General features: G+C 66.4%; 91 protein-coding genes (1 of these 91 running past the window's edge). 52 read left to right on the plus strand and 39 right to left on the minus strand.

The genetic code is table 11. From position 1 onward, the window contains the following. The 7 genes from U4012_RS26890 to U4012_RS26920 form a co-directional block, all read right to left on the minus strand. A protein-coding gene (locus tag U4012_RS26890; RefSeq protein ID WP_321802232.1) for an aldo/keto reductase crosses the window boundary here: on the minus strand, window positions 1-181 show its beginning. It extends 827 nt beyond the left edge of the window; the window shows 181 of its 1,008 coding nt (coding positions 1-181); the start codon lies at window positions 179-181; its stop codon lies off the left edge, out of view. Window positions 182-255: 74 nt separating this feature from the next. Continuing rightward, window positions 256-582, minus strand: a complete 327-nt coding sequence (locus U4012_RS26895) for a carboxymuconolactone decarboxylase family protein (protein ID WP_059466882.1) — start codon at window positions 580-582, stop codon at window positions 256-258. A gap of 96 nt (window positions 583-678) precedes the next feature. After that, window positions 679-1,578, minus strand: coding sequence for a LysR family transcriptional regulator (locus U4012_RS26900; protein WP_321802233.1), 900 nt, complete (start codon window positions 1,576-1,578; stop codon window positions 679-681). A gap of 144 nt (window positions 1,579-1,722) precedes the next feature. Beyond that, the gene (locus tag U4012_RS26905; protein ID WP_185500329.1) at window positions 1,723-2,571 is read right to left on the minus strand and encodes an alpha/beta hydrolase; all 849 of its coding nucleotides are present in this window, start codon (window positions 2,569-2,571) and stop codon (window positions 1,723-1,725) included. A gap of 146 nt (window positions 2,572-2,717) precedes the next feature. Then, window positions 2,718-3,449, minus strand: coding sequence for an alpha/beta hydrolase (locus U4012_RS26910; RefSeq protein ID WP_321802234.1), 732 nt, complete (start codon window positions 3,447-3,449; stop codon window positions 2,718-2,720). Further along, on the minus strand, window positions 3,446-4,252 hold the full coding sequence (locus tag U4012_RS26915; RefSeq protein ID WP_321802235.1) for a DinB family protein: 807 nt from the start codon (window positions 4,250-4,252) through the stop codon (window positions 3,446-3,448). Before U4012_RS26915 ends, U4012_RS26910 begins: the two co-directional genes overlap by 4 nt. Before the next feature lie 92 nt (window positions 4,253-4,344). After that, the gene (locus U4012_RS26920; RefSeq protein WP_321802236.1) at window positions 4,345-5,115 is read right to left on the minus strand and encodes an alpha/beta hydrolase; all 771 of its coding nucleotides are present in this window, start codon (window positions 5,113-5,115) and stop codon (window positions 4,345-4,347) included. A gap of 180 nt (window positions 5,116-5,295) precedes the next feature. Between U4012_RS26920 and U4012_RS26925 the strand changes: the two genes are divergently transcribed. Beyond that, entirely contained in the window at window positions 5,296-5,892 is a 597-nt protein-coding gene (locus U4012_RS26925; protein WP_321802237.1) for a TetR/AcrR family transcriptional regulator, read from the plus strand. Between the two features lie 68 nt (window positions 5,893-5,960). On the opposite strand, the gene U4012_RS26930 is transcribed toward U4012_RS26925, so the two are convergent. Further along, a complete protein-coding gene (locus U4012_RS26930) occupies window positions 5,961-6,392 on the minus strand; it encodes a YciI family protein (protein ID WP_044844390.1) in 432 nt (143 codons plus the stop codon). Window positions 6,393-6,632: 240 nt separating this feature from the next. Further along, window positions 6,633-7,079: a YciI family protein gene (locus U4012_RS26935; RefSeq protein WP_321802238.1), complete on the minus strand. Its 447-nt coding sequence runs from the start codon at window positions 7,077-7,079 to the stop codon at window positions 6,633-6,635. A 255-nt stretch (window positions 7,080-7,334) separates the two neighbouring features. Here U4012_RS26935 and U4012_RS26940 point away from each other — a divergent pair, with 255 nt between their 5' ends. Continuing rightward, complete coding sequence (locus U4012_RS26940; protein ID WP_044844388.1) at window positions 7,335-7,565, plus strand: hypothetical protein; 231 nt, start codon at window positions 7,335-7,337, stop codon at window positions 7,563-7,565. Between the two features lie 49 nt (window positions 7,566-7,614). Here the strand turns inward: U4012_RS26940 and U4012_RS26945 are convergent, their stop codons facing one another. The 3 genes from U4012_RS26945 to U4012_RS26955 all read right to left on the minus strand — a co-directional run bounded on the left by U4012_RS26945 (window position 7,615) and on the right by U4012_RS26955 (window position 10,182). Then, window positions 7,615-8,316, minus strand: a complete 702-nt coding sequence (locus U4012_RS26945) for an MBL fold metallo-hydrolase (protein ID WP_124485128.1) — start codon at window positions 8,314-8,316, stop codon at window positions 7,615-7,617. A 145-nt stretch (window positions 8,317-8,461) separates the two neighbouring features. Continuing rightward, window positions 8,462-9,232 carry an ABC transporter permease gene (locus tag U4012_RS26950; protein WP_044844386.1) on the minus strand — a complete coding sequence of 257 codons (771 nt, stop codon included), beginning with the start codon at window positions 9,230-9,232 and terminating at the stop codon, window positions 8,462-8,464. Between the two features lie 5 nt (window positions 9,233-9,237). Beyond that, on the minus strand, window positions 9,238-10,182 hold the full coding sequence (locus U4012_RS26955) for an ABC transporter ATP-binding protein (RefSeq protein ID WP_321802239.1): 945 nt from the start codon (window positions 10,180-10,182) through the stop codon (window positions 9,238-9,240). Window positions 10,183-10,599: 417 nt separating this feature from the next. Between U4012_RS26955 and U4012_RS26960 the strand changes: the two genes are divergently transcribed. The 6 genes from U4012_RS26960 to U4012_RS26985 all read left to right on the plus strand — a co-directional run bounded on the left by U4012_RS26960 (window position 10,600) and on the right by U4012_RS26985 (window position 17,325). Then, window positions 10,600-10,896: a cupin domain-containing protein gene (locus U4012_RS26960; protein ID WP_321802240.1), complete on the plus strand. Its 297-nt coding sequence runs from the start codon at window positions 10,600-10,602 to the stop codon at window positions 10,894-10,896. A gap of 622 nt (window positions 10,897-11,518) precedes the next feature. Beyond that, window positions 11,519-13,132, plus strand: a complete 1,614-nt coding sequence (locus U4012_RS26965) for a DUF2957 domain-containing protein (protein ID WP_321802241.1) — start codon at window positions 11,519-11,521, stop codon at window positions 13,130-13,132. Window positions 13,133-13,203: 71 nt separating this feature from the next. Beyond that, window positions 13,204-14,457, plus strand: a complete 1,254-nt coding sequence (locus tag U4012_RS26970; protein ID WP_124891668.1) for a DUF2957 domain-containing protein — start codon at window positions 13,204-13,206, stop codon at window positions 14,455-14,457. Window positions 14,458-14,530: 73 nt separating this feature from the next. Beyond that, window positions 14,531-15,355 carry an OmpW/AlkL family protein gene (locus U4012_RS26975; RefSeq protein WP_321802242.1) on the plus strand — a complete coding sequence of 275 codons (825 nt, stop codon included), beginning with the start codon at window positions 14,531-14,533 and terminating at the stop codon, window positions 15,353-15,355. A 123-nt stretch (window positions 15,356-15,478) separates the two neighbouring features. Next, the gene (locus U4012_RS26980; protein ID WP_044844380.1) at window positions 15,479-15,982 is read left to right on the plus strand and encodes a hypothetical protein; all 504 of its coding nucleotides are present in this window, start codon (window positions 15,479-15,481) and stop codon (window positions 15,980-15,982) included. A gap of 224 nt (window positions 15,983-16,206) precedes the next feature. After that, entirely contained in the window at window positions 16,207-17,325 is a 1,119-nt protein-coding gene (locus U4012_RS26985; RefSeq protein WP_321802243.1) for a hypothetical protein, read from the plus strand. Between the two features lie 89 nt (window positions 17,326-17,414). Here the strand turns inward: U4012_RS26985 and betA are convergent, their stop codons facing one another. The 3 genes from betA to betI are packed head-to-tail and all read right to left on the minus strand — an operon-like array spanning window position 17,415 to window position 21,224. Continuing rightward, a complete protein-coding gene (gene betA, locus U4012_RS26990) occupies window positions 17,415-19,115 on the minus strand; it encodes a choline dehydrogenase (protein WP_044844378.1) in 1,701 nt (566 codons plus the stop codon). A gap of 22 nt (window positions 19,116-19,137) precedes the next feature. Beyond that, entirely contained in the window at window positions 19,138-20,607 is a 1,470-nt protein-coding gene (gene betB, locus U4012_RS26995; RefSeq protein ID WP_044844377.1) for a betaine-aldehyde dehydrogenase, read from the minus strand. Between the two features lie 32 nt (window positions 20,608-20,639). Next, window positions 20,640-21,224, minus strand: a complete 585-nt coding sequence (gene betI, locus U4012_RS27000) for a transcriptional regulator BetI (protein WP_044844376.1) — start codon at window positions 21,222-21,224, stop codon at window positions 20,640-20,642. A gap of 720 nt (window positions 21,225-21,944) precedes the next feature. On the opposite strand from betI, the gene U4012_RS27005 reads away from it, so the two are divergent. The 8 genes from U4012_RS27005 (at window position 21,945) to fdhA (ending at window position 32,040) form a co-directional block, all read left to right on the plus strand. Continuing rightward, window positions 21,945-22,847 carry an alpha/beta hydrolase gene (locus U4012_RS27005; RefSeq protein ID WP_321802244.1) on the plus strand — a complete coding sequence of 301 codons (903 nt, stop codon included), beginning with the start codon at window positions 21,945-21,947 and terminating at the stop codon, window positions 22,845-22,847. A gap of 67 nt (window positions 22,848-22,914) precedes the next feature. Beyond that, on the plus strand, window positions 22,915-23,484 hold the full coding sequence (locus U4012_RS27010; protein WP_124485138.1) for a methyltransferase family protein: 570 nt from the start codon (window positions 22,915-22,917) through the stop codon (window positions 23,482-23,484). Between the two features lie 17 nt (window positions 23,485-23,501). After that, window positions 23,502-24,785, plus strand: a complete 1,284-nt coding sequence (locus tag U4012_RS27015) for a glycosyltransferase (RefSeq protein ID WP_321802245.1) — start codon at window positions 23,502-23,504, stop codon at window positions 24,783-24,785. Next, window positions 24,782-26,368, plus strand: a complete 1,587-nt coding sequence (locus tag U4012_RS27020) for a DHA2 family efflux MFS transporter permease subunit (protein ID WP_044844372.1) — start codon at window positions 24,782-24,784, stop codon at window positions 26,366-26,368. Before U4012_RS27015 ends, U4012_RS27020 begins: the two co-directional genes overlap by 4 nt. 10 nt (window positions 26,369-26,378) lie before the next feature. Next, window positions 26,379-27,317 carry a glycosyltransferase family 2 protein gene (locus U4012_RS27025; RefSeq protein WP_321802246.1) on the plus strand — a complete coding sequence of 313 codons (939 nt, stop codon included), beginning with the start codon at window positions 26,379-26,381 and terminating at the stop codon, window positions 27,315-27,317. A gap of 20 nt (window positions 27,318-27,337) precedes the next feature. After that, a complete protein-coding gene (locus U4012_RS27030; protein ID WP_321802247.1) occupies window positions 27,338-29,251 on the plus strand; it encodes an efflux transporter outer membrane subunit in 1,914 nt (637 codons plus the stop codon). Next, complete coding sequence (locus U4012_RS27035; RefSeq protein WP_321802248.1) at window positions 29,251-30,441, plus strand: efflux RND transporter periplasmic adaptor subunit; 1,191 nt, start codon at window positions 29,251-29,253, stop codon at window positions 30,439-30,441. The genes U4012_RS27030 and U4012_RS27035 overlap by 1 nt, the downstream gene beginning before the upstream one ends. 402 nt (window positions 30,442-30,843) lie before the next feature. Then, entirely contained in the window at window positions 30,844-32,040 is a 1,197-nt protein-coding gene (gene fdhA / locus U4012_RS27040; protein ID WP_044844368.1) for a formaldehyde dehydrogenase, glutathione-independent, read from the plus strand. A 278-nt stretch (window positions 32,041-32,318) separates the two neighbouring features. Here fdhA and U4012_RS27045 read toward each other — a convergent pair whose 3' ends face one another. Then, on the minus strand, window positions 32,319-33,137 hold the full coding sequence (locus tag U4012_RS27045; RefSeq protein WP_044844367.1) for a hypothetical protein: 819 nt from the start codon (window positions 33,135-33,137) through the stop codon (window positions 32,319-32,321). 8 nt (window positions 33,138-33,145) lie between these two features. Continuing rightward, window positions 33,146-34,567, minus strand: a complete 1,422-nt coding sequence (locus U4012_RS27050; RefSeq protein ID WP_321802249.1) for a PLP-dependent aminotransferase family protein — start codon at window positions 34,565-34,567, stop codon at window positions 33,146-33,148. 283 nt (window positions 34,568-34,850) lie between these two features. Here U4012_RS27050 and U4012_RS27055 point away from each other — a divergent pair, with 283 nt between their 5' ends. Next, window positions 34,851-36,263, plus strand: coding sequence for a discoidin domain-containing protein (locus U4012_RS27055; RefSeq protein ID WP_044844365.1), 1,413 nt, complete (start codon window positions 34,851-34,853; stop codon window positions 36,261-36,263). A 55-nt stretch (window positions 36,264-36,318) separates the two neighbouring features. On the opposite strand, the gene U4012_RS27060 is transcribed toward U4012_RS27055, so the two are convergent. Both U4012_RS27060 and U4012_RS27065 read right to left on the minus strand, forming a co-directional pair. Beyond that, complete coding sequence (locus tag U4012_RS27060) at window positions 36,319-37,344, minus strand: GlxA family transcriptional regulator (RefSeq protein ID WP_124521481.1); 1,026 nt, start codon at window positions 37,342-37,344, stop codon at window positions 36,319-36,321. 224 nt (window positions 37,345-37,568) lie between these two features. After that, a complete protein-coding gene (locus U4012_RS27065) occupies window positions 37,569-37,793 on the minus strand; it encodes a hypothetical protein (RefSeq protein ID WP_321802250.1) in 225 nt (74 codons plus the stop codon). A 9-nt stretch (window positions 37,794-37,802) separates the two neighbouring features. Between U4012_RS27065 and U4012_RS27070 the strand changes: the two genes are divergently transcribed. The 11 genes from U4012_RS27070 to U4012_RS27120 all read left to right on the plus strand — a co-directional run bounded on the left by U4012_RS27070 (window position 37,803) and on the right by U4012_RS27120 (window position 52,100). Next, window positions 37,803-39,077 (plus strand): serine hydroxymethyltransferase, encoded by a 1,275-nt coding sequence (locus tag U4012_RS27070; protein WP_044844363.1) that lies wholly within the window; start codon window positions 37,803-37,805, stop codon window positions 39,075-39,077. 43 nt (window positions 39,078-39,120) lie between these two features. Then, entirely contained in the window at window positions 39,121-40,092 is a 972-nt protein-coding gene (locus tag U4012_RS27075) for a dipeptidase (RefSeq protein ID WP_044844362.1), read from the plus strand. Between the two features lie 139 nt (window positions 40,093-40,231). Beyond that, complete coding sequence (locus tag U4012_RS27080) at window positions 40,232-40,765, plus strand: DUF5943 domain-containing protein (RefSeq protein ID WP_006488993.1); 534 nt, start codon at window positions 40,232-40,234, stop codon at window positions 40,763-40,765. 73 nt (window positions 40,766-40,838) lie between these two features. After that, window positions 40,839-42,902: an NADH:flavin oxidoreductase gene (locus U4012_RS27085; RefSeq protein WP_044844361.1), complete on the plus strand. Its 2,064-nt coding sequence runs from the start codon at window positions 40,839-40,841 to the stop codon at window positions 42,900-42,902. 3 nt (window positions 42,903-42,905) lie between these two features. Continuing rightward, window positions 42,906-44,831, plus strand: coding sequence for a (Fe-S)-binding protein (locus U4012_RS27090; RefSeq protein ID WP_124921341.1), 1,926 nt, complete (start codon window positions 42,906-42,908; stop codon window positions 44,829-44,831). 4 nt (window positions 44,832-44,835) lie between these two features. Beyond that, on the plus strand, window positions 44,836-46,005 hold the full coding sequence (locus U4012_RS27095; RefSeq protein WP_124521487.1) for an electron transfer flavoprotein subunit alpha/FixB family protein: 1,170 nt from the start codon (window positions 44,836-44,838) through the stop codon (window positions 46,003-46,005). Continuing rightward, on the plus strand, window positions 46,002-46,787 hold the full coding sequence (locus U4012_RS27100) for an electron transfer flavoprotein subunit beta/FixA family protein (RefSeq protein WP_044844358.1): 786 nt from the start codon (window positions 46,002-46,004) through the stop codon (window positions 46,785-46,787). Before U4012_RS27095 ends, U4012_RS27100 begins: the two co-directional genes overlap by 4 nt. Window positions 46,788-46,839: 52 nt before the next feature. Further along, window positions 46,840-48,081 (plus strand): aromatic ring-hydroxylating oxygenase subunit alpha, encoded by a 1,242-nt coding sequence (locus U4012_RS27105; protein WP_044844357.1) that lies wholly within the window; start codon window positions 46,840-46,842, stop codon window positions 48,079-48,081. 27 nt (window positions 48,082-48,108) lie between these two features. After that, the gene (locus U4012_RS27110) at window positions 48,109-49,257 is read left to right on the plus strand and encodes a hybrid-cluster NAD(P)-dependent oxidoreductase (protein WP_321802251.1); all 1,149 of its coding nucleotides are present in this window, start codon (window positions 48,109-48,111) and stop codon (window positions 49,255-49,257) included. 144 nt (window positions 49,258-49,401) lie between these two features. Then, complete coding sequence (locus U4012_RS27115; protein WP_044844355.1) at window positions 49,402-50,265, plus strand: glycine betaine ABC transporter substrate-binding protein; 864 nt, start codon at window positions 49,402-49,404, stop codon at window positions 50,263-50,265. A 179-nt stretch (window positions 50,266-50,444) separates the two neighbouring features. Continuing rightward, complete coding sequence (locus U4012_RS27120; protein WP_321802252.1) at window positions 50,445-52,100, plus strand: APC family permease; 1,656 nt, start codon at window positions 50,445-50,447, stop codon at window positions 52,098-52,100. Between the two features lie 150 nt (window positions 52,101-52,250). Here U4012_RS27120 and purU read toward each other — a convergent pair whose 3' ends face one another. Beyond that, window positions 52,251-53,138, minus strand: coding sequence for a formyltetrahydrofolate deformylase (purU, locus tag U4012_RS27125; RefSeq protein ID WP_124485154.1), 888 nt, complete (start codon window positions 53,136-53,138; stop codon window positions 52,251-52,253). A 471-nt stretch (window positions 53,139-53,609) separates the two neighbouring features. After that, a complete protein-coding gene (locus U4012_RS27130; protein WP_321802253.1) occupies window positions 53,610-54,536 on the minus strand; it encodes a choline sulfate utilization transcriptional regulator in 927 nt (308 codons plus the stop codon). 202 nt (window positions 54,537-54,738) lie between these two features. Between U4012_RS27130 and betC the strand changes: the two genes are divergently transcribed. The 8 genes from betC (at window position 54,739) to U4012_RS27170 (ending at window position 65,554) form a co-directional block, all read left to right on the plus strand. Then, window positions 54,739-56,274 carry a choline-sulfatase gene (betC, locus tag U4012_RS27135; RefSeq protein WP_124485156.1) on the plus strand — a complete coding sequence of 512 codons (1,536 nt, stop codon included), beginning with the start codon at window positions 54,739-54,741 and terminating at the stop codon, window positions 56,272-56,274. 43 nt (window positions 56,275-56,317) lie between these two features. After that, the gene (gene choX, locus U4012_RS27140) at window positions 56,318-57,289 is read left to right on the plus strand and encodes a choline ABC transporter substrate-binding protein (RefSeq protein WP_321802254.1); all 972 of its coding nucleotides are present in this window, start codon (window positions 56,318-56,320) and stop codon (window positions 57,287-57,289) included. Window positions 57,290-57,545: 256 nt separating this feature from the next. Further along, a complete protein-coding gene (locus U4012_RS27145; protein ID WP_044844349.1) occupies window positions 57,546-58,685 on the plus strand; it encodes a porin in 1,140 nt (379 codons plus the stop codon). A 223-nt stretch (window positions 58,686-58,908) separates the two neighbouring features. After that, window positions 58,909-59,793 carry a patatin-like phospholipase family protein gene (locus U4012_RS27150; RefSeq protein ID WP_044844446.1) on the plus strand — a complete coding sequence of 295 codons (885 nt, stop codon included), beginning with the start codon at window positions 58,909-58,911 and terminating at the stop codon, window positions 59,791-59,793. A gap of 290 nt (window positions 59,794-60,083) precedes the next feature. Continuing rightward, the gene (locus U4012_RS27155) at window positions 60,084-61,334 is read left to right on the plus strand and encodes an MFS transporter (RefSeq protein WP_321802255.1); all 1,251 of its coding nucleotides are present in this window, start codon (window positions 60,084-60,086) and stop codon (window positions 61,332-61,334) included. A gap of 587 nt (window positions 61,335-61,921) precedes the next feature. Next, window positions 61,922-64,117 carry a TonB-dependent siderophore receptor gene (locus U4012_RS27160; RefSeq protein WP_321802256.1) on the plus strand — a complete coding sequence of 732 codons (2,196 nt, stop codon included), beginning with the start codon at window positions 61,922-61,924 and terminating at the stop codon, window positions 64,115-64,117. 46 nt (window positions 64,118-64,163) lie between these two features. Then, a complete protein-coding gene (locus tag U4012_RS27165) occupies window positions 64,164-64,847 on the plus strand; it encodes a Fe2+-dependent dioxygenase (RefSeq protein WP_124492195.1) in 684 nt (227 codons plus the stop codon). Continuing rightward, window positions 64,844-65,554 carry a PepSY-associated TM helix domain-containing protein gene (locus U4012_RS27170; protein WP_321802257.1) on the plus strand — a complete coding sequence of 237 codons (711 nt, stop codon included), beginning with the start codon at window positions 64,844-64,846 and terminating at the stop codon, window positions 65,552-65,554. Before U4012_RS27165 ends, U4012_RS27170 begins: the two co-directional genes overlap by 4 nt. An 18-nt stretch (window positions 65,555-65,572) precedes the next feature. Here U4012_RS27170 and U4012_RS27175 read toward each other — a convergent pair whose 3' ends face one another. From U4012_RS27175 to U4012_RS27195, 5 genes are all read right to left on the minus strand, one after another. Then, on the minus strand, window positions 65,573-65,941 hold the full coding sequence (locus U4012_RS27175) for a YbjQ family protein (protein WP_321802258.1): 369 nt from the start codon (window positions 65,939-65,941) through the stop codon (window positions 65,573-65,575). A 110-nt stretch (window positions 65,942-66,051) separates the two neighbouring features. Continuing rightward, window positions 66,052-67,305 (minus strand): M20/M25/M40 family metallo-hydrolase, encoded by a 1,254-nt coding sequence (locus tag U4012_RS27180; protein ID WP_321802259.1) that lies wholly within the window; start codon window positions 67,303-67,305, stop codon window positions 66,052-66,054. A 76-nt stretch (window positions 67,306-67,381) separates the two neighbouring features. Beyond that, window positions 67,382-69,094 carry a M36 family metallopeptidase gene (locus U4012_RS27185; protein WP_321802260.1) on the minus strand — a complete coding sequence of 571 codons (1,713 nt, stop codon included), beginning with the start codon at window positions 69,092-69,094 and terminating at the stop codon, window positions 67,382-67,384. Window positions 69,095-69,568: 474 nt separating this feature from the next. Then, window positions 69,569-70,513, minus strand: coding sequence for a GlxA family transcriptional regulator (locus U4012_RS27190; protein ID WP_044847758.1), 945 nt, complete (start codon window positions 70,511-70,513; stop codon window positions 69,569-69,571). Window positions 70,514-70,644: 131 nt separating this feature from the next. Beyond that, window positions 70,645-71,607 carry a helix-turn-helix domain-containing protein gene (locus tag U4012_RS27195; protein WP_321802261.1) on the minus strand — a complete coding sequence of 321 codons (963 nt, stop codon included), beginning with the start codon at window positions 71,605-71,607 and terminating at the stop codon, window positions 70,645-70,647. 241 nt (window positions 71,608-71,848) lie between these two features. On the opposite strand from U4012_RS27195, the gene U4012_RS27200 reads away from it, so the two are divergent. From U4012_RS27200 to U4012_RS27230, 7 genes are all read left to right on the plus strand, one after another. Next, window positions 71,849-73,006: an amine dehydrogenase large subunit gene (locus tag U4012_RS27200; RefSeq protein ID WP_321802262.1), complete on the plus strand. Its 1,158-nt coding sequence runs from the start codon at window positions 71,849-71,851 to the stop codon at window positions 73,004-73,006. A 7-nt stretch (window positions 73,007-73,013) separates the two neighbouring features. Next, window positions 73,014-73,571 carry a MauE/DoxX family redox-associated membrane protein gene (locus tag U4012_RS27205; RefSeq protein WP_321802263.1) on the plus strand — a complete coding sequence of 186 codons (558 nt, stop codon included), beginning with the start codon at window positions 73,014-73,016 and terminating at the stop codon, window positions 73,569-73,571. Further along, window positions 73,568-74,203, plus strand: coding sequence for a methylamine dehydrogenase accessory protein MauD (gene mauD / locus U4012_RS27210; protein WP_321802264.1), 636 nt, complete (start codon window positions 73,568-73,570; stop codon window positions 74,201-74,203). Before U4012_RS27205 ends, mauD begins: the two co-directional genes overlap by 4 nt. 39 nt (window positions 74,204-74,242) lie before the next feature. Further along, on the plus strand, window positions 74,243-74,788 hold the full coding sequence (locus tag U4012_RS27215) for a methylamine dehydrogenase light chain (RefSeq protein ID WP_044847763.1): 546 nt from the start codon (window positions 74,243-74,245) through the stop codon (window positions 74,786-74,788). After that, window positions 74,785-75,288 carry a cytochrome c gene (locus U4012_RS27220; RefSeq protein WP_321802265.1) on the plus strand — a complete coding sequence of 168 codons (504 nt, stop codon included), beginning with the start codon at window positions 74,785-74,787 and terminating at the stop codon, window positions 75,286-75,288. The genes U4012_RS27215 and U4012_RS27220 overlap by 4 nt, the downstream gene beginning before the upstream one ends. After that, entirely contained in the window at window positions 75,285-75,812 is a 528-nt protein-coding gene (locus U4012_RS27225) for a c-type cytochrome (RefSeq protein ID WP_415750405.1), read from the plus strand. The genes U4012_RS27220 and U4012_RS27225 overlap by 4 nt, the downstream gene beginning before the upstream one ends. 133 nt (window positions 75,813-75,945) lie before the next feature. Continuing rightward, window positions 75,946-76,323 (plus strand): RidA family protein, encoded by a 378-nt coding sequence (locus tag U4012_RS27230; protein ID WP_044847766.1) that lies wholly within the window; start codon window positions 75,946-75,948, stop codon window positions 76,321-76,323. A gap of 37 nt (window positions 76,324-76,360) precedes the next feature. On the opposite strand, the gene U4012_RS27235 is transcribed toward U4012_RS27230, so the two are convergent. The 6 genes from U4012_RS27235 to U4012_RS27260 form a co-directional block, all read right to left on the minus strand. Continuing rightward, a complete protein-coding gene (locus U4012_RS27235; protein WP_321802285.1) occupies window positions 76,361-77,887 on the minus strand; it encodes a CHAD domain-containing protein in 1,527 nt (508 codons plus the stop codon). 25 nt (window positions 77,888-77,912) lie between these two features. Then, window positions 77,913-79,700, minus strand: a complete 1,788-nt coding sequence (locus tag U4012_RS27240) for a SulP family inorganic anion transporter (RefSeq protein WP_321802267.1) — start codon at window positions 79,698-79,700, stop codon at window positions 77,913-77,915. Between the two features lie 237 nt (window positions 79,701-79,937). Beyond that, entirely contained in the window at window positions 79,938-80,912 is a 975-nt protein-coding gene (locus tag U4012_RS27245; protein WP_321802268.1) for an alpha/beta hydrolase, read from the minus strand. A gap of 82 nt (window positions 80,913-80,994) precedes the next feature. Next, window positions 80,995-81,333, minus strand: a complete 339-nt coding sequence (locus U4012_RS27250) for a muconolactone Delta-isomerase family protein (RefSeq protein WP_044847812.1) — start codon at window positions 81,331-81,333, stop codon at window positions 80,995-80,997. A gap of 43 nt (window positions 81,334-81,376) precedes the next feature. Continuing rightward, on the minus strand, window positions 81,377-81,853 hold the full coding sequence (locus tag U4012_RS27255) for a hypothetical protein (RefSeq protein WP_124666915.1): 477 nt from the start codon (window positions 81,851-81,853) through the stop codon (window positions 81,377-81,379). 5 nt (window positions 81,854-81,858) lie between these two features. After that, the gene (locus tag U4012_RS27260; protein WP_044847770.1) at window positions 81,859-82,404 is read right to left on the minus strand and encodes a tautomerase family protein; all 546 of its coding nucleotides are present in this window, start codon (window positions 82,402-82,404) and stop codon (window positions 81,859-81,861) included. Between the two features lie 104 nt (window positions 82,405-82,508). Here U4012_RS27260 and U4012_RS27265 point away from each other — a divergent pair, with 104 nt between their 5' ends. The 5 genes from U4012_RS27265 to U4012_RS27285 all read left to right on the plus strand — a co-directional run bounded on the left by U4012_RS27265 (window position 82,509) and on the right by U4012_RS27285 (window position 88,440). Continuing rightward, window positions 82,509-83,546: a GlxA family transcriptional regulator gene (locus U4012_RS27265; RefSeq protein WP_321802269.1), complete on the plus strand. Its 1,038-nt coding sequence runs from the start codon at window positions 82,509-82,511 to the stop codon at window positions 83,544-83,546. 205 nt (window positions 83,547-83,751) lie between these two features. Beyond that, window positions 83,752-84,744, plus strand: coding sequence for a carbon-nitrogen hydrolase family protein (locus U4012_RS27270; protein WP_321802286.1), 993 nt, complete (start codon window positions 83,752-83,754; stop codon window positions 84,742-84,744). A gap of 209 nt (window positions 84,745-84,953) precedes the next feature. Then, window positions 84,954-86,315, plus strand: a complete 1,362-nt coding sequence (locus tag U4012_RS27275) for an epoxide hydrolase family protein (protein ID WP_321802270.1) — start codon at window positions 84,954-84,956, stop codon at window positions 86,313-86,315. 176 nt (window positions 86,316-86,491) lie between these two features. After that, on the plus strand, window positions 86,492-87,124 hold the full coding sequence (locus U4012_RS27280) for a LysE family translocator (protein WP_321802271.1): 633 nt from the start codon (window positions 86,492-86,494) through the stop codon (window positions 87,122-87,124). Between the two features lie 188 nt (window positions 87,125-87,312). Then, on the plus strand, window positions 87,313-88,440 hold the full coding sequence (locus U4012_RS27285) for an aminotransferase class V-fold PLP-dependent enzyme (protein ID WP_321802272.1): 1,128 nt from the start codon (window positions 87,313-87,315) through the stop codon (window positions 88,438-88,440). Between the two features lie 413 nt (window positions 88,441-88,853). On the opposite strand, the gene U4012_RS27290 is transcribed toward U4012_RS27285, so the two are convergent. The 4 genes from U4012_RS27290 to U4012_RS27300 all read right to left on the minus strand — a co-directional run bounded on the left by U4012_RS27290 (window position 88,854) and on the right by U4012_RS27300 (window position 92,439). After that, entirely contained in the window at window positions 88,854-90,071 is a 1,218-nt protein-coding gene (locus U4012_RS27290; RefSeq protein ID WP_321802273.1) for an FAD-binding oxidoreductase, read from the minus strand. Between the two features lie 550 nt (window positions 90,072-90,621). Further along, window positions 90,622-91,386 carry a HEAT repeat domain-containing protein gene (locus U4012_RS27295; RefSeq protein WP_415750407.1) on the minus strand — a complete coding sequence of 255 codons (765 nt, stop codon included), beginning with the start codon at window positions 91,384-91,386 and terminating at the stop codon, window positions 90,622-90,624. 92 nt (window positions 91,387-91,478) lie between these two features. Continuing rightward, on the minus strand, window positions 91,479-91,628 hold the full coding sequence (locus U4012_RS36000; protein ID WP_415750406.1) for a MerR family DNA-binding transcriptional regulator: 150 nt from the start codon (window positions 91,626-91,628) through the stop codon (window positions 91,479-91,481). Between the two features lie 145 nt (window positions 91,629-91,773). Further along, window positions 91,774-92,439 (minus strand): hypothetical protein, encoded by a 666-nt coding sequence (locus tag U4012_RS27300; protein WP_321802275.1) that lies wholly within the window; start codon window positions 92,437-92,439, stop codon window positions 91,774-91,776. 214 nt (window positions 92,440-92,653) lie between these two features. Between U4012_RS27300 and U4012_RS27305 the strand changes: the two genes are divergently transcribed. Next, window positions 92,654-93,220 (plus strand): nucleotidyltransferase family protein, encoded by a 567-nt coding sequence (locus U4012_RS27305; RefSeq protein ID WP_321802276.1) that lies wholly within the window; start codon window positions 92,654-92,656, stop codon window positions 93,218-93,220. Window positions 93,221-93,299: 79 nt separating this feature from the next. Then, window positions 93,300-93,827, plus strand: a complete 528-nt coding sequence (locus tag U4012_RS27310; protein ID WP_321802277.1) for a 2'-5' RNA ligase family protein — start codon at window positions 93,300-93,302, stop codon at window positions 93,825-93,827. A 195-nt stretch (window positions 93,828-94,022) separates the two neighbouring features. On the opposite strand, the gene U4012_RS27315 is transcribed toward U4012_RS27310, so the two are convergent. Then, window positions 94,023-94,580, minus strand: a complete 558-nt coding sequence (locus U4012_RS27315) for a DUF6891 domain-containing protein (RefSeq protein ID WP_321802278.1) — start codon at window positions 94,578-94,580, stop codon at window positions 94,023-94,025. Between the two features lie 26 nt (window positions 94,581-94,606). On the opposite strand from U4012_RS27315, the gene U4012_RS27320 reads away from it, so the two are divergent. Then, window positions 94,607-94,765 carry a hypothetical protein gene (locus tag U4012_RS27320; RefSeq protein ID WP_321802279.1) on the plus strand — a complete coding sequence of 53 codons (159 nt, stop codon included), beginning with the start codon at window positions 94,607-94,609 and terminating at the stop codon, window positions 94,763-94,765. A gap of 92 nt (window positions 94,766-94,857) precedes the next feature. Here U4012_RS27320 and U4012_RS27325 read toward each other — a convergent pair whose 3' ends face one another. After that, on the minus strand, window positions 94,858-95,586 hold the full coding sequence (locus tag U4012_RS27325) for a transporter substrate-binding domain-containing protein (RefSeq protein WP_321802280.1): 729 nt from the start codon (window positions 95,584-95,586) through the stop codon (window positions 94,858-94,860). A gap of 123 nt (window positions 95,587-95,709) precedes the next feature. Continuing rightward, window positions 95,710-98,010, minus strand: a complete 2,301-nt coding sequence (locus tag U4012_RS27330) for an NADP-dependent malic enzyme (RefSeq protein WP_124521810.1) — start codon at window positions 98,008-98,010, stop codon at window positions 95,710-95,712. A gap of 136 nt (window positions 98,011-98,146) precedes the next feature. Between U4012_RS27330 and U4012_RS27335 the strand changes: the two genes are divergently transcribed. Then, window positions 98,147-99,118 (plus strand): LysR substrate-binding domain-containing protein, encoded by a 972-nt coding sequence (locus U4012_RS27335; RefSeq protein ID WP_321802281.1) that lies wholly within the window; start codon window positions 98,147-98,149, stop codon window positions 99,116-99,118. Window positions 99,119-99,817: the final 699 nt, after the last annotated feature.

Here is a 99,817-nt window from a genome sequence, read left to right on the forward strand (position 1 = left end):
TTTGTTCCGAGCGTCCGGCGTGATAGACGTCGGCCGTGTCGATGAAGTTGATGCCCTGGTCGAACGCCTTGTCGATGATGCGCGTCGACGTCGCTTCGTCGGTCTCGCCGCCGAACATCATCGCGCCGAGACACAGCGGCGACACTTTCAGCGCGCTGCGCCCGAGATAGCGGTAATCCATGGTGAGGCTCCATGCGGGCGAGCGCCCGCGTCGATTGAAGTCGGTTGAATGAGCGTGCGGTCCGGATGCGGCGCTCACACGCCTGCTTCGTCGAACACGCGCTTCGCGATCGGTAGCGCCGAACTGGCGGTCGGCCAGCCCGAATAGAACGCGAGATGCGTGATCGCCTCGATCAGCTCGTCGCGCGTGATGCCGTTGTCGAGCGCCTTCTTCAGATGGAACGGCAGTTCGTTCACACGATACAGCGCGACGAGGCTCGCGACCGTGATCAGGCTGCGATCGCGCGGCGACAGGCCGGGGCGCTGCCACACGTCGCCGAACAGTACGTTGTCGGTGTAGTCGGCGAGAGCCGGCGCGATTGCGCCGAAGGCCTGGCGCGCGGCGGAAGTCGGTTCGGACATCGGGGGCTCCGGAGGACGTGGAAGACATCGACGATGGTAGCCACCGACGCGCCTATCGATAATCCCCAGGAATGCGCATGCACTTATCGAACCGGTTCATGAATGGCCGGGATGGCGCAGCGCGTCGACGATCAGCGCGACAGCCCGCGACGATTGCCGCCGGCTCGCGTAGTACAGGTGGTGGCCGGGAAAGGTGGGACACCAGTCGTCGAGCACGCTGACGAGCCTGCCGGTACCGACGTGCGGCGCGGCGAGTTCGGCCGGCACGTACGCAAGGCCGTAGCCCGCGAGCGCCGCGTCGAGCATTTCATAGGTGCCGTTGAACGTGACCTGGCCGTCGACGCGCACCTGCAGCGTGTCGTCGCCGCGCGCGAGTTCCCACGCGTACAGCGCGCCGTGCGTCGGCAGCCGCAGGTTGATGCAGTCGTGCGCGACGAGATCCTGCGGCGTCGCGGGGTGCTCGCGTTGCGCGAAATACGCGGGCGCGCCGACGATCGCCATTTTCAGGTCGGGCGAGATGCGCACCGCGATCATGTCCTTCGCGACCTGGTCTCCCAGCCGCACGCCGATGTCGAAGCGTTCCGCGACGATGTCGGACAGCCCGTAGTCGGTTACGAACTCGACCTTGAGGTCGCGGTAGTCGCGCAGGATCGGCGACAGCTTCGGCCACAGCAGCGTGCGGATCACGTAGTCGGTCGCGTTGATGCGCACGGTGCCGGCCGGTTTGTCGCGCAGTTCCGCGAGCGCCGACAGTTCGGCCTCGATTTCGTCGAAGCGCGGCGCGAGGTTGAGCAGCAGGCGTTCGCCGGCTTCGGTCGGCGCCACGCTGCGCGTCGTGCGCGTGAGCAGCCGCACACCGAGACGCGTCTCGAGCGAGCGGATCGTATGGCTGAGTGCGGATTGCGACACGCCGAGCCGGGCGGCCGCGCGCGTGAAGCTGCGCTCGCGCGCGACGGCGATGAAGGCGAGCAGGTCCGCAAAGTTGTCGCGCGGCATGGAGGAAGTCGGGTGGTCGATGCCTGCGCATCCTACCATCGGGTCCGTCGCGCGCTGCGACGACCCACGGGCGCGGCAGCGCGATGCGCGTCAGGCTGCCCGTGTCACGCCGGCCGGATGGCGCGCGACGCGGGTGGGCGGATCCTACGCGTAGCCGCCGTGCTGGAACGACGTCGCGAAGAACTGCATCTGGTAGCGGATCGCGTGCGCCCAGTAATCCCACGTGTGACCGCCCGGACGCTCCGCATAGTCGTGCGGCACGCCGAGTGCGACGAGTCGTTGATGCAGCGTGCGGTTCGAGCTGACGAACGAGTCGTCGCGACCGCAGTCGATCGTCAGGTCGAGATGCGCACGGACGAACGCGCGCGCGCTTTCGACGATCGCGTTGCGGTTCCAGAACGACGGATGGCGGACGGGATCGCCGAACACGTGGTCGATGCCGGGCTCGTCCTCGCAGCAGCGCGGATCGACCGCGCCGCTGATGCTGCCGACCGCGCCGAACGTGTCGGGCCGGTCGAGCGCGATGCGCAGCGCGCCGAAGCCGCCCATGCTGAGCCCGGTGATCGCACGTGCGCCCTTGGTCGCGATGGTTCTGAAGTGCATGTCGACATACGACACGACTTCGTCGCCGACGAAGGTTTCGTAGCGGCTGCCCGAGTCGAACGGGCTGTCGATGTACCAGCTTTCGTGTCCGCCGTCGGGCATCACCAGGATCACGTGATGGCGATCGGCCAGCGCGGCGATCCGCGTGTTCGCGGTCCAGTCGGTGTGGTCGCCGCCGGAGCCGTGCAGCAGGTAGACGACCGGAAAGCGCTCGACGGCGCGTTCAGGCCCGTGGCGCAGGCGCGCATAGTCGTCCGGCAGCACGACGGTCGCCTTCAGCGTCTCGTTCATCGCCGCGCTCGGGATCGCGACGACCCGCGTCTGAAAGGCGAGGGCCGGGCCCGCGACGGCGAGCAGCAGCAGTAGCCAGAACGTGCGTATCAGGTTCATGGAGCCTCGCATGTGTCGTTTCCGTTCGGCAGTCGGGCATCGGGAAAACCCTGTTTGGCGACTCTAGCAACCGTGCCTTTCAGCCAAATTTCGGCGAATCCTACGAGTTGTCAGGTGGCCGGCGCGCAGTCCGGCGGCCGCGCGCGTCAGCCGAGGCAGCGCGCCAGCGCCTCCCGGAACGCGGCGGGCCGCTCGGCCGGTATCAGGTGCCCGCAGCCGGCGATCGTCTCGAAGCCGGCGCAGCGCGCGAGCGCCCAGTCCGGCACATGCCAGCCCGCGCGCGAGCGGTCGCCGGCGACGAGCCACACCGGATGGCGCTCGAAAACTTCGGAGAGCAGCTGCAGATAGCCGGGTTCGCCCGTCGTCGCGACGACCGAGCGTCCCATCGCGCGCAACGTCGACGCCGGCTGATGCGCGAGCCAGCGGCGCGCTTCGTCGAGCTGGCGCGGCGACGGTTCGTCGATCGCGCCGCGCAGCCAGCCGGATGGATCGCTGCGCAGGCCGTCGAGCATCGCGTCGGCTTGCGCGGGCGACATGCGGCCGACCGACGCCGACCAGAATGCGTCGTCGAGCGTGAAGTTGCCTTCGACGTTGACGATCCGGCGCACGCGCGCCGGATGGGCATGGGCGAACAGCATCGCGATCGCGCCGCCGACCGAGTGACCGACGAGATCGACCGGCTGCGCGCCGTAGTGCGTGTCGACAGCCTGCCGCAGATGCTCGACCTGCGCGGCGAGCGTGATCGCGTCGACCGGCGTGTCGCGATGGACGCCGTAGCCGAGCAGGTCGGGGGCGAGATGCGGGCCGGGCCATGCGGGCACGTCGAACGTGCCGATGAAACCGTGGACGAAGACGACGGGCGGGGTGGGCAGGCTCATTGGACGGTCGACGACGGAAGGGGCGGCAATTCGAGTTCGGCGAGCAGTTCGTCGAGTTCGAGCACGTGGGTGCGATCGTGGTCGAGCAGCTCGCGCACGAGTTCGTCGAGCGACATCCGGCGGATGCCGTCGCGCAGCCCGCAGCGTGCGAGTTCCGGTGGCTGCAGCGCGGCGGCCGTCGCGCACAGCGCGGCGCGCCCGGCGTGGAACGTGGCAAGCGCGTCGTCGAGCGGCTGCGCCAGGTAGTCGCGCTGCGCGGCGAGTGCCGTCCCGTCGACGGAGGCGATCACCGGCAACTCGTGCGCGCGCACGACTTCGATGCGTTCGGCGAACACCGCGTCGAGGTCGCGCAGGTGGCATGCGTGTTCGACGAGCGAGAAGCCCGTGCCGGCCGGGCGGCGCGTGACGAGCATGGCGGGAAAGTGCGCGGCATACGCGGCGATCCGCGCGGGCATCGCGGCCAGTTCGGCGACGACGTCGGCGAACGGCAGCACCCGTGGAAATGCGCTGAATACCGCGCCGTAGCTGAACAGCGCGCCGCCGATCCGGCCGCGCGCCTGCACGACGTCATGCCCGTGGCGGCGCATCACGTCGGCGACCATCGCGCCGCAGAACTGCCGGGCCGTCGTATCGGCTTCGATTTCGGGGAATTTGTGCGCGATTTCGTGCTGGATCGCGCCGATCGCGGCGACGCCGACACGCGACAGCGCCGCGAATTCGACATAGCGCTCAGGCCGCGCGATCAGCGCTTCGAGTTGCGCGCCGAGCGGCGTCGCGCGAAAACGGTCGAAACGGGAATGCATGATGGAAAGCGTTTGTCGGTCCAGTAACGTGTCAAAACGATACGTTACTGGACCGACGGCGTCAACCGGAGCGCTTCGGGCAACGCGCTGCATTACTCCTTGCCGGTGCCCCGGGCTGCCTGTTCGATCAGCTTCGCGACTTCAGCGGGATGCGAGATGTAGGCGACGTGGCTCGACTTGAGTTCGATCGTCTTGCTGCCGGCGCGTTGCGTCATGAAGCGTTCGAGCTCGGGGTTGATCGCGCGGTCCGCGGTGGCGACCACCGCCCAGCTCGGCTTCGTCCGCCATGCGGCGTGCGTGATCGGCACGCCGAACGACTGCGCGGCCGGCGTGACTTGCGAGATCGCCATGAATTTCGCTTGGGCGGCCGGCACGTCGGCAGCGAAGTCGGCATGGAACGACGCTTCGTCGAAATACAGATGGCCGTCTTCGGTGGCCTTGATCGCCTTTGTCGCGGGCGGCGTCTTCTTGGTCAGTTCGAGCGGGCTTTCGCCGGTGTCGGGCTGGAATGCTGCGACGTAGACGAGGCCCGCGACCTTGTCGTCGTTGCCGGCTTCGGTGATCACCGCGCCGCCGTAGCTATGGCCGACGAGGATGCTCGGGCCGTCCTGCGCGTCGACGACGCGCCGGGTTGCCTTCACGTCGTCGTCGAACGACGTTTCCGGCTGCTGCACGACGGAAACCTTGTAGCCGTCACGTGTCAGGATGTTCGAGACGGCTTGCCAGCCAGAGCCGTCGGCGAAGTAGCCATGAACCAGCACGACGTTCTTGACGGGGGCGGCGACGGCCGCATGCGAGCCGAGTGCAGCGGCGGTCAGGGCGAGTGCCGCGGCGATCTGGCGGACTTGGGAAAAGCGCTTCATTTTCATTCTCCAGAAGGAAGACAGGGTAGGAACCGTCGGATATCGACAGGCGTCTTGTTCCGTCGATGAAATCATCCTACTAGTAGGTAGGATGATGTGCAAGAAGAAATCACGGCTGGAAAAGAGTATCTCAGGGAGGTAAACTATCCATGTTTTTCATCCGACTAGATGGTAGGCAAAATGACGGTATCGGGGGACAGTACGGCGGGCCGCATACTCGAAGCCGGGCGGCAACTGATCATGCGGCGCGGCTACAGCGGGTTCAGTTATGCCGACATCGCCGACGCGATCGACATCAGGAAGGCGAGCATTCACCACCACTTTCCGACGAAGGCGGATCTGGCGGTCGCCGTGCTGCAGCAGTCGCAGGCGAAATTCGATGCCGACATGGCGTTGCTCGACGCGAGCGGTGCCGACGCGCTGGTGCAGATGCGCGCATACATCGGCTACTGGGAACGCTGCATCGCGGACGACAGCGCGCCGTTCTGCGTCGCCGGCATGCTCGGCGCGGAGTTGCCGGCGCTGCCCGACGAAGTCGCGCGGGCGGTGAAGGCGCATTTCGACGACCTTGCGGCGTGGCTGGTGCGCGTGCTCGACACCGGGGTGAAAGACGGCGTCGTGCAGCCGGGCGTGTCGGTGCAGACCGAGGCCGCGACGTTCGTGTCGCTGGTCTATGGCGCGATGCTTGCCGCGCGGGCGTACGGCAATGTCGGGATGTTCAGGGACGTGACCGCTGGGGCGGTCGAGCGGCTCGCGGTGCCGCGCAATCGCGCGTGAGCCATGCACGCGTCGGCGGGTAGCGAAGGCGCCCGGCGGTCACGTGGAGTCGCCTGACGCCGCACGGCTTACGTGCGCTTCCCGGCCTCGGCTTGCGCGCTCAGTGTCGCTTTCAGCGCCTGCAGTTCGGCCGTGAATGCCGGGCTGAAGTCCTCGGCTTCGAACAGCGGGCGGATTTCGATGTCGGAGTCGCCGCGCATCGGATTCGGGCAGCGCTTCACCCATTCGACCGCTTCTTCCATCGATTTCACCTGCCACAGCCAGAAGCCGGCGACGAGCTCCTTCGTTTCGGCGAACGGGCCGTCGATGACGGTGCGGTTCTTGCCGGCAAAGTGGACGCGCTTGCCGCGCATGCTCGGCTGCAAGCCGTCGGCGATCAGCAGGATGCCGGCCTTCGCCAGCTCCTCGTTGAAGCGGCCCATCGCAGCGAACATTTCAGGGTCGGGCATCCGGCCGGATTCGGAATCGGCGGTGGCCTTGACGATTACCAGGACGCGCATGGTCGTATCTCCTTGGGGTGGGTGGTCGAATGATCGTCCGCCGGAAGGCGAACGGGCTTACGACATCAGGACGGCCGGCAAGCAGGGAAATCGACAACGGAGGTGAAAAAAAAGCGCCGAAGGGCAGGCTGGAACGGCGGGTGGCGCGGTGCCGGGGCGCGATCGACCCGAGACTTTCCGGGCGGGCCGCCGCGCACGGCTGCGAGGCGGCCCGCCCAGCGGGCAGGTCAGTGCGATCCGTCAGTTCCCCGCCGGCGGCGCCTTCGGGCCGTCGCCGAGTTGCGCGCGCAGCCGCGCTTCCTGCTCCTGCAGCTCGGGCGTGAATTCCGCGCCGAAATCCTCGGGCGAGAACACCTGGCGGATCTCGATGTCCGATTCGATCGGCATCGGGTTCGGACAGCGCTTGACCCATTCGACGGCTTCTTCCATCGAGTCGACCTGCCACAGCCAGTAGCCGGCGATCAGTTCCTTGGTTTCGGCGAACGGGCCGTCGATGACGGTCCGGTCCTTGCCGGAGAAGTGCACGCGCTTGCCGCGCGAACTCGGGTGCAGCCCTTCGCCGGCCAGCATTACGCCGGCCTTCACGAGTTCCTCGTTGTACCGGCCCATCGCGGCCAGCAGTTCGGTATCGGGCATCGCGCCCGATTCGGAAATGGCCGTTGCCTTGACGATTACCATGACGCGCATCGTTGTGACTCCTTGAACGGGAAAGGGAAGATCCGCGACCGGCCGGCCATGCGGACGGCAAATCGATCGGTTACGACACTACGACGCGCGACGATCGCGCGAATCGACATCGCGCGAAAAAAATCTCGATGCCCGATGACGCGGCGAGTCGCGCAAGCCGGTTGATTCCGTTACAGGTCGATCGTGCCGCGGCGCGCTGGAGCCGCCGGTCAAAACTGGTATGCTGATCTGCATTACGTTCATGCGGAGGGCGCCATGGCAACGAAGGAAGTCTCGAAGAAAAAGTACCTGAAGATTCTGAACAAACGCCTGCGGGCCGAGCCGGATGCGCCGGCCGGCGCGTCGTTCGTGTTCTTTCCGCTCGGCGCGAAGGCCAAGCATGCGACGGGCGTCGTGGCCGGCGAACCGCGCAGCAAGCGCGAACTCGCGGTGATGGCCGCGGTCCAGAGCAAGGCGTCCGCCGAATTCGTCGTGACCGGCGCCTGACCGGCGACGGGCGACGGACTGCCGGCTGCCGCACGCGACAGCGCGTGCGCTATGCCGCGGCCGCGTCGCAATGCGCGATCACACCGGCGATCACGCGCGCAATGTCGTGCGTGATCGCCGGGCCGTGCATCGGCAGGATGATGTCGAGATCGAGCGCCTGGATGCGGCGCAGCGCGCTCGCCAGGTGCGCGAGCGACGGCAGGTAGTCCGAGCGCGTGATCGCGTCGAGGATCGCGGGCAGCGGGTCGTCGGTTTCCTCCCTGCCGAAGCGCATCAGGATGTCCGACGACAGCAGCGCCTTGTACGCCGGCAGATACACGACGAGCGAATCCCACTGATGCACGTGTTTCGTGAAGACCGGCACGACGTCGATGCCCGACAGCGTCCTCGGTTCACCGTCCGTCAGCGGAACCGCATGCACGCCGAACACGTCGGCAAGCCCCCAGGTACACATCGGATGCCCGTACGCGACGAGCGCCGGGTTGGCCGCGAGGAAGTCGGGCAGCGCGCCCATTTCGTCGGCCTCGAAGTGCGGGACGATCACGCTGCTGACCATCGACGGCGCGATGCCGATGGTGTTGAGTGCCGCGCTCAGTTGCGTGAAATTGGAACGGGTGCCCGTTTCGACGCACAGCACGTCGCCGTGCGGCGATCGTACGAAGAACTGGCTGAAGCTCAGGTTCAGCGTTTCGACGTAGGACGTGGCGCGAAACAGGCCGTCGCGGACGACGTCGATTCGGGAGGCGCTCATCGGGGATCCTCGCGCAGGGAAGGGGGCCGGGCCGTCCGCGCATCGCGGGTTGCGGTGCGGCAGACGGCAGCAGTCGATCTTCCGATCCAGTCTAGCAGCGCGGCCCCGAATCCGCGAACCGCGGCGACCCCTTGGCCGAGCCGCGTCAGTTTTTCAGCTTGTAGCCGGTGCGGAACATCCACGCGACGACTGCAAGCAGGATCGCGAGGAACAGCGAGGTCGCCGCGAGGCTGATCCCCACGTGCACGTCGGCCAGCCCGTAGAACGACCAGCGGAAGCCGCTGATCAGATAGACGATCGGGTTGAACAGCGTGACGATGCGCCACGCGGGCGGCAGCATGTCGACCGAATAGAAGCTGCCGCCGAGGAACGTGAGCGGCGTGATGATCAGGAGCGGCACGAGCTGCAGCTTCTCGAAGCTGTCGGCCCAGATGCCGATCACGAAGCCGAACAGGCTGAAGGTGATCGACGTCAGCACGAGGAACAGCACCATCCAGAACGGATGCAGGATGTGCAGCGGCACGAACAGGCCGGCCGTCGCGAGGATGATCAGCCCGAGCAGCAGCGACTTCGATGCGGCCGCACCCACATAGGCGATCACGATCTCCCAGTACGACACGGGCGCGGACAGGATCTCGTAGATCGTGCCCGTGAAGCGCGGGAAGTAGATGCCGAACGACGCGTTCGAGATGCTCTGCGACAGCAGCGACAGCATCACGAGGCCCGGCACGATGAACGACCCGTAGCCGATGCCGTTCACGTCGCTGATGCGCGAGCCGATCGCCGAGCCGAACACGACGAAGTACAGCGACGTCGAGATCACCGGCGCGATGATGCTCTGCATCAGCGTGCGGCGCGTGCGGGCCATTTCGGCGCGGTAGATCGCGCGGATGCCATGCAAATTCATGTTCGCCATGTGCGTTACGCCCCTTGTGCGCCGTTGCGGCGGTTGTCGATCAGGCTGACGAAAATGTCCTCGAGCGAGCTCTGCGTCGTATGCAGGTCGCGAAAGCCGATGCCGGCCGAGCCGAGCGCGTTGATCAGCGTCGCGATGCTCGCGTCGTCGCGCTGCGAGTCGTAGGTGTAGACGAGCGCGTTGCCGTCGTCCGCGCGTTCGAGCCCGAACGTGGCGAGATCGGCCGGCACGGTCGCGAGCGGATGCTCGAGCTGCACGGTCAACTGCTTCTTGCCGAGCTTGCGCATCAGCTCGCGCTTCTCTTCGACGAGCACGAGCTCGCCGCCGAGGATGATGCCGATCCGGTCGGCCATTTCCTCGGCCTCCTCGATGTAGTGCGTGGTCAGCAGGATCGTCACGCCGCTTTCGCGCAGCGAGTCGACCAGCTTCCACATGTCGCGGCGCAGCTCGACGTCGACGCCGGCCGTCGGCTCGTCGAGGAACAGGATGCGCGGCTCGTGCGACAGCGCCTTCGCGATCATCACGCGGCGCTTCATGCCGCCCGACAGCGTCATCAGCTTGTTGTCGCGCTTGTCCCACAGCGACAGCGCCTTCAGCGTCTTCTCGATGTACGCGGGATCGGGCGCCTTGCCGAACAGGCCGCGGCTGAACGATACCGTCGCCCAGACGGTTTCGAACGCGTCGGTGGTCAGCTCCTGCGGCACGAGGCCGATCATTTCGCGGGCGGCGCGGTACTGGTCGCGGATGTCGTGACCGCCGACCGTCACACGGCCTTCGGTCGGCGTGACGATGCCGCAGATCGAGCCGATCAGCGTGGTCTTGCCCGCGCCGTTCGGGCCCAGCAGCGCGAAGATCTCGCCGGGGCGGATGTCGAGGGTCACGTGCTTCAGCGCCTGGAAGCCGGACGCGTATGTCTTGGAGAGGTCGGAGACGGAAAGGATCGGTTGCATGCTCACGGATGGCACGGCCGGTCGGTCCGACGCTGCGCGCCGCGCGTGCCCGGAGCCGCCGCAGCGAAGCGGCGGGGCGGGGGCGGCATGGCGAACGGGCGTCATGTCGAACGGCGTTGTGGTGCGGGATCGCAGGACCGCCATATTAGCAATCGGAAGATGGAAATGCATTTCGACGGCAAGGACATGCGATGCCGGTGCGAGATTTGCGTGAAATGCGCGCGTTTGACTCAATAAAGCGATGCTTTATTGGAATCGAGTGAACAATGCGCGCGGTTTTCGGGCAATCGGATGACGCTCGCGTGAGCGCGTGGCGGCCGGCACGACTGTGCTGCCCGGTCGACGCCGCGCCGTACCGGGACGGCGTGCGCCGCGCTCGCGATAATGCGTTCCTCTCACGTCCCAGGAGCGGTGCGCATGTCTTTGATCGATTTCAAGTCCGTCGCGGCGGCCCAGGCCGTCGCATGGCAATCCACGATCGTCGGCGAAGTCGGCCCGGCCCGGATCAAGGTGCTGCGCATGGACGCGCAGCCGTACGAAGCCGAAGTGCACGATTACAACGAGGGCCTGCTTGTGCTCGACGGCAGGCTGATGCTCGAGGTCGACGCGCAGACGGTCGTGGTCGAGGCCGGACAGATGTATCTCGCGCTCGCCGGCACACGTCACGCGGTGCTGCCGGGCAGCCACGGCACGCTTGCGATCATCGACGTGTGAGCGTGCGCCCTCGTGCGCGCGGCCCGCCTGAGGCCCGCACGCCGGGCCTGGCGCGGGTCGGCCGCCCTTATTCGAACGCGCGTTGTACAGCCCCGGTATTTGTCTGAGCAAATAAAATGAAGGCCGTTTGAAAAATTGTCAAACGCCCTGCTCGCACTAGGCGTGCGCGGTTCGGCGCGTTTGGAACTCTGCATCCATTTACTTGTGCGTATCGTCCGATCATAGTCTCGACCAACGACGCATCACGATAACGAATCAAGCGTACGTATGGAGACCACACCATGAGACGCCTTTCCGAGGGGCCGGCCGGACGGCCGTTTTACTGCTTTTCGCCGGATGCGGGCGCGACGCCAGTCGCGTGCCTGCGTCATCACATCGCGTTGCCGCTGTAGCGACGCTCCACTTCCCGTTTCGATTGCTCCGACGGTGCCGTGCCGCATGACGGCGCCGCCGGAGAGCGCTTGCCTGCCGCGGCGGTCCTGATCACCTTTGCCCGACCGGCAACGCGGCGCGCATTGCGCGCATCGTCATGCGCCGCGCGCCGTCGCGGCGGCGCGATACCAACCGGCGGGCCACGCAGCCCGTCCGGACGAGACTTGTCGTACCTCAAAAGGAGGGGTTGATGCTTTGCATTCCTGAATGGCGGAAGGCGATCCTGTCGTGCGCCGTGCTGGCGCTGCCGTTCGTCGCCGGTTGCGGCGGCGGCGACGATCCGGGCCCGATCAACGTGCCGCAGTGCTCGGGCAGCGCATGCGGGCCGAGCGGCGCCGAGACGACGCCGCCCGTCGTGAAGAAGCTGTGTCCGGATTCGCTCGACTACACGACGACCTACACGGGCGGCGCCGGCAGCGGCGAATACGTGAAGGTGAAGTTCGACACGACGAAGCTGACGTATCAGATGCAGTTCATCGAGTCGTCGGTGCCGACGTCGGCGGGGCAGGTCAACGACACGCGTGCGGGCCTGACGATCAGCGGCGCGTTCCACCATCCGGCCAATCTGCCGACCGCCGAGCAGAACCGCTGCGCGTTCGTGCTCGACAGCGGCGCGACGAGCGACGGCGCGTATGCGGTGACGATCAATCGCGCGGACCCGCCGATGCTGTTCGTCGGCAACGGGGTGGTCGGCGGCGGGATTCCGGGCGCGACGATCGCGTTCGCCGGTCTCGAGCCGTTCCCGGGCGTCGTGCTCGGCACCGTGCCGTCGCGCACCTTCGATTTCTATCCGTTCATCGGCTTCACCGACACCGAAACCGACTTCTCGAAGGTCGCCGGCAACTACAACGAACTCGGCATCCACCTGTCGCCGGTCGGCGGCAGCGCGCAGAGCAGCACGGGCGCCGTCGGCTGGCAACCCGATGTCGTCAACTGGAACCAGACGTTCAATGCCGACGGCTCGTGCACCATCACGGCGGGCAGCGACTACTCGTGCCAGACCACCGGGACGCCGTGGACGTTGCGCAAGAATACGGACGGTTCGCCCGACAACGTGTTCGTCAGCCACCCGGTGGCGAAGGTGGGCGGAAACCTCATCTATCCGTTCGCGGGGCAGGGCTCGGCAATCGTCATCGTCGCGCCGAGTCAGGCGAAGGGCATCATGATCGTCGGCAAGCTGAACGGCGTGCTGGTGCCGATCGTGATTCGCGTGGGCTACACGCATATCGACGCGAGCAACCTGCTGGCATCGGTGGCCGATGCCGAGGTGGGGATCTCGATGCTGTCGCGGACCACGGCCGTCGGCGCGAATTCGCTGAAAGGCGGGTTCATCGGCGCAACGAGCGCGTCCGCGTGCGGCGTCGTGGCACCCAGCACCGCGACGTTCGCGATCGCGACGTCGGGGCCGAGCTTCAACAACAACGTCCCGCATCCGGATCTGCCCGGCACCTTCGACGGCACTTTCTTCCTGGCGCAGGCCGGCAGCTGCAACGACGGCACCGCCGTGTCGACGATGGCCGCGAACTATACGTCGACGCTGTTCCAGGGCGCCACCGCGGCGTTCATCGATCCGCAGACGTCGTCGGTCACGTCGCAGTTCGCGCTCGACTACACGCAGGCGACGCCCGGCAAGATCAAGGTCACGGCCTCGCAGGACTTCAACGCGAAGGGGGCGAACGGCAACGTGGCGATCTTCGGCAAGGGTGACACGGGCTGGCTCGTGACGGCCGGCAACGTGTACGCGATGGTCGTCAACGACAGCAAGGTCAATCCGTTCTTCACGGTCGGCGCGTTCGTCCAGTAACCGCGGACTGAACCCGGAACACCGGCGGCGCACGCGTCGCCGCCGGCGAATCGAAATTCGAGAGGATTCCTATGAATGTGAAGCATTGGATGGCCGCGGCGTCGCTCGCGCCCGCGCTGGCTGCCTGCGGCGGTGATGGCGACCCGCCGCCCGCACCGGTGGTCCGGCTTTGCCCGCAGGCCATCGACTACGGCACGGTGTTCGTCGGCGGCTCCGGTTCGGGCGAACTCGTGAAGGTGCAGCTCGACACGACGAAGATGACGTACCGGATGACCTACCTCGCCTCGCCGGTGCCGACCACCACCGGCACCGTGCAACCGACGCGCGACACCGCGCCGGCCAACGTCGTCGACGGCACGCTGGCCGACGAAACGGGCCTGCCGACCGTGAAGCTGAACCAGTGCACGTTCCGGATGCAGAACGCGAGCCTCGACCCGAGCCGTCCGGCGCGCCTGTTCCTTGGTGAAGGTGTGCTGGGCGGCGCGATTCCCGGCGCGACGATCCAGTTCGACGGCGTGATCGGTGTCGGCAGGATTCCGAAGACGACATTCCCGTACTACCCGTTCATCAGCTTCTCGTCGCTCGAAACCGATCTGTCGAAGATCGCCGGCACGTACAACCAGCTCGGCTACCACCAGGTGCCGTCGCAGAACTTCCAGCCGGTGGCGCTCGACCAGCAGGTGACGATCCACGCGGACGGCAGCTATGTCGAGACCGACAACTTCGGCAAGAAGAACGGCGGCCAGCCGCTCGCGTCGAGCGCGACCGTGAACCAGCCATTCACGCTGCGCGCGGACGCCCCGGCGTTCCAGTCGCTGAACTACCAGCCGCAGATTGCGCCGACGCTCGCCGCGCTCGATCCGGCGAAGGCCGGCAAGGGGATCCTGATCGTCGGCAAGCTGCGCAACCAGCTCGTGCCGGTTTTCATCCGCACGGGCGCCGCGAACGCGGACCTCACGCAGGGCCCGCCGAGCGCCGACGACGAGTCGGGCATCTCGTTCCTGAGCCCGCAGGCGGCGATCGCGCAGGGCTCGCAGAACGGCGAGTACACGGGCGTCGACAGCGCGTTCAACTACCGCGCGACCGCGCTCGTCGGTGCGCAGGCGACGCTGCTCGATCCGTTCAACGCATCGCAGGCCGCGCTCACGCGCGCGCTGAACCTCGATTACACGCAGAAGGTGCCGGGCGTCGTGACGACCGTGCACGCGGACGCGGCGTCGGGGCCGGCGACCGGCAAGTTCGTGTTCACCGGCGGCGTGTTCGGGTTCCTCGACATGGCCGATACGCGCAATCCGTACTTCACGGTCGGTGCGTTCGTGCAGTAACCGCGCATGGATGGAGACACGGCGGTGCCGCGCGCAACGGCGCGGTGCCCTGACGGAATGAGGGGGAGACTTGATGAAGAAGCTGATTGTCGCGGGTGTCGTCGCAGGCGTGTCGACGCTCGCATCGGCCCAGCAGGCGGGCGACAACGTCGCGACGCTGGGCTGGTTGCACATCATGCCGCAGGATTCGACCAACGGGCTGACGACGAACCTCGCGAGCATGCCGATCAACGGGCCGCTGCGGCTGCCCGGATCGTTCACGTCGCCGGGCACGAGCCTGACGGTCAACAACGCCGATACGGTCGGCCTCACGCTCACGCACTTCTTCGCCGACCACATCGCGGTGACGTCGGTGCTCGGCGTGCCGCCCGAGTTCACGCTGACCGGGCACGGCGTGATCAGGCCGCCCGGTCCGGCCGGTTCGCTCGGCAACGTCGACATGGACAAGCCGGCGAACCAGCCGGCCGTGAAGAACGCACGGCAATGGAGCCCGACGATCATTCTGCAGTACTACTTCAATGCGCCGACCGCGAAGTTCCGTCCGTTCGTCGGGATCGGCGTGGCCTACAGCTGGTTCAGCAACATCGAACTGAACGGCAACTTCGCGAAGGACATCAACGAGAACCTCGGCAGCGTGCTCGCGGCCGGCGCCGGCAAGCCGGGGCCGACGTCGGTGGAGGGCAAGGCGTCGTCGTCGTTCACGCCGGTCTACAACGTCGGCGCGAGCTATGCGATCGACAAGCACTGGGGGCTCACGGCGACGCTGACCTACATGCCGCTGAAGACCTACTCGTCGCTCGTGATCAAGGCCGCCGACGGCTCGACGCTCGCGACCACGCGCACGCGGCTGAAGGCGGACCCGCTGATCACGTTCGTCGGTGTTTCCTACAGGTTCTGAGCCGTCCGGCGTGCATCGCGCACGCCGGCGGCTTCCTGCGACCGCGCGGCCGGGCGAATCCGGCCGGCGTGTCGCGTTCCTGGCGGCGTGCCGCCATTTGTGAAGAGAGAGGGGGCAGTTCAAATGAGCATTCGCAAACTCGTATCGCTTGTTGCTGCAGTGGCATTCACCGTGGTTTCGGCCGCGCCTGCTTTCGCCGTGACCGTTTCGCGCGTCGACGGGCACGCGATGAACCCGAACGGGGAACCGTTCTCCGCGACGGGCCTCACGGTCCTGGCCAAGGGGGCGATCAACGCGAGCTGCAACGCGACGTTCAACGGCACGATCAGCTCGACGGGCATCGTCAACATCACGTCGACGACGTTCGCGGGCGGCGCGACGTGCGGCCTGATCAGCGGCAGCGCGACCAGCGCGGCACCGTGGACGGGGCAGGCCGACAGCACGACGCAACTGACGATCAACAACGCGAAGGTGACCGTGACGCTGCTCGGTACCTGCGGGCCGAGCAAGATCGTGACGACGTGGAGCGATCCGAACTCGTCGCTGACGTTCAACAACGCGGTGCTGACGCCGGACTGTACGGTCAGCGGCACGGTTGCCACGTCGCCGAAGTTCCACGTGCAGTAAGCGGCACCTGATCGAGGCCGGACGCCCGCCATGAATGAGGGCCGTGCAGGAATGCGCGGGCGGGCGTTCCGGTTTCGCGATGCATCCGCGTCGTCGCGCGTAGCGGCGCGACGGCCGGCGGGCCGCCGGCCTCGCGATCCGAGGCCGGCGGCCGTGCAGGGGGCCGGTGCGGCGCATCGTGCCGCCTGCTTCGACCGACACAAGACAACCATTTCGGACCCCCGATGCTTACCGACCCAGCGAAGTATGGCGATGCCCGCGGTGCGACGCTCGACCGGCTGCGCACGGCCGCGTGGCTGCAGTACCTGATCGAACACCTGAACGAAGCGGTTTGCGTGGCGACGGTCGACGCCGATGCACCGGCCGTCCTGCCGGCGCGCGCGGCCCGCGGGCGAGCCGGTGCGAACCTGTCGCACGAAGCGATCGTCGTCCTGCACGAACTCGCGCCGTGGATTGCAACGGATGGCGGCGGCTGCGCATGCGACGCGAGCGATCCGCTCGGCGCGTGCCTGCACGTTCCCGACACGGCACAGCTCGCGGATGCCGAGCGACGCTGCCGCGGATCGCGCGCGGTATTCGAGTCGGCGCACGGCTTCGTCGATGCATGGGCTTTCGACGATCCCGACGACGGCTGGGCCGCGCTAGAGCGGATTGCCGGCGGTGTCGAACCCGGCGGCGGCGATGGCGGCGAGCACGAAGTACGGGAACCATCCGCGAACGGCGAAGCACCGCCCGCGAAGAACCTGAGAGAACGACGCGCGGGCGTCGCGGCGGCCTGCGTGGCGCCGTCGGCCCGGCCCGGGGCGATCATCGACGCAATCGTGCTGCGCGTCTGCGGGCCGCGCGACGATGCCGCGCGCGTCGACGAGATGGCCGCGCTCGCGATGTTCTGCGCGGAGCTTGCCGCCGGCAACGGGGTGTCCTTCGCTGCGTACGGCGGTCGGCACAACCTCGTTGCGCGCGCGATTCGCGAACGGCGCACCGATCTCGCGTCGATGGACGGTCTGCTCGCGGCGGTGTCCGTATGCCGTCTCGACCGGCTCGTCGGCGCGGGCAGCTTCTGGGCGTATTACCTGCTGGCGGGCATCGTGATCGCGGCGCCGGGCATCGTGCGCGAATTCGCGCGCCGCTTTCACGGCGACGCGTGGCAGACGTGGATCGATGAAGCGCTCGCGTGGCCGGCGGTCGGCCGCTTCGGACCGACGGAGAATGTCGCGTTCGATCGCTTGCGCGGCGCGATGAGCCTGACGTCGCGATCGAATCCGATCGTGCGCGCGAAACGCGTGCGGCCGAGGGCGGCTGCGACCACGCGGTTCAATACGGGCGGCGAGCGCGCCCGATGAAATGAAAAACGGCTCGCGGCGAGAACGCCGCGAGCCGTGCAGGTTGCTGCTGCGCCCCGGGGAGGGCGCTTGCGCGGTTACGCCCGCGGTTATGCTGTTTCCGGCTGCCGCACCGCCTTCGCGACATTGCGCGCCATCGCGCCGTTCGCGACGAAGTAAGGCACGTCGACACGCGCGAGCGGCTTGCGTCCGCGGATCTTGTCGGCGATCTTCTCCGCGATCATGATCGTCGGCGCGTTCAGGTTGCCGGTCGTGATGATCGGCATGATCGACGCGTCGACCACGCGCAGCCCGTCGAGCCCGTGCACGCGGCCTTCCTCGTCGACCACGGCCATGTCGTCGTAACCCATCTTGCACGAGCACGACGGATGGAACGCGGTTTCAGCGCGGGCCCGCACGAATGCGTCGAGTTCCTTGTCGGTCTTGCAATCGGCGCCCGGGTTCAGCTCGCGGCCACGATAGCGGTCGAGCGCGGGCTGCCGCATGATCTCGCGCGTCGCGCGGATCGCATCGCGGAACTCGCGCCAGTCGAGCGCTTCGGCCATGTAGTTGAACAGGATGCTCGGATGATCGTTCGGGTCGCGCGAGCGCAGCTTCACGCGGCCGCGGCTCGGCGAACGCATCGAACCGACGTGCGCCTGGAAACCGTGCATCTCGATCGCGTTCGAGCCGTTGTAGTTGATCGCGACGGGCAGGAAGTGATACTGGATGTTCGGCCACAGGTCGTCGTCGCGCGTGCGGATGAAGCCGCCCGCCTCGAAGTGGTTGGTCGCGCCGAGGCCGGTGCCGTTCAGCATCCATTCGAGGCCGATCTTCGGCTGGTTCCACCACTTGAGCGCCGGATACAGCGACACCGGCTCCTTGCACTCGTACTGGATGTACATCTCCAGGTGATCCTGCAGGTTCTGGCCGACGCCGGGCAGGTCGAGCACGACGGGGATGTCGAGTTCCTTCAGCCACGCGCCGGGGCCGACGCCCGAGCGCTGCAGCAGTTGCGGCGATGCGATCGCGCCGCTGCACACGAGCACTTCGCGGCGCGCATGCGCGGTCGCGCGCTCGCTGCCGCGCAGGTACGTGACGCCCGATGCGCGCTTGCCGTCGAACAGGATGCGATCGGCGAGCGCGTGCGTGACGATCTCGAGGTTCGGCCGCGCGCGCGCCTGGTCGAGGTAGCCGCGCGCGGTGCTCGCGCGGCGGCCCTTCGGCGTGACGGTGCGGTCCATCGGGCCGAACCCTTCCTGCTGATAACCGTTCAGGTCGTCGGTGCGCGGATAACCGGCCTGCACGCCCGCATCGACCATCGCCTCGAACAGCGGATTCACGCCCGGCTTGCTGGTCGTGACCGACACGGGGCCGTCGCCGCCGTGGTAATCGTTCGGGCCGACGTCGCGCGTCTCGGCCTTCTTGAAGTACGGCAGGCAGTCGAGATAGGTCCAGTTCTCGAGCCCCTTGTGCGTCGACCAGTTGTCGTAGTCAAGCGCGTTGCCGCGGATGTAGCACATCCCGTTGATCAGCGACGAGCCGCCGAGCCCCTTGCCGCGGCCGCATTCCATCCGGCGGTTGTCCATGTGCGGCTCGGGGTCGGTCTCGTAGGCCCAGTTGTAGCGACGGCCCTGCAGCGGATAGGCGAGCGCCGCCGGCATCTGCGTACGGAAGTCGAAGCGGTAGTCGGGGCCGCCCGCTTCGAGCAGCAGCACCGTGACATTCGGATCTTCCGTCAGGCGCGTCGCGAGCACGTTGCCCGCGGAGCCCGCGCCGCAGATGATGTAGTCGTATTCGCGTGTCGTCATGACGGGGAATCTCCTCTCGTTCTCAAAACACCGGGTTGTAACGGCCGAGCTCGACCTGTACCGACTTGATTCGAGTGTAGTGTTCGAGCGTCGTGATGCCGTTCTCGCGTCCGACACCAGATTGCTTGTATCCGCCAACCGGCATCTCGGCCGGCGATTCGCCCCACGTGTTGATCCAGCAGATGCCGGCTTCGAGGCGGTGGATCGTACGGTGCGCGCGCGACAGGTTCTCGGTCACGACGCCGGCCGCGAGGCCGTAGTGCGTGTCGTTCGCGCGGGCGATCACTTCGTCTTCCGATGCGAATTCGAGGATGCTCATCACCGGCCCGAAAATCTCCTCGCGCACGATCTTCATGTCGTCGCGGCAGTCGCCGAACACGGTCGGCGCGACGTACTGGCCGTTGCCGAAGTGGCCGTCGGTCAGGCGCGTGCCGCCCGCGAGCAGCTTCGCGCCTTCGGCCTTGCCGCTCTCGATGAAGCCGAGCACCTTGTCGAGCTGCGCGGCCGACACGAGCGGGCCGAAGTTGGTGTCGGCATCGGTCGGCTTGCCGACGCGGATGCGCTTCACGCGTTCGAGCACCTTCTGCGTGAACGCGTCCTTCACCGAGCCGTGCACGAACACGCGCGTGCCGTTGGTGCAGACCTGGCCCGAGCTGAAGAAGTTGGCGGTGACCGCGATGTCGGCCGCGCGGTCGAGGTCGGCATCCTCGAACACGATCAGCGGCGACTTGCCGCCGAGCTCCATCGTCACTTCCTTCAGCGACGATGCGCCGGCCAGCGACATCACCTTCTTGCCGGTCTCGACGCCGCCGGTAAACGACACCTTCGCGATGTCCGGATGGCCGGTCAGCAGCGCGCCGACCGAACCGTCGCCCTGCACGACGTTGAACACGCCGGCCGGCACGCCGGCTTCCGTATAGATTTCCGCGAGCTTCAGCGCGGTGAGCGGCGTGACTTCGCTCGGCTTGAACACCATCGCGTTGCCGGCCGCGAGCGCGGGTGCGGTCTTCCAGCAGGCGATCTGGATCGGGTAGTTCCATGCGCCGATGCCCGCGCACACGCCGAGCGGCTCGCGGCGCGTATAGACGAACGACTCGGCGCGCAGCGGCACCTGCAGCCCTTCGATCGCGGTCGCGAGGCCCGCGTAGTACTCGATCACGTCCGCGCCGGTGACGATGTCGACCGCGAGCGTCTCGCCGATCGGCTTGCCGGTGTCGCGCGTCTCGATCGCCGCGAGTTCGTCGTTGCGTTCGCGCAGCAGGTCGACCGCGCGCCGGAGGATGCGCGAGCGCTGCATCGCGGTCATCGCGGCCCATTCGCGCTGGCCTTCCTGCGCCGATGCGACCGCGCGGTCGACGTCGGCCGCGCTCGCCTGCTGCACCTGCGCGAGCAGTTCGCCGGTGGCGGGATCGAAGGTGTCGAAAGTCTTGCCGCTGGTGGCGTCGACGTAACCGCCGCCGATGTAGAGGCGCTGCAAACCGTATACGGACATGAGGATCTCCTTGAGGGCGAGTGCGCGACGCGTCAGTCGGACGCGAGCAGCAGGTCGATGTAATCGTGGGTGAGCTTCAGTGCAGCCCGGGTGTCGATCGGGCCGCCGGCGAGCGCGCCGCGCAGCCACAGGCCGTCGATCAGCGCGGCGAGGCCGCTGGCGGCTTCCCGTGCTTTCGCGCGCGGCAGCGCCTTGGCGAATTCCGCGCACAGGTTCGAATGGAGGCGCCGCGTGTTCACGTGCTGCAGGCGCTTGAGCATCGCGTCGTGCATGCTCTGCGACCAGAACGCGAGCCAGGTCTTCATCACGGGCGTGCTGACCTGCGTGACGTCGAAGTTCGCGGCGGCGATCGCGCGCAGCCGGGAGCGCGGGTCCTTGCGGGCGGCGACGCGGCGGCGCGTGGTGGCCGCCCACAGATCGCGCAGCACGTGCCGCATCGTGGCTTCGAGCAGGCCGTCCTTGTCGCCGAAGTAGTGGCTGACGATCCCCGTCGAGATGTTCGCGCGCTGCGCGACCGAGGCGAGCGTCGTGCCGGGCAGGCCGGCTTCGTCGATCGAGCGCAGCGTCGCGTCGATCAACTGCGCGCGACGAATCTCCCGCATTCCGACTTTCGGCATCGCGACTCCTTCGCCCGGACGGGCCGTTCCTGGAAGCCGAGAGCTTAGCGGTTTTTTATTGACCGTTCAATCAATAAAAAATCGGGGTCCGACGGTAGATGGGAGGGTGGAGGAAACCAAGCCGATGATGCCGCCGCGATTGTGCAGGTGCGGAAAAACCGATTGAAAGGTGGTTAAATAATTTGAAGTTTGTTTAAAACGGTTTCGGTAAAGACGGTGCAATGGTCGCGAATGTTTCCGTATTTGATTTATTACTGATCGAAAGAATGTCGAGCTGTGTGAAATTCTCGTAAATCCGGAAATTCGAATGCCCGGCACCGCTAACCAGAATTTCTGAAAATTCGTTTCAATCGATCGATTTAAACTCATTATCCATTTGAATTTAAAGGAAATTATTGGGTTGTGCGGTTGGTTGATGGCGTGCTGGCAAACGATTGCCGACACCTTCTTATCGATTCCGCATACCATAAAAAATGCCAAAAATATTCGAATCATGCGTATTTCCAGGTGGAGTAGAGGGGATCGTTGGAATGACTTGAGTAAGTAATATTGCCCGTATTAGTATGGCGCCGCACCACAAGGAATGAATCGGCGCCGCGGGTTATTCCCGCGGTGCGTCGGCAATGGGCGCGGCCAACGACCGCGACAGGGCCGGCGCCCGCCATTGCGCACCTGCAGCATGCCGCGACGCCGAGACGCCGCATCCACCGGAGAACGACGATGCCGACCGAAAAATACGTGGTCCCGCTACCGAATGGTCTGAAGGTCTACGTCGAACGGAACGTGTTCGATCCGTCGTTCGACACGGCGATGCTCGTCAACGGCGCGCTCGCGACGACCGCCTCGTTCGGGCAGACCGTCCAGTATCTCGGCGAGCGGATGAACACGATCTGCTTCGACCTGCCGTACGCGGGGCAGTCGCGCCAGCACAACCCCGGCTGCTTCATCCTGACCAAGGACGACGAGGCCGCGATCCTCCAGCATCTGGTCGAGCGTTTCGCGCCCGCGTTCCTCGTGTCGGTATCGTGGGGCGGCGTCGCATCGCTGTTCGCGCTCGCGCGCGGCTGCCCGAGCGTGCGGCGCGCGGCGATCTGCTCGTTCTCGCCGTTCCTGAACGACGCGATGGTCGACTACGTGACGCGCGCCCGCGACCACATCGCGGCCGGCGAGAACCTGAAGGCCGCGCAGCTGCTGAACGATACGGTCGGCCGCTACCTGCCGCGCATCATGAAGCTGTACAACTACCGGTATCTGACGCGGCTGCCGCGCGACGAGCAGGACCAGGTCGCGTTCCACGTCGACCAGATCCTGTCTCTGCAGCCGGAGCGCTACCTGAGCGAGTTCTCGAACATCGGCTGCGAGCTGCTGTTCCTGAACGGCGAGCGCGACGAATACACGACGCCGGCCGACGTTCGCCAGCTGGCCGCGCACGTGCCGCGCGCACGCTTCGCGACGATTCCCGACGCCGGCCATTTCCTCGACATCGAAGGCCGCGCGCAGCGCGAAGCCACGCGGGCGGCGCTGCTCGGCTACTTCTGCGACGCGCCGCCCGTTGCCGCGAGCATCGCGCTCGGCGCCGCGCATGCGTGCGTGCCAGCGCCGATGCCGGCGCTGTCGTCGTAACGCAGCACGTCGCGCACCGGGCACGCCGGGTGCATCCGAATTCTCATCCACACGAGGCAGGCCAGCCGTGAATATCGTTCAGACCATCGCCATCGTCGCTCCGTGGGCCATCTGGCTCGCCTACTGGATCGCGACGTCGCAGGCCGTGAAGACGACCGTGCGCAAGGAGGCGTCGCGCTCGCGCACGCTGCAGTCGATTCCGCTGATCGTCGGCGGCGCGCTGATCATCCTGCCCGATCCGTCGTGGCAGGCGCTCGTGCCCGACTGGCAGCGCTTCGGCCTGCAGGCGCAATGCGGGCTCGCGGTGCTCGTCGCGGGGCTGCTGTTCTCCGTGTGGGCGCGGCTGCATCTCGGCACGAACTGGAGCGTGTCCGTCACGCTGAAGGAAAACCACGAACTCGTTCGCACCGGGCCGTACGGCCTCGTGCGTCATCCGATCTACACCGGCTGCCTGATCGCGCTGGCCGGCGCCGCGCTGATCGGCGGCGAGTGGCGCGGCGCGCTCGGCGTCGCGCTCGTGTTCGCGTCGCTCGCGTACAAGGTGCGCGTCGAGGAGAGCTGGCTGACCGGCCATTTCGGGCCGGCGTACACGCAGTATCGCCGCGAGGTCGCGGCGCTGATTCCCGGCTTCTACTGACTCCCGCGAGGCGCGCGATGGCGAAGGTGATCGTGACCGCGATCGGCTCGGCGGGCGACGTGCATCCGCTGCTCGGCGTCGCGCGCGCGCTCGCGACGCGTGGCCACGACGTCGTGTTCTGCACGCATCCGCCGTTCGAGGCGGCCGCGCGCCGCTGCGGCTTCGCATTCGTGCCGGTCGGCACCGCGGCCGAGTACGAGGCCGCGATGGCGAACCCGGCGCTGTGGGATCCGCGCACGTCGTTCCGCACGCTGTGGCAGGTGATCGCGCCCGTGCTGCGTCCGCACTACGACGCGCTGCGCGCGCTGACCGATCGCGACACCGTGCTGGTCGGCACGCTGTGGGCGTTTTCCGCGCGCTTCATGCAGGAGCTGCACGGCACGCCGTACGTGTCGGTGCAGGTGTCGCCGTCGACGCTGCTGTCCGCGCACGTGCCGCCGACGCATCCGCGCCTGACCATTCCCGCGCGCTGGCCGCTGCCGGTGAAGGCGGCGCTGATGACGCTGATCGAGCGGCAGGTGCTCGACCGCGTGTGCGGGCCGGCGCTCAACGCGGTGCGCCGCGATCTCGGGCTCGCGCCCGCGCGGCGCGTGCTCGGCCGCTGGCTGCATTCGACCGACGGCGTGCTGTGCCTGTTTCCCGACTGGTTTGCACCGGCGCAGCGCGACTGGCCGGCCGGTCATCTGCAAAGCGGTTTTCCGCTGTTCAACGACATCGCGACGCCCGACGACGATCGCGCGCTCGACGCGTTCCTCGCGGCCGGTGAGCCGTCCGTCGTGTTCACGGCCGGGTCGACACGGGTCGATCACGCCGCGTATGCACGCGCGGTCGCGGACGCGCTGCATGCCACCGGCGCGCGCGGCATCCTGCTGAGCCCGCACGATGCGGCACCGGACGGCGACCGGCTGCTGGTGCGCCGCTTCGTGCCGATGCGCGCGCTGCTGCCGCGTTGCCGCGCGCTCGTGCATCACGGCGGGATCGGCACCGCGGCGTTCGCGTTCGAAGCCGGGATCCCGCAGGTCGTGACGCCGTTCGCGCACGACCAGTTCGACAATGCGCAGCGCGTCGCGGCGAGCGGCGCCGGCGTGCGCATCGACGGCCCCGTCGACGGCGCGCGTCTCGGTGCGGCGCTCGCACGCGTGCTGGATGAGCCGGAATTCGCGGTGCATGCGGAACGCACGCGTGCGCTGATCGATGCGGCGCCGGACGGCTGCGAGCGCGCCGCCGATTTCATCGAGCGCTTCGCACCGAACCACGGACGCGCGCGGGTGCAGGCCTACCTCGCGACGGCGGGCGCATGAGCACCGCAGCGCCGCTTCAGGACGCGCCCGCCGCCGTCGATGCACGCGAACCCGCAGCCGCCGCACGGCCGGTGCGCGGCGCGCGGCTCGCGCTGCTGACGTTCGCGCTGTCGCTCGCCACCTTCATCGAAGTGCTCGACTCGACCGTGACGAACGTCGCGGTGCCGGCGATTTCCGGCAGTCTCGGCGTGTCGAATAGCCAGGGCACGTGGGTGATCAGCTCGTATTCGGTCGCGGCCGCGATCGCGGTGCCGCTGACCGGCTGGCTCGCGCGGCGTGTCGGCGAGCTGCGGCTGTTCGTCGGCGCGGTGCTGCTGTTCACGCTGACGTCGCTGCTGTGCGGGCTCGCGCGCGACCTGCACGTGCTGGTGGTCTGCCGCGCGCTGCAGGGGCTGTGCTCGGGGCCGATGGTGCCGCTGTCGCAGACGATCCTGCTGCGCACGTTCCCGCCGGACAAGCGCACGGTCGCGCTCGCGCTGTGGGCGATGACGGTGCTGCTCGCGCCGATCTTCGGGCCGGTGGTCGGCGGCTGGATCGTCGACAGCTTCTCGTGGCCGTGGATCTTCCTGATCAATTTGCCGATCGGGCTGTTCTCGTTCGCCGTCTGCACCGCGATGCTGCGCCCCGACGCGCAGCGCGGCGCGGCCGGCCCGATCGACGTGCCGGGCATCGTGCTGCTCGTGATCGGCGTCGGTTCGCTGCAGGCGATGCTCGATCTCGGTCACGACAAGGGCTGGTTCGATTCGCCGCTGATCGTCACGCTCGCGGTGGTCGCGGCGCTCGCGATCGTGTCGCTGCTGATCTGGGAAGCAGGCGACGCGCATCCGGTCGTCGACCTGAGCCTGTTTCGCGACCGCACGTTCTCGTTCTGCGTGCTGATCATCTCGCTCGGGATGATGAGCTTCTCGGTGGTGGGCGTCGTGTTCCCGCTGTGGATGCAGGCGGTGATGGGCTACAACGCGTTCCACGCGGGGCTCGCCACCGCGTCGCTCGGCGTGCTCGCGCTGGTGTTCTCGATTCTCGTCGGCCTGCACGCGCATCGCTTCGACGCGCGTGTGCTTGCGACGTTCGGATTCCTGATATTTGCGGCCGTGCTCGCATGGGACGCGCATTTCACGCTGAAGATGACGTTCGCGCAGATCGCCGCGCCCGGGTTGATCCAGGGGATCGGGCTGCCGTGTTTCTTCATTCCGCTGACGGCCGCGACGCTGTCGCGCATCCCGGACGACCGGCTCGCGGCCGCGTCGAGCCTGTCGAACTTCCTGCGCACGCTGTCCGCCGCATTCGGCACCGCGATGAGCGTGACGCTGTGGGACAACCGCGCGACCTATCACTACGACGTCGTGTCGCAATCGGTCACGCACGCGTCGGCGAACACGCAGCGCTTCGTGCACACGCTGAACGCGATGGGCGTGGACGGCGTGCGCGAGCTGTCCACGCTGCACCAGGTCGTGATGCAGCAGGCGTACATGATGGCGACGGGCGACATGTTCTGGATGGCGAGCATGACCTGCCTCGTGCTCGCCGCGATGATGTGGCTCACGCGGCCGAAGCGCGGCGCGGCCGCTTCGTTCGGACATTGAGGAGAGCGGCATGACGACACTCGGCGCACTCGTGATCCTGTATCACCCGAGCGACGCGCAGCTCGCGGCGCTCGGCGCGTGGCGGCACGCGTGCGACGCGCTGCTGGTCGTCGACAACACGCCGCAGCCCGATGCGCGCGCTCGCGACGTGTGCGCGCGCGACGGCATCGCGCTGCTGCATCACGGCAATCGCGGCGGCATCGCGGGCGCCTACAACGCGGGGCTCGCGACGCTGTTTCGCGACGACGTCGACGCGGTCGCGCTGTTCGACCAGGATTCGTCGGTGCCGGCCGGTTACTTCGCGACGATGCGCGACGCCTGCACGGGGCTCGCGGGGCGCGCGTTCCTGGCCGGCCCGCGCATCTTCGACGAGAACGCGCGCAGCTTCCTGCCCGAACTCGCGACCGACGGGATCGCGTTGCGCCGGCTGCGTCTCGCGCCCGACGCGCCGCCGCAGCGCTGCGCGTTCCTGATCTCGTCGGGCTGCGTCGTGTCGCGCGCCGCGTTCGACGTGCTCGGTCGCTTCGACGAGACGCTGTTCATCGATCACGTCGATACCGAGTACAGCTTCCGCGCGCTTGCGCGCAACGTGCCGCTCTACGTCGTGCCGTCGCTGGTGCTGCCGCACCGGATCGGCGCGAAGCAGCGGCACGCGTTCGGCCCTTTCGAAATGACGTCGATGAATCACTCGTGGCAACGGCGCTACTACAGCGCACGCAATGCGGTGCAGCTCGGGATGCAGTACGGGTTGCGCTTTCCGGTGGCGATCGTGCCGAACCTGCTGACCGTGTGGCAGGTCGTGCAGATCGCGCTCGTCGAGCGCGACAAGCGCGCCAAGCTCGCGGGCATCGCGTTCGGCATCGCCGACGGCCTGTTCGGGCGGCTCGGTCCGCTCGAGCGCACGCGGCCGCGTCTCGCCGCGCGCGCGCGGCGCGTCCAGCAGGGGTGAGGGTGGCGATGGAACGCATCATGAAAGCGGCGCGAGCCGCTCGGCCGGCGCGGCGCGGGCAGGGCTGCTGGGCGATCGTCGCGGTCGCCGCGCTGCTGGCGCTGGGCGGCTGCGTGCCGTCGGGGTTCCTGCCGTCGCTGTCGCTGCGCGCACCGGCCGGCGACGCGCTCGCTCGCACCGCGGGGCCCGGCGCGGATGGCGCATGGCCCGCGCCCGACTGGGTGAAGCAGCTGCAGGATCCGCAGCTCGACGAACTGGTCGTGGAGGCGTCGCAGAACAATCCGGATCTGCAGGTCGCGCAGGCACGGCTGCGGATCGCGCAGTCGCAGCTTCAGCAGTTCGATTCGCTGACGGGCTTGACCGGCACGGCCGGCGCGACGGTCAGCCGCGCACGGATGCCGAAGCCGGGCGACATCGCCGACGTAACGGCGGGCGGTTATCGCGTGCCGGTCGAGATCTTCGGCGATCCGGTCGTGTCGCCGTCGTCGGTGTTCGTCGGGCTGAACTACCAGCTCGACCTGTGGGGCAAGAACCGCGCGGCGACGAAGAGCCTGATGTCGCTGCGCGACGCGGCCGGTGTCGAGGCCGAGCAGGTGCGGCTCACGCTCGCGATCGCGATCGTCACCGTGTATTGCCAGCTCGATGAGGCGTACGCGGTGCGCGACCTGCTGCAGCAGAAGCTGAAGATCAGCCAGCGCGTGACGGCCGTGCTGCGCGAGCGCACCGCGCGCGGCCTCGACAACGCGTACGACGCGAGCGACGCGTCGATCAAGCGCAGCCGCTTGCTCGCACAGATCGCGCTGAACGACGAACAGATCAAGCTCGCGCAATTGCAGCTGGGCGTGCTGTCCGGCCGCGGGCCGGAGCGCGGGCTCGCGTTGCAGCGGCCGCGCGTCGGCGCATTCCCCGGCGGCGCGCTGCCCGCGCGGCTGCCGGCCGATCTGCTCGGCCGCCGGCCCGACATCGTCGCCGCGCGGCTGCGCGTCGAAGCCGCGTTCGCGAATGCCGATTCGACGCGCGCGCAGTTCTATCCGGACGTGAACCTCGTCGCGCTCGGCGGCGTGTTCGCGCTGACGCCCGCGTCGCTGTTCTCGCGCGATTCGCTCGCCGGCTCCGTGGGCCCGGCGGTCTCGCTGCCGGTGTTCGATCGCGGCCGGCTGAAGGCGAAGCTCGGCGCGGACGTCGCGCAGGCCGACGTCGCGATCGGGCTGTACAACAAGACCGTCGACGACGCGCTCGGGCAGGTCGCGCAAATCGTCACGTCGCTGCAGACCGCGCAGACGCTCGTCGTGCAGCAGCAGGATGCCGTCGCCGCCGCGCAGAAGATCGTGCAGATCGCGGCCGATCGCCATCGGCGCGGCGTGTTGATGCAGAAGGATGTCGATGTCGCGGACCTCACGCTGATCGACGAGCGCGCGCAGCTGATCGCGCTGCTCGGGCGGCAGCGGACGCTGCGCGTCGGGCTGGTCGGCGCGCTCGGCGGCGGGTTCGATGCGAGCGCAACGACCGCGGGTGCGGCGATGCCCGTGGCGCGTACCGCGCAAGGCGCGCGGACGAAACGCGGCGCGACGGCGAACGCCGCTGCCCGCGGTAGCTCGGCGGACAGCAGCGCGCAAGCGCGGCGCGCGGCCGTGGCAGGTAGCGGCGCCGCGCCGCGTGCCGCGCGGATCGATCCGCCCGCGGTGTCGGTCGCGCCGCGTAGTCCGGCTGCCGATGCCGCAAATGTGAGTGCGAGTACCGGCGCGAGTACGAGCGCGAGCACCAGCACCAGCGCAAATTCCAGCACGAGCACGAGCACGAGCACGAGCGTCGGCGTCGGCGTCGGCGTCGGCGTCGGCTCGCGCCGCGCGCCCCCCACCGTCGCCGCCGACACGCGCGCGTCCGCGCTCCCCCTGTTCCAGCATGACCGCCTGATCGTTACGCAAAGCGACTGATGCACCACGACAACCTTCACACCGCCGCGCAGCCGGCCGCCCTGAACGACCCGGCACTCGACGCGCGTCGCGCGACGCGTCGCAAGCGCTTCATGCTGTTCTTCGCGATCGTGATGCTCGCCGCGCTCGTCTGGATCGCGTTCTGGCTGCTACGCGACCGCTATTACGAGGATACGGACGACGCGTACGTCGCCGGCAGCATTGTGCAGGTCGCCGCACAGGTTCCGGGCGCCGTGACCGACGTGCTGGTCGCCGATACGCAGCCCGTGCGCGCCGGGCAGACGCTCGTGCGGCTCGACGACACAGAAGCGTCCGTCGCGTTCGCGCAGGCGAAGGCGCAGCTCGCGCAGGCCGTGCGGCAGGTCGCGAACGCGAAGATCTCGAACACGATGTACGTGGCAGCCGTGAGCGCGCGCCAGGCCGACCTGTCGCTCGCGCAGCGCGCGCTTGCCGCGCGTTCGGGCGCGTCGGTCGAGATCGTCGCGCCGGAGGAACTGGCGCGCGCCCGCGCGGCCGTCGCCGGCGCCCAGGCGAACCTCGCGGCCGCGCAGGCGCAGCTCGACGCCGCACGCGCACTCGGCAGCAAGCTGCCGGTGGACGAGAGCCCGGCCGTCGTGCAGGCCGCCGCGCAGTTCAAGCTCGCATACCGGAACCTGAAGCGCACGACGATCGTCGCACCGGTCGACGGCACGGTCGGCCAGCGTTCGGTGCAGGCGGGCCAGCAAGTCGGGCCCGGCGTGCCGCTGATGTCGATCGTGCAGTTGAACCGGCTGTGGATCGAGGCGAATTTCAAGGAAGGGCAGATCCGTCACATGCGCGTCGGCCAGCCGGTCGACGTGGTGTCGGACCTGTACGGGTCGCGGGTCGTCTATCGCGGCCGCGTGCAGGGCTTCTCGGCCGGAACCGGCAGCGCGTTTTCGATGCTGCCGTCGCAGAACGCGGCCGGCAACTGGATCAAGGTCGTGCAGCGCGTGCCGGTCGTGATCGCGCTCGATCCCCGCGACCTGGACGCGCATCCGCTGCGGGTCGGGCTGTCGATGCGCGCGACGGTCGATACGCGCAACCGCGACGGCCATGCGCTCGACAGCGAACCGCCGACGCCGGCCGTCAGCACGCGCGTGCACGACGGCGTCGCGAGCGACGCGGAAGCGGCTGCTGCCGCGATCGTCCGCGAAAATCAGGGCGGGTGACAGGCGGCGGGCCGGGGTGGGCGGCCGGTGCATCCGACCGGCGCATCAGACCAACGCGCCCGAATAGGGCACCCGATCGGCGCCCCCGGATCAAGGCTCCGATCAAGGCCCCGGATCAAGGCCCCGATCAAGGCCCCCGACCAACGCACGGATTGCGGGTCGTTCGCGCCGATCGGCGGCTCCGGCGGCCTCGCGGCCTGCATCTCCTGCAGCCCCCACCCCGCACCCCTTTTCCGGCCCGACTTTCGCATTTCCGCCACCGATGTCGGCACCGATCAAACGCGTGTCGCGTTTGAGACATCGACGCCCCCACCTCCGGGACTACTCTCGAACAGCACGTTGCGTAGCACCGCATCTGCCGGCGCACAGCAGCGCCATCCAACGAGACATGGAGACAATACGATGAGCAGCAATCGAGGTGTCGTCTATCTTGGGCCGGGCAAGGTCGAAGTTCAGAAGATCGATTATCCGAAGATGGTCGATCCGACCGGCCGCGCGATCGGCCACGGCGTGATCCTGAAAGTGGTCAGCACGAACATCTGCGGTTCCGACCAGCACATGGTGCGCGGCCGCACGACCGCGCCGATCGGCCTCGTGCTCGGTCACGAGATCACGGGCGAAGTGGTCGAGGTGGGCCGCGACGTCGAGACGCTGAAGATCGGCGATCTCGTGTCGGTGCCCTTCAACGTCGCGTGCGGGCGCTGCGCGATGTGCAAGGACACGCATACGGGCGTGTGCCTGAACGTGAATCCGTCGCGAGCCGGCGGCGCATACGGCTACGTCGACATGGGCGGCTGGATCGGCGGCCAGGCCGAGTACGTGCTCGTGCCGTACGCCGACTTCAACCTGCTGAAATTCCCGGACCGTGACCAGGCAATGGCGAAGATCCGCGACCTGACCTGCCTGTCCGACATTCTGCCGACCGGTTATCACGGTGCGGTGAGCGCGGGGGTGAAGCCGGGCTCGACGGTCTACATCGCGGGCGCGGGCCCGGTCGGGATGGCGGCGGCCGCATCGGCGCGCCTGCTCGGCGCGGCGGTCACGATCGTCGGCGACATGAACGCGGAACGCCTCGCGCACGCGCGGGCGATGGGCTTCGAGACGGTCGACCTGTCGAAGGACGCGTCGCTCGGCGAGCAGATCGAGCAGATCCTCGGCGTGCCGGAGATCGACTGCGCGGTCGACTGCGTCGGCTTCGAGGCGCACGGCCACGGTTCGTCGGGCCATTCGGAGGAAGCGCCCGCGACGGTGCTGAACTCGCTGATGGAAATCACGCGTCCTGCCGGCGCGATCGGCATTCCGGGCCTGTACGTGACGGACGATCCGGGCGCGAAGGACAAGGCCGCGCAGCACGGCAGCCTGAGCATCCGCTTCGGCCTCGGCTGGGCGAAGTCGCATTCGTTCTTCACGGGCCAGACGCCGGTGCTGAAGTACAACCGCAACCTGATGCAGGCCATCCTGTTCGACCGTCTGCCGATCGCGAAGATCGTCAACGTCGAGGTGATCTCGCTCGATCAGGCGCCTGAAGGCTACAAGAAGTTCGACGGCGGCGCGCCGCGCAAATTCGTGATCGATCCGCACGGCTTGTTGGCGGCCTGACGCACGAACGGGCGGAACATGAAACGGGCGGCACCGGAATCGGTGCCGCCCGTTTTTGCTGTGGGCGGGCGCTGCCGGCGCAGGCGAACCCTGATCGCTGCGGCCCGCGATTGCTGCGATACGGTGTGCGGCACGAGACCGATCGCCGCGGCCAACCGGCTGCCGAACGCCGACACGAACGGCCGGCCGCTCGCCGGCTTGCGCGTCGAGTCGTATGCGGCGATCCCGTACGACAGCATCGCGGCCGCGATCGCGCCGAATTCCGGCGCGCCCGGCGCTCAGTGCGCGCGATAGACCATGGCCACTTGGGTCGCGCTTGCCGTCGCGCGCCGACCGTGGCGCGTATGCAGGCTCACGCGGCGGATCGCGTGCGCGTGTCGCGTCGCGGTAGCGCCGCCTTTCCAGTTGACGACGCGAGTACCGCTGCGCGCGCGCACCGCCGGTGCGTGCCGCGCGACCGTGGTTGCCGTGCGTCCGGTCATGTGTCGGCTCGTGCCGGCATAGCCTGCTCGATCGGTTGCGTCCAGCCGGTCGGCGGCGGCAAGCCGGTCGGTGTCGAGCGCCGGGTGGTCGGCCGGATGAAATGCATAGACGGGCGCGGGCACGACCGGCAACGTCTGCGCGTCGGCCGCATGCAGACTGGCGTCGTTTGCCGCTGGCGCCGGCGCGCCCTGGCCGCGGCAGACCGGGTCGGCCTTGCACGTCCGGTCGAACGTCACATAGCCGCCGACCAGCAGCACGAGGGTCAGGATGCTCAGCAGCGGCGCGCTCGACGCGCTCGGCCGCCGGATCGCCGCGCTGCGCACCGCGGCGCCGATGCGCGACGACCATGTCGGGACGGGGAGCGCGTCGTGCGGAGGAGCGGCCTGCGCTTCGTCGCTCCGGTTGCTCTGGTCGCTCGATTCGCTCGATTCGCGCAGCGGCGCGAACGGCCAGTCCCCGAGTCCGCAGACGGGGCATTGCTCGGTGGCGCGGAATGCCATGAAGCCGCATTGCCGGCAGCGCTGGCTGACGGCATCGCGCGGCTCGGCGCGCAGGTTCAGTGCGCCGCGCAATGTGTCGCGCGTGCGGACTTTCCGGATGGGCAGGACTTGCATGGTCGTTGCTACCTCGTCTGTCGTTGCCGCCCCGCGAGCGTCCCGAGGGTCTGCATCGCGTCCTCGACGGCAGGGGTCCACGGCCGGCCGTAGTTCAGCCGGACGTAGCGGTGAAAGGCGCCCGTCATGGAAAAAATCGGCCCGGGCGCGAGGCTGACGCCGTTTTTCATCGCGTCGCCGAACAACCGCATCGCATCCACGTGCGGCGGCAATTCGATCCACAGGAAATACCCGCCGCGCGGGGCATGCACCGCCGTGTCGGGCGGGAAGTACGCGCGGACGGCCGCCAGCATCTGTGCCTGGTGCGCCGCCAGGTTGCGGCGGAGCCTGCGCAGGAAGCGGTCGTACGCGCCGTTGAGCAGGTAGCGGGATACGGCCATCTGCGCGGGCACGTCGGCCGCCGGCGCGCTCGCGTTCTTCACCTGCCTGATCTGCTTCACGTAGCGTCCGGCCGCGACCCAGCCGACCCGGAAACCGGGGGCGAGGCACTTCGAGAACGAACCGCAATGCAGCACCAGCCCGCTTTCGTCGTACAGCTTCGCGGGCCGCGTGGGCGTCGGGCCGAAGTGCAGTTCGCCGAACACGTCGTCCTCGATGAGCGGCACGCGGTGCGACGCGAGCAGGTCGATCAGCGCGCGCTTGCGCTCGTCGGGCAGCGTCGCACCGGTCGGGTTGTGGAACGAGGTCATGAACCAGCAGGCGCGCACCGGATGCGTGTCGAGCGCGTCGGCGAGCGCATCGAGATCGAGGCCGGTGCGCGGATCCACCGGAATTTCGATGGCCTTCAGATGCAGCCGCCGCACGGCCTGCAGTACCGCGTGGTAGGCCGGACGTTCGATCGCGACGATGTCGCCGGGGCGCGTGAGCGCCTGCAGGCTCAGCGTCAGCGCTTCGGCCGCGCCGGTCGTGATGACGATCTCTTCCATCGGCAATGACGCGCCCGCGTTCAGGTAGCGCAGTGCGATCTGGCGGCGCAGCGCTTCATGGCCGGGCGGCAGTCCGGCCAGCAGTTTCGCGCGGTCCATGTTGCGGGCCGCCGCCGCCGCATACCGCCACAGGCTGCTCATCGGAAACAGCGAATAGCTCGCGAATGCGGAACCCAGCGGCACGATGTCGTCGAATTTGAGCGAGTCGAGCAAGCGGAACAGCACATCGTTGTCGCCGGCCTGCGGCGCAGCCGGTTTGCGCGGGGTGTCGTGACCCGCGCGCACGCGCTTGTCATCCAGGTTCGCAACGAAATATCCGGAGCGCGCACGCGCGGTGATCAGGCCCTCGCTTTCGAGCTTGTAGTACGCGCGAAACACGGTGGATGGACTTACACGGTAAGCGCGGCACGCTGCGCGCACGGTCGGGATACGCGCGCCGGGCCCGAGGTCGCCACGCCGGATCGCGTCGCCAATCGTCTGAGCCAGCGCCGCATAACGCTTCATGCCTGCCCTCCGGCCGATCGCGGCCGTCGTGAAAAAAGAGTAGCACGGCCTCCGCCGCGTTCAATCCCGCCCTCAAACGCTGATGCGCCTGTCGCTGATCCGGTTGTTTTCGACTCACTTTGAGCCTTTTCTTCAGACGAGCGAGCAGGCATCCTGCGCAAGTTTCATTCCCGATGCGTGATCGATACCGAGTTCGCGCCCTCCGATGGCGGACCCGTGAACCCCGTGCACCGTGTGCGGGACCCGGGCCGCTCCGTCCCTACCTTTCCCGGAAGCAATCAGCGTGAAATCGAAGTTCCTCGCTGCGGGCCTCGTGGCCGGCATCGCTCTCAACCTGTCCAGTGGTGCCGCCGAAGCGGCCTGCATCAGCAATCCTCCGACTCAATCCAACGCGTCGTTTCCCGCGGCGCTGACCGGCAAGCTCGTCTATCACAGCTATGTCAACTACGGCGACGGCACGAGCCAGCTGTTCCTGTACGATTTTTCGGCCCATACGCTCACGCAGCTGAGCAAGAGCAGCTGGGGCATCACCGATCCGATGAACGGCGTGTTCAGCCCCGACGGCAAGTGGCTCGCGTTCATGGGCATCAGCAACGGCGCATGGAACGTGTTCATGCTGCAGCTCGGCGCCGGCACGCCGCCCGTCAACCTGACGAACAGCACCGGCGCGACGCGCAACGAAGATCCGAAATTCAGCGCCGACGGCAAGACGCTCGTGTTCAAGCAGAACGGCGACGTGAAGCAGGGCACGCTGTCGTACACGAGCGCGGGCCCGGTGTTCACGTCGGTCGTGAGCCTGACGAACGCACCGGCCGGCGCCGAATACTCGATGCCGTTCCTCGCGCCGGACGCGAGCGCCGTCTACTACGCGACGGGCACCGGCTCGAACATGGGGCTGATGAAGCGCACGATCGCGACCGGCGCGACCGCCACGTTCGATCATCCGGCCGGTCTGCAGACCTACTATCCGATCGTGCGCGGCGACGGCATGGTGTTCTATGCACGCTGGAAGGATAGCGGCGGCGCGGACCAGATCTACACGAAGACCGCGGACCCGGCATCGACGCCGAACGCGCTGCCGATCAACGACTGCGTGAGCAACAACTCGGATCCGGCGCCGGTGACCGGCACGAACTACGTGTTCTTCTCGTCGACGACGGCGGGCGGCTACCAGCTCTACGTCGGCGACGTGACGACCGGCCAGCGCTGGAGCCTGTCGCAGTTCGGCGTGAATGCGGACACGACCAAGGCGAAGCTCGGCTCGAGCTACTACGGCGGCCCGGCCGCCGCGCAGCCGACGCTGCTGTCGCAAGGTCGGCCGGCTGCCGCGTCGGCGAGCTACAACACATCGCTGACGGCGGACAAGGCGTTCGACGGCAACACGACCAGCACGCGCTGGGATTCGCCGGAAGGGGCGGGCGTCGATCCGCAATGGATCTCCGTCGATCTCGGCGCGGTGAAGAAGATCAGCAGCGTCGATCTCTACTGGGACGCGGGCGCGCTCGTGTACCAGATCCAGACGTCGAACGACAACGCGAACTGGACGACGGTCTACTCGACGAACAACGGCGTGTCGTACGGTCACGTCACGTTGCCGAACCTGAATGCGCAGGGGCGCTACGTGCGGATGCTCGGTACGAAGCGGGCAACGCAGTGGGGGTATTCGCTCGACGAAATGCAGGTGTGGGGATCGTAAGCACCAGCAAAAAGCGGCCTTCGAGGCCGCTTTTTTTTATCGCGCGACTCGTGCGTCACGCATGAATCACATGCGCCGGAAACGCCGGCGCGGATGTCGCCGCGCCCTGCGCGAGCGGCGCGACCTGCTTGCGGCGTTCGCGCGTCGGCGCGACGCCGAACGCATCGCGATAGCTCTTGCTGAAGTGGCACGCCGACTGGAAGCCGCACGCCATCGTGATGTGCATGATCGACATGTCGGTCTGCAGCAGCAGCTCGCGTGCGCGGCGCAGCCGCAGCGTCAGGTAATAGTGCGTGGGCGTCATCCCGAGGTGTTCGCGGAACAGGCGCTGCAGCTGACGCTGCGACATGTTCGCGAGCCGCGCGAGCTCCTCGCGCGACAGCGGTTCCTCGATGTTGTTCTCCATCAGCGAAATCACTTCGAACAGCGACTTGTTCGCCGAGCCGAGCCGCGCGACGAGCGGCATCCGCTGTTGCGCGCTCGTGTCGCGCACGTGTTCGACGATGAACTGCTCGGCGATCTGCGTGACGCGCGGCGTGCCTATCCGTGCGGCGATCAGGTTCAGCATCATGTCGAGCGGCGCGACGCCGCCCGTGCACGTGATGCGATCGCGGTCGACCACGAACAGTTCCTTCAGGAAGCGCGTGTCCGGAAACTCTTCCTTCAGCGCCGACATGTTTTCCCAGTGGATCGCGCACGCGTAGCCCGCGAGCAGCCCCGACTTCGCGAGCGCATAGGTGCCCGTGCACAGGCTGCCGAGCGGAATGCCCGAACGCGCGAAGCGGCGCAGCGTCGACAGATGGGCGGGCGTGGTCGCGCGCTGCACGTCGACGCCGCCGCACACGAATACGATATCCGGCTGCCCGACGCACTCGGCCGGGCCCGTGTCGACCGTGAGGCCATTGCTCGCCGTGACCGGGCCGCCGTCCGGGCTGATGATCGACCAGCGGTAGAGCGGCTGGCCGCTCAGGTAGTTCGCCATCCGAAGCACCTCGATCGCATTGGTGAACGCGATCATCGTGAAGTTCGGTAAAGGCATGAACGCGAAGTGGGACAGCGACGCTGTGCGGTCGGGCGACATGGGGAGCGTTCCTTGAATCTCTAATAGCTTTTAGCCCGAGGCACGGATCGGGCTGCCGTATTGTGGGAGCGAGCGCAACAACCGTGCCATACGGCTAAACCCTAGCTCCATACGTTGTATGGGCGCGAGGCGGATGCTGCACTGCACCGTAAGCGGGCTGCGCTGCACCCGGGAAGCACAGCACAGGCACCGGCGAAGTGCCTGTCCATCGGTGAATCGCGAATTCACTGCACACGCCGGCTTGCCTCGTCATCCCAAAAAGCACGACCGGTCACTTGTACAAAACGGACGCGCATGGCGGAAAAGGTAAAGAACGCGTCTAAATTCATCAATCCGTCGAAAATCCGAACGACAAGAATAGAGCCGTCGGCAGCCTTGCACTGGATGCGCTGGAAACCCAGGTATGGCGGGCCTCGAGCTTCGGTTTCACGCCCTTTATTCTTCGTCACGGACGCACTATGTCGAACACCCAGCCTTTCTTCTCGCAGCCCCTCGCCGAGCGCGACGCGCCGGTGCGCAGCGCCATCCTGAAGGAACTCGAGCGCCAGCAGTCGCAGGTCGAGCTGATCGCGTCGGAAAACATCGTGTCGCGCGCGGTGCTGGAGGCCCAGGGTTCGGTGCTGACCAACAAGTATGCGGAAGGCTATCCGGGCAAGCGTTACTACGGCGGCTGCGAGTTCGCGGACGAGGTGGAGGCGCTGGCGATCGAGCGCGTGAAGCAGATCTTCAACGCCGGCTATGCGAACGTGCAGCCGCACTCGGGCGCGCAGGCGAACGGTTCGGTGATGCTCGCGCTCGCGAAGCCGGGCGACACGGTGCTCGGCATGTCGCTGGACGCCGGCGGCCACCTGACGCACGGCGCGAAGCCGGCGCTGTCGGGCAAGTGGTTCAACGCCGTGCAGTACGGCGTGAACCGCGACACGATGCGGATCGACTACGACCAGGTCGAGGCACTCGCGCACGAGCACAAGCCTAGCCTGATCATCGCCGGCTTCTCGGCGTACCCGCGCGCGCTGGACTTCGCCCGCTTCCGTGCGATCGCCGACAGCGTCGGCGCGAAGCTGATGGTCGACATGGCGCACATCGCGGGCGTGATCGCCGCCGGCCGCCATGCGAATCCGGTCGAGCACGCGCACGTCGTCACGTCGACCACGCACAAGACGCTGCGCGGCCCGCGCGGCGGCTTCGTGCTGACCAACGACGAAGAGATCGCGAAGAAGATCAACTCGGCCGTGTTCCCCGGCCTGCAGGGCGGCCCGCTGATGCACGTGATCGCCGGCAAGGCCGTCGCGTTCGGCGAAGTGCTGCATGCGGACTTCAAGACCTACATCGACAACGTGCTCGCGAACGCGCAGGCCCTCGGCGAAGTGCTGAAGGCGGGCGGCGTCGACCTCGTCACCGGCGGCACCGACAACCACCTGCTGCTGGTCGACCTGCGCCCGAAGGGCCTGAAGGGCGCGCCGGTCGAGCAGGCGCTCGAACGCGCGGGCATCACCTGCAACAAGAACGGCATTCCGTTCGACACCGAGAAGCCGACCGTCACGTCGGGCATCCGCCTCGGCACGCCGGCCGGCACGACGCGCGGCTTCGGCGTCGCGGAGTTCCGCGAAGTCGGCCGCCTGATTCTCGAGGTGTTCGACGCGCTGCGCGCGAACCCGGAAGGCGACCACGCGACCGAACAGCGCGTGCGCCGCGAGATTTTCGCGCTTTGCGAGCGCTTCCCGATTTACTGATCGACGACCCCACATACAGCAGAGACTGGAGCGAGAGGCAGATATGAGCACGCTGCATCAGGACAGCATCATCATCGACGGACTGAACATCTCGAAGTTCGAGAAGCCGGTGTTCGAGGACATGCGCAAGGGCGGCATCACGGCCGCGAACTGCACGGTATCGGTGTGGGAGAACTTCACCAAGACCGTCGACAACATCGGCGTGATGAAGCAGAAGATCCGCGAGAACGGCGAACTGCTGACGCTGGTGCGCACGACCGACGACATCTTCCGCGCGAAGAAGGAAGGCAAGACGGGGATCATCCTCGGCTTCCAGAACGCGCACGCGTTCGAGGACAACCTCGGCTACATCGAGGCGTTCGCCGACATGGGCGTGCGCGTCGTGCAGCTTTGCTACAACACGCAGAACCTGGTCGGCACCGGCTGCTACGAGCGCGACGGCGGCCTGTCGGACTTCGGCCGCGAAGTGATCACCGAGATGAACCGCGTCGGCATCATGGTCGACCTGTCGCATGTGGGCGGCAACACGTCGTCGGAAGCGATCGCGTTCTCGAAGAAGCCGGTGTGCTACTCGCACTGCCTGCCGTCGGGCCTGAAGGAACATCCGCGCAACAAGAGCGACGCGCAGCTGAAGGAAATCGCCGACGCCGGCGGCTTCGTCGGCGTGACGATGTTCGCGCCGTTCCTGAAGCGCGGCATCGAGGCGAACATCGACGACTACATCGAGGCGATCGACTACGTCGTGAACCTGATCGGCGAAGACGCGGTCGGCATCGGCACGGACTTCACGCAGGATTTCGCGAAGGAATTCTTCGACATGCTGACGCATGACAAGGGCCGCTATCGCCAGCTGACGAACTTCGGCAAGGTGATCAACCCGGACGGCATCCGCACGATCGGCGAATTCCCGAACCTGACCGCGGCGATGGAACGCCACGGCTGGAAGGAGTCGCGCATCCGCAAGATCATGGGCGAGAACTGGGTGCGCGTGTTCAAGGACGTGTGGGGCGCGTAAGCGTCCGCCGAGCCGAACCGCCACCCGCGATTCAACACTAGAACAATCGGGACGTGCCGGCGCCTGTCGCGCGGGCACGCGGACGATGTCGTGCCTGCGCCTGAGCCGCGCGGCCAATTTTCCTCACGGAGTCACCACGATGCAACCGCAACTGCCGATCAACGTCGATCCCGATACCGGCGTCTGGACCACCGACGCGCTGCCGATGCTGTACGTGCCGCGTCACTTCTTCACGAACAACCACGTTGCCGTCGAGGAAGCGCTCGGCGTCGAGGCGTATGCCGAGATCCTCTACAAGGCCGGCTACAAGTCCGCGTACCACTGGTGCGACAAGGAAGCGAAGCTGCACGGCCTCACCGGCATGGCGGTGTTCGAGCACTACCTGAAGCGCCTGTCGCAACGCGGCTGGGGCCTGTTCTCGATCATCGAGGCCGATCCGGCCAGCGCACGCGCGAAGATCGAGCTGCGCCACTCGTCGTTCGTGCTCCAGCAGCCGGGCAAGGAAGGCAAGCTCTGCTACATGTTCGCGGGCTGGTTCGCCGGCGCGATGGACTGGGTCAACGACACGACGCCGGAAGGCAAGGGCGCGCCGCGCGCGCAGTCGAAGGAAGTGCAGTGTGCGGCCGAGCACCACGATCACTGCGTCTTCGAAGTGTCGCCGATCGCGCACTGACGCGCCGACCCGACGACACAGCAACAAACAACACCCGCAACACGAGACATTCGAACGCCAGAGGTCGCCTGCGATGCGTTATCCCCACCTGTTCAAACCCATGCAGCTGAACCAGCTGACGCTGCGCAACCGGATCGTCAGCACCGCGCACGCGGAGGTGTATGCCGAGCCGGGCGGCCTGCCGGGCGACCGCTACATCCGCTATTACGAAGAGAAGGCGAAGGGTGGCGTCGGCCTCGCGATCTGCGGCGGCTCGAGCCCCGTGTCGATCGACAGCCCGCAGGGCTGGTGGAAGTCGGTGAACCTGTCGAACGACAAGATCATCGACCCGCTCACGCGTCTCGCCGACACGATGCACAAGCACGGCGCGAAGATCATGATCCAGGCGACGCACATGGGCCGCCGCTCGTCGTTCCACGGCGAGCACTGGCCGCACCTGATGTCGCCGTCGGGCGTGCGCGAGCCGGTGCACCGCGGTAACGCGAAGATCATCGAGATCGAGGAAATCCGCCGCATCATCGGCGACTTCGCGGCCGCCGCGAAGCGCGTGAAGGCAGCCGGCATGGACGGCATCGAAATCTCCGCCGCGCACCAGCACCTGATCGACCAGTTCTGGAGCAAGCGTTCGAACCACCGCACCGACGAATGGGGCGGCAGCCTCGAGAACCGTCTGCGCTTCGGCATCGAAGTGCTGACGGCCGTGCGCGAAGCGGTCGGCAAGGACTTCTGCGTCGGCCTGCGCATGTGCGGCGACGAATTCCACGAGGACGGTCTCGATCACGAAGCGCTGAAGGAAATCGCGCAGGCGATGTCGGAGACGGGCCTGATCGACTACCTGAGCGTGGTCGGCTCGGGCGGCGACACGCACAACACGATCGCGAACTGCATGCCGCCGATGGCGCTGCCGCCGGAGCCGTTCGTGCACCTCGCGGCCGGCATCAAGTCGGTGGTGAAGATTCCCGTGATGCATGCACAGAGCATCCGCGATGCGGGCCAGGCCGAGCGCCTGCTCGCGAACGGCATGATCGACCTGGTCGGCATGACGCGCGCGCAGATCGCCGATCCGCACATGGTGATCAAGATCCGCGACGGCCGCGAAGACGAAATCAAGCAGTGCGTCGGCGCGAACTACTGCATCGACCGCCAGTACAACGGCCTTGACGTGCTGTGCATCCAGAACGCCGCGACGTCGCGCGAAGCGACGATGCCGCACATCATCGAGAAGTCGCGCGGCCCGAAGCGCAAGGTGGTGGTGGTCGGCGCGGGCCCCGCGGGGCTCGAGGCCGCACGCGTCGCGAAGCTGCGCGGCCACGACGTCGTGCTGTTCGAGAAGAACGCCGAAGTCGGCGGCCAGGTGATGATCGCCGCGAAGGCGCCGCAGCGCGAACAGATGTCGGGGATCATCCGCTGGTTCGACATGGAAACCAAGCGTCTCGGCGTCGACCGGCGCCTCGGCGTCGCCGCCGACGAGAAGATGATCATGGCCGAGAAGCCGGACATCGTCGTGCTCGCGACCGGCGGTTCGAGCTTCACGTGGCAGGTGCCGGCGTGGGGCGTGGCCGAAGGTCTCGCGGTCAGCTCGTGGGACATCCTGACCGGCAAGGTCGAGCCGAAGCAGAACGTGCTGCTGTTCGACGGCGTGAGCACGCATGCGGGCGCCGGCGTGGCCGACTTCATGGCGAGCCGCGGCTCGAAGGTCGAGGTCGTGACGCCCGACGTGAAGGTGGCCGACGATTGCGGCGGCACGACGTTCCCGATCTTCTATCGCCGCCTGTACGCGCTCGGCGTGATCCCGACGCCGAACACGATGCTCGATCGCGTGTATGAGGAAGACGGCAAGATCATCGCCGTGCTGCGCAACGAATACACCGAGGAGCTGGAAGAGCGCGCGGTCGACCAGGTCGTGATCGAGAACGGTTCGTCGCCGAACGACGAGCTGTACTGGAAGCTCAAGCCGGAGTCGGTGAACCGCGGCCAGATCGATCCGCACACGCTGTTCGCGGCCGAGCCGCAGCCGTGCCTGTCGGAAGAACTGGGCAACGGCCGCTTCCTGCTGTTCCGTGTCGGCGACTGCATCTCGATGCACAACGTCCACGGTGCGATCTACGACTCGCTGCGTCTCGTCAAGGATTTCTAAAAAATGAATCCGGCTTTCCTCATTACCGCACTGCTGTGGCTGTCGGTGGCGGGGCTCGCGTTCGCGGTCGCGAAGCGCTCGTCCTACTGGCGTCTCGGGCGCGCGACGGCGCCCGGCTCGTTCGGGATCGCGAACCTGTTCGCGATCCCGAAGCGCTACTTCGTCGACCTGCACCATGTGGTCGCCCGCGATCCGTACATCGCGAAGACCCACGTCGCGACCGCCGGCGGCGCGATCGCCGCGCTCGCGCTGGTGTTCGTCAACTACGGCCTCGCGATCTACTCGCCGTGGCTCGACAAGCTGATCTTCCTCGCGGCGCTCGCGATGCTCGTCGGCGTGGTGTTCGTCTGGCGCCGCCGCGCGGCGAAGGACGTGCCGGCGCGCCTGTCGCGCGGCCCGTGGAACGCGCTGCCCTGGCTGCTCGGCTCGTTCGCGCTCGGCCTCGTGCTGTTCATGGTCGTGCCGACCGGCGCGATGTCGGGTGCGTTCGCGGTGCTCTGCGCGCTGCTGATCGGCGCCGGCGCCTTCACGATGACCGTCGGCGCCGCGAAGGGCGGCCCGATGAAGCACGCGATCGCCGGCCTGCTGCACCTCGCGTTCCACCCGCGCCAGGAGCGTTTCGCGGCCACCCGTGAATCGTTCACGGGCAACGGCACGGCCACGCCGCCGACCGCGCTGAAGCTGCCGGACATCGAGCACGAGGAGTATGGCGTCGCGAAGCCGGTCGAATTTCGCTGGAACCAGCTGCTGAGCTTCGATGCGTGCGTGCAGTGCGGCAAGTGCGAAGCCGCGTGCCCCGCGTTCGCATCGGGCCAGCCGCTGAACCCGAAGAAACTGATCCAGGATCTCGTCGTCGGGATGGCGGGCGGCACCGATGCCGCATACGCCGGCAGCCCGACGCCGGGCCTCGCGGTCGGCCAGCATCGCGGCGAGCCGAACGGCCCGATCGTGTCGGGCCTGATCGAGGAGCAGACGCTGTGGTCGTGCACCACCTGCCGCGCATGCGTGCAGGAGTGCCCGATGCTGATCGAGCACGTCGACGCGATCGTCGACATGCGCCGCAACCGCACGCTGGTGCACGGCACGGTGCCGGGCAAGGGCCAGGAAGTGCTCGCGAACCTGCGCGAGACCGGCACGATGGGCGGCTACGACACGGCTGCGCGCTACGACTGGTCGGTCGACCTGAACGCGCCGGTCGCGCAACCGGGCAAGCCGGTCGACGTGCTCTTCGTCGCGGGTGAAGGCGCATTCGACATGCGTTACCAGCGCACGCTGCGCGCGTTCGTCAAGGTGCTGAACAAGGCGGGCGTCGACTACGCGGTGCTCGGCGGGACCGAGACCGACACCGGCGACGTCGCACGCCGCCTCGGCGACGAAGCGACGTTCCAGCAGATGGCGAAGCGCCTGATCGGCACGCTCGGCTCGCTGTCGTACAAGCAGATCGTGACGGCCGACCCGCACGTGATGCACAGCCTGCGCAACGAATACCGCGCGCTCGGGCTGCGCGTGACGGTCAAGCATCACACGACCTACCTCGCGGAGCTGGCCGACAGCGGCAAGATCGCGCCGAAGGCGGTCGAGTCGCTGCGCGAGAAGCGCACCACGTATCACGACCCGTGCTACCTCGGCCGCTACAACGGCGAGACGGAATCGCCGCGCAAGCTGCTGAAGACGATCGGCATCCAGGTCGTCGAGATGGAGCGCAACGGCATGCGCGGGCGCTGCTGCGGCGGTGGCGGCGGTGCGCCGCTGACCGACATCCCGGGCAAGCAGCGTATTCCCGACATCCGCATCGCCGACGCGCGCGCGATCGGCGCGGACGTGGTCGCGGTCGGTTGCCCGAACTGCACGGCGATGCTCGAAGGCGTCGTGGGCCCGCGCCCCGACGTGCTCGACGTAGCCGAACTCGTTGCCGCCTCGCTGGAGTGAATCGATGAACACGATCAAACGAATCGATCCGCGCCGGCCGTTCATCATCACGGCCGCGGGCCTGAAGCGCATCACGCTCGGCGAGGAAGGCAGCGCCGACGCGAGCGCCGCGCAGTGGTCCGCGCACGGCCACGGCGCCGCAGCCGCGAAGCCGCGCCGCGCGGTGCAGGACCCGAAGCACGTGATGCTGGTGGTGGCGCACGCCGAGCGCGGCGCGCTCGACGACCATGCGCGGCAGGCGATCGCCGCCGCCGCGGTGCTCGCCGACGCGCAGACCGAAGTCGCGTTGCTGGCATTCGGCGAACTGAAGGATGACGCCGCCGAACTCGGCGTCGACAAGCTGATCGAGCTGGCCGACTTCGACCGTCGCGCGTTTGCGCCCGAAAGCGAATTGCAAGCCTTGCAGGCATGCGCCGCGGCGCTCGCGCCGAAGCACGTGTTCGTGCCCGACAACGCGACCGGCGACGGCGATCTCGGCCGGCGTTACGCGGCGGCCGCCGGCGCGAGCGTCGCGACCCACGTGGTCGAGATCGACGCGAAGCATGTCGGCGCGTATGCGCAGGCCGGCCGCGCATTCGCGACGCGCGGGCTGCCCGACGTGATCCTGCTCGCGCAGAACGCGGTCGAGGCGAAACTGCCGTTCGTCGGCGCCGGCGAGCGCCTGGCCGCCGACTTCATCCGCCCGGCCGGCGACGCGGCGCAGCCGTACCGCGATCTCGGCCTCGAGGAAATCGACGCGGCGCAGGTCGCGCTGGAGGAAGCCGACTTCATCGTGTCGGCCGGCAACGGCGTGTCCGACATCGGCGCGTTCGAGCAACTGGCCGGCGCGTTCGGCGCGGCGATCGGCGCGAGCCGCGTCGCGGTCGACAACGGTCACTTCACGCGCGACAAGCAGGTGGGCGCGACCGGCAAGACGGTCGAGGCGAGCGTGTACATCGCGTTCGGCATCTCGGGCGCGGTTCAGCACTTGCAGGGGATCAAGGACTGCCGTCACGTGATCGCGGTGAACCTCGACGGCAGCGCGCCGATCGCGAAGCGCGCGAACCTGACGGTGGTGGGCGACGCGCAGGCGACGATCGCCGCGCTGATCGAACAGGTGCAGGCCGCGCGCGCGTCGCGCGGACAATCGCCGGCCGCGGTCGGCTCGCGTGAAACCGAAGGAGTCGCAGCATGAACGCCCCCCGCCAGTTGCAACGCATCGCGGTGCTCGTGTCCGTCGGCCGGCACCCCGTCAGCGGCACCGCGCGCTACAGCCGCAACGACGCGGCCGCGCTCGAGGTCGGCCGCCAGCTCGCGGAGCGGCATCGCGCGCAGCTCGACGTGATCCATGCGGGCGATCCCGCGAATGAAGCGCTTGCTGAATATCTCGCGCTCGGCGCGCGGCAGGTCGAGGTGCTGGCCTGCCACGACGGCGACGACGCCGCGCATGCGCTTGCCGCGCGCGTCGAAGGCTACGACCTCGTGCTGACCGGCACGCGCGCCGAGGGCGCGTACGACACCGGGATGCTGCCGTATCGCGTCGCCGCGGCGCTCGGCTATCCGCTCGTCGGCTCGGCCGTCGACGTGACGGTCGACGGCGGCCGCGCGGCGGTCCGGCAATTCTTGCCGAAAGGGCTGCGGCGGCGCGTCGACGCGGCGCTGCCGGCCGTCGTCGCGGTCCATCCGCTCGCCAACGTGGCGCCGCGCTACGCGTATGCGCGGCTGCGCGCCGGCGCGATCCGCCCGGCACTCACGTCGACCGGCGCGGACGCCGATGCGGCGGCCTGGAAGGTCGGCCCGATCGAGCGTAAACCCGTAAAGCTGGTCGCCGCCGAGAAGCGCTCGGGGCATGCCCGGATGCTGTCCGCGACCACGACCGAAAGCCGCGGCGGCAACGTCGTAAATGAAGGGAGTTCAGTCGAAAAAGCACAAGTGATCCTCGCGTATTTGCGCGAGCATCAGCTCATCGACTACTGATTTTGATGCCTGTCGGCAACCACACTGGGACGCAAGGAATCCGGAGCAAACGATGAAAGTATCGGCAGACATTCGTGCACTGATCGAGCGACGCAAGGAAGGTTACAGCCTCGAGGCGCCGTTCTACACGAGCGAGGACATCTTCGCCCTCGACATGGAGGCGATTTTCCGCCAGCACTGGATCCAGGTCGCGGTCGAACCGGACATTCCCGAGCCGGGCGACTACGTGACCGTGGAACTGGGCAGCGACTCGATCCTGATCGTGCGCGACGACGACATGGAAATCCGCGCGTTCCACAACGTGTGCCGCCACCGCGGCGCGCGCCTGTGCAACGAGGATAAGGGCTCGGTCGGCAACATCGTGTGCCCGTACCACAGCTGGACCTACAACCTGACCGGCCAGCTGATGTTCGCCGAGCACATGGGCGAGAAGTTCGACCGCTGCAAGCACAGCCTGAAGTCGGTGCACGTGCAGAACCTCGCGGGCCTGATCTTCATCTGCCTCGCCGAGGAGCCGCCGGTCGATTTCGCGCAGCTGCGCGCCCAGATGGAGCCGTATCTGCTGCCGCACGATCTGCCGAACACGAAGATCGCCGCGCAGATCGACATCATCGAGGAAGGCAACTGGAAGCTCACGATGGAGAACAACCGCGAGTGCTATCACTGCGTCGCGAACCATCCCGAGCTGACGATCTCGCTGTACGAATACGGCTTCGGCTACCAGCGCTCCGACGCGAACGCCGAAGGCATGGACGCGTTCGCTGAAACCTGCGTGCGCCGCGGCAAGGAGTGGGCCGAGATGGGCCTGCCGTCCGCCGAAATCGAAAAGCTGCTCGACGTGACGGGCTTCCGCACGCAGCGCCTGCCGCTCGACCGCCACGGCGAATCGCAGACGCTCGACGCGAAGGTCGCATCGAAGAAACTGCTCGGCCAGTTCGACCAGGCGGACCTCGGCGGCCTGTCGTTCTGGACGCAGCCGAACTCGTGGCATCACTTCATGAGCGATCACATCGTGACGTTCTCGGTGATTCCGCTGTCGGCCGGCAAGACGCTCGTGCGCACCAAGTGGCTCGTCCACAAGGATGCGAAGGAAGGCATCGACTACGACGTGAAGAACCTGACGGCCGTGTGGAACGCGACCAACGACCAGGATCGCGCGCTCGTCGAATTCTCGCAGCGCGGCGCGACCAGCAGCGCATACGAGCCGGGCCCGTATTCGCCGTACACGGAAGGTCTCGTCGAAAAATTCTCGGCCTGGTACATCGGCCGGCTCGCCGAAAAAATCGGCGCGTAGTACAGCAGACAGCAAGTGGAGCTACACATGATGCGAGATTCGGCCAATTTCGAGCCGGTGGACAGCCGGGTGACGCACCCGGCGTTCTGGAGCGCGCTGCCCGAGCGCTGGACGAGCGACGTCGAGGAAACGCTGGTGTGCTGCCACGTGCGTCAGGAAACCCACGACGTGAAGAGTTTCTTCTTCCGTTCGCCGCAAGGCCGTGCGTTTTCCTTCGAGCCGGGGCAGTTCATCACGCTCGAACTCGACATCGACGGCGAGACGATCAACCGGTGCTACACGATCTCGTCGTCGCCCGCGCGGCCGCACACGATCTCGATCACGGTGAAGCGCGTGCCGGGCGGCAAGGTGTCGAACTGGCTGCACGACAACCTGCAGCCGGGCGCGTCGGTTCGCGTGCTCGGCCCGGCCGGCGAATTCACGTGCGCGCGGCATCCGGCGCGCAAGTACCTGTTCCTGTCGGCCGGTTCGGGCGTCACGCCGCTGATGTCGATGAGCCGCGCGCACCATGATCTCGCCGAGGATCGCGACATCCTGTTCGTGCACAGCGCGCGCACGCCGGACGACATCATCTTCGCGCGCGAGCTCGACCTGATCGCGTCGAACCATACGAACTTCCGCACGTCGTTCGTCGTCGAGCGCGTCGGTGCACGCACCAACTGGCCGGGCGTCACGGGCTTCCTGACGCTGCCGCTGCTGAAGCTGATCGCACCGGACTTCATGGAGCGCGAGATCTTCACGTGCGGCCCCGCGCCGTACATGAAGGCCGTGCGCGACCTGCTCGACGAAGCCGGCTTCGACCGCAAGCAGTATCACGAGGAAAGCTTCTCGTTCGAGACGCTCGCGCAGACCGCGAGCGACGACGTGATCGCCGAACTCGCGCCGGCGGCCAACGACGGCGACGTCGCGACGAAGCAGTACACGGTCAGCTTTGCGAAGAGCAATCGCGAGATTTCGTGCGGCTCGGAGCAGCACGTGCTCGACGCGGCGCGCCAGTCCGGCGTGCGGCTGCCGGCGTCGTGCACGCAGGGCATGTGCGGCACCTGCAAGGTGAAACTCGTGTCGGGGCAGGTCGAGATGAAGCACAACGGCGGCATCCGCCAGCGCGAGATCGATCAGGGGATGGTGCTGCTGTGCTGCAGCAAGCCGCTGTCGGATCTCGTGATCGACAAGTAGTCGTATCGAGCCATCGCCGGTCCGGGCGCGTCGCGTTGCGTCGCCTCCGGACAAGCATCCGTCGGAAAACAACGATACCGCGGATTTGTGGTTGAAGAACCTAGAGAGACAACGCGCACGGTGCGCATTTCAAGGAGATCGACCATGAAGTTGTTCGGAAAACTGCTGTGGACCGGCGCACTGTCGGCGATGGTGGCATTGAGCGCGTCGGCGCTCGCGGATACGAAGCCCACGCTGAAGATCGGTTACGTCGAAGGCTGGGACGACAGCGTGGCGACGTCGAACGTCGCGGCACGCGTGATCGAGAAGAAGCTCGGTTACCAGGTCCAGCTCGTGCCGGTGGCTGCCGGGATCATGTGGCAGGGCGTGGCGCGCGGCGACCTCGATGCGACGCTGTCCGCATGGCTGCCCGTCACGCACGGCTCCTACTGGGGCGAATACAAGTCGAAGGTCGTCGATCTCGGTGCGAACTTCCCCGACGCGAAGATCGGCCTGATCGTCCCCGACTACGTGAAGGCGAAGAGCATTGAAGATCTGAATGCCGAGAAAAGCAGCTTCGGCGGCCGGATCGTCGGCATCGATGCGGGTGCGGGCGTGATGCGCAAGACCGACGAAGCGATCAAGAGCTACGGCCTCAGCTACACGCTGATGCCGAGTTCGGGCAGCGCGATGACGGCCGAGCTGTCGCGCTCCGTCGGCGCGAACAAGCCGGTGATCGTGACCGGCTGGGCGCCGCACTGGATGTTCGCGAAGTGGAAGCTGCGCTTCCTCGAGGATCCGAAGAAGGTGTTCGGCGGCGCGGAGCACGTCGACAGCGTCGCGAACCCGCAGCTCGAAACGAAGGCCAAGCCGGTCGTTGCGTTCCTGAAGAAGTTCCAGTGGAAGCCGGGCGAGATCGACAGCGTGATGCTCGCGATCCAGAACGGTTCGAAGCCGGAAGCGGCCGCCGATGCATGGATTGCCGCGCATGCTGACCGCGTGAATTCGTGGACTGAAGGCGCGCAGTAAGCCGCGGCGATTCGTCGCGCGAATCATCATAAATAAATACGCCGGGAATGGCACGCAGGAATCCGAAACAATCGTGAATTCATGCGGCCATATCCCGGCTTTCTTTTACTGATTCTGCAAAAAAGCCCATAAGTTGTTACACTACGGCCCTTGTGCGGAGTCATCACAGGAGGAATTGGATGAGTCAGGCAGGACTGCGTGCTAATCGCACCAGTGACGTTGAGGCAACCATCTCACATGATTCGACGGGCCACACGCTGCAGCGTGGCCTGACTTGGAAAGATGCATTCTGGGTAACGAGCGGCGTGCCGGCAGGCGTGCTGTTCACGATCGGCGGCGTATGCGCGACGATCGGCCAGCCCGCGTGGGCGATCTGGATCGCCGCGATCACGATGGGGCTGATTCAAAGCGCGACTTATGCGGAAATATCGGGACTATTTCCCCATAAATCGGGCGGCGCGTCGGTATACGGCGCGATCGGCTGGGTCCGTTACAGCAAGCTGATTGCCCCGGTTTCCGTGTGGTGCAACTGGCTCGCGTGGTCGCCGATGCTCGCGCTCGGCTGCGGCCTCGCGGCGAGCTATGCGCTCACGAGTCTCTTTCCCGCCGACGCGGCGGTGCTGCACTGGCAGTTCAAGGTTGCGGATCTCGGGTTCATCAAGTCCGGTCTTTCACTGCGGATCAACGCGACGTTCATCATCGCGACGATTCTGCTTCTCATCACGTTCAAGCTTCAGCACAGCGGCGCATCGAAAGCTGCGCGTACGCAGCGCATTCTCGGCATCGCGTCGCTCACGCCGCTGCTGATCGTCGGCATCGTGCCGTTCGTCACCGGCGACGTGCCGATGTCGAACCTGCTTCCGCTGCTGCCGCTCGGTCATGACGCTCAAGGCAACCTCACGACCGCGACCTTCGGTTCGTGGAACGGGCAGGGCGTGACGATGGCGCTCGGCGCGATGTTCATGGCCGGCTGGGCGTCGTACGGCTTCGAAACGGCGGTCTGCTACACGCGCGAATTCCGCGATCCGCGTCGCGACACCGCGAAGGCGATCTTCTGGTCGGGCGCGCTGTGCCTCGTCGTGATGACGCTCGTGCCGATGGCGTTCCAGGGCGCGCTCGGCACGCAGGCGATGCTCGACCCGGCGATCGGCGACGGCACCGGCGTCGCGGCCGCGATGGCGAAGATCGTCGGTGGCGGTGCATGGGTCGCGAACGCGGTCGTCGTGATGCTGATGCTGTCGATCCTGCTGATCGTGATGACGTCGATGATGGGCTCGTCGCGCACGCTGTACCAGGCATCGGTCGACGGCTGGCTGCCGAAGTACCTGTCGCACGTGAACGAGCACGGCTCGCCCACGCGCGCGATGTGGACCGATCTCGGCTTCAACCTCGTGTTGCTGATGATGTCGGACTACATGACGGTGCTGGCGATCTCGAACGTCTGCTACATGCTGTTCGTATTCCTGAATCTCCAGTCGGGCTGGATCCACCGGATGGACCGCGGCAACTGGGATCGGCCGTTCCGCTGCCCGACCTGGCTGCTCGTCGCCGGCTCGGTTTGCGGCTACGCGAACCTCGTCTATGTCGGTGCGGGTGCGAACCTGCAGGGCGAAGGCACGCTGCGCAACGGGCTGATCGCGATGCTGCTGATCGTGCCGGTGTTTCTCTATCGTCACTACTGGCAGGATCGCGGCCGTTTCCCCGCGCAGATGCAGCGCGACATGGAACTCGAAGTGCCGAAGCGCGCGATGTGGCTGAACCTGATGCCGTATGCGGCGCTGGTCGGTGCAGCGCTGACGATCTGGCTGTCGTACTACTTCGCGTGGGTCAAGTAAGCATCTGAACGCGGCACGCGCGTCGCGCGACGAACCCGGACACCGCACCCGGGGCCGTTGCGCGACGCGTCGAACGTAACGCGATAAAAAACCCGACCGGCAGGTGCTGCCGGTCGGGTTTTTTGTTGGCTGTGCGCCGAACGGATGCGCTTACGGAAACACCACCGTCCGGTCGCCGTTCAGGAACACGCGCCGCTCGATGAACGCCTTCACCGCGCGCGCGAGCGTGATGCACTCGACGTCGCGGCCCACCGCGAGCAATTGCTCGGGACGCAGCGCATGATCGACGCGTTCGACCACCTGCTCGATGATCGGGCCTTCGTCGAGATCGTCGGTCACGAAGTGCGCGGTCGCGCCGATCAGTTTCACGCCGCGCGCATGCGCCTGGTGATACGGCTTCGCGCCCTTGAAGCCGGGCAGGAACGAGTGATGGATGTTGATCGCGCGGTTCGCGAGCTTCGCGCTGGTTTCCTGCGACAGCACCTGCATGTAGCGCGCGAGGATCACGAGTTCGGCGCCGCTCGACTCGAAGAAGTCGAGCCACTGCGCTTCCTGCTGCGCCTTGGTGTCGGCCGTGATCGGGAAGTGGCGGAACGGCAGCCCGTGCTGCGTGGCGAGCGGTTCGAAGTCCGGATGGTTCGACACGATGCCGACGATGTCCATCTTCAGTTCGCCCATCCGCCAGCGGAACAACAGGTCCGCGAGGCAGTGCTCGAGCTTCGACACCATGATCAGCACCTTTGGGCGCGCGTTCACGTCGTGGATCGCCCATTGCGTGTCGCCGTCACCGCCGCCGCCGAGCGCGGTCGCGATCGGACCGAACTCCTGGCGCAGCGCGTCGATCTGCAGCGTCTCATCCGTCGGATGAAACACGCAGCGCACGAAGAAATGGTTGCTGAGATCGTCGTCGAACACGTTCAGCGCATCGACGTAGCAGCGATGGCGCTCGAGAAAGCCGACGACGGCGGCGACCTGGCCGGCCGCGCTCGGGCACGACAGCGTCAGGACGAATTGATCGGGGCGTGAGTCGGCGGTCATGAGATTCCTCGGATGTCAGGGAACGCAACGCGCGCGGCGGCGCGACGGGGCGCCACGCTACGCAGGTAGCGGGAGGCTCAAGTAAATCAGGACGATTTGGGCGCGGATAGAACCAACCCGCCGTGTGGCTGGTATCGGCGCGCCAGCGCGGCGGGGCGGTGGCGAGGCTCGAGGCGGCGGTTTTGGGGACGCTGGGCGGTGTGTCGGGCGGGGCGGGCGCGGCTGGTCCAGCGAGCGTCAGGCGGTGCAGCCGTAGCCGGTCCAGCGAGCGTCAGGCGGTGCAGCCGTAGCCGGTCCGGCGAGCGTCAGGCGGCGCAGTCGTAGCGGCTGCAGCGGGCGTCAGGCGGTGCACATACAGCCGCTCCATCGGACGTCAAGCGGGCAGGCGCAGCCAGTCCAGCGCGCGTCAGATGGGACAGCCGCAGCCGCTCCAGCAAGCGTCAGGCAGCGCTCCGCCGGCCAGCCGCCCGCTCAAGCCGGCGCGCACGCGTCCAGCAGCCAGCGCCGGAACACATGTGTCGCGTCCGGCTCGGGCCGCTGCGGCGGCCGCACGAGAAAGTAGCCGCGCGACGTGACGACGGGTGCGTCGACGAGCTTCACGAGCTGCCCGGATGCGACGAGCTCGTCGACGAGCGGCGACCAGCCGAGCGCAACGCCGTCGCCGAGCAGCGCCGCGTGGATCACCAGCGCATAGCTGTTGAAGGTCACGCCGCGCGCGGCGGCCGGCGCGTCGAGGCCGTGCGCGTCGAACCAGCCGGCCCACGACAGCCAGCGTTCGGGGCGCGTCGCCTGCACGTGCAGCAGCGGCAGCGCCTGCAGGTGCTCGGGCCGCGCGACGTGCTGATGCGCGTCGCGAAATGCCGGCGAGCAGACGGGCGTGACCGATTCGGGAAAGAGCCGCGCGGCCGTGCACGACGGCCAGTGGCCGTCGCCGAACAGAACCGCGATGTCGGCGTGGTCGCGCTGCGCGTCGTAATCCTGCGAGGTGACGACCCGCACGTCGACGTCCGGCATCACACGCTTCAGGCCCGCGAGGCGCGGCATCAGCCAGTAGGTCGCGAAACCGAAATCCGTGACGATCGTGAGCGCGCCGTGCTCGCGGCGCGCGCGCAGCGTCGCGGTGGCGCCGCGCAGCGTGTCGAGGCTCAGCCGCACGGCTTCGTACAGGCACTGGCCGTCGCTCGTCAGCGTGACGCCGCGCGGGCTGCGCTCGAACAGCGGCACGCCGAGTTCCGCTTCGAGCTGGAACACCTGCTGGCTCACGGCCGGTTGCGTCGAGCCGAGCTCGCGCGCGGCGGCCGTGAAGCTCTGGAGACGGGCGGCCGATTCGAACGCGCGCAGCGCCTGCATCGACGGTAACGGTTCGGATTTCGACATAAGTCTCTCTAATGGCCTCATAAGGGCCGGACGCCTTCCCGCGCGAATTCGGGCGGGGGATAGTGCTTCGGACGGCACGGCGCCGCGCCAAGCCTTCCGCGATTCTAGCCAGTCGCGGCCGGTGCGCGCGGCACTTTCTTCAGGCTGCGTCCGTCATGCCGACCGTGTCGCCGCCCGAGCGTCGCGCCGCTCCATTCGAACACCGATTTCCCCAAGACCGCCGATGACGAACCCGACTCCCAACATCCTGATCCTGATGGCCGACCAGCTGACGCCGTTCGCGTTGCCGGCCTACGGCAACCGCGTCGCGCGCACGCCGACGCTCGACCGGCTCGCGGCGCAAGGCGTGGTGTTCGACGCCGCGTATTGCGCGAGCCCGCTGTGCGCGCCGTCGCGCTTCTCGCTGCTGACCGGCAAGCTGCCGTCGGGTATCGGCGCCTACGATAACGCCGCCGAATTGCCGGCGCAAACGCTGACTTTCGCGCACTACCTGCGCGCGGGCGGCTACCGGACGATGCTGTCCGGCAAGATGCATTTCTGCGGACCCGATCAGCTGCACGGCTTCGAGGAACGGCTCACGACCGACATCTATCCGGCCGACTTCGGCTGGGTGCCCGACTGGGACCGCCCGACCGAGCGGCCGAGCTGGTATCACAACATGAGTTCGGTGCTCGAGGCCGGCCCGTGCGTGCGCACGAACCAGCTCGATTTCGACGACGAGGTCACGTTCGCGGCGAAGCAGAAGCTGTACGACGTCGCGCGCGAGCGCGCGGCCGGTCATGACGCGCGGCCGTTCTGCATGGTCGTGTCGCTCACGCATCCGCACGATCCGTACGCGATCACGCGCGAATACTGGGATCTGTACCGCGACGACGAGATCGACATGCCGGCCGTGCGGCTCGATGCGCAGCAGAGCGATCCGCATTCGCAGCGGCTGCGCTTCGTCTGCGAAAACGACCGCACGCCGCCGACCGACGCGCAGATCCGCGCCGCGCGCCGCGCATACTACGGCGCGACGTCCTATGTCGACGCGCAGTTCGGCAGCGTGCTGGCCGCGCTCGAGCAATGCGGCTTCGCCGACGACACGATCGTGATCGTCACGTCCGACCACGGCGACATGCTCGGCGAGCGTGGGCTCTGGTACAAGATGACGTTCTTCGAAGGTGGCTGCCGCGTGCCGCTGATCGTCCACGCGCCGGGCCGCTTCGGTGCCGCGCGCGTGCGCGGGCCGGTGTCGCACGTCGATTTGCTGCCGACGCTCGTCGACCTCGCCGGCGCGGCGCCGGCCGGCGGCTGGCCGGACCCGGTCGACGGCGCGAGCCTCGTGCCGCATCTGCAAGGCGCGCCCGCGCACGACGTCGCGCTGGGCGAATACCTCGCGGAAGGGGCGGTTGCGCCGGTCGTGATGATCCGCCGCGGCGACTGGAAATACGTGCATTGCCCGGCCGATCCCGACCAGCTCTACAACCTCGCCGACGATCCGCGCGAGCGCACGAACCTGGCCGGTCTGCCGGAAGCCGCCGGCGTGCTCGCCGCATTCCGCGAGGAGGCCGCGCGCCGCTGGAACCTGCCGGAACTCGACGCGCAGGTGCGCGCGAGCCAGCGGCGGCGCCGCTTCCATTACGCGGCGACGACGCAGGGCCGCATCCAGGCGTGGGACTGGCAACCGTTCACCGACGCGAGCCAGCGCTACATGCGCAATCACATCGAACTCGACACGCTCGAAGCGATGGCGCGCTTTCCGCGCGTCGGGCGCTGAACGAGCCGCAGCGGACATTGACGAACGACGGAGGAAGCGAATCATGAAACGGCAATGCAATGCAGCAATCCGGATCCTGGGCACCGCGCTCGCCGCGGCCGCGTGCGTGGTGGCGATGCAGCAGCCCGCGCGCGCCGCCGACCCGCAGACGTGCCGCGACGTGAAGATGGCGGCGCCCGGCTGGACCGACATCGACGCGACGAACGCGATGGCCGGTGTCGTGCTGAAGGCGCTCGGCTATCGACAGGACGTCGCGAACCTGTCGGTGCCGATCACTTACCAGGGCTTGAAGAAAGGGCAGGTCGACGTGTTCCTCGGCAACTGGATGCCCGCGCAGGCGCCGCTCGTGAAGCCGTTCGTCGACGAAAAGTCGATCGACGTGCTGCACGCGAACCTGAACGGCGCGAAGTTCACGCTGGCCGTGCCCGACTACGTCGCGGCGGCCGGCGTGCACACGTTCGCCGATCTCGCGCGCTACGCGGACCGCTTCGGCGACAAGATCTACGGGATCGAGCCCGGCGCGCCCGCGAACCAGAACATCAAGCGGATGCTGTCCGACCATGCGCTCGGCGCGGCGAACTGGTCGCTCGTCGAATCGAGCGAGACAGGGATGCTCACGCAGGTCGAGCGCGCGGTGCGCGACAAGCGCTGGATCGTCTTTCTCGCGTGGGAGCCGCACCTGATGAACACGAAGTTCAACCTGACCTACCTGTCGGGCGGCGACGCGTATTTCGGCCCGAACTACGGCGGCGCGACGGTCAACACGGTCACGCGCGCGGGCTTTGCCGGCCAGTGCGCGAACCTCGCGCGGCTGTTCAGGCAGATGACGTTCTCCGTCGACGTCGAGAATCGGATGATCGCCGACATGCTCGACCACAAGACGTCGCCCGCGCTCGCCGCGCAGCATGCGCTGAAGGCCGATCCAGCGCTCGTCGAAGCGTGGCTCGACGGCGTCACCACGGCGGCCGGCGCCCCCGCGTTGCCGGCCGTGCGCGCGGCCCTCGACGCCCGCTGACCGCCTCCGGGCGGCCGGTTTTTCGCCGCGCCGCCCGCCTCCGTGTTTTCCCGAACGGTCGCATCGAGACCATTTGGTGTCGCCTTCAGACGGGTGACCTGAAATATGGGTTTGTATTTTTCGCCAATGGCTGCGTTATTGCGGAAAACGAAATGCCGAAGCCAGCGGACGTACCGAATTCGAATCAGCCGGCGTATTGCTGTGCGCGCCAGGCCCCGGTTCTTTCCATCGAAGGGTTCAGGGAGGGTGGTCGACAATGAAGCAAAAGAAAGTTGCCGTAGCAGCCGCGCTGGCATGCGCGGCCTGTATTCCCGCCATCGGCCACGCGCAGAGCAGCGTGACGCTGTACGGGATTCTCGACGCGGGCATCACGTACGTGAACAACACGGGCGGTTCGCACGTGGTCAAGTTCGATGACGGCGTGTCGTACGGGAACCGCTTCGGCCTGAAAGGCACGGAAGATCTCGGCGGCGGCCTGAAGGCCGTGTTCGCGCTCGAGAGCGGTTTCCACCTCGGCAACGGGCAGCTCGGCTTCGGCGGGGCGGAGTTCGGGCGGCAGGCTTATGTCGGTCTCCAGAACGATTGGGGCACGCTGTCGTTCGGCAACCAGCTCGACATCACCAACGAACTCGTGTCGATCTACAACATCTCGGCATGGGGCAGCGGCTACGCGATCCACCAGGGCGACTTCGACCGCTTCAACGGCGACCGCCTGCCGAACTCGGTGAAGTTCCTGTCGAACGACCTGAACGGCGTCAAGTTCGGCGCGATGTATTCGTTCGGCAACGTCGCCGGCAACTTCCACCGCAACAGCGCATGGAGCGCGGGCGCGAGCTACACGAAGGGCGACTTCTCGATCGGCGCCGCGTACACGCGCCTGAACAACCCGAACGGCATCTACGCGTTCGACCCGTACGCGATGATCGGCACGCACACGTTCCTCGGCCAGCAGACCGTCACCGTCGATCCGGCGACCGGCGCGCGCACCGACCTGTTCGCGAACACCGCGATGGACGTCGACAGCCAAGGCACGTTCGGCGTCGGCACGAGCTACACGATCGGCAAGCTGACGCTCGACGCGAACTTCTCGTACACGACGATCAAGGGTTTCGGCCAGTCGTCGCACATGCAGGTGTATGAAGGCGGCGGCTTGTACCAGTTCACGCCGGCGCTCAGCCTGATCGCGGGCTACCAGCACACGCGCTTCGAAGGCCACCACTGGAACCAGGGCACGGCCGGCCTGCACTACCTGCTGTCCAAGCGCACCGACGTGTACATCTCCGGCGATTATCTGCGCGCGTCGCAGGGCGTCGATGCGGTGGTCGGCTACAGCTTCACGCCGTCGACGACGCAGACGCAGGCCGACGTGCGAATCGGGATGCGGCATTCGTTCTGAGCGGGGTGAGGTAGTTTTTTCGACTCTTCAGCGAGGTCTCTCTTTGGCGCGAACCGTGGTTCGCGCTTTTTTTTTGTTCAGCGCGGAATGCCGGGGAACGCGGCGGGCACGTCCCCGAACCGCCGGGGCCGCGGGCCGGCAGGGTTTTCATCAGGACAGCCGGGGCGCCGCACGATCCATCATGGAGAAAGCACTGTCGCAGCCAACCGCCGGAGGACGCACCGTGACTTCCGATCCCACTCCCACGACCGCCTTCGTGTTCGCCGGTGGCGGCAGTCTCGGCGCGATCGAGGTCGGCATGCTCCGCGAGCTGGTGGCGAGCGGCGAACGGGCCGATTGCGTCGTCGGCGCGTCGGCGGGCGCGATCAATGCCGCCTATTTCGCCGGCCGGCCGGATGCCGATGGCGTCGCGATGCTCGCCGCGCTGTGGTGCAGGATCCGCCGCCAGGACGTCATGCCGTTTTCAATGCGCAGCCTCTTCGCGATGCTGCTGCGCAACCGGCCGCATCTGGTCGAGGCCGATGCGCTGCGCGTGCTGCTGGAAACGAACCTGCCGTACCGGCGGATCGAACAGGCCGCGTTGCCGCTCCACATCGTCGCGACCGACGTGCTGAGCGGCGCGGAGGTCGTGCTGTCCGCCGGTCCGGTCGTGGATGCCGTGCAAGCCAGCGCGGCGATTCCCGGCGTGTTTCCGTCGGTTCGCATCGGCGACGTGGAGCTCGTCGACGGCGGCGTCGCGAACAATACGCCGATCTCGGTTGCGATCGCGCTCGGCGCCAGGCGGATCGTCGTGCTGCCGGCCGGGTTCGCCTGTGCGTTGCGCGTACCGCCGCGCAGCGCGATCGCGCACGCGACGCACGCGCTGACGCTCGTGATCGCGCGGCAACTGGTGCGCGATCTGGAGCTGTACGCGGCACGCGCGCAAATCCATGTCGTGCCGCCGCTCTGTCCGCTGGAAGTGTCGTCATACGATTACTCGCAGTGCGCGCAACTGATCGACAGGGCCGCGGAACGCACGCGCGCATGGATCGATGCGGGCGGGCTCGCGCAGTGCGCGATTCCCGGCCAGCTGCGCGAGCACGATCACGCCGCGGCGCTGTCGCATTGAAGGTTGCCCGCGCCGCGTACAAACTCATGAACGCAGAACGCAGAACGCAGAACGCAGAACGCAGAACGCAGAACGCCGGCCCTCTCTACCCGGAAATCGGCTAAAGACATTTTTGCGCGATGCGGCGCGGTTCGGCATTGCATTGTGCCGCGCGGTGCGTGCCATGGCGGCCGAATCGGCATCGGCATCCGATAGCCATCCGGCAAGGTTTCGGCGGTTGAAGCTATCATCGCGCTTTGGCCGCATCGCGTATCGGCGATCGCCGGCCTTCCCTCCATGACGTCTCGCCGATGACCACCCCGTTACCCGAATCCACTTCGCCGTCGCCGTTACCCGCCAACCTGTTCCGCCACGCACCGTTCCAGCGCTTCTGGGGCACGCGCGTGATGTCGTCGCTCGCTTTCCAGATCCTGTCGGTCGCGATCGGCTGGTACGTCTATGCGCTCACGCACAGCGCGTTCGCGCTCGGGCTCGTCGGGCTTGCGCAGTTCGTGCCGATGTTCGCGCTGACGCTCGTCGTCGGGCAGGTGGCCGACCGCTACGACCGCCGGCGCATCGCGACGATCTGCCAGGGCGTCGAGGCGCTGGCCGCCGGCGTATTCCTGTTCGGCGCGGCGCAAGGCGGGCTCACCGCCCCGGGCGTGTATGCGCTGGCCGCGATCGTCGGCACCGCGCGTGCGTTCGAATCGCCGTCGGTGTCGTCGCTGCTGCCGGCCGTCGTGCCGCGCGGCGACCTGCCGCGCGCGACCGCGCTGTCGACGTCCGCGAACCAGGCCGCGCAGATTCTCGGGCCCGCGTTCGGCGGGGTGCTGTATGGCGTCGGCGCGCCCGCGGCGTTCGGCACGAGCGTCGTGGCGTTCGCGATCGCGGCCATCCTGAGCGGCACGATTCCGCTGCGCAGTGCGCCGCCGGCGCGCGAACCGGTCACGCTGCGGTCGGTGTTTTCCGGCATCGCGTTCATCCGGCGCGAACCGGCGATCCTCGGCGCGCTGTCGCTCGACCTGTTCGCGGTGCTGTTTGGCGGCGCGACCGCGCTGCTGCCGATCTACGCGCGCGACATCCTGCAGGTCGGGCCGTGGGGGCTCGGCGCGTTGCGCGCGGCGCCGGCGGTCGGCGCGCTCGCGGGCACGCTGTGGCTCACGCGCTTTCCGCTGAAAGGGCGGCCGGGCCGCGCGATGTTCGGCGGCGTGATCGCGTTCGGCATCGCGACGATCGTGTTCGGGCTGTCGCGCAATTTCGTGGTGTCGCTCGTCGCGCTGGCGGCGCTCGGCGCATCGGACGTGGTGAGCGTCGTCGTGCGCCTGTCGCTCGTGCAGCTGCGCACGCCCGACGACATGCTCGGCCGCGTGAGCGCGGTCAACTCGCTGTTCATCGGTACGTCGAACCAGCTCGGCGAATTCGAATCCGGCGTGACGGCTGCGTGGTGGGGTGCGCCGGTGGCGATCGTCGTCGGCGGCGCGGCGACGATCGCCGTCGCGCTGACATGGATGCGGTTGTTCCCGACCTTGCGGAACATGACGTCGCTGGAACGCGATCATTGAGTCGACGCCAGCGGGGCGATGCGTTTACCGTTCACGGGAAACCGGCCTCATGCGTCGCAATTCATTTCAAATTGCTTTCTTATTTCAATCGAATTCCAAACGGCATTCGGGTCGGATAATCGTCTGAATAATCAATCCGGTGCTGTCGTTTCTCGCGATGCGGGGTACCGGAGCTGAAAGCGGTGCTGGCATCATCGAGCCCACCGCGGTGGGAATCCGAAAAGAGGCTGATACTTCAGTGCCTTGCTGCACAAGGCTCCCAGCCCCAAAATTGTCAGACTGAATATCCCGATCAATTACAAAAGCCATTCATATAATTACATAAAACTTTCCGTAATTTTTCGAAACATCGTGCTTTCGTATGATGAAGCGGGTATCAATTGAAACGAAAAGAAATATCTGGAATGATACCGATTCTCATTTTCATGACCGCGGCGACGACTGCGCTGCCGGTCACTCGTCAACCGTAGCCAGCTAGTGTCGCCGTCGGTCTGATCGTCGGCGGCCAGCGAGCCAGCGTATCCGTGCCTCGTGCGCGCGTCGCCGCGCGTCCACGCGGGGCGGTTTCAAATTCCGACTGGATTTTCATGCCGAACAAGACCCCGTTCGCGAGTGCGCTCGCGCTGGCCTTTGCTTTGCCTATCGCTTCGCCTGCATTCGCGCAGGGCACGAGCGCCGAATCGGCGCCGGCCGTCACCGCGAAACCGGGCAGTGCGACGCCGGCCGCGAGCGACACGCTGCCGACGGTCAACGTGGCGGGGCAGGCCGTGCATCAGGACTTCCAGGCCGAGCGTTCGACCGTCGGCGCGAAAACCCCCACCGCGCTGCGCGACATTCCGCAGTCGGTCACGGTGATCAACAAGGCGCTGCTGGAATCGCAGGGGCTCACGTCGTTCCAGGACGCGCTGCGCAATGCGCCGGGCATCACGATCGGCGGCGCGGAAGGCGGGCAGATCGGCAACAACATCAACCTGCGCGGCTTCACCGCGCAGAACGACATCTATCTCGACGGCTTCCGCGACCGTAACCAGTACTACCGCGACACGTTCGATCTCGATTCGGTCGAGGTGCTGTACGGCCCGTCGTCGATGCTGTTCGGGCGCGGCTCGACGGGCGGCGTGATCAACCAGGTGTCGAAGAAGGCGAACCTGAAGCCGTCCGCGGAAGTGTCGACGACGCTCGGCACCGACGATCACTACCGCGCGAGCGTCGACCTGAACCGGCCGCTCGGCGAGACCTCGGCGTTCCGCATCAACGCGTTCGGCCAGTCGCTCGGCTCGACGCGCGACGTGATGAAGAACAAGGACTACGGAATCGCGCCGGAGCTGCGCTTCGGCATCGGCACGCCGACGGAGATCACGCTGTCCGCGCTGATCCAGCACAACTACGACATGCCGGACTACGGCGTGCTCGCGGTCGACGGCCACCCGGCGCCGGTGTCGAAGCACACGTTCTACGGCCTCACCGACGACCGCACGATCCAGGACGTGCAGACGGTGTCCGCGCGCATCGATCATCGCGTCAACGACGCGCTGACGATCAGCAACCGCACGTCGTTCTCGCACTCGATGACCGACGCGCGCGAGACGGCGGCGAACGCGGTACTGACCGGGCCGCTCGCGTCGAGCACCGCGCTGACCAACGGCAACTACACGTCGTTGCCGATGTCCGCGCTGTACGTGAAGCTTGCGAGTCACGATCGCGTGATCGAAAACCATTCGGTCGACAACGACACGATGGCGCATTTCAAGTTCGACACCGGCTTCGGGAAGCACGACCTGATCGCGGGCGTCGAGGTCGGGCACGACAGCTACACGAACCAGGCGTATACGCGCAGCGGCCTGCCGATCCTGTCGCTGATCGATCCGGCCTATCTGTCGTCGAGCGCGTCCAACGCGACGCAGACGCCGGCCAACCACGCTGAATCGGGCGCGACGACGCTCGCCGCGTACATGAACGACACGGTATCGATCGGCCGCGACTGGAAGTTCGTCGGCGGGCTGCGCTGGGATCGCTTCCAGGCGCATCTCGCGAACACGGTGAGCGCGCCGGGCTACGCGTCGCAGACCAACTATTTCACGAGCGTGCGGGCCGGCGTGATCTACCAGCCGACCGAATCGCAGTCGTACTACTTCTCGTACGGCACGTCGTTCAACCCGTCGCTCGAGACGCTGACGGTCACGAACAACACGCAGAACCTGTCGCCGGAACACACGAAGTCGTACGAGGTCGGCGCCAAGTGGGATCTGCTGAACGACAACCTGTCGGTCACGTCGGCGCTGTTCCAGCAGGAGAAGAGCAACGCGCGCACGCTGACGTCGACGGGTGAATACCTGCTCGAGGGCGACATTCGCGTGCGTGGCTTCCAGGCGAGCGTGACGGGCCACATCACGCCGAAGTGGCAGGTGTTCGGCAGCTATACGTACATGAACGGCGTGATCCTGAGCGCGCTCGACGGCACCCAGGGCAAGACGCTCGCGAATACGCCACGCAACACGTTCACGCTGTGGACCACGTATGCGTTCACGCCGCACTGGGAAATCGGTGGCGGCCCGACCTACATGTCGGGTCGCTACGCGGCGAACACGAACTACGTGCAGGTGGGCGGCTATACGCGCTGGGATGCAACGGCCGCATATCACGCGAAGCAGTGGGACCTGCGCCTGAACCTGCTGAACCTGACCGACAAGTTCTATTACGATGCGCTGATCCAGTCGGACGGCGGCCGCGCGGTGCCGGGCGTCGGACGCACGTTCCTCGCGACGCTCGACTACCGGTTCTGACCGCACGCGTGCGATCGCCGCGTCATTCGATGAAAAAGGTGGAACGATGCTTGTACACATCCCGAACGTGCTGACGCCCGAGCAGGTGCGCACGGTGCGTGACCGGCTCGACCAGGCGGGCGACGCGTGGGTCGACGGCCGCGCGACGGCCGGCTACACGGGCGCGCCGGTCAAGCGCAACCAGCAGATCGCCGAGCATGCGCCGATTGCGCGCGAACTGGGCGACGCGATCCTCGCTGCGGTCGAGCGCAATCCGCTGTTCATCAGCGCGGCGCTGCCGAACCAGGTCTATCCGCCGCTCTTCAACCGCTACGAAGGCGGGATGACGTTCGGCAGTCACGTGGACGGCGCGGTGCGCGTGCTGCCGAACGGCGTGAAGCTGCGCACCGACGTGTCGGTCACGCTGTTCCTGTCCGCGCCGGACGAATACGACGGCGGCGAACTCGTGATCGAGGACGCGTATGGCGTGCAGCAGGTCAAGCTGCCCGCGGGCGACATGATCGTCTATCCGGCGACGAGCCTGCACCAGGTCACACCGGTCACGCGCGGCGTGCGCGTCGCGAGTTTCTTCTGGGTGCAGAGCCTCGTGCGTAGCGATGCACAGCGGGCGCTGCTGTTCGACATGGACACGGCGATCCAGCGGCTCAACGCCGGCGGCGCCGATACGCAGGCGTGCCGCAGCCTGGTCGGCTGCTACCACAATCTTCTGAGAATCTGGAGCGAGACGTGAGCGTTGCCGATCCCATCGACATCGACGCGGCATCCGCGTCGCGCATCGCGCCGGGCGTGCGCCCGGCCGGCTCCGGCGGCGCGCGTTCGCGCCGCGGCACCTTCATCAAATGGCTGCGCAAGGTGCACGGCTGGATCGGCCTGTGGGGGGCCGCGCTCGGGCTGCTGTTCGGCACGACGGGTTTCCTGCTGAATCATCGTGCGCCGCCGCTGCGCATCCAGACCGGCGCGCCGCGCGTCGAGACGTTGCGGCTCGGCGTGCCCGATCCGCGGCCCGCGTCACCGCGCGCGCTCGAGCAATGGCTGCGTGCGCAACCGGATCTGCATCTGCCCGAACGCATGGGCCGCGTGCAGAAGGAGCCCGCGCATCCGGTCGCATGGGGCGACCGCGAAACCGTGCAGCCGGAGCACTGGCAACTCGTGTTCGCGTCGCCGCATGAAAACGTCGCGGTCGACTACTGGATCGGCAGCGACACGATGACGCTCAAGCGTACCGGCAACGGCACGCTCACGTGGCTGACGAACCTGCACAAGGGCGTCGGGACGAGCATCGGCTGGGTGCTGCTCGTCGATACGCTCGCGGGCGCGCTGGTCCTGCTGTCGCTCACCGGCGTGCTGTTGTGGACGGAGCTGAACAAGCGCAAGACGATCGGCGTGGTGCTCGTGATCGGCTCGATCGTCGCGATCGTGTGTGCGGCCAGCGCATAAGCGCATAACGGCTGACGGTCAGACGCCGGCGTCGCGCACGACCTGTACGGCCGTGCCGTAGCAGATGACTTCCGTGACGCCGGACCCGATCTCGGTCGAGTCGTAGCGCATCGCGACGATCGCGTTCGCGCCGAGCTTGCGCGCGTCGGCGAGCATCTTGTCGAACGCCTGCTGGCGCGCCTTCTCGCACAGCGACGTATAGAGCGTGATGTTGCCGCCGAAGATGGTTTGCAGCGCCGCGCCGAACGAGCCGACGATCGAGCGCGAACGCACGATGATGCCCTGTGCGACGCCGAGCGAGCGGACGATCGTGTGGCCGGGCAAATCGAATGCGGTCGTGACGTGCTCGGGCGAGAGGGCGTCGACGGAGCGGGAGAAGTCGGTCATGACGGAGCACCGTGGTGCGGAAGTGGTCGAACGACGATTCTATCCGGAACGGGAAACGCGCTCGACCGGGCGCGCATGATGCGCGCGCCCGCCCGGGCGGCTCGAGCCGGTCAGCGCTTGACGGTCGTGCTGCCGTCGCCGCCGAGATCGACCGCATACGCAAGCGCCAGCTTGCCGAACTTCAGCGCGTGGTTCGCCTGCCGGTCCGAATTCTCCAGCGTGTCGTTCACGGTATGGATATAGGGACTGTCGTTCTGGTCGGCCTCGAACGGGAACGACGCCGGATAGCCTTGCGCATGCCACGACGCGTGATCCGAGCACGCATAGCCGCATTGCGACGTGCCGATCGCGAGCTCGGGCAGGTAGGTCTTCGCGAGGTTCGTCAGGTAGGTGTTCTGCGCGGCGTTCGTGTAGTCGGTGATCAGGTAGATGTCTTTCGGATCGCCCTGGTAGTTCGTCATGTCGAGCTGCAGCACGCCGACCACGTTCGCGTTCTGCGTGCGGAACTGCTTCGCGATCGCCTTTGACCCGAGCAGGCCGGCTTCCTCGGCCGCGTAGCCGACGAACTTGATCGTCCGCTTCGGCCGGTAGCCGTTCGCGAGCAGCACACGCAGCGCTTCGGTCAGGCTGGCGATGCCGGACGCATCGTCGTCGGCGCCGGGCGAGCGCGTGTTTTCCGTCGTGCGGCCGACCGTCGAATCGAGGTGGCCGCCCAGCACGATCGTGCCCGCGGCCGGATCGCTGCCGCGGATCGTCAGGATCACGGACTTCTGCGGAAAGCCCGCATGCGTGAACTGCTCGACGGCGATGTCGGTGCGCGAGCCGGCCAGTTGCCGCCACTGCAGCGCGAGCCAGTCCGACGCGGCGACGCCGTGCGACGTCGTGTAGTAGCGGTTCGTGAAACCGGACAGCGACGTGATCGTGCCGACGATGTTGCTGGCCTGCAGTTGCTGGATCCAGGTCTTGATCTGCGGCGCGTTCGATAGCTGGTAGGCGGGCACGGCCGCCTGTTTCGCGAATGCCGCGGGTACCGGCTGCAAAGCCTGCCGTGCGTCGTCGAACGAGTCGTGCACGATGTAGCCGGGCCCGTGGCCGCGCGCATGGTGGACCGCATGGGCGAGTTCGCCGAGTCGTGAATCGTCGATCTCGACGATATGCACGGTTTCGCGGCGCACGGCGCCGTCGGCCGTCTTGCCGGCGTCGACCGCCGTGCTGTACTGGGCGGTTGCGCTCGCATCGATGCGTTGAAGCTGGCGGAACGCGGTGTCGCCGAGCGTGATCCACACCGGCGTCGCGTGCGCGGCGGCGGTCAGCAGCATGCCGCCGAGCGCGGCGCTCAGGCGGGTCAATGTCAGAGTAGGCATGTTCGATCTCGTGAGGATGGCGATGTCGAGGAAGAGGGCGCGCGCAGGTCATGCGGCGCCCCCGCCTGCTGCGGAATTACGACTTCTGCGGCACGGTCACGCCGTACGTGCAGCTCTTGTTGTATGCATTGCCGATCGCCGTGAGTTGCGCGCTGCTGTAGCCGAGCGCGGCGGCGGCCGTCAGCACCGCCTGGGCGGCGGCCTTCTGGTTCGTCGAGCTGTTGGTCATCGACAGCCCTTTCAGGAAGGCCTTGTCCATCGCCTGCGCGCCGATCGCGTCGCGCGCGACGAGGTTGCACGACGCCCAGTACTGGCCGGCCGTGTGGATCTCGGCGCCGCGTGCCTGCGCGTAGGTGCGCCCGACGTTCCAGTTCGTCACGCGGCCGCCCCAGTATTCGTTGTGGCCGTCCCAGTTGTAGACCCAGTGATATTGCGCGTCGGACGGGCTCCATTGATTGAAGTCGCGGCTGTACGCGGCGGCGAGATAGTCGCCTGTGCCTTCCGACAGGCCTTCCTGCTGCGACAGGCCGCCGTTGGTCACCCAGTCGTGGATGCCGTGGCCGAGCTCGTGGATCACGACGTCCGCATCTTCCGCGTCGTCGACGCCGCCCTGGCCGAAGGTCAGCCGGCCGCTGCTCGACGAGTACGACGAGTTGTCGTCGCCCGATTCGCCGTGCGGGTCGTACTGCACGCCGCCCGTGTACTGGTAGGGCAGCGCCTTGATGCCGAGCGTCTGGTTCACGTAACGGAGGAACGTGTCGATGTGGTAGTACGTGTTCACCGCCTCGAAATACAGGTTGCCGCGCGTGAACTCGAACGTCGGCGTCGCCTGCGCCGGACACGCGTTGTCGCGCGGCGCATCGAAGTCGACGCACGACGCATACGGGCCCGACAGCACGTAGCGCGAGTTCGACTGCGCGAGATCCTTCAGTGTCACGCGCACGCGCGCGGCCGTGAGCTGGGTTGAATCGGCGTCGTTGCCGTCCTTGTAGCCCGTGCTGCCGTAGCTGCTCTTCGTCGACGAAAGCGGATCGGGCCGGAATACGAAGCCGGTGCCGTCGGTCGCATAGAACGCCTTGTCCTCGGCGCGCAGCACTTCGCCGCTATCCGCGTCGATCAGCAGTTCCCAGTCGCCCTTCGGGCCGTCCTGCGGGCGGCCGCGTACCTTCCATGCGGTATGCGTGCCGGCCTTGTCGACGAACGCGACGCGCTGTGCGTCGAGGTTTGTGAAGCCGCTGACGCCGAGATACGCGCGGGCGCGGTCGAGCGCCTGCTGTTGGTCGACCGCCTGTGTCTTGCGCGCGGTGACGACCACGCCGTTGATCGTGTTGCTCGCGACGTACAGGATGCGGCCGTCCTTCGCGACCGTCACCGCGATGTCGCTGCCGTACACGGGCAGTCCGGCCGCCTGCTGCTGGAAGCGCACGACGGTGAAATCGGCATCGCTGCGCTCCGACGTCACCGCGAGGCTCGCGAGCGCGGCCGGGTCGAGCCCGAGCTGCGTCGCCTGCGCCGCGACGAAATCGCGCGCGGCGGCCGCGGGCGTGGCGGCCGCCTTGTTCGCGCGATAGGCGGGGTTGTACAGCGTGACGGCGACGCCGTCGGCGCGGAACTGCCCGGCGGCGGTATCGGCCTTGGCCGCGGCCGGTGCCACGCCGCGCGTCAGGCTTTCGCGCAGGCTCGACGCCTGCGGGTTCGCGACCTTGGTATCGGCCGCGCTGCCGCCGACGATGCCGAAACCGAGCGCGAGACCCAGGGCGAGCGGCAATGCTTTGCGTGATGTCTGCATGGGTGATCCTCATCTCAACGGTTGGACACGCCCGCGCGCTCGTGGCGAGCAGGCACGACACGGCTCGCGCGCCGGCTCGATGGAACCGGTGCGGCGAAGCGGTGCTGGGAGATTCGACTGACTGAGGATAACTAAGCGTCAGGTCGAAACGAATCGGAACGGAATGGCGGCGGGGAAGCGAACGGCAGGCAGGTGCGGCGACGGTGAGGCGAGCATCGTCATGTCATACCCCTCGGAATTGATATCGGTTTGGCAGCCTGCGTGGCGCGACATGCGTCGGGACCGGGCTCTCATCTCCTTAGGGCTGCCTATCTAATTGCGAGGTATGTTACAGAATATTTTCGGCAACTTTGCAATTTATTTTCGAAGGCCGCTTCGGTCCGTCGATCAATCGGCGGCATTATTGAGCGAATGGCGGGAAACGCTGCCGGCGCGTGCAATGGCGCGCCGGATTGTACGCAAAAGCGGCGCCGTTCAGCGCGTCGCGCGGCGGTCGCTGCGCGGGCTCACGCCGAAACGCGAGCGATACGTGCGCGAGAAATGCGACGGCGATTCGAAGCCGCACGCAACGCACACCGACGTGATGCTCATGTCGGTCTGCTGCAGCAGCTCGCGTGCGCGATCGAGGCGCAGGTTCAGGTAGAAGCGCGTCGGCGTGTCGTTCAGCGTCGCGCTGAACAGCCGTTCGAGCTGGCGCCGCGTGATCGCCACGTCCTGCGCGAGCGCATCGGAGCCGAGCGGAGTTTCCATGTGCCGCTGCATCGTGTCGATCACCTGGATCAGCTTGCGGTTGTGCACGCCATAGCGCGCGGCGATCTCGAGCCGCTGGCTGTCCGAGCGTTGCCGGATGCGGCTCACGACGAACTGTTCGGAGATGGCCGCCGCGAGATCGGCGCCATGCCGCCGGCCGATCAGGTCGAGCATCATGTCGATCGACGCGGTGCCGCCCGCGCAGGTGATGCGCCGGTCGTCGATCTCGAACAGTTCCTGCGTCGCGTTCAGGCCCGGGTAGCGCTCGCGGAACGCGGCGAGCGCTTCCCAGTGCAGTGTGAGCGTTTGCGACGCGTCGAACAGCCCGGCTTCCGCGAGCACGAAGCTGCCGGTGTCGATGCCGCCGAGCGTCGCGCCGTGCCGGTTCTGGCGGCGCAGCCAGTCCGCGAGCGCACGGTCGTAGCACACGAGCGGATCGAAGCCGGCGACGACGAACACCGTCTCGACCTGCGCGACGTCCGCGTACGCGGCTTCGGCCGCGACCGGAATGCCGTTGCTCGCGGCGACGGGCGTGCCGTCCGCGCTGATCACGTGCCAGCGGTACAGCTCGGTGCGAAAGCGGTTCGCGACGCGCAGCGGTTCGACCGCCGACATGAAGCCGAGCGCGGAGAAGCCGGGCAGCAACAGGAAGTGGAAATCCTCTGGCATCGGGGCGTGGGGTGGAAGCGGGTGGTCGTCACGGACGGCGCGCCGCGGCGAGCGGGCAGGCCCGCGCGCACAGCGCCCGGCGCGCGGGAGCCGAACGTTCAGCAACGAATTATGGCGGGTTTTGCCGGCACTCAGCGCGTTTTTGCGCCGCGCACCGTCCGGCGCGCCGTCGTCGAAGGCAGTTCGCCGAACTGGGCCCTGTACGCGTTCGCGAAATGCCCGAGATGGATGAAGCCCCAGCGCGCGGCCGCCTCGCTGATCGGCAGGTCCGACTGCCGCGTGTCGAGCAGCAGGCGTCGCACCTGCGCGAGACGCAGCGAGCGCGTGTAGTTCAGCGGACCGGTCTGCACGACCGACTGGAAGCTGTTCTGCATCGTGCGCCGGCTCACGCGCAGCTGCGTACACAGGCTCAGGATGTCGACGGGCGCTTCCGGGTGCTCGATCACGTAGTCGTGCACGCGCCGCACGATGTCGGCGTGGCACGCATGCGTGAGGCGGTGTGGCGGCTCGGGCATCCGGTAGGTCAGGAGATCGACGAGCACGTTGGCGACCTCGCCGCGCAACTCGGACTGCGCATGCGCCGCGTCGAACGTAGCGGGTGCCGACAGCACCCGTTCGAGCAGTGTCGCGAACTGCAGGCTCGCGCGTTCGCGTGCGGCGACCGGCACGTCGACGACGCCGCGCCGCAGCGCGCGCTCGTCGACCCGGACGTCGGCGGCATCCTCGATCTGCTGCATCAGCTCGGCGTCGACGACCACGCCGATCAGCGACATGTCGTCGGGTGAATGCAGTTCGAACGGCGAGCCGCCGCGCGCCATCACGATCGTGCCGTGCTCGATGCGCGCATCGCCGAAGGCGAAGGTGCCCGAGCCGGTGAGCGGCATTCCGAATACCGTATGGCCGGCCGGCAGGCGCCCGCGCTGGATGACGCGCACGTTCGCCGCTTCCTGGAACAATTGCACGCCGTCGAGCTCCACGTGCTTGACCGTGCTGCGATACGAGCCGCAGCCGATCTGGTCGTAGCGCTGATCCCAGCCGCGCAGCGCCTCGGCATGCCGGTCTGCGTCGTCGAACATCTGGTGAAACACGAGCACGGCGCCTCCGGCGGTCGTTCGGACCGCGCAAGATTAAACCGACCGGGCGGTCGGTGCAATACGGATGAGCGCTATTCCGGCAGGGGTTTCGGCGGGGTCGGATGTGGCGCGCCGCAGGTGCCTTTCAGGCGGTTTTCCAATATCCCGAATCGGCACGCACGCGTTGCCGGTCCGGGTGCTGAACCGATTTATTGTCGAACTACAGTCGCCCCACATTACCTGAATCCCAACTGGAGGCGACATGAGAACAAGGCGACGCACCGCGGCTTTCGCGGCGACGCTGGCGTTCGCGGCGGCGTGGGCCGGCAGCGCGGACGCGACGGAAAAGCCCGAGGAACTGGTCGTGCAGAAGATGCCGCCGTGGCATCCGCACGCGGTGTACGTCGTGGACATCGCGATGCCGACGATGACCGACGGGCGCATCTTCGTGTACGACGCCGACGCGAAGAAGCTGCTCGGCCAGATCGACGGCGGCTTCGCGCCCGGCCTCGCGATTTCGCCCGACCACAAGACGAGCTTCATCGCGACGACCTATTTCTCGCGCGGCTCGCACGGCACGCGCACCGACGTCGTCGAGATGACCGACAACACGACGCTCGATCACACCGGAGAGATCGTGATTCCGGCGAAGCACGGGCAGCACGTGCCGTCGCCGTACAACACCGCGTTCAGCGCGGACGGCAAGCGGCTGTACGTCGCGAACATCACGCCGGCCGCGTCGGTGACGGTGATCGACGCGGTGTCGAAGCAGGTGCTGTCCGAGATCGACACCGCGGCATGCGTGCTCGCGTATCCGTCGGGGAACGACCGCTTCACCGCGCTGTGCGAAAGCGGCAAGGCGCTCACGGTCACGCTCGACGCGAACGGCAAGGAGGTGAAGCGCACGATGTCCGATGCATTCATCGACGTCGACAACGATCCGGCCTTCATCAACGCGTCGCGCTACCAGGGCGGCTACCTGTTCACGACGTATCACGGCAACGTGCGCAGCGCCGATTTCGGCGGCGCCAGGCCCGCGTTCGGCAAGTCGTGGTCGTTGCTGACCGATGCCGAGCGCGCCGAAGGCTGGCGCCCGGGCGGCATGCAGCAGACGGCCGTGCAGGTCAGGCAGAACCGTTATTACGTGCTGATGCACAAGGGTGGCGACGGCACGCACAAGGATCCCGGCACGCAGGTGTGGATCTACGACCTGAAGACGAAACAGCGCGTCGCGCGCTGGGATCTCGCGCAGCAGAAGGTCGATCCGCTCGTGTCGATCCAGGTCAGCGAGGATGACAAGCCGCTGTTCTACGGGCTGACGGGCACGTCCGATCTCGTCGTGATGGACGCGCACAGCGGCAAGCTGCAGCACGTCGAGAAGCAGATCGGCAGTACGCCGACGCTGCTCGTGAACCCGTGAGGCCGCGATGACGCTCGATCCCGTACTCGCCACCAGCGCGCAGGCCGGCGCGGCCGTCGTCGTGCTGCTCGGCGCCTTCGCGAAGATGCGCCGGCCGGCCGCGTTCCGCCAGGCGCTCGCCGGCTATCGCCTGCTGCCCGATGCGCTCACCGCGCCCGCCGCGTTCGCGATTCCGCTCGCCGAAGCGGTCTGCGCGGCGGCGCTGCTGTTTCCCGATACGCGCACGGCCGGCGCGCTCGGCCTGATCGCATTGCTGCTTGTCTTCGCGGCCGGCATGACGATCAACATCCTGCGCGGCCACACCGACATCGACTGCGGCTGTTCCGGTTTTGCTGCGGCCGCGCGCACGGATGCGCCGCGCGGCATCGGCTGGCTGCATGTCGCGCGCGTGCTGCTGCTCGTCGTGCTGGCCGCGACCGCGCTCGTCGAGCCGGGCAGCCGTGCGGTCGTGTGGTTCGACTACCTGACGCTGTTCTCTTCCGTGCTGCTGATCGTCTGCGCGCTGCTCACCGTCGACGTGCTGCTCGCCAACGTACCGCGCCTTTCCCACCTGAGGAATTCATGATGCAAACCGCTCTCACCGTTTCCACCGCCTTGCTGTGGGTCGCCGTGCTCGCGCTCGGCGCGATCTGCCTCGCGCTCGTGCGCCAGATCGGCATCCTGTACGAACGCATCATGCCGGCCGGCGCACTGATGATCGACAAGGGGCCGGCGGTCGGTGCGATCGCGCCCGCCTTCGAGCTGACCGACATTCGCGGCTCGCAGGTGAAGGTCGGCGGCATCGACGCAGCGGGCAAGGCGACGCTGCTGTTCTTCCTGTCGCCGACGTGCCCGGTCTGCAAGAAGCTGCTGCCACTGTTGCCGTCGCTGCAGGCGAGCGAGTCGACGCCGGTGAACATCGTGCTCGCGAGCGACGGCGATCCCGACGAACACGCGCGCTTCGCGCAGAAGCACGACCTCGCGCGCTTCCCGTACGTGCTGTCGCAGGAGCTCGGCCTCGCGTACCAGATCGGCAAGCTGCCGTATGCGGTGCTGCTCGACGACACCGGCACCGTGCGGGCGAAGGGGCTCGTCAATACGCGCGAGCATCTCGAGAGCCTGTTCGAAGCGAAAGAGCGTGGCGTCGCATCGCTGCAGCAGTTCGTGCACGGCGATCACGACCACGACGGCCATCAAGAGCACTCGCAGCACGCGTGATCGGCCGACCTTCCTTCAACGTCAACGGAGAACAACGGAATGGGCCTGTTTGATTCATGGTTCGAACGGTCGGCGCGCGGCGTCGCGCAGCATAGTTCGCGGCGCAGCGCGATGGCGAAGCTCGGCAAGGTGCTGGTGGGATCGGCGATGCTGCCGCTGCTGCCCGTCGACCGCACCGCGTACGCGGCCGACGCGGCCTCGGGTGCATCGGCGGCGTCCGGTGCCGCCGCATCGGGCGCGAGCGACGATCCGATGAGCTGCGACTACTGGAAATACTGCGCGATCGACGGCTGGCTGTGCAGCTGCTGCGGCGGGACGTCGAGCAGTTGCCCGCCGGGAACCACACCGTCGCCGATCACGTGGATCGGCACCTGCCGCAATCCGCACGACGGTTCGGACTACATCGTGTCGTACAACGACTGCTGCGGAAAGACGTCGTGCGGCAAGTGCTTCTGCAACCGCAACGAGCGCGAGAAACCGCTGTACAAGCTGTCGCTGAACAACGACATCAACTGGTGCATGGCGAACGGTAATTCGAATTACCACTGTTCGGTTTCGGTCCTGCTGGGAGCGGCAAAGCAATGAAAGTGAAGCAAGCTGGAAAGATCGTGGCCGCGTGCGTGGCGGCTGCCGCCGGGTTTCTGATGCTGCCGGGCGAGGCCGGTGCGCAGCAGGCCGTTCATTACCCGGCGGGCAAGAGCCTGTTCGACGCGCAGTGCGCGGTGTGCCACCAGGCGGGCGGCAAGGGGCAGGACGGCCTCGCGCCGCCGCTGACCGAGTATCCGGGCAAGTACGCGACGGCCGACGCGGGCCGCGCGCAACTCGTCGCGACGCTGTTGCACGGGATGTTCGGCGAGATCGAGGTGCACGACAAGCGCTACAACTTCAAGATGCCGTCGTTCGCGAGCGCGAGCGACGACGACATCGCGAACGTGCTCAACTACGTCGTGTTCGATCTCAACGACCGGCACGGCGACGCGAAGCCGTTCACGGCAGCCGACATTCGCGCGGCGCGGGCGAAGGAGATGGACGGCACGGCCGTTCACGCGCAACGGGCGACCGTGACGAAGGGGCTGGGGCTGTGAATGCGGCCGGCATTCGGCGTCGTGGCGGGCGTACGGCGGCGTTGCGGATCGGCTCGTTCGTGACACGCCGTCTGTCTTCGGCGCTGGTGGTTGCTGTCGCGACATGTGCGATTGCAGCTCCCGCGCATGCCGACGGCGCGGCCGACGCGACGCTCGCGCGGCAGAACTGGGTCCTCAACTGCATGGGCTGCCACACCGCGACGGGCGGCGGCATTCCGGGCAAGGTGCCGCCGCTCGCGAACTCGCTCGGCTATTTCACGCATCTGCCGGCCGGGCGCGAATACGTGATGCGCGTGCCCGGCGCGTCGAACTCGGCGCTGTCGGACCGGGATCTCGCCGACGTACTGAACTGGGTGCTCACGACGATGAATCGCGATGCGCTGCCGCGCGATTTCAAGCCTTATACGGCTGACGAAATCGCCGCGCGTCGACGGCCTGCGTTTTCCGATGTCGCGACGGTGCGTGCGAGGCTCGTGCGCGAATTGCACGAGCGCGGGATCGACGGTGTGTCCGAGCGCTACTGATTGGCGACGACGAGGCGACGCAGCATGTCGCGGCGCTTCGGTCGCGAACACCGGATTGGCAGCGCGCGGGTTCCGCGCTACGCTCTTCGTCATTGGCCGGCGCAGGCGCCAGGCGGATCGAACGGAGGTTCAAATGGCAATCGAATACTTCGCAGAAAGCAACCCCGTCACGCGAAACCTGCCTCGATCGTTGGCGACCAAAGCCGGCGATCTGGTATTCGTATCCGGTCAGGTGGCGAGAAACGAAGACGGCAGCATCGTCGCCGGCGGGATCGAAGCGCAGACGCGTCAGACGTTGAAGAACGTCGCACACGTACTCGCGCTGGCAGGATGCACGCTCGGCGACGTCGTGAAAACCACCGTCTGGCTCGAAGACGCGCGCGACTTCGCCGAATTCAATCGCGTCTATGCGGAGTTCTTCCCCGAGAACAAGCCGTCACGCTCGACGTTGCAGGCGACGAACATGGTCGGCACCAGGATCGAGATCGAGGCGATCGCGTGCAAGCCCTGAGTGCCATCGCGCCACGTCGATGCGGCCGCGTGCCGCTTCAGTGCGGCGGCGACAGCCGTTTGAAGCGGCTCCACAGCTGCTTCAACTTCTGATGATCGGCTGCGGCACGCGCGGCCAGAAAGCCGCGAGCAAAGCCCGCGCCCGGCGCGGCGTCGGGTGACGTGCGAGGCAGCGCCTTCAGAAACTGCTCCGCGACCACGGCATCGTTACGCCAGCCCAGATCATCCTGAAGTTCGGACAGCGCGTCGATGTACGTTCGGACGGCTTGCTTGCGGCACAGCGACGCGAAGAATTCGGTGGCGTACCGGACCTTCTTCGCCGCGATGCGCGCACGGTGACGCCGGTGATCGTCGAGATCGGCCAGCCTCTTGCCGCGTTTGATCAGTTTCCGGTGCCGGCGACGCAGAACCTCGTGAGCAAACGGACTCGCCGGCTGCATGATGGCATCGCGCCGTTCGTCAGGCATCCCGTCCCGCCAGCCCTTTCGGTTCACCCATGACGCGAGCTGTAACGCGAGCCGCGTGTAGCGAACCGATCCGACTGCGGAAGCCGCGCGTTGGCGATTGACGGCGGCAATGCGCTTGCAGGCGTTCCGCACTGAACGGATCTCGTCCGGATTGCCGTTCGTGCCGGCATGGTCGAGCGTCGCTCCGGCAAGCACTTCCCAGTCGCGCGCGGCGCCGAGCTCGCCGGCGATCCAGCGCAGTTCGTCGTCAAGGCCGGGATACGCGGGAATCACTTTCGCGAACAGGTCGAGCGCCGAACGCAGGCGACGCAGCCCCACCCGCATCTGATGCACGCTCGACGGATCATGACCGGACTCGACACCGCGTTCGTTGGCGCGGATCTGGTCCAGGCAGTTGCGCACGATCCGGCAGAACGCGTCTTCGATCGAATCGCGCTTCTTCAGCTGCACCGGTTGCGCCTTGACGGCCGGCTGGTGCTCGGCGACGAGCAGCCCGTACCCGAGATCGGCCTTGCTCTCGTGATCGATGCGCAATGGCGCGATGTCGAGCAATTCCAGTGCGATGCCGTACAGGTTTTCGGGGCGGCCGCGTTTCAGTTCCAGTTCGATCGCGGCGATCGGGACCGACTTCGAATCCGCGTCGACCGTCCCCTTGTCGAGCGCGACCTCGACTTCATCGCCGGAAGGCAGGCGCAGCGGTAGAACCCGCCGCTTGATCCGCGTGACGAACACGGGCTGAAGATCCGGTGCCGTGGCCTGGTCGCGAACCAGGCGGCCGCACTCGGTGTCGTCGGGGAGCGTGTCCCGCAGCCGTGTCAGATCGGGGACGTCGCCGTCGACGGGCGTCTCGAATTCGTCCCGCTCGAACAGGCCGGCCCGGGCCGATCCTTCCAGTTTCAACGTCTGGACTCTGTGGTTGCCGGCCGCACGCACCCGCAGGGAAGCCGCGCACCGGTGAAATGCGAGCGTGGCAGTGTCGAAGTACGTGCTCGTCAGCTGTTGAGTCGCGCCGGCGCCGTTGGACTGCGCAAGCAACGGCGCGTGGCGCAACTTGTCGAGGTTCTTCGCGGAAACCCGCAGCTTCAGCTCTCGTTCCATACCGCCTCCGATATGTTGCCGACCATCAGTCCCCCGCCGATCCCCGGGAGTCTTCCCAGTCGTGCCACTCGATTCGATGCATGTCCACATAACGGCTTACCGCTGCGCCGATCGTCGGAAAGAAGTTGTCGTCGCCGAACATGCTGTACATGCCGTAATGCCTGAGGCTGTCCTTGACGGGGCCTTTCAGCTCCGCGAAGACCAGCTTGACCTGCCGCGCGGCAAGTTCAAGATGCAGCCGTTCGAGCACATCGGCAGCCGTGAGGTCGATGTCGGTCACGGGCTCCGCCGCGATGACGATCCAGCGTGCCGGCTCCGGCGATTCATCGACGGCGCGCAACACGCGTTCCCGAAAGATTTCGCCATTCGCGAAAAAGAGCGGCGCATCCCAGCGCAGCAGCACGAGCCCGGGCACGCGCCGCGCGTCCGGATGGCGCGACACGTCGTGATAGCCCTTCATGCCGTCGACCCGCCCGAGCACGGCGTCGTAAGGCCGCCACGCGCGCCATAGAAACGACAGCACGGTGAGCAGCAGCGCCAACGCAATGCCGTTCACGACCCCGACGGCTGCAACGCCGACGAAACATGCCACCGCCTCCACGAACTCGCTTTTGCGGAGCCGATAAAGCCGCACGACGCCGCGCACCTCGATCATGTTCACGCATGCCGCGATCACGACGGCGGCCAGCACGGATTGTGGCGTGTGCGCAAGCGCGCGCGGCGCGAACAGCAGCAGTGCGGCAACGACGGCGGCAGCCACCACGCCCGTTGCCTGCGTCTTCGCGCCCGCGGCTTCCGCGACGGGCGTGCGTGAGCCGCTCGCGCTCACCGCGAACCCTTGCATCAGGCCGGCGGCGAGGTTCGACAGCCCGAGCGCGATGCATTCGTGATTCCGGTCCACGCTGGTGTCGTTGCGCAGTTCGTAGGTGCGGGACAGCACGCTGATATCCGTGAACGAAACGAGCGCGATCGCCGCTGCGCTTCCCGCGAGATGCAGCCAGCCGTCGAGGCTCACGTCGGGGATGCGCGGCACCGGCAGGCCTTGCGGGACCGCACCGACGGTTGCAACGCCGGCGCGCGTCGACAGATCGAACCACATTACCACTGCGGTCGCGCCCGCCACGGCGAGCAGTACACCCGGCAACCTGGGCCAGAGCCGTTTGCACACGAGTATCAGCGCGAGCGCGGCGACGCCGAGTGCGAACGACGTTGCGTTCACCTTCGATGCCGCGATGCCGGCGGCCACGTCGCGCACCTGCTCGATGAACGATTCGCCGTGGCCCTTGTAGCCGAGGAGCTTGGGCAATTGTCCGATGCTGATCGTCAGCATGATGCCGTTCAGAAAACCGTACCGGATGGGCAGCGACAGCAGCTCGGTGACGAATCCGAGCCTGAGCACCCCGACCGCGATGCAGATCGCGCCTGCGAGTATCGCGAGCGCGCCGGCAAGGGCCAGCGCATGCGCGGCATCGCCGTGAGCAAGCGGCGTGATGCTTGCGGCGATCAGTGCGACCAGCGCGGAGTCGGGGCCGAGCACGAGGATGCGGCTGGGGCCGAAGAGCGCATACGCGAGCATCGCGGCAAGCGACGCATAAAGCCCGTTGACGGCGGGCAGGCCGGCTGCGTTCGCGTACGCCATGCCGGCGGGCACGAGCACGGCACTGAGCGTGACGCCGGCAAGCAGATCGTGCGGCAGCCAATGCAATCGATACGTGCGCGCCGCGGCGAGTCCGTTGATCCACTGCAGCAGGCCGGCATCGGGCTTGCGGGGCGGGCGGGCCGTGTGCTGGCGGGCACGGCTTTTGATGTTCATCGCAGGACGTCAGGGAACCCGGGCGGAATCGTTCGTTACGTCCGCCGGTATCGTTAAAGATTATGTTCCCGTGCCCTCGGAGCGCAAGCCCGGTTTCACGATGTTGCGTTTCGGCGCGCCGGCCTGACAGTCCGGCTACTTCGCCGAACACTTGCCCGATCCAGGCTGGCGATGGCCGAAGTGATCGGCGGTGCGGGTGAATCGCCGGCGGGAGAGGCATCGTCCCGCCGTTGTCCGCTACTCGGTCGCGCGATCGCTCGCCTCGCCGAACGAAGCCCGAACTTCGTTCGCCGTCCGGGCCGGCGCTTGCAGATGCGGAAAGTGGCCCAGTTCCGGAAGAATCGAAATGTTCACCCCGTTTCGGTCCGCGTACTCGATGCCCATTTCCTTCTTGATATAGATGTCCTTCCCGCCCCACACGACCTTCACGGGGACTTTCAGCTTTGCCATATTGGCTTCGAAGTAGTCCTGGTCCCGGGTGAAGCTTGCGTAGTAGTGGAAAAAGGCGTCGGCCGCGGTCAAGTCACCGTCCCATCCCTTCGCCACGTCGTCCATGAATTCCTCGGGCAACGTGTAGCGCTCCGCATCCTCCATGCCCCGGAAGAACGTGTTTGCGAGGATTTCGTCGCGATTCCTGTTCATGGCGGCGCGCACGATATCCGATGAAGGCTTCGACTTCAGGCCTTGCAGGCTTTCGTACATATATTGCGGCCGGTTGAACGGGGCAAAGTCGCCAACGATGATTTCCCGCGCGATATCCGGTTGTTCCAACGCTGCCAGCAGCGCCGGAAGCGCACCGATATCCGTCGCATAAATCAACAGTCTCGAACCATCGATGCCCGACGTACGGATGTAGTCTCTCAGCACACGGGCATAGTCGCTCGGCGCGTACGAAAAGCGATCTGCGCGCGGACGCGACGATTGCCCGTAGCCTGGCCAGTCGAACGCATGGACCTCGTAGTCGCTGGACAGTGATTCGGCAATCGGCTTCCATGCATACATTGTCTCGGGGAAGCCGTGCAGGAACAGCACGATGCCCTTCGATCGTGCGGGGCGATAGACCATGCGGCGCAGCGTGATGTCGGCATTGACCTGCACGTCGCCGACGTCGACCGTGGGTTCCGGCGACGACGGCGCCGGCACGGTCGGGCACGTTGAAGAACTCGCAGCGGCGGCGGGAGAGGCGGGTGTTTTCGTTACGGGTCGAGTCATGATCGAGGATCTCGTTCGGTGCGACATCGCGCGGCACACGGTGCGCTTCGCTGTTTCGAAAGGTGGCGGGGTGCAGGGGGTTCTACTGAGCCGCCGGAGGATTCAAGAGCTTGCTCAATGGCTTGAGCGGGCCGATCGGGAGCAGCGTGAACGTCATGAGGTGCGCCTTCCCCAACGGGAGTCGTTCCAGCATTTCATGCGCTTCACCCGTGTCCGTCACGTTCAGGACGAACGCGACCCCGGGCCGGTCCTGCAGGGAATACCACTGATCGATCTTGCCCGCGAGATACAGCTGTGTCGTCTCGCGGACTTCGGTCGGAAGAATGGTCTGGACGTGCTGCATGTCCGTGCCGGGAGGAAACGTACCGATCGCCAGTATCTTCGTGGTGGGCGTGGTCGGCAACGCAGCGGAATGTGCCATGGAGACTCCTGCCAAAGCGAGCAGCAAGCATGCTGCCGTCAAATCAAGAAGAAGGCGTTTCATCCTGCGGCCCCGGGCCCGGTGGCGGGACGGCAGCCGCATTGAGCGCGGCGGCTTCCCGTTCCGACAGATAACACGCGCGAAAGCGCTCGTCCACGCGCTCGCGCATCAATTGCGAGAACAGTAGTGCGGCATCGAGCGGTCGATGATTGATGACGACGGAATCCGTATCGCCTTGCTCGTTCATATGGGCGACGACCACCGTCTCGATCGGCACGCCATTGATGCGTGAACGATAGGATTCCAGATAAAGATCGTTGCCGATCATGCCTTTGTAAGCATGCTGCTGGAACTCGTAGAGCGAGACCGCGTGCTTGATCACCGAGAGAATGTCGGCTCGCCCGTCGATCGGGCGCTTCAGCACGGTGGCTTCCAGCGTCGCGTTTTCGGCCAGGCGCGCCAGCCACCGCGGCGGACCGTCGGCGGGTGCCATCATCGGGGCCGTGTCGTTGAATTTCATGGCGGTTACTCCTTGCACGCGTTGCGCGTGACACCTGCGTTCGCGGCATCGAGCGCTGCCGCGAGCGCAACGCGTGCCTTTTCACGGCGCCGTCGCGCAAGGCGCTCGGTGCCCGCGTCGCGCTCCGGTTCGCCCGCGAGCAGCGCATGGATATCGGGCAGCGTCCAGATCGCGCCGCGCGTTCCCCACGCACCGTCCGGTATCTCGGTCGGAAAGATCCAGACGCGCGGTGCGACATCGTCGAACGGCCGGCCTTCCGCGCGTGCCACGGCTTCCGTGACGCGTCGGACGAGCGAGCGGCGCGATTCGTCGGTGTATTGCCCTTCGGGAACCGAAGGAATGATCCGGTAGCGCACCGTATCGGTACGTTCGCCGCCGATGTAGATCGCGGCCGGCCGGTGCAGATGGAATACGGTCACGCGCTGAACGACCGGGCTCGCGGGATCGTACCCTTCTGCTTCGATGAGGATATCGGTCAGTTCCCTGACGAGGCGGGCTTCAGCATCGGGCGTCAGTGCGTGGTCGGGCCACATCGCATCGATCATCGGCATGGGATGCTCCTGTTTTCGGTTGATCGGATGGCGCCATCGTCGCGGTTTACGTGCGCGCAGGAAAGTGGCAGCATCGCCACTATTCAAGGAAATTCGGACACGCAATGGCGATCATCCGCATCTGGGTCTATGACGGAATCCTGGCGTCCGGCGTCGCGGGCCCGGTCGATGTCTTCAGCGCTGCAAATCAGTTCCATGCGCGCCGGGCGGGACCGGGCGCGCCGTCCGCGCCGTTGTTCGCATGGCGCGTGGAGTCGCTCGACGGGCAACCGGTGAAGGCGGCGTCAGGTCAGATCATTCCGGTCGACGGCAAGATCGACCCGCGCAAACGAGCAGACGCCGTGCTGCTGACGGCACCTTTCTTTTCGCGGATCGACGAGTTCCTCGGGCATCGCGAGCAGTTGAGCGAACTGACTTCCGCACTGCGGCGTCAACACAAGGCCGGCGCGATGCTCGCCGCGTATTGCACGGCGAATTACCTGCTTGCCGAGGCGGGCCTGCTGGATGGCCGCGTCGCGACGACGCACTGGGCGAGAGCGGCGGATTTCGCGCGCCGCTATCCGCGTGTCGAAGTCCGCGCGAACGAACTGCTGCTCGCGCAAGACGGGATCATCTCGGGCGGCTCCGTCACGTCCTATCTGAACCTCGCCGTGCATCTCGTCGAAGCCTGCGCCGGCGGAGAACTCGCGACGATGACCGCGAAGGCGCTGTTGATCGACATGAACCGGACGTCGCAGGCGTCCTTTGCCACGCTTCTCGACGAACACGGGCATACCGACACGCTCGTGGCGCGCGCTCAGCAGCGGATGGAAGCGACATTGCAGCAAGGATTCCGGCTCGGCGATCTGGCGGCATCGCTGGCCGTCAGCGAACGCACGCTCAATCGTCGCTTCAAGGAAGCGGTCGGCCTCGCGCCGTTGACGTATCTGCAGAATCTGCGGGTCGAAGTCGCGAAACGTCTGCTGGAAACACGGCCGATCGGGCTCGAGGACGTGAGTCAGCGCGTCGGTTACAGCGATGTCAGTACGTTCCGGCAACTGTTCAAGCGCAAGACGGGGTTGTCGCCGAGCGAATATCAAGTGCAGTTCTCGCGTGCGGCGGCAAAGAGCGTGCAAGCCGAACCACGCGATCGGCGCGATTGAGCGTCGCGACGTCCCGTTACCGATCGCGTCAGGTCAGGGCCGCTCCGGTCGCCCCCTTTCTTTGTATCCCGAAGTATCTGCAACAGACGCGGATACGTACGCATACATATCGCCGACTTTCCGACAAGAACGGGATACGTTCGCCTGCTCCAATGCGCCTGTCGCGAGCGGAGTGCCGCACCGCGCATTGTCCAAGGAGTGTGTCATGAAAGTCGTCAAGGCCGCCGCTGTCCAGTTCAGCCCGGTGCTCTACAGTCGTGAAGCCACCGTCGCCAAGGTCGTGGAGAAGATCCACGACCTTGGCCGGCAAGGTGTGCAATTCGCCACTTTTCCCGAAACGGTCGTCCCCTATTACCCGTATTTCGCGGCCGTTCAGACGGGCATCGAACTGCTGTCCGGTACCGAGCATCTTCGGCTGCTGGAACAGGCCGTCACCGTGCCGTCCACCGCGACCGATGCGATCGGCGAAGCAGCACGCAGCGCCGGCATGGTCGTGTCCATCGGCGTCAACGAGCGCGACGGCGGCACGCTGTACAACGCGCAATTGCTGTTCGACGCGGACGGGCAACTGATCCAGCGCCGTCGCAAGATCACGCCGACGCACTTCGAGCGCATGGTTTGGGGGCAGGGCGACGGATCGGGGCTGCGCGCGGTCGACAGCGCCGTCGGCCGTATCGGGCAGCTCGCGTGTTTCGAGCACAACAATCCGCTCGCGCGCTACGCGATGATTGCCGACGGCGAACAGATTCATTCGGCGATGTATCCGGGTTCGGCCTTCGGGGAAGGCTTCGCGCAGCGCATGGAGATCAACATCCGGCAGCATGCGCTCGAGTCCGGCGCGTTCGTCGTCAATGCAACGGCGTGGCTGGATGCCGACCAGCAGGCGCAAATCATGAAGGACACCGGTTGCGCGATCGGGCCTATCTCGGGCGGCTGCTTCACGACGATCGTGTCGCCCGACGGCATGTTGATGGCCGAGCCGCTTCGATCGGGCGAGGGCGAGGTCATCGTCGATCTGGACTTCTCGATGATCGACCGTCGCAAGATGCTGATGGATGCGGCCGGTCACTATAACCGCTCGGAATTGCTGAGCCTGATGATCGACCGTACGCCGACCGCGCATGTTCACGAACGCGTCGCGCAGCCGGTGGCCGGATATGACGCGGGCGTGGACGATTGGCGTGCCGCGGCCGCGTGATGCGCGGGCTTGCCCGGCCGTTGCCGAACATTCGGCTTGCCGATCGGGGCCGGCAGTCGCAGTATGGATCGCCGCATGACCGCACATTTTTTGATCGCAATATGTGCATATGCATATAAAGGTGTGACGAAATCTTTCCTTGAAAGGTGTGTGATATGAAAACGAACGCTGCTGATGATCGGCCACTCCTGATCTCGGGCGCCGAAAGCATGACTGCCGGCGCCGGTCGCAACGTGACGACGTCGTTGTCGCGCCGACGCTTTGTCGGTATCGCGGCCGCCGCACTGGCGGCCGGCTCGCTGAGCCGCCTGGCGCTCGCGCAGACCAGCCCGGCAATCGGCACCGCGGAACCCGCACGCGGTGACAGATCGGCGATTCGGCCGTTCCAGGTGCATGTACCCGACGCGCAGCTCGCCGACATGCGGCACCGCATCAACGCGACGCGTTGGCCGGACCGCGAGACCGTGGCCGACGAGTCGCAGGGCATTCAGCTTGCGACCATTCAGGCGCTCGCGCGGTATTGGGCGAGCGACTACGACTGGCGCAAGTGCGAAGCGACGCTGAATGCGTACCCGCAATTCGTGACCGAAATCGATGGCCTCGACATCCACTTCATCCATGTGCGATCGAAGCACGAGAATGCGATGCCGTTGATCGTGACCCACGGCTGGCCCGGCTCCATCATCGAGCAGTTCAAGATCATCGCGCCGCTCGTCGATCCGACTGCGTACGGCGCGCCGGCGTCGGATGCGTTCCATCTCGTGATTCCGTCGCTGCCCGGCTATGGCTTTTCGGCGCGACCCACGACGACGGGATGGGGGCCGGAGCGCACGGCGCGCGCATGGGTGACGCTGATGAAACGGCTCGGCTACGCGCGCTTTGCTTCGCAGGGCGGGGACCTCGGCGGCATCGTCACGAACATCATGGCGAAACAGGCGCCGCCTGAGCTGATGGGCATTCATGTGAATTTCCCGGCGTCCGTGCCGGCGGAAATTCTGAAGTCGCTGACGGCCGGCGATCCCGCGCCTGCCGGCTTGTCGGACGAGGAGCGGCACGCATATGAACAGCTGAGCGCCAATTTCAAGAGGAAGCGCGGTTACGCGATTGAAATGGGTACGCGCCCGCAGACGTTGTACGGACTCGCCGATTCGCCCGTCGCGCTGGCTTCGTGGCTGCTCGACCACGGAGACGGTTACGGCCAGCCGGCGGCGGCGCTGAGCGCGGCCGTGCAGGGTCGCCCGGTCAACGGCCACTCGGCCGGCGCGCTGACACGGGACGACGTGCTCGACGACATCACGCTTTACTGGCTGACGAACACGGGCGTCTCGGCAGCGCGTTTCTACTGGGAATCGCATGCGAACTTCTTCCTTGCGGCCGACGTCGGCGTGCCGGCGGCGGTGAGCGCGTTTCCGGGGGAAAACTACCAGGCGCCGCGGAGCTGGACCGAGAGGGCTTATCACAATCTGATTTACTTCAACAAACCGGCAACAGGCGGGCACTTCGCGGCATGGGAAGAACCGATGATCTTCGCGAATGAAGTGCGTGCCGGGTTGAGACCGTTGCGCGCGTGACGGGCGAAGCGCTCCGCCTCGTTTGCGGCGGAGCGCGTCGACATCGGCGCGGTAGCGTGCATTGATGCGGTCTCGCCGGCTTGTCCGAAATTCAACGGAAGATGGCGATATTGCCTCTTTCGCCGGCTCCGCCTGTGTCCGATCATCCGGCCACTTTTCGTTGCGGAATCCAGAACATGACGGCCAATGCCCACCTCGCGACAGACCTGCTGTTTGCCTACGCAATCTATTTCGTCGGTACCGCGAGCCCCGGACCGAGCAATCTCGCCATCATGTCCATCGCGGCGAATCACGGCCGAAAGGCGGCATTGACGTTCTCGCTTGGCGTCCTGTCGAGTTCGATGTTGTGGGCGAGTGTGGCCGTGCTGGGCGTATCGGCTGCGCTGATCGCGTATGCCCCGTTCATCGTCGCGATCAGGATTTTCGGCGGACTGTATCTCTTGTGGCTTGCATTCAAGTCGGCGCGCAATGCGCTCGGACGCGTGCCGCCCGCCGTATCGGAAACGGCGCGAACGCCGACGTTGGCCAGCATCTATTGCCGCGGTGCGATGCTTCATCTCACCAATCCGAAGGCGATCCTCGTGTGGGTTTCGATCGTTGCGCTGTCGTCCGGCGGCACCCGGCCGTCGCAAGGTGCACTGGTCGTGGGTTGTGCGGCCATTGGGTGCGGCGTGTTCGCCGGTTATGCATGGCTGTTTTCCATGGAGCCGGTTCGAAGGATCTACATGCGAACCCACAAGGCACTGGACGGGTGTCTGGCCGTCGTATTCGGGGTCGCGGGGATCAGGTTGCTGGCATCGCGTCCATAGCGCGTCGACCCGTCGCGCGCACGACACCGGATGTGCGGTGAATGAGACAAGCGCCGAAATTTCCAACGAGCGGACAGCTTTCGTTAGAATCGTTCGTCTATCAGAGAAAAGCAGCGTTGCATCGGCGCAGCGGCATCCGCTCATGAACACCGCTCGCGCTCATCCCATGTCCTTTACCGGAGGCGAACGTGCCAGGATTACTTCCCGATGTCGACCGCGACGGGCTTCTCGAATACTCGGTCGTGTACACCGACCGGTCGATTAATCACATGTCGCAGCGCTTCCAGGGCGTGATGCGCGACATTTCCGCTGCGCTGAAGAAGGTCTACAACGCGAAGGCGGTCGCAATCGTCCCGGGCAGCGGGACGTTCGGCATGGAAGCCGTGGCCCGGCAGTTCGCGACGAACAGGAAGTGCCTCGTCATCCGCAACGGCTGGTTCAGCTTCCGCTGGTCGCAGATTTTCGACATGGGCAGCATTCCGTCCGAGTCGATCGTGCTGAAGGCGCGTCCGGTCGAAGCGGGCAGACAGGCCGCCTTTGCGCCGGCGCCGATCGATGAAGTCGTTGCGGCGATTCGCGAGCACAAGCCGGATCTGGTGTTCGCGCCGCACGTCGAAACCGCGTCGGGGATGATGCTGCCCGATGCGTATCTGCGTGCGGTCGCCGACGCCGTGCATGCGGTCGGCGGCATGTTCGTGCTCGATTGCATCGCGTCCGGCACGATCTGGGTCGACATGGAGGCGAGCGGTGTCGACGTGCTGATCAGCGCACCGCAAAAGGGCTGGAGCGCGTCGCCCGGGTGTGCGCTGGTGATGCTCGGTGCGCTCGCCCGTGAGCGCATCGATGCGACGACGAGCACCAGTTTTGCGTGCGATCTGCGCAAGTGGCTGCAGATCATGGAAGCGTACGAAAACGGCGGGTTCGCGTATCACGCGACGATGCCCACGGACAGCCTCGCGACGCTGCGCGACGTGATCAAGGAAACGGACGCGTACGGCTTCGACAAGGTGAGGGCGGAACAACTGGAGCTCGGCACGCGGATTCGTGCGTTGCTCGCCGGGAAGGGGTTCCGGAGCGTCGCGGCCGAAGGCTTCGAGGCACCGGGTGTCGTCGTCTGTTATACCGATGACGACGATATCCGGTCCGGCAAGAAATTCGCCGATGTCGGCATGCAGATCGCGGCGGGCGTGCCGTTGCAATGCGATGAGCCGGCGGATTTCAAGACTTTCCGGATCGGCCTGTTCGGGCTCGACAAGCTGAATGACGTCGATGCGGCGGTTGCGCGGTTCGCGAGTGCGCTGGAGCGGGTGCTGTAGCGCGTCGCCGATCGAGGCATGTATTGCGGCGCATGACGTGACGAGATCGATCCGATCATGCGTCACGGATGCGCCGCGTTTTCCGAATGCCGCCGCGATTGATCATCGGCCGATGAATGGATGGGCCTGAGTCGAAGCGGATACGCGCCGGCTACGAGCGCTTGCGTGCGAACCCGATGTGTAAAGGGTTGAACTGGGTCAAACAGGCAGCGTCAGGTCGGCTGACTCGGTTCGGCTACACCCGGTCGTTCGGTAGCACGCGGCGCAGGTCGCTCGAATGTCGCTTCTGCGGTGAATAGCAGTCTTCTGTCTTGAGATCAGGCGCCGCGAGAAAGCATGTCGACTGAGCGCGATCGGCGCAAACGACGACCGTCGATCGAAAACAATCGTGGAAGAATGAGTCGGTGCTTTAGTCATCTTGCACCGTAGAAATGACGGTACTGCCACGCGGCCTGCCTGATCAGCTCGTCGTCCAACCATGGGCCCGTTCCAAATCTACCTATCGACAGAGGCGCAAGATCGATCGGGGGAGCACCGTCGACGATCCACGCGGCGAGCATTTCCCCCAGTGCCGGGGCGATGGAGAGCCCCGCAACGTTGCAGCCGCTGGCGAAGTAAAACCCCCGAACGGCGGGCGCCGGGCCGACGATGTGCTGGCCATCGGCCGTCATCGTTGGCAACCCGCCACGATGCTCGCGGATCCCTGCCTTCAAAAGGATCGGAAGCTGGTCCTCGACGTCTCGAGCGTAGTGCCAGAGAATCTCGGCATCGAGCGACAGATCCTTGACGTCGAAGTTGGCGTCGAAGCCATTCATGTCGAAGAATCTCGGATTTTCCTCATAGACTCCCCAGAGAAATCCTCCGTCACAAGGTCTCATATATACCGCAGCATCCATAATCCGGACCATCGGCAATTCGGCTCGGGCGTCGGGCACAGGTTCGGTGACGAACAATTGCTGCGCTGTCGTAACAAGAGGAACGCGAATTCCGCTGGCTTCGGCTACTTGTCGCGTCCAGGCGCCGGCTGCGTCGACGACGACTGGCGCTCGTATGCGGCCGCACGTGGTGTCGACCCCGGCCACCTTGCTGTCCTCGATCAGGACGCGCGTCACCGCAGTGTTCGGAAGTAAGACTGCCCCGTTTGCCTGCGCTGCACGAGCGAAGCCGACGGCCAGTTGAGCGGGATTGAAGTACATGTCGTCGCCGATGCGCATCACCGCAGCAACTCCCGTCGTTTGAAGAAACGGGTTGAGCCGGTGGGCCGCGTCGACGGAGATTTCCTCCACGTCGAGTCCGTGGCGTCGGCCACGCAGGATGTCATCCTGAATGACCTCGGCATCCATCGGTCGCCGCGCTACTTTGAGGCTGCCCGAGTGCACCCAATTCAGGGGCTGACCGGTTTCCTCGGAGAATTGCCTGATCCCGTCAGCCGCCAACTTGATCAAGTCGATCATCAAGTCGCTCTTGCGCAGGCAACTAACCATGCCAGCCGCTCGCGGTGAGGTCTGAGAGCCGATTTCGAGCCGCTCGATCAACGCGACCCGCTGAGCGCCTCGCTTTGCTACGTGGAAGGCTGTCGCTGCTCCCAGACCGCCGGAGCCTATGACGATCACATCTGCGGATTCGATCATCGATGCTTCTCCTGTCTATCACGCCGATCGAGCTGCCAAGCGAAGGGAGCTTGACACATGATAGACCTCGGAAAAGAGGAGAAGGCGGTCGCGAACTAACGGATGGCTGACAGAAGTCGACACCCGACGTCGCATGTGAAGATGGGAAGGACCGCAATGAGCCGGCAAGCGATCGCCATCTCCGCGGAAGCCTACGAAGAGCAGGACCCTATCTGTTGGGCCTGGTGCCCCTGGGGCTCGTCGGAATGAACGGCCGATGTGCCCTCGGAAGCCGCCGTTTTGGATGTGCGGGATCTAACGGCGGCAGTGGGTCGACGACAGTCGACCGCGTGGGGCGGTAGCCGGCCACCAGCTGACATTTTGCGTCTGAAGTCGAAATGGCGGCTTCTCGGCCATCTCCGGCCGCTCCTGATATGAGACGCTCTCGGACAAGCGCACGTCTGCTGCCGCGCAAGCGAGCAGACTATTTCCCCGCCGACAGATCCGGGAGAGACAGGAAACGAGGGCATTCGCCTCCAAGGAAGATGCCGACTATCAAACTCAAACTCGACTACGTTGGCGCGTCGTTGCGAATACCGATTACGTAACGCGCATTGCGCGCCACGGACGGGTCTGGATCGGCGGCCAGCCGGGCAAGCAGGGCCGACGCCGCGCCATTGAATTCGGCGAGCGCCTGGCAAACACGTACACGGGTCTGGACATCGGCTCGACCGTCCGAGATCGCTGCTTCAAAGCGCTCCACAATTTGCCTGGCGATCGCGGGGTCTTCCGCCAAATCGGCTAACGCATCGGCCGCCTCGACATCGTGAGTCCCGCCAAGAACCTGCTCGATCAGCAGGGGAATGGCGTCGCGTATCCCCCATCCGCCAAGCACCCGCGCAGCGCGATACCGCACGCGCTCCGCGGGGTCGAGGAGCGAGCCACGCAAGGTCTCCACCGCATCGGAACCGCCGAGTTTCGCCAGCGCGAGCACGGCCCGTTCGCGTACTGCCGGATCGGGCTGTTGAAGCGCCGCGCCAAGTACGCTGGCGCCGCTGCCTACGGTTCTTCCCAGCGCCCAGTGCAGCGCACCTGCGACATTCGGCTCCTGTTCCTGGAGCAGTGCGTGGGCGATGAGCGCGCCAAGCGGGGCATCGCTGGACGCGGCGTCAAACGCAGCACGCTGTCTCTCAGGCGCATGCGTCGACTCCAGTCCTTTCAACAGATGCACGACCTCAAGCACTGCTGACCAATCATCGGGAGAGGTGGCGGACACAGAAGTCAGCCGGCAAAGCAACGCTTGCTCTGCGGCCAGCCGCTCGCGGCTGCGAATCATCAGCGCGTCAATGAGCACATCGGGGTGAGGCGCCTGTTGGCTGAGCGCCTGACGCACCTCGGCCAGCCCAAGGCCCAGCGAACGCAGGCTCTCTACCTGGAACAGGCGCAAGGCATCGCTTGCGAATACTCGCGGTATCCCGCTTCCGTACGTCCCGATGGGCTGACCAGTCCGATCGCGTCGTAGTGCCGCAGCATGCGCGCGCTGACGCCGGAACGATTGGCCAACTCGCTGATGCGCATCACTTGTCTCCGGTGTCATCTGGTTCACGCCGCGTCGTGTCTCGGCCTTGGCTCCCATCGAGCCTCGAAGATTCTAACAAACCGCCAACGGCTTCCATCACCTCGGCCAACACGTGGCTCATCACATCGATCGCCGTCAACCCGACTATTCGTCGGCGTAGGGCAACGGTGCACCTGCGCGCCACGCATCGGCTGGATCGAGCACAAACGCACTCTCCGGGTCCGCGATGAGCCTGAGGCTCGCGCAGGCATGAACGCGAACCGCCGGGTCCGTGTGTCGGGCCGCCGCATCGAGCGGGGCCATGGCGTCGTCTCCAAGCATGAGTAAGGCCCGGCTCAGACTGCGCTTGAGGTCCTTGTCGCCGCGGCCCAGCTCGCGAACCAATTCGCGTGCCAAGGCGGCTCGTTGCCAGGTCGGCACCAGCCCCGCCGCGGTGCGCCACGCAGTTCGTGCCACCTCAGGATCGGGGTCATGTAGATGCCCGCTCGTGATCGCTGACCAGGTTGCGGGGTCGCCGATCTTCGAGAGCGTATGCAGCGCCTGGCTACGCGCTTGCGCCAACGGCGAGCGCAGCTCGTCAAGCAGCAATGGCAAGGTCAGATCCTGCGCATGCCGGGTGAGCGCCCAGGTGAGCATGTCGCGAACGAAGAAATCCGGTTCGACACCGCAACGCTTCACCAGTAGCGTGATCTGGCCTGGATCGGGAGCCGTGCCGGCACCCAGCGCAGCCGCAAGACGGAGCGAAGCGTCCGGATGCTCGAGTGCCGTGGTCAGTGCGTGACGGGAAGTCGGGGGATAGTGACGGGTCATGAACGCCTCCTCGCCCGACAGTGGACGCCTTGTCACTGTGACAAGGTCAAGGGTTTTCTGGCGAGGGGCGAATTGCACGCCCAGGCAGCCGTTCGTGGGGCCGATCATCGCTTCCTCCGCGGGTGACGGGCGGCCAGTTCCGGTCACTCGACAGTGCGGCCGGATTTGATGACAATCTGAGCAGTGCTGCTCGTTTAGGCTGCGTAGATCCGCGATGAATCTCAATGAAAGATTAGTCGAAATAGCCCGACAGTCATCTTGGTGTCTGTCGGCGCTGTCGGCGGCACGTGCAATGGGCCTGAAATCCTGGTGCATTGGCGCAGGGGCCATTCGCAATTTGGTCTGGGACTCGCTCCATGGATATGTGACTCCGACACGCCTAGCTGACGTCGATTTAGCCTACTTCGACCCGTCCGACTTGTCGTCGATTCGCGATGCCGAAATCCAGCGCAGCCTCACCGCGCAGTGTCCCGAAATTCCGTGGGAGGTCACGAATCAGGCCGCTGTTCATCTCTGGTTCGAGAGCGCCTTTGGGCATCCGGTGCCCCCCTTCAGTTCACTGGCCGAAGCCATTGCGTCCTGGCCGGAGTACACGACGACGGTAGGACTGACTTTGCTCCGTGACGGGACAATTGATGTCTGCGCGCCATACGGGCTCGACGACCTCTTTTCCATGGTGGTACGACGCAATCCAGCGCGTGTCAGCATTGATACCTATCTTCAGCGAATCCAGCAGAAAAGATACAAGGACCGCTGGCCCCGTGTGACCATCATCATTTAGAGATGCCGCAGGCAGTCAAAGGGCGAGTTACCGACGGAAGTCGACCATAAATGGTCAATCGACGCGAGAGGATTCCCGAATGCTCACAACAGCGTTCGTCGTTGAGGTTCCCGCAGCCGAGTCGACAGTAGCGGACCTTCGGAGCCGGTTTGATGCTACCTCTGACTTGGGCGTGCCGGCGCATATCACGGTCCTGTTTCCCTTCATGCCGCCTGACGAAATTACGCCCGATGTCCTTCATGAGGCACGAAGCGCGCTGAGTAACGTGCGGCCGTTCGAATTTTCGTTGAGGAAGGTCGAGCGGTTTGCGGTCACCACTTATCTTGCTCCCGATCCGCCAGAACCGTTTGTCGCCTTGACGACTGCGCTGGTCGAGCGATTCCCCATGTTTCGCCCCTATGGGGGCGCACACGATGGCATCGTCCCACATCTGACTGTCGCACACGGCGATGCCGTGACAGCACATTTGGCTGCCGTCGAGCTCGAACATCGTCTGTCTGCGCGGGAGGCGATTCGAACGTGCTGTAGCGCTGTCGCTCTGCTGGGGAACTCGTCGGGCCGCTGGAGGAAGATGCATGTGATTGATCTTCCAAATGTCTACGTGTAGTGACGATCGACCGCAGTCCGGTCTGGACTGTTCCATGGGACTATGCGTCTGGCCCATCTGAAGCGAATGGCTGCTTTGTAGAAAGCTGACCGTCCGCTTCAGGTCGATCACCGCCATTGGCGACGAACAGTCGTATTATCCGAGACCTAATCTGACGTCGACCGACCGGTCAGATCCCGGCCTATACACCCGATGCTACCGATGGCGTCTCTTCCAGTCGAACGATGGAAGCTCGATACGACTGGCGACAGACCCGTTCCAGCACGTTTCGAACCCGGCCCGCGCAAGCGCTTCCGCGACCTGGCGGCCCACTACCGCACCGCGCGCGTCGTCGCCGGCGAGGTCGCCGAAGGCGATCGTGAGGCCGTGTCCATCCAGCGCTCTTTCGACATCCTGTCCGTGATAAAAGCAGTACCCGTGATAGCACCCTTGCGGCGCGTCCTGCACGGCTTCCGAAACGTCCGAGTGGCCATCCGACATCGTGTATCCGGCGTTCGACAGCGCGCAGATGCCGTCGTCGTCCAGTTCATCGAACACGCGATCCAGCCGATCGCAATCCGTCTCCCGAGGCCAGGACCGTTCTGCCGCAGCCTTGCGCTCGAATTCCGACTCGATGAAACCTTCCAGCCGATCCGCGTCGCAGTCCGGCTCCAGGATGTCCTCCATCATTTCCCGGACATCATCGGGGTCGTTAAAGCCTGACCAGACCCATTTGGTGATGCACTCCATCACGTATTTTTCGGTGTCCGTCACGTCATGGTCTCCAGGTGTCGTCTTCGATGTTCAACGCCGCTGCCGGCCGTTATCCGCCAGCGACAGTCCTGCTCGACAGTTCGCACCGGCGTATTGAAACCGTGTCGAGCAGCGAACGTCCCTCCGGAAAACGGTTCGGCGTCTCGACGCGCGCCAGCCGCGTCGCCCGCTTTCGCGAGCACTAGCACGAGTACAAGCGTGCGCGATGCGCAGCTTCCAGCATCACCATGTCGAATGCGCTTGTCCAGTTGCCGGTGCTCATCGTCGCGGCACCGTTTCAGCGGAGGGCAGGATCGATTTCGGCACTGCTCAATCCGAATCCCGCCATGCGCGCGCGATGCTCCTGCGAGCCCAGATACGAGCGCAGCTGCCGGTTGACTGCATCGAGCAACGCGCTGTTTTGTCGATTGAACGAGAAGGCGCCCAACGGCGGCCGGTGGTGTATCCGGCCCGCTGGCGGTTCGTGCGCGACGGCCTCGAGCAATGCACCGCCCATCCGCTTCGCCACGATCCGAAGTCCGAGCGCGGTACTGGCGTACGCGTCGACCGCGCCGGCGCGCACCGCTTCGATCGCATCGGCTTGCCGGTCGAACAGCGTGATCTGATGCTCGCTCACGCCCGCGGCTTTCGCCGAGTCGTGCTGTACCTGTCCGGTAATGATGCCAAGACGTGCATCGGGACGCGCGGCAAGCGACGCATAGCCGGTCAGTTGCTTCGGGTTTCCGGCACGAACGAGAAAGCCGTCCGCGATTCCCCACACGGGTACGCTGAACGCGACCATGGCGGCGCGTTCCGGCGTAACGAAGAGCGGAACGTTCATGTCCCAGCGGCCTGCGGCGACACCGGGCAGCAGTTCACTGAACGTCGTCAGGTGAGGTTCGATCCGCGTGACACCGATCGCCCGAAGGATCTCGCCGGCAAGATCGAGGTCGGCACCGGTTGCCGTGCCGTCCGGTTCCGTCCATCCAAATGGCGGTTCGTCGAGGTATGCAATCGTTACCTTCATCGCGTCTTCTCGCGAGCAGGGACGGCCGCCGAATCGGCAGCCGATTGCCGACGATTCTAATACTTCGCTCGCAGGACAGGGCCGGCCGCAGCCGGCCCCATCATGCGACTACCTGGGCCGCACTCAACCCGCCACGTTCCGATTCGCTTCGATCACGGTCAACGCCGTCATGTTCACGATCCGTCGCACGGTCGCGCTCGACGTGAGAATGTTCACCGGCGCATTGACCCCCAGCAGGAACGGCCCGACCGCGACGTTGCTGCCGGCTTCCGTCTTGAGCAGGTTGTAAGCGATGTTCCCCGCATCGACGTTCGGGCACACGAGCAGGTTCGCCGCGCCCTTCAGCGGCGACATCGGCAGCAGCCGCGCACGCAGCGCCTCATCGAGCGCGCAGTCGCCATGCATCTCGCCATCGGCTTCGATATCCGGCGCGTGCGCGCGGATGATCTCGAGCGCCTTGCGCATCTTCACGCCCGACGCCGCGCTGCCCGACCCGAAGTTCGACCGCGACAGCAGCGCAGCCTTCGGCGTCAGGTTCAGCCATTCCATCTGCCGCGCGGCCGCGATCGTGAATTCCGCGATCTGCTCCGCATCCGGGTTGTCGTTCACGTGGGTATCCACGAGCGCGACCGTCCGCTGGTTGAGCAGCAGGATGTTCATCGCCGCGTAGGTCGATGCATCGGGCTTCTTGCCGATCACTTCATCGACGAAGCGCAGGTGATTGTGATACTCGCCGACCGTCCCGCAGATCATCCCGTCCGCATCGCCGAGCCGCACCATCATCGCGCCGATCAGCGTCAGGCGCCGGCGCATCTCGACGCGCGCCATTTCCTTCGAGATGCCGTCGCGGCAGCGCAGTTCCCAATACGTGGTCCAGTATTGCGGGAAGCGCTCGTCGTATTCCGGATTGGTCACCTCGACGTCCTGACCGAGACGCAGGCGCAGGCCGAACCGCTCGATCCGCGCGAGCAGCACCTCCGGCCGGCCGACCAGGATCGGGCGCGCGAGCTTCTCGTCGACGATCACCTGCACCGCGCGGAGCACACGCTCGTCCTCGCCTTCGGTGAACACGATGCGTGCCTTGCCGCCGTCGCGCACGAGCTGGCGCGCGGTCGCGAACAGCGGCTTCATGAACGCGCCCGAGTGGTAGACGAACTGCTGCAGCTGCTCGACATACGCGTCGAGATCCGCGAGCGGACGCGTCGCCACGCCGCCTTCGATCGCCGCCTTGGCGACGGCCGGCGCGATACGCACGATCAGGCGCGGATCGAACGGCTTCGGAATCAGGTATTGCGGACCGAACGACACTTCGTCGCCGCCGTAGGCCGCGGCGACGATATCGTTCTGCTCTTCCTGCGCGAGGCCGGCGATCGCGTGAACCGCGGCGATTTCCATTTCGCGGGTGATCGTCGTCGCGCCCACATCCAGCGCGCCGCGGAAGATGTACGGGAAGCAGAGAACGTTATTGACCTGGTTCGGGAAATCCGAGCGGCCGGTCGCGATCACGACGTCGTCGCGCGTCGCGTGCGCGAGTTCGGGGAAGATCTCCGGCGTCGGGTTGGCGAGCGCGAGGATCAGCGGCCGCGCGGCCATCGCCTTCAGCATCTCCGGCTTCAGGATGCCGCCGACCGACAACCCGAGGAACACGTCCGCGTCGCCGATTACTTCGGACAGCGTGCGCGCATCGGTTTCCTGCGCGAAGCGTTCCTTGGCCGGATCCATCAGCGTGGTGCGGCCGCGATAGACGACGCCTTCGATATCCGTCGCCCAGATGTTCGCGACCGGCAGCCCGAGGTCGACGAGCAGGTCCAGGCACGCCAGCGCCGCCGCGCCGGCACCGGACGTCACGACCTTCACTTCCTTGATCGACTTCCCGACCACCTTCAGCCCGTTGATGAACGCGGCGGCGACGGTGATCGCGGTGCCGTGCTGGTCGTCGTGAAAGACGGGAATCTTCATGCGCTCGCGCAGCTTGCGCTCGACGGTGAAGCACTCCGGCGCCTTGATGTCCTCGAGATTGATCCCGCCGAAGGTCGGCTCGAGGCCGGCGATGATGTCGACGAGCTTGTCCGGGTCGGTCTCGTTGATCTCGATGTCGAACACGTCGATCCCCGCGAACTTCTTGAACAGCACGGCCTTGCCTTCCATGACCGGCTTGGACGCGAGCGCGCCGATGTTGCCCAGACCCAGCACGGCGGTGCCGTTGGTGATGACGCCCACCAGATTCCCGCGGCTCGTGAAGCGGTGCGCGTTCAGCGGCTCGGCGGCGATCGACTCGCAGACGCTGGCGACGCCCGGCGTGTAGGCGAGCGCGAGATCGCGCTGCGTCACGAGTGGCTTGCTGGCGACGACGGAGATCTTCCCCGGGGTCGGAAACTCGTGATAGTCGTACGCGGCCTGCTGCTGGGTCTCTGTCTGTTTCATGTTGTCGGGTCCGGGCGTGCGCGTCAGGCCAGTCCCGACGCGATCCATGGAGGTGATTCTAGGGATCGGCCATAAGGAGATGATTCTGTTTTAATATCGGTCCATCACTTTTTCATGATGGTGCGGCGGTACGGCAATGACATTCGACGCGAACGACGTGGTCAGGCGGCTTGGCGCGCGCCTGAAGATGCGGCACCTGATGCTGTTGCTGCAGATCCAGCAGCACGGGTCGCTGACGCGCGTCGCGGAGCACATGGCCAGCAGCCAGCCCGCCGTGACGAATGCGCTGTCCGAGCTGGAAAGCATGTTCGGCACGCAGCTGTTCGAGCGCTCGTCGCGCGGGATGCGGCCGACCGCGCTCGGTTCGGTCGTGCTCGAGCGCGCCAAGGCGATGCTGAAGGATCTCGACCATCTCGCGCGCGAGATGGAGGCGGTCGCCGCCGGCCATGCGGCGCACCTGCATATCGGCGTGATTCCGTTTATTTCGGGCCAGATGCTGTCGGCGGCGCTCAAGCGCCTGCAGTCCCGGATGGAACGGCGCCTGACCGTGACGATCCACGAGGGCACCAGCGATCAGCTGCTGTTGCAGCTCAAGGACCACAGCGTCGATCTCGTGATCGGGCGGGCGTCGTCGGCGATCGATCTGGGGCAGGTCTCCTTCGAAGTCCTGTACCAGCAGCAGCCCCGCATGATCGCGAGCCGGCGGCTCGCCGCGAAACTGGCCCGCACGAAGCTCGACTGGGAGAAGCTGCACGCGCTGGACTGGATTCTCGGCGCGCCCCACACGCCGATGCGCGAGCAGGTGACCGACCTGTTTCTGTCGGCGGGCATCGCGCCGCCCGTGCCGATCGTCGAAAGCTACTCGTCGAAGCTGATCGGCGAAATGATCGCGTCGAGCGACGACGCGGTGTCGATCGTGCCGGCCGATATCGCGGAAGAAATGGTGCGCATCGCCGGCGTGGCGATCGTGCCTTACTCGCTGGTCTGGACGCTGCCGCCCATCGCGCTGTTTACCCGCGCCGCCGAATCGCATGCGCCGACGCGGGATGTGCTTGTCCAGGCGCTGCGCGAGATCTGCAGGGAAACCTACGTCGAAACGCCGCGATAAGCCTTCGGGTGCCGGCCGGTACGTGCGCGGCCGGCAACCGCGTCATTCCCGCTTTTCATCGTCCGCCGATTCACATGGCGTGCTGCGGCGGGCGTGCTGCAATTGCATGGATCGTCATCGTCAACTGCGTCGTCAACCATCACTGGATCGTCACGGCGCATGGCCGGCAACAGAGGCGGCAAGTCCGATGCTGGCACGACTCGATTCCGTCATCAAGAAACGAGCGGCATGGGTGGATTTCCAAATAGTGGTTGTTCATCGAGCGGTGCTTGTCCTACCCTCATAATCGGTCCACAAGGAAGGCTCGCGGCGGCCGCGTACCGTATCGATTCCATCGTCTTTGTCGCTTGTTCCGTCGCAGTTCGGCGGATTATCAACGTCAGACGCGTGCATGTCGATTCGTATGGTATGCGTTGCACCATCGCTGCCGTGATGGCATGGGTTGCCGGCCAACGATAATGCGCCGGCGTGTGCGGTGCGATCGGCAAGCAGTCGTTTGCCGGAAGGGTATCGGGATGTCGGGCAACCTGCTCGCGCCTGGCGCGGCGAGGGCCCGGATGTTTTTTCGATCGATGCGGACACAACGTGCGCGCTCGCGAGGCATGCAGCGGGCGGTCGAGACGTGGAGGGGGCGAGCTTGATTTTGCGACTCACATTCAAACATTTCGCATGGCTGATCGTGGCCGCCGCACCGGCGGC

The sequence above is a fragment of the Burkholderia sp. BCC1988 genome, assembly GCF_905339895.1.
Classification (GTDB): domain Bacteria; phylum Pseudomonadota; class Gammaproteobacteria; order Burkholderiales; family Burkholderiaceae; genus Burkholderia.

Coding starts and splice junctions, on each gene's coding strand:
- U4012_RS26895 (WP_059466882.1), bottom strand. CDS start 582: ATGTCCGAACCGACTTCCGCCGCGCGCCAGGCCTTCGGCGCAATCGCG.
- U4012_RS26900 (WP_321802233.1), bottom strand. CDS start 1,578: ATGCCGCGCGACAACTTTGCGGACCTGCTCGCCTTCATCGCCGTCGCG.
- U4012_RS26905 (WP_185500329.1), bottom strand. CDS start 2,571: ATGAACCTGATACGCACGTTCTGGCTACTGCTGCTGCTCGCCGTCGCG.
- U4012_RS26910 (WP_321802234.1), bottom strand. CDS start 3,449: ATGAGCCTGCCCACCCCGCCCGTCGTCTTCGTCCACGGTTTCATCGGC.
- U4012_RS26915 (WP_321802235.1), bottom strand. CDS start 4,252: ATGCATTCCCGTTTCGACCGTTTTCGCGCGACGCCGCTCGGCGCGCAA.
- U4012_RS26920 (WP_321802236.1), bottom strand. CDS start 5,115: ATGAAGCGCTTTTCCCAAGTCCGCCAGATCGCCGCGGCACTCGCCCTG.
- U4012_RS26925 (WP_321802237.1), top strand. CDS start 5,296: ATGACGGTATCGGGGGACAGTACGGCGGGCCGCATACTCGAAGCCGGG.
- U4012_RS26930 (WP_044844390.1), bottom strand. CDS start 6,392: ATGCGCGTCCTGGTAATCGTCAAGGCCACCGCCGATTCCGAATCCGGC.
- U4012_RS26935 (WP_321802238.1), bottom strand. CDS start 7,079: ATGCGCGTCATGGTAATCGTCAAGGCAACGGCCATTTCCGAATCGGGC.
- U4012_RS26940 (WP_044844388.1), top strand. CDS start 7,335: ATGGCAACGAAGGAAGTCTCGAAGAAAAAGTACCTGAAGATTCTGAAC.
- U4012_RS26945 (WP_124485128.1), bottom strand. CDS start 8,316: ATGAGCGCCTCCCGAATCGACGTCGTCCGCGACGGCCTGTTTCGCGCC.
- U4012_RS26950 (WP_044844386.1), bottom strand. CDS start 9,232: ATGGCGAACATGAATTTGCATGGCATCCGCGCGATCTACCGCGCCGAA.
- U4012_RS26955 (WP_321802239.1), bottom strand. CDS start 10,182: ATGCAACCGATCCTTTCCGTCTCCGACCTCTCCAAGACATACGCGTCC.
- U4012_RS26960 (WP_321802240.1), top strand. CDS start 10,600: ATGTCTTTGATCGATTTCAAGTCCGTCGCGGCGGCCCAGGCCGTCGCA.
- U4012_RS26965 (WP_321802241.1), top strand. CDS start 11,519: ATGCTTTGCATTCCTGAATGGCGGAAGGCGATCCTGTCGTGCGCCGTG.
- U4012_RS26970 (WP_124891668.1), top strand. CDS start 13,204: ATGAATGTGAAGCATTGGATGGCCGCGGCGTCGCTCGCGCCCGCGCTG.
- U4012_RS26975 (WP_321802242.1), top strand. CDS start 14,531: ATGAAGAAGCTGATTGTCGCGGGTGTCGTCGCAGGCGTGTCGACGCTC.
- U4012_RS26980 (WP_044844380.1), top strand. CDS start 15,479: ATGAGCATTCGCAAACTCGTATCGCTTGTTGCTGCAGTGGCATTCACC.
- U4012_RS26985 (WP_321802243.1), top strand. CDS start 16,207: ATGCTTACCGACCCAGCGAAGTATGGCGATGCCCGCGGTGCGACGCTC.
- betA (WP_044844378.1), bottom strand. CDS start 19,115: ATGACGACACGCGAATACGACTACATCATCTGCGGCGCGGGCTCCGCG.
- betB (WP_044844377.1), bottom strand. CDS start 20,607: ATGTCCGTATACGGTTTGCAGCGCCTCTACATCGGCGGCGGTTACGTC.
- betI (WP_044844376.1), bottom strand. CDS start 21,224: ATGCCGAAAGTCGGAATGCGGGAGATTCGTCGCGCGCAGTTGATCGAC.
- U4012_RS27005 (WP_321802244.1), top strand. CDS start 21,945: ATGCCGACCGAAAAATACGTGGTCCCGCTACCGAATGGTCTGAAGGTC.
- U4012_RS27015 (WP_321802245.1), top strand. CDS start 23,502: ATGGCGAAGGTGATCGTGACCGCGATCGGCTCGGCGGGCGACGTGCAT.
- U4012_RS27020 (WP_044844372.1), top strand. CDS start 24,782: ATGAGCACCGCAGCGCCGCTTCAGGACGCGCCCGCCGCCGTCGATGCA.
- U4012_RS27025 (WP_321802246.1), top strand. CDS start 26,379: ATGACGACACTCGGCGCACTCGTGATCCTGTATCACCCGAGCGACGCG.
- U4012_RS27030 (WP_321802247.1), top strand. CDS start 27,338: ATGAAAGCGGCGCGAGCCGCTCGGCCGGCGCGGCGCGGGCAGGGCTGC.
- U4012_RS27035 (WP_321802248.1), top strand. CDS start 29,251: ATGCACCACGACAACCTTCACACCGCCGCGCAGCCGGCCGCCCTGAAC.
- fdhA (WP_044844368.1), top strand. CDS start 30,844: ATGAGCAGCAATCGAGGTGTCGTCTATCTTGGGCCGGGCAAGGTCGAA.
- U4012_RS27045 (WP_044844367.1), bottom strand. CDS start 33,137: ATGCAAGTCCTGCCCATCCGGAAAGTCCGCACGCGCGACACATTGCGC.
- U4012_RS27050 (WP_321802249.1), bottom strand. CDS start 34,567: ATGAAGCGTTATGCGGCGCTGGCTCAGACGATTGGCGACGCGATCCGG.
- U4012_RS27060 (WP_124521481.1), bottom strand. CDS start 37,344: ATGTCGCCCGACCGCACAGCGTCGCTGTCCCACTTCGCGTTCATGCCT.
- U4012_RS27070 (WP_044844363.1), top strand. CDS start 37,803: ATGTCGAACACCCAGCCTTTCTTCTCGCAGCCCCTCGCCGAGCGCGAC.
- U4012_RS27075 (WP_044844362.1), top strand. CDS start 39,121: ATGAGCACGCTGCATCAGGACAGCATCATCATCGACGGACTGAACATC.
- U4012_RS27080 (WP_006488993.1), top strand. CDS start 40,232: ATGCAACCGCAACTGCCGATCAACGTCGATCCCGATACCGGCGTCTGG.
- U4012_RS27085 (WP_044844361.1), top strand. CDS start 40,839: ATGCGTTATCCCCACCTGTTCAAACCCATGCAGCTGAACCAGCTGACG.
- U4012_RS27090 (WP_124921341.1), top strand. CDS start 42,906: ATGAATCCGGCTTTCCTCATTACCGCACTGCTGTGGCTGTCGGTGGCG.
- U4012_RS27095 (WP_124521487.1), top strand. CDS start 44,836: ATGAACACGATCAAACGAATCGATCCGCGCCGGCCGTTCATCATCACG.
- U4012_RS27100 (WP_044844358.1), top strand. CDS start 46,002: ATGAACGCCCCCCGCCAGTTGCAACGCATCGCGGTGCTCGTGTCCGTC.
- U4012_RS27105 (WP_044844357.1), top strand. CDS start 46,840: ATGAAAGTATCGGCAGACATTCGTGCACTGATCGAGCGACGCAAGGAA.
- U4012_RS27110 (WP_321802251.1), top strand. CDS start 48,109: ATGATGCGAGATTCGGCCAATTTCGAGCCGGTGGACAGCCGGGTGACG.
- U4012_RS27115 (WP_044844355.1), top strand. CDS start 49,402: ATGAAGTTGTTCGGAAAACTGCTGTGGACCGGCGCACTGTCGGCGATG.
- U4012_RS27120 (WP_321802252.1), top strand. CDS start 50,445: ATGAGTCAGGCAGGACTGCGTGCTAATCGCACCAGTGACGTTGAGGCA.
- purU (WP_124485154.1), bottom strand. CDS start 53,138: ATGACCGCCGACTCACGCCCCGATCAATTCGTCCTGACGCTGTCGTGC.
- U4012_RS27130 (WP_321802253.1), bottom strand. CDS start 54,536: ATGAGGCCATTAGAGAGACTTATGTCGAAATCCGAACCGTTACCGTCG.
- betC (WP_124485156.1), top strand. CDS start 54,739: ATGACGAACCCGACTCCCAACATCCTGATCCTGATGGCCGACCAGCTG.
- choX (WP_321802254.1), top strand. CDS start 56,318: ATGAAACGGCAATGCAATGCAGCAATCCGGATCCTGGGCACCGCGCTC.
- U4012_RS27145 (WP_044844349.1), top strand. CDS start 57,546: ATGAAGCAAAAGAAAGTTGCCGTAGCAGCCGCGCTGGCATGCGCGGCC.
- U4012_RS27155 (WP_321802255.1), top strand. CDS start 60,084: ATGACCACCCCGTTACCCGAATCCACTTCGCCGTCGCCGTTACCCGCC.
- U4012_RS27160 (WP_321802256.1), top strand. CDS start 61,922: ATGCCGAACAAGACCCCGTTCGCGAGTGCGCTCGCGCTGGCCTTTGCT.
- U4012_RS27165 (WP_124492195.1), top strand. CDS start 64,164: ATGCTTGTACACATCCCGAACGTGCTGACGCCCGAGCAGGTGCGCACG.
- U4012_RS27175 (WP_321802258.1), bottom strand. CDS start 65,941: ATGACCGACTTCTCCCGCTCCGTCGACGCCCTCTCGCCCGAGCACGTC.
- U4012_RS27180 (WP_321802259.1), bottom strand. CDS start 67,305: ATGCCTACTCTGACATTGACCCGCCTGAGCGCCGCGCTCGGCGGCATG.
- U4012_RS27185 (WP_321802260.1), bottom strand. CDS start 69,094: ATGCAGACATCACGCAAAGCATTGCCGCTCGCCCTGGGTCTCGCGCTC.
- U4012_RS27190 (WP_044847758.1), bottom strand. CDS start 70,513: ATGCCAGAGGATTTCCACTTCCTGTTGCTGCCCGGCTTCTCCGCGCTC.
- U4012_RS27200 (WP_321802262.1), top strand. CDS start 71,849: ATGAGAACAAGGCGACGCACCGCGGCTTTCGCGGCGACGCTGGCGTTC.
- U4012_RS27205 (WP_321802263.1), top strand. CDS start 73,014: ATGACGCTCGATCCCGTACTCGCCACCAGCGCGCAGGCCGGCGCGGCC.
- mauD (WP_321802264.1), top strand. CDS start 73,568: ATGATGCAAACCGCTCTCACCGTTTCCACCGCCTTGCTGTGGGTCGCC.
- U4012_RS27215 (WP_044847763.1), top strand. CDS start 74,243: ATGGGCCTGTTTGATTCATGGTTCGAACGGTCGGCGCGCGGCGTCGCG.
- U4012_RS27220 (WP_321802265.1), top strand. CDS start 74,785: ATGAAAGTGAAGCAAGCTGGAAAGATCGTGGCCGCGTGCGTGGCGGCT.
- U4012_RS27230 (WP_044847766.1), top strand. CDS start 75,946: ATGGCAATCGAATACTTCGCAGAAAGCAACCCCGTCACGCGAAACCTG.
- U4012_RS27235 (WP_321802285.1), bottom strand. CDS start 77,887: ATGGAACGAGAGCTGAAGCTGCGGGTTTCCGCGAAGAACCTCGACAAG.
- U4012_RS27240 (WP_321802267.1), bottom strand. CDS start 79,700: ATGAACATCAAAAGCCGTGCCCGCCAGCACACGGCCCGCCCGCCCCGC.
- U4012_RS27245 (WP_321802268.1), bottom strand. CDS start 80,912: ATGACTCGACCCGTAACGAAAACACCCGCCTCTCCCGCCGCCGCTGCG.
- U4012_RS27250 (WP_044847812.1), bottom strand. CDS start 81,333: ATGGCACATTCCGCTGCGTTGCCGACCACGCCCACCACGAAGATACTG.
- U4012_RS27255 (WP_124666915.1), bottom strand. CDS start 81,853: ATGAAATTCAACGACACGGCCCCGATGATGGCACCCGCCGACGGTCCG.
- U4012_RS27260 (WP_044847770.1), bottom strand. CDS start 82,404: ATGCCGATGATCGATGCGATGTGGCCCGACCACGCACTGACGCCCGAT.
- U4012_RS27265 (WP_321802269.1), top strand. CDS start 82,509: ATGGCGATCATCCGCATCTGGGTCTATGACGGAATCCTGGCGTCCGGC.
- U4012_RS27270 (WP_321802286.1), top strand. CDS start 83,752: ATGAAAGTCGTCAAGGCCGCCGCTGTCCAGTTCAGCCCGGTGCTCTAC.
- U4012_RS27275 (WP_321802270.1), top strand. CDS start 84,954: ATGACTGCCGGCGCCGGTCGCAACGTGACGACGTCGTTGTCGCGCCGA.
- U4012_RS27280 (WP_321802271.1), top strand. CDS start 86,492: ATGACGGCCAATGCCCACCTCGCGACAGACCTGCTGTTTGCCTACGCA.
- U4012_RS27290 (WP_321802273.1), bottom strand. CDS start 90,071: ATGATCGAATCCGCAGATGTGATCGTCATAGGCTCCGGCGGTCTGGGA.
- U4012_RS27295 (WP_415750407.1), bottom strand. CDS start 91,386: ATGATTCGCAGCCGCGAGCGGCTGGCCGCAGAGCAAGCGTTGCTTTGC.
- U4012_RS36000 (WP_415750406.1), bottom strand. CDS start 91,628: ATGCGCATCAGCGAGTTGGCCAATCGTTCCGGCGTCAGCGCGCGCATG.
- U4012_RS27300 (WP_321802275.1), bottom strand. CDS start 92,439: ATGACCCGTCACTATCCCCCGACTTCCCGTCACGCACTGACCACGGCA.
- U4012_RS27305 (WP_321802276.1), top strand. CDS start 92,654: ATGAATCTCAATGAAAGATTAGTCGAAATAGCCCGACAGTCATCTTGG.
- U4012_RS27310 (WP_321802277.1), top strand. CDS start 93,300: ATGCTCACAACAGCGTTCGTCGTTGAGGTTCCCGCAGCCGAGTCGACA.
- U4012_RS27320 (WP_321802279.1), top strand. CDS start 94,607: ATGTTCAACGCCGCTGCCGGCCGTTATCCGCCAGCGACAGTCCTGCTC.
- U4012_RS27325 (WP_321802280.1), bottom strand. CDS start 95,586: ATGAAGGTAACGATTGCATACCTCGACGAACCGCCATTTGGATGGACG.
- U4012_RS27330 (WP_124521810.1), bottom strand. CDS start 98,010: ATGAAACAGACAGAGACCCAGCAGCAGGCCGCGTACGACTATCACGAG.
- U4012_RS27335 (WP_321802281.1), top strand. CDS start 98,147: ATGACATTCGACGCGAACGACGTGGTCAGGCGGCTTGGCGCGCGCCTG.